The organism is Agromyces sp. Marseille-Q5079 (genome assembly GCF_051016555.1).
Taxonomy (GTDB): domain Bacteria; phylum Actinomycetota; class Actinomycetes; order Actinomycetales; family Microbacteriaceae; genus Agromyces.
This window is the reverse complement of record NZ_JBPEJF010000003.1, coordinates 570,451-682,710: the sequence shown is the minus strand read 5'-3', so window position 1 is coordinate 682,710 and position 112,260 is coordinate 570,451. Positions and strand designations below refer to the sequence as shown.

At 71.9% G+C, this 112,260-nt stretch carries 100 protein-coding genes and 1 pseudogene (2 of these 101 cut by a window edge); 47 read left to right on the top strand and 54 right to left on the bottom strand.

Annotated elements, in window-relative coordinates; all coding sequences use genetic code 11:
- The 3 genes from ACR3IO_RS10595 to ACR3IO_RS10585 all read right to left on the bottom strand — a co-directional run.
- On the bottom strand, positions 1 to 1,598 hold the 5' portion of the coding sequence (locus ACR3IO_RS10595) for an alkaline phosphatase family protein (protein ID WP_434071158.1). It extends 487 nt beyond the left edge of the window; the window shows 1,598 of its 2,085 coding nt (coding positions 1–1,598); its start codon is at positions 1,596 to 1,598; its stop codon lies off the left edge, out of view.
- Between the two features lie 226 nt (positions 1,599 to 1,824).
- Positions 1,825 to 2,973, bottom strand: coding sequence for an ABC transporter permease (locus ACR3IO_RS10590; protein ID WP_434071157.1), 1,149 nt, complete (start codon positions 2,971 to 2,973; stop codon positions 1,825 to 1,827).
- Positions 2,970 to 3,854 carry an ABC transporter ATP-binding protein gene (locus tag ACR3IO_RS10585; protein ID WP_434071156.1) on the bottom strand — a complete coding sequence of 295 codons (885 nt, stop codon included), beginning with the start codon at positions 3,852 to 3,854 and terminating at the stop codon, positions 2,970 to 2,972. Before ACR3IO_RS10585 ends, ACR3IO_RS10590 begins: the two co-directional genes overlap by 4 nt.
- A gap of 241 nt (positions 3,855 to 4,095) precedes the next feature.
- Between ACR3IO_RS10585 and ACR3IO_RS10580 the strand changes: the two genes are divergently transcribed.
- Positions 4,096 to 5,556 carry an MFS transporter gene (locus ACR3IO_RS10580; protein WP_434071179.1) on the top strand — a complete coding sequence of 487 codons (1,461 nt, stop codon included), beginning with the start codon at positions 4,096 to 4,098 and terminating at the stop codon, positions 5,554 to 5,556.
- Here ACR3IO_RS10580 and ACR3IO_RS10575 read toward each other — a convergent pair.
- From ACR3IO_RS10575 to ACR3IO_RS10555, 5 genes are all read right to left on the bottom strand, one after another.
- Positions 5,531 to 6,109, bottom strand: coding sequence for a dihydrofolate reductase family protein (locus ACR3IO_RS10575; RefSeq protein ID WP_434071155.1), 579 nt, complete (start codon positions 6,107 to 6,109; stop codon positions 5,531 to 5,533). The genes ACR3IO_RS10580 and ACR3IO_RS10575 overlap by 26 nt on opposite strands.
- Entirely contained in the window at positions 6,109 to 6,585 is a 477-nt protein-coding gene (locus ACR3IO_RS10570) for an SRPBCC family protein (RefSeq protein WP_434071154.1), read from the bottom strand. The genes ACR3IO_RS10575 and ACR3IO_RS10570 overlap by 1 nt, the downstream gene beginning before the upstream one ends.
- Positions 6,578 to 6,919 carry an ArsR/SmtB family transcription factor gene (locus ACR3IO_RS10565; RefSeq protein WP_434071153.1) on the bottom strand — a complete coding sequence of 114 codons (342 nt, stop codon included), beginning with the start codon at positions 6,917 to 6,919 and terminating at the stop codon, positions 6,578 to 6,580. The genes ACR3IO_RS10570 and ACR3IO_RS10565 overlap by 8 nt, the downstream gene beginning before the upstream one ends.
- Before the next feature lie 72 nt (positions 6,920 to 6,991).
- The gene (locus ACR3IO_RS10560) at positions 6,992 to 7,768 is read right to left on the bottom strand and encodes a response regulator (RefSeq protein WP_434071152.1); all 777 of its coding nucleotides are present in this window, start codon (positions 7,766 to 7,768) and stop codon (positions 6,992 to 6,994) included.
- Positions 7,765 to 9,132 carry a sensor histidine kinase gene (locus ACR3IO_RS10555; protein WP_434071151.1) on the bottom strand — a complete coding sequence of 456 codons (1,368 nt, stop codon included), beginning with the start codon at positions 9,130 to 9,132 and terminating at the stop codon, positions 7,765 to 7,767. The genes ACR3IO_RS10560 and ACR3IO_RS10555 overlap by 4 nt, the downstream gene beginning before the upstream one ends.
- 128 nt (positions 9,133 to 9,260) lie before the next feature.
- Here ACR3IO_RS10555 and ACR3IO_RS10550 point away from each other — a divergent pair, with 128 nt between their 5' ends.
- Positions 9,261 to 10,679 carry an FAD-binding oxidoreductase gene (locus ACR3IO_RS10550; RefSeq protein WP_434071150.1) on the top strand — a complete coding sequence of 473 codons (1,419 nt, stop codon included), beginning with the start codon at positions 9,261 to 9,263 and terminating at the stop codon, positions 10,677 to 10,679.
- Between the two features lie 68 nt (positions 10,680 to 10,747).
- Complete coding sequence (locus ACR3IO_RS10545) at positions 10,748 to 12,457, top strand: SulP family inorganic anion transporter (protein WP_434071149.1); 1,710 nt, start codon at positions 10,748 to 10,750, stop codon at positions 12,455 to 12,457.
- A gap of 18 nt (positions 12,458 to 12,475) precedes the next feature.
- On the opposite strand, the gene ACR3IO_RS10540 is transcribed toward ACR3IO_RS10545, so the two are convergent.
- Genes ACR3IO_RS10540 through ACR3IO_RS10530 form a run of 3 tightly spaced genes read right to left on the bottom strand, consistent with a single transcriptional unit; the run spans position 12,476 to position 14,849 of the window.
- Complete coding sequence (locus tag ACR3IO_RS10540; RefSeq protein WP_434071148.1) at positions 12,476 to 13,288, bottom strand: alpha/beta fold hydrolase; 813 nt, start codon at positions 13,286 to 13,288, stop codon at positions 12,476 to 12,478.
- 3 nt (positions 13,289 to 13,291) lie between these two features.
- Positions 13,292 to 13,975: a hypothetical protein gene (locus tag ACR3IO_RS10535; RefSeq protein ID WP_434071147.1), complete on the bottom strand. Its 684-nt coding sequence runs from the start codon at positions 13,973 to 13,975 to the stop codon at positions 13,292 to 13,294.
- 28 nt (positions 13,976 to 14,003) lie between these two features.
- Complete coding sequence (locus tag ACR3IO_RS10530; protein ID WP_434071146.1) at positions 14,004 to 14,849, bottom strand: PIG-L deacetylase family protein; 846 nt, start codon at positions 14,847 to 14,849, stop codon at positions 14,004 to 14,006.
- Between the two features lie 154 nt (positions 14,850 to 15,003).
- Here ACR3IO_RS10530 and ACR3IO_RS10525 point away from each other — a divergent pair, with 154 nt between their 5' ends.
- A complete protein-coding gene (locus ACR3IO_RS10525; RefSeq protein WP_434071145.1) occupies positions 15,004 to 16,356 on the top strand; it encodes an MFS transporter in 1,353 nt (450 codons plus the stop codon).
- Between the two features lie 104 nt (positions 16,357 to 16,460).
- Here ACR3IO_RS10525 and ACR3IO_RS10520 read toward each other — a convergent pair whose 3' ends face one another.
- Positions 16,461 to 16,850, bottom strand: coding sequence for a phage holin family protein (locus tag ACR3IO_RS10520; RefSeq protein WP_434071144.1), 390 nt, complete (start codon positions 16,848 to 16,850; stop codon positions 16,461 to 16,463).
- A gap of 650 nt (positions 16,851 to 17,500) precedes the next feature.
- Here ACR3IO_RS10520 and ACR3IO_RS10515 point away from each other — a divergent pair.
- Positions 17,501 to 18,109, top strand: coding sequence for a hypothetical protein (locus ACR3IO_RS10515; RefSeq protein WP_434071143.1), 609 nt, complete (start codon positions 17,501 to 17,503; stop codon positions 18,107 to 18,109).
- A gap of 8 nt (positions 18,110 to 18,117) precedes the next feature.
- On the opposite strand, the gene ACR3IO_RS10510 is transcribed toward ACR3IO_RS10515, so the two are convergent.
- The 5 genes from ACR3IO_RS10510 to ACR3IO_RS10490 form a co-directional block, all read right to left on the bottom strand.
- Positions 18,118 to 18,642, bottom strand: a complete 525-nt coding sequence (locus tag ACR3IO_RS10510; RefSeq protein ID WP_434071142.1) for a DUF4232 domain-containing protein — start codon at positions 18,640 to 18,642, stop codon at positions 18,118 to 18,120.
- Positions 18,643 to 19,006: 364 nt separating this feature from the next.
- Positions 19,007 to 19,705 (bottom strand): SDR family NAD(P)-dependent oxidoreductase, encoded by a 699-nt coding sequence (locus ACR3IO_RS10505; protein ID WP_434071141.1) that lies wholly within the window; start codon positions 19,703 to 19,705, stop codon positions 19,007 to 19,009.
- A 108-nt stretch (positions 19,706 to 19,813) separates the two neighbouring features.
- Positions 19,814 to 21,265 (bottom strand): DUF6421 family protein, encoded by a 1,452-nt coding sequence (locus ACR3IO_RS10500; RefSeq protein WP_434071140.1) that lies wholly within the window; start codon positions 21,263 to 21,265, stop codon positions 19,814 to 19,816.
- Between the two features lie 192 nt (positions 21,266 to 21,457).
- Positions 21,458 to 21,922, bottom strand: a complete 465-nt coding sequence (locus ACR3IO_RS10495; protein WP_434071139.1) for an N-acetyltransferase family protein — start codon at positions 21,920 to 21,922, stop codon at positions 21,458 to 21,460.
- A 74-nt stretch (positions 21,923 to 21,996) separates the two neighbouring features.
- Positions 21,997 to 22,623, bottom strand: a complete 627-nt coding sequence (locus ACR3IO_RS10490; RefSeq protein ID WP_434071138.1) for a TetR/AcrR family transcriptional regulator — start codon at positions 22,621 to 22,623, stop codon at positions 21,997 to 21,999.
- Positions 22,624 to 22,701: 78 nt separating this feature from the next.
- Between ACR3IO_RS10490 and ACR3IO_RS10485 the strand changes: the two genes are divergently transcribed.
- Entirely contained in the window at positions 22,702 to 24,201 is a 1,500-nt protein-coding gene (locus ACR3IO_RS10485; protein WP_434071137.1) for a DHA2 family efflux MFS transporter permease subunit, read from the top strand.
- 159 nt (positions 24,202 to 24,360) lie between these two features.
- Here the strand turns inward: ACR3IO_RS10485 and ACR3IO_RS10480 are convergent, their stop codons facing one another.
- From ACR3IO_RS10480 to ACR3IO_RS10450, 7 genes are all read right to left on the bottom strand, one after another.
- On the bottom strand, positions 24,361 to 24,663 hold the full coding sequence (locus ACR3IO_RS10480; protein ID WP_434071136.1) for a DUF4190 domain-containing protein: 303 nt from the start codon (positions 24,661 to 24,663) through the stop codon (positions 24,361 to 24,363).
- A 130-nt stretch (positions 24,664 to 24,793) separates the two neighbouring features.
- On the bottom strand, positions 24,794 to 26,872 hold the full coding sequence (gene acs, locus ACR3IO_RS10475) for an acetate--CoA ligase (protein WP_434071135.1): 2,079 nt from the start codon (positions 26,870 to 26,872) through the stop codon (positions 24,794 to 24,796).
- Entirely contained in the window at positions 26,848 to 27,768 is a 921-nt protein-coding gene (locus ACR3IO_RS10470) for an ABC transporter permease (RefSeq protein WP_434071134.1), read from the bottom strand. The genes acs and ACR3IO_RS10470 overlap by 25 nt, the downstream gene beginning before the upstream one ends.
- 12 nt (positions 27,769 to 27,780) lie before the next feature.
- Positions 27,781 to 28,818 carry an aliphatic sulfonate ABC transporter substrate-binding protein gene (locus ACR3IO_RS10465; protein WP_434071133.1) on the bottom strand — a complete coding sequence of 346 codons (1,038 nt, stop codon included), beginning with the start codon at positions 28,816 to 28,818 and terminating at the stop codon, positions 27,781 to 27,783.
- Positions 28,819 to 28,892: 74 nt separating this feature from the next.
- Entirely contained in the window at positions 28,893 to 29,783 is an 891-nt protein-coding gene (locus ACR3IO_RS10460) for an ABC transporter ATP-binding protein (RefSeq protein WP_434071132.1), read from the bottom strand.
- Positions 29,784 to 30,061: 278 nt separating this feature from the next.
- Entirely contained in the window at positions 30,062 to 31,351 is a 1,290-nt protein-coding gene (locus ACR3IO_RS10455; protein WP_434071131.1) for an RNA polymerase sigma factor, read from the bottom strand.
- A 44-nt stretch (positions 31,352 to 31,395) separates the two neighbouring features.
- Positions 31,396 to 31,749: a YciI family protein gene (locus ACR3IO_RS10450; protein WP_434071130.1), complete on the bottom strand. Its 354-nt coding sequence runs from the start codon at positions 31,747 to 31,749 to the stop codon at positions 31,396 to 31,398.
- 193 nt (positions 31,750 to 31,942) lie between these two features.
- Between ACR3IO_RS10450 and ACR3IO_RS10445 the strand changes: the two genes are divergently transcribed.
- The gene (locus ACR3IO_RS10445) at positions 31,943 to 32,638 is read left to right on the top strand and encodes a DUF998 domain-containing protein (RefSeq protein WP_434071129.1); all 696 of its coding nucleotides are present in this window, start codon (positions 31,943 to 31,945) and stop codon (positions 32,636 to 32,638) included.
- An 87-nt stretch (positions 32,639 to 32,725) separates the two neighbouring features.
- On the opposite strand, the gene ACR3IO_RS10440 is transcribed toward ACR3IO_RS10445, so the two are convergent.
- Positions 32,726 to 33,376, bottom strand: a complete 651-nt coding sequence (locus ACR3IO_RS10440) for an NAD(P)H-dependent oxidoreductase (RefSeq protein ID WP_434071128.1) — start codon at positions 33,374 to 33,376, stop codon at positions 32,726 to 32,728.
- A 3-nt stretch (positions 33,377 to 33,379) separates the two neighbouring features.
- Positions 33,380 to 33,853: a MarR family winged helix-turn-helix transcriptional regulator gene (locus ACR3IO_RS10435; RefSeq protein ID WP_434071127.1), complete on the bottom strand. Its 474-nt coding sequence runs from the start codon at positions 33,851 to 33,853 to the stop codon at positions 33,380 to 33,382.
- Positions 33,854 to 33,948: 95 nt separating this feature from the next.
- Here ACR3IO_RS10435 and ACR3IO_RS10430 point away from each other — a divergent pair, with 95 nt between their 5' ends.
- Positions 33,949 to 34,785, top strand: coding sequence for an SDR family oxidoreductase (locus ACR3IO_RS10430; protein WP_434071126.1), 837 nt, complete (start codon positions 33,949 to 33,951; stop codon positions 34,783 to 34,785).
- Positions 34,786 to 34,844: 59 nt separating this feature from the next.
- Here ACR3IO_RS10430 and ACR3IO_RS10425 read toward each other — a convergent pair whose 3' ends face one another.
- The 6 genes from ACR3IO_RS10425 to ACR3IO_RS10400 form a co-directional block, all read right to left on the bottom strand.
- Positions 34,845 to 35,294, bottom strand: coding sequence for a hypothetical protein (locus ACR3IO_RS10425; RefSeq protein WP_434071125.1), 450 nt, complete (start codon positions 35,292 to 35,294; stop codon positions 34,845 to 34,847).
- Positions 35,295 to 35,299: 5 nt separating this feature from the next.
- Complete coding sequence (locus ACR3IO_RS10420; RefSeq protein ID WP_434071124.1) at positions 35,300 to 36,541, bottom strand: serine/threonine-protein kinase; 1,242 nt, start codon at positions 36,539 to 36,541, stop codon at positions 35,300 to 35,302.
- A gap of 91 nt (positions 36,542 to 36,632) precedes the next feature.
- A complete protein-coding gene (locus tag ACR3IO_RS10415; protein ID WP_434071123.1) occupies positions 36,633 to 37,451 on the bottom strand; it encodes an alpha/beta fold hydrolase in 819 nt (272 codons plus the stop codon).
- Positions 37,452 to 37,485: 34 nt separating this feature from the next.
- A complete protein-coding gene (locus tag ACR3IO_RS10410) occupies positions 37,486 to 39,042 on the bottom strand; it encodes a hypothetical protein (protein WP_434071122.1) in 1,557 nt (518 codons plus the stop codon).
- Positions 39,043 to 39,051: 9 nt separating this feature from the next.
- Positions 39,052 to 39,888 (bottom strand): exodeoxyribonuclease III, encoded by an 837-nt coding sequence (locus tag ACR3IO_RS10405; RefSeq protein ID WP_434071121.1) that lies wholly within the window; start codon positions 39,886 to 39,888, stop codon positions 39,052 to 39,054.
- Between the two features lie 69 nt (positions 39,889 to 39,957).
- Complete coding sequence (locus ACR3IO_RS10400) at positions 39,958 to 40,470, bottom strand: DUF6328 family protein (protein WP_434071120.1); 513 nt, start codon at positions 40,468 to 40,470, stop codon at positions 39,958 to 39,960.
- A 120-nt stretch (positions 40,471 to 40,590) separates the two neighbouring features.
- Here ACR3IO_RS10400 and cofE point away from each other — a divergent pair, with 120 nt between their 5' ends.
- From cofE to ACR3IO_RS10365, 7 genes are all read left to right on the top strand, one after another.
- Positions 40,591 to 41,370 carry a coenzyme F420-0:L-glutamate ligase gene (cofE, locus tag ACR3IO_RS10395; protein WP_434071119.1) on the top strand — a complete coding sequence of 260 codons (780 nt, stop codon included), beginning with the start codon at positions 40,591 to 40,593 and terminating at the stop codon, positions 41,368 to 41,370.
- A 112-nt stretch (positions 41,371 to 41,482) separates the two neighbouring features.
- Positions 41,483 to 42,241 carry a GntR family transcriptional regulator gene (locus ACR3IO_RS10390; protein ID WP_434071118.1) on the top strand — a complete coding sequence of 253 codons (759 nt, stop codon included), beginning with the start codon at positions 41,483 to 41,485 and terminating at the stop codon, positions 42,239 to 42,241.
- Positions 42,242 to 42,527: 286 nt separating this feature from the next.
- Positions 42,528 to 43,526, top strand: a complete 999-nt coding sequence (locus ACR3IO_RS10385) for a TIGR03557 family F420-dependent LLM class oxidoreductase (protein WP_434071117.1) — start codon at positions 42,528 to 42,530, stop codon at positions 43,524 to 43,526.
- Entirely contained in the window at positions 43,523 to 44,605 is a 1,083-nt protein-coding gene (locus ACR3IO_RS10380; protein WP_434071116.1) for a coenzyme F420-0:L-glutamate ligase, read from the top strand. The genes ACR3IO_RS10385 and ACR3IO_RS10380 overlap by 4 nt, the downstream gene beginning before the upstream one ends.
- Positions 44,599 to 45,435, top strand: a complete 837-nt coding sequence (cofC, locus tag ACR3IO_RS10375; RefSeq protein ID WP_434071115.1) for a 2-phospho-L-lactate guanylyltransferase — start codon at positions 44,599 to 44,601, stop codon at positions 45,433 to 45,435. The genes ACR3IO_RS10380 and cofC overlap by 7 nt, the downstream gene beginning before the upstream one ends.
- The gene (gene fgd / locus ACR3IO_RS10370; protein ID WP_434071114.1) at positions 45,432 to 46,466 is read left to right on the top strand and encodes a glucose-6-phosphate dehydrogenase (coenzyme-F420); all 1,035 of its coding nucleotides are present in this window, start codon (positions 45,432 to 45,434) and stop codon (positions 46,464 to 46,466) included. The genes cofC and fgd overlap by 4 nt, the downstream gene beginning before the upstream one ends.
- A 151-nt stretch (positions 46,467 to 46,617) precedes the next feature.
- The gene (locus tag ACR3IO_RS10365; RefSeq protein WP_434071113.1) at positions 46,618 to 47,535 is read left to right on the top strand and encodes an NAD(P)-dependent oxidoreductase; all 918 of its coding nucleotides are present in this window, start codon (positions 46,618 to 46,620) and stop codon (positions 47,533 to 47,535) included.
- A 40-nt stretch (positions 47,536 to 47,575) separates the two neighbouring features.
- On the opposite strand, the gene ACR3IO_RS10360 is transcribed toward ACR3IO_RS10365, so the two are convergent.
- From ACR3IO_RS10360 to ACR3IO_RS10350, 3 genes are read right to left on the bottom strand one after another with little or no spacing between them, the layout of a single operon-like run.
- Positions 47,576 to 48,418 carry an ABC transporter ATP-binding protein gene (locus ACR3IO_RS10360; protein ID WP_434071112.1) on the bottom strand — a complete coding sequence of 281 codons (843 nt, stop codon included), beginning with the start codon at positions 48,416 to 48,418 and terminating at the stop codon, positions 47,576 to 47,578.
- The gene (locus tag ACR3IO_RS10355) at positions 48,415 to 49,530 is read right to left on the bottom strand and encodes a putative F420-0 ABC transporter permease subunit (RefSeq protein ID WP_434071111.1); all 1,116 of its coding nucleotides are present in this window, start codon (positions 49,528 to 49,530) and stop codon (positions 48,415 to 48,417) included. Before ACR3IO_RS10355 ends, ACR3IO_RS10360 begins: the two co-directional genes overlap by 4 nt.
- Before the next feature lie 7 nt (positions 49,531 to 49,537).
- A complete protein-coding gene (locus tag ACR3IO_RS10350) occupies positions 49,538 to 50,551 on the bottom strand; it encodes a putative F420-0 ABC transporter substrate-binding protein (protein ID WP_434071110.1) in 1,014 nt (337 codons plus the stop codon).
- A 294-nt stretch (positions 50,552 to 50,845) separates the two neighbouring features.
- Between ACR3IO_RS10350 and ACR3IO_RS10345 the strand changes: the two genes are divergently transcribed.
- The 7 genes from ACR3IO_RS10345 (at position 50,846) to ACR3IO_RS10315 (ending at position 57,127) form a co-directional block, all read left to right on the top strand.
- On the top strand, positions 50,846 to 51,811 hold the full coding sequence (locus ACR3IO_RS10345; protein WP_434071109.1) for an alpha/beta hydrolase: 966 nt from the start codon (positions 50,846 to 50,848) through the stop codon (positions 51,809 to 51,811).
- The gene (locus ACR3IO_RS10340; protein WP_434071108.1) at positions 51,808 to 53,220 is read left to right on the top strand and encodes a dihydroorotase; all 1,413 of its coding nucleotides are present in this window, start codon (positions 51,808 to 51,810) and stop codon (positions 53,218 to 53,220) included. The genes ACR3IO_RS10345 and ACR3IO_RS10340 overlap by 4 nt, the downstream gene beginning before the upstream one ends.
- A gap of 2 nt (positions 53,221 to 53,222) precedes the next feature.
- Positions 53,223 to 54,221, top strand: a complete 999-nt coding sequence (locus tag ACR3IO_RS10335) for an LLM class flavin-dependent oxidoreductase (protein WP_434071107.1) — start codon at positions 53,223 to 53,225, stop codon at positions 54,219 to 54,221.
- Positions 54,222 to 54,342: 121 nt separating this feature from the next.
- Positions 54,343 to 55,188: an ABC transporter ATP-binding protein gene (locus tag ACR3IO_RS10330; protein WP_434071106.1), complete on the top strand. Its 846-nt coding sequence runs from the start codon at positions 54,343 to 54,345 to the stop codon at positions 55,186 to 55,188.
- Positions 55,185 to 56,021 carry an ABC transporter permease gene (locus tag ACR3IO_RS10325; RefSeq protein ID WP_434071105.1) on the top strand — a complete coding sequence of 279 codons (837 nt, stop codon included), beginning with the start codon at positions 55,185 to 55,187 and terminating at the stop codon, positions 56,019 to 56,021. The genes ACR3IO_RS10330 and ACR3IO_RS10325 overlap by 4 nt, the downstream gene beginning before the upstream one ends.
- Complete coding sequence (locus tag ACR3IO_RS10320) at positions 56,018 to 56,854, top strand: ABC transporter permease (RefSeq protein WP_434071104.1); 837 nt, start codon at positions 56,018 to 56,020, stop codon at positions 56,852 to 56,854. The genes ACR3IO_RS10325 and ACR3IO_RS10320 overlap by 4 nt, the downstream gene beginning before the upstream one ends.
- Positions 56,855 to 56,983: 129 nt before the next feature.
- Complete coding sequence (locus tag ACR3IO_RS10315; protein ID WP_199471814.1) at positions 56,984 to 57,127, top strand: hypothetical protein; 144 nt, start codon at positions 56,984 to 56,986, stop codon at positions 57,125 to 57,127.
- Positions 57,128 to 57,231: 104 nt separating this feature from the next.
- Here ACR3IO_RS10315 and ACR3IO_RS10310 read toward each other — a convergent pair whose 3' ends face one another.
- Positions 57,232 to 57,900, bottom strand: coding sequence for a winged helix-turn-helix transcriptional regulator (locus ACR3IO_RS10310; protein WP_434071103.1), 669 nt, complete (start codon positions 57,898 to 57,900; stop codon positions 57,232 to 57,234).
- 99 nt (positions 57,901 to 57,999) lie between these two features.
- On the opposite strand from ACR3IO_RS10310, the pseudogene ACR3IO_RS10305 reads away from it, so the two are divergent.
- Positions 58,000 to 59,499 (top strand): annotated as a pseudogene (locus ACR3IO_RS10305) (MFS transporter).
- Between the two features lie 88 nt (positions 59,500 to 59,587).
- On the opposite strand, the gene ACR3IO_RS10300 reads toward ACR3IO_RS10305, so the two are convergent.
- Positions 59,588 to 60,667 carry an ABC transporter substrate-binding protein gene (locus ACR3IO_RS10300; protein WP_434071102.1) on the bottom strand — a complete coding sequence of 360 codons (1,080 nt, stop codon included), beginning with the start codon at positions 60,665 to 60,667 and terminating at the stop codon, positions 59,588 to 59,590.
- Positions 60,668 to 60,979: 312 nt separating this feature from the next.
- Here ACR3IO_RS10300 and ACR3IO_RS10295 point away from each other — a divergent pair, with 312 nt between their 5' ends.
- From ACR3IO_RS10295 to ACR3IO_RS10275, 5 genes are all read left to right on the top strand, one after another.
- Entirely contained in the window at positions 60,980 to 61,984 is a 1,005-nt protein-coding gene (locus ACR3IO_RS10295) for an alcohol dehydrogenase catalytic domain-containing protein (protein ID WP_434071101.1), read from the top strand.
- 81 nt (positions 61,985 to 62,065) lie between these two features.
- A complete protein-coding gene (locus tag ACR3IO_RS10290; protein WP_434071100.1) occupies positions 62,066 to 63,268 on the top strand; it encodes a CaiB/BaiF CoA transferase family protein in 1,203 nt (400 codons plus the stop codon).
- A complete protein-coding gene (locus ACR3IO_RS10285; protein WP_434071099.1) occupies positions 63,265 to 64,128 on the top strand; it encodes an amidohydrolase family protein in 864 nt (287 codons plus the stop codon). The genes ACR3IO_RS10290 and ACR3IO_RS10285 overlap by 4 nt, the downstream gene beginning before the upstream one ends.
- Before the next feature lie 78 nt (positions 64,129 to 64,206).
- Positions 64,207 to 65,049, top strand: coding sequence for a hypothetical protein (locus ACR3IO_RS10280; RefSeq protein WP_434071098.1), 843 nt, complete (start codon positions 64,207 to 64,209; stop codon positions 65,047 to 65,049).
- Positions 65,049 to 65,396 carry a hypothetical protein gene (locus tag ACR3IO_RS10275; RefSeq protein WP_434071097.1) on the top strand — a complete coding sequence of 116 codons (348 nt, stop codon included), beginning with the start codon at positions 65,049 to 65,051 and terminating at the stop codon, positions 65,394 to 65,396. Before ACR3IO_RS10280 ends, ACR3IO_RS10275 begins: the two co-directional genes overlap by 1 nt.
- 220 nt (positions 65,397 to 65,616) lie before the next feature.
- Here ACR3IO_RS10275 and ACR3IO_RS10270 read toward each other — a convergent pair whose 3' ends face one another.
- The 4 genes from ACR3IO_RS10270 to cofD form a co-directional block, all read right to left on the bottom strand.
- Positions 65,617 to 65,817 (bottom strand): hypothetical protein, encoded by a 201-nt coding sequence (locus ACR3IO_RS10270; protein ID WP_434071096.1) that lies wholly within the window; start codon positions 65,815 to 65,817, stop codon positions 65,617 to 65,619.
- 38 nt (positions 65,818 to 65,855) lie between these two features.
- Complete coding sequence (locus ACR3IO_RS10265; protein WP_434071095.1) at positions 65,856 to 66,329, bottom strand: hypothetical protein; 474 nt, start codon at positions 66,327 to 66,329, stop codon at positions 65,856 to 65,858.
- 49 nt (positions 66,330 to 66,378) lie between these two features.
- Positions 66,379 to 68,382: a metallophosphoesterase gene (locus ACR3IO_RS10260; RefSeq protein WP_434071094.1), complete on the bottom strand. Its 2,004-nt coding sequence runs from the start codon at positions 68,380 to 68,382 to the stop codon at positions 66,379 to 66,381.
- Between the two features lie 107 nt (positions 68,383 to 68,489).
- Complete coding sequence (gene cofD, locus ACR3IO_RS10255) at positions 68,490 to 69,500, bottom strand: 2-phospho-L-lactate transferase (protein WP_434071093.1); 1,011 nt, start codon at positions 69,498 to 69,500, stop codon at positions 68,490 to 68,492.
- A gap of 159 nt (positions 69,501 to 69,659) precedes the next feature.
- Here cofD and ACR3IO_RS10250 point away from each other — a divergent pair, with 159 nt between their 5' ends.
- Positions 69,660 to 73,733 (top strand): HYR domain-containing protein, encoded by a 4,074-nt coding sequence (locus ACR3IO_RS10250; RefSeq protein ID WP_434071092.1) that lies wholly within the window; start codon positions 69,660 to 69,662, stop codon positions 73,731 to 73,733.
- A 146-nt stretch (positions 73,734 to 73,879) separates the two neighbouring features.
- Here ACR3IO_RS10250 and ACR3IO_RS10245 read toward each other — a convergent pair whose 3' ends face one another.
- The gene (locus tag ACR3IO_RS10245; protein ID WP_434071091.1) at positions 73,880 to 74,959 is read right to left on the bottom strand and encodes a DNA polymerase IV; all 1,080 of its coding nucleotides are present in this window, start codon (positions 74,957 to 74,959) and stop codon (positions 73,880 to 73,882) included.
- Positions 74,960 to 74,996: 37 nt separating this feature from the next.
- Positions 74,997 to 76,406 (bottom strand): PLP-dependent aminotransferase family protein, encoded by a 1,410-nt coding sequence (locus ACR3IO_RS10240; protein ID WP_434071090.1) that lies wholly within the window; start codon positions 76,404 to 76,406, stop codon positions 74,997 to 74,999.
- Positions 76,407 to 76,665: 259 nt separating this feature from the next.
- Between ACR3IO_RS10240 and ACR3IO_RS10235 the strand changes: the two genes are divergently transcribed.
- The 9 genes from ACR3IO_RS10235 (at position 76,666) to ACR3IO_RS10195 (ending at position 86,968) form a co-directional block, all read left to right on the top strand.
- Positions 76,666 to 77,514, top strand: a complete 849-nt coding sequence (locus tag ACR3IO_RS10235) for a nitrilase-related carbon-nitrogen hydrolase (protein ID WP_434071089.1) — start codon at positions 76,666 to 76,668, stop codon at positions 77,512 to 77,514.
- Between the two features lie 12 nt (positions 77,515 to 77,526).
- Positions 77,527 to 78,963, top strand: a complete 1,437-nt coding sequence (hydA, locus tag ACR3IO_RS10230; RefSeq protein ID WP_434071088.1) for a dihydropyrimidinase — start codon at positions 77,527 to 77,529, stop codon at positions 78,961 to 78,963.
- 41 nt (positions 78,964 to 79,004) lie between these two features.
- Positions 79,005 to 80,021, top strand: a complete 1,017-nt coding sequence (locus ACR3IO_RS10225) for a TIGR03842 family LLM class F420-dependent oxidoreductase (RefSeq protein WP_434071087.1) — start codon at positions 79,005 to 79,007, stop codon at positions 80,019 to 80,021.
- On the top strand, positions 80,018 to 81,007 hold the full coding sequence (locus tag ACR3IO_RS10220) for an ABC transporter permease (protein WP_434071086.1): 990 nt from the start codon (positions 80,018 to 80,020) through the stop codon (positions 81,005 to 81,007). Before ACR3IO_RS10225 ends, ACR3IO_RS10220 begins: the two co-directional genes overlap by 4 nt.
- Positions 81,004 to 81,906 (top strand): ABC transporter ATP-binding protein, encoded by a 903-nt coding sequence (locus ACR3IO_RS10215; protein WP_434071085.1) that lies wholly within the window; start codon positions 81,004 to 81,006, stop codon positions 81,904 to 81,906. Before ACR3IO_RS10220 ends, ACR3IO_RS10215 begins: the two co-directional genes overlap by 4 nt.
- Positions 81,906 to 82,754 (top strand): ABC transporter permease, encoded by an 849-nt coding sequence (locus tag ACR3IO_RS10210; RefSeq protein WP_434071084.1) that lies wholly within the window; start codon positions 81,906 to 81,908, stop codon positions 82,752 to 82,754. Before ACR3IO_RS10215 ends, ACR3IO_RS10210 begins: the two co-directional genes overlap by 1 nt.
- A 96-nt stretch (positions 82,755 to 82,850) precedes the next feature.
- Positions 82,851 to 84,002 carry an ABC transporter substrate-binding protein gene (locus ACR3IO_RS10205; protein ID WP_434071083.1) on the top strand — a complete coding sequence of 384 codons (1,152 nt, stop codon included), beginning with the start codon at positions 82,851 to 82,853 and terminating at the stop codon, positions 84,000 to 84,002.
- Between the two features lie 73 nt (positions 84,003 to 84,075).
- Positions 84,076 to 85,401: an aspartate aminotransferase family protein gene (locus ACR3IO_RS10200; RefSeq protein WP_434071082.1), complete on the top strand. Its 1,326-nt coding sequence runs from the start codon at positions 84,076 to 84,078 to the stop codon at positions 85,399 to 85,401.
- Positions 85,402 to 85,468: 67 nt separating this feature from the next.
- Entirely contained in the window at positions 85,469 to 86,968 is a 1,500-nt protein-coding gene (locus tag ACR3IO_RS10195) for a CoA-acylating methylmalonate-semialdehyde dehydrogenase (RefSeq protein WP_434071081.1), read from the top strand.
- Between the two features lie 147 nt (positions 86,969 to 87,115).
- On the opposite strand, the gene ACR3IO_RS10190 is transcribed toward ACR3IO_RS10195, so the two are convergent.
- The 3 genes from ACR3IO_RS10190 to ACR3IO_RS10180 all read right to left on the bottom strand — a co-directional run bounded on the left by ACR3IO_RS10190 (position 87,116) and on the right by ACR3IO_RS10180 (position 91,412).
- Positions 87,116 to 87,901 carry an enoyl-CoA hydratase/isomerase family protein gene (locus tag ACR3IO_RS10190; protein ID WP_434071080.1) on the bottom strand — a complete coding sequence of 262 codons (786 nt, stop codon included), beginning with the start codon at positions 87,899 to 87,901 and terminating at the stop codon, positions 87,116 to 87,118.
- Positions 87,902 to 87,957: 56 nt separating this feature from the next.
- Complete coding sequence (locus ACR3IO_RS10185) at positions 87,958 to 90,327, bottom strand: sulfatase-like hydrolase/transferase (RefSeq protein WP_434071079.1); 2,370 nt, start codon at positions 90,325 to 90,327, stop codon at positions 87,958 to 87,960.
- Positions 90,328 to 90,470: 143 nt separating this feature from the next.
- Positions 90,471 to 91,412 (bottom strand): LysR family transcriptional regulator, encoded by a 942-nt coding sequence (locus tag ACR3IO_RS10180; RefSeq protein WP_434071078.1) that lies wholly within the window; start codon positions 91,410 to 91,412, stop codon positions 90,471 to 90,473.
- A 394-nt stretch (positions 91,413 to 91,806) separates the two neighbouring features.
- On the opposite strand from ACR3IO_RS10180, the gene ACR3IO_RS10175 reads away from it, so the two are divergent.
- The 4 genes from ACR3IO_RS10175 to ACR3IO_RS10160 all read left to right on the top strand — a co-directional run bounded on the left by ACR3IO_RS10175 (position 91,807) and on the right by ACR3IO_RS10160 (position 98,003).
- Entirely contained in the window at positions 91,807 to 93,195 is a 1,389-nt protein-coding gene (locus tag ACR3IO_RS10175) for a threonine/serine ThrE exporter family protein (protein WP_434071077.1), read from the top strand.
- Positions 93,196 to 93,239: 44 nt separating this feature from the next.
- A complete protein-coding gene (gene pyrE / locus ACR3IO_RS10170; RefSeq protein WP_434071076.1) occupies positions 93,240 to 93,812 on the top strand; it encodes an orotate phosphoribosyltransferase in 573 nt (190 codons plus the stop codon).
- A complete protein-coding gene (locus tag ACR3IO_RS10165) occupies positions 93,809 to 96,976 on the top strand; it encodes a hypothetical protein (RefSeq protein WP_434071075.1) in 3,168 nt (1,055 codons plus the stop codon). The genes pyrE and ACR3IO_RS10165 overlap by 4 nt, the downstream gene beginning before the upstream one ends.
- A 94-nt stretch (positions 96,977 to 97,070) precedes the next feature.
- A complete protein-coding gene (locus ACR3IO_RS10160; RefSeq protein WP_434071074.1) occupies positions 97,071 to 98,003 on the top strand; it encodes a nucleoside hydrolase in 933 nt (310 codons plus the stop codon).
- A gap of 67 nt (positions 98,004 to 98,070) precedes the next feature.
- Here the strand turns inward: ACR3IO_RS10160 and ACR3IO_RS10155 are convergent, their stop codons facing one another.
- The gene (locus ACR3IO_RS10155) at positions 98,071 to 99,099 is read right to left on the bottom strand and encodes a hypothetical protein (RefSeq protein ID WP_434071073.1); all 1,029 of its coding nucleotides are present in this window, start codon (positions 99,097 to 99,099) and stop codon (positions 98,071 to 98,073) included.
- A 259-nt stretch (positions 99,100 to 99,358) separates the two neighbouring features.
- Between ACR3IO_RS10155 and ACR3IO_RS10150 the strand changes: the two genes are divergently transcribed.
- Positions 99,359 to 99,538, top strand: coding sequence for a hypothetical protein (locus tag ACR3IO_RS10150; RefSeq protein ID WP_434071072.1), 180 nt, complete (start codon positions 99,359 to 99,361; stop codon positions 99,536 to 99,538).
- On the opposite strand, the gene ACR3IO_RS10145 is transcribed toward ACR3IO_RS10150, so the two are convergent.
- On the bottom strand, positions 99,535 to 101,016 hold the full coding sequence (locus ACR3IO_RS10145) for a PLP-dependent aminotransferase family protein (protein WP_434071071.1): 1,482 nt from the start codon (positions 101,014 to 101,016) through the stop codon (positions 99,535 to 99,537). The two genes, ACR3IO_RS10150 and ACR3IO_RS10145, sit on opposite strands and share 4 nt — an antisense overlap.
- A 133-nt stretch (positions 101,017 to 101,149) precedes the next feature.
- Between ACR3IO_RS10145 and ACR3IO_RS10140 the strand changes: the two genes are divergently transcribed.
- A complete protein-coding gene (locus ACR3IO_RS10140; protein ID WP_434071070.1) occupies positions 101,150 to 102,157 on the top strand; it encodes an aldo/keto reductase in 1,008 nt (335 codons plus the stop codon).
- A 30-nt stretch (positions 102,158 to 102,187) separates the two neighbouring features.
- Here ACR3IO_RS10140 and ACR3IO_RS10135 read toward each other — a convergent pair whose 3' ends face one another.
- The 3 genes from ACR3IO_RS10135 to ACR3IO_RS10125 form a co-directional block, all read right to left on the bottom strand.
- Positions 102,188 to 102,985, bottom strand: coding sequence for an HAD-IIA family hydrolase (locus tag ACR3IO_RS10135; RefSeq protein WP_434071069.1), 798 nt, complete (start codon positions 102,983 to 102,985; stop codon positions 102,188 to 102,190).
- Between the two features lie 95 nt (positions 102,986 to 103,080).
- Positions 103,081 to 103,413 carry a UBP-type zinc finger domain-containing protein gene (locus ACR3IO_RS10130; protein WP_434071068.1) on the bottom strand — a complete coding sequence of 111 codons (333 nt, stop codon included), beginning with the start codon at positions 103,411 to 103,413 and terminating at the stop codon, positions 103,081 to 103,083.
- The gene (locus tag ACR3IO_RS10125; RefSeq protein ID WP_434071067.1) at positions 103,410 to 105,056 is read right to left on the bottom strand and encodes an FAD-dependent oxidoreductase; all 1,647 of its coding nucleotides are present in this window, start codon (positions 105,054 to 105,056) and stop codon (positions 103,410 to 103,412) included. Before ACR3IO_RS10125 ends, ACR3IO_RS10130 begins: the two co-directional genes overlap by 4 nt.
- Before the next feature lie 180 nt (positions 105,057 to 105,236).
- Here ACR3IO_RS10125 and ACR3IO_RS10120 point away from each other — a divergent pair, with 180 nt between their 5' ends.
- Complete coding sequence (locus tag ACR3IO_RS10120; protein ID WP_434071066.1) at positions 105,237 to 107,108, top strand: alkyl/aryl-sulfatase; 1,872 nt, start codon at positions 105,237 to 105,239, stop codon at positions 107,106 to 107,108.
- A 179-nt stretch (positions 107,109 to 107,287) separates the two neighbouring features.
- Positions 107,288 to 107,566: a hypothetical protein gene (locus tag ACR3IO_RS10115; RefSeq protein WP_434071065.1), complete on the top strand. Its 279-nt coding sequence runs from the start codon at positions 107,288 to 107,290 to the stop codon at positions 107,564 to 107,566.
- A gap of 62 nt (positions 107,567 to 107,628) precedes the next feature.
- On the opposite strand, the gene ACR3IO_RS10110 is transcribed toward ACR3IO_RS10115, so the two are convergent.
- Both ACR3IO_RS10110 and ACR3IO_RS10105 read right to left on the bottom strand, forming a co-directional pair.
- Complete coding sequence (locus ACR3IO_RS10110; protein ID WP_434071064.1) at positions 107,629 to 107,898, bottom strand: hypothetical protein; 270 nt, start codon at positions 107,896 to 107,898, stop codon at positions 107,629 to 107,631.
- A 53-nt stretch (positions 107,899 to 107,951) separates the two neighbouring features.
- A complete protein-coding gene (locus tag ACR3IO_RS10105) occupies positions 107,952 to 108,608 on the bottom strand; it encodes a metal-dependent transcriptional regulator (RefSeq protein ID WP_434071063.1) in 657 nt (218 codons plus the stop codon).
- A 319-nt stretch (positions 108,609 to 108,927) separates the two neighbouring features.
- Here ACR3IO_RS10105 and ACR3IO_RS10100 point away from each other — a divergent pair, with 319 nt between their 5' ends.
- Entirely contained in the window at positions 108,928 to 111,489 is a 2,562-nt protein-coding gene (locus ACR3IO_RS10100; RefSeq protein ID WP_434071062.1) for a rhamnogalacturonan lyase, read from the top strand.
- 132 nt (positions 111,490 to 111,621) lie between these two features.
- Here the strand turns inward: ACR3IO_RS10100 and ACR3IO_RS10095 are convergent, their stop codons facing one another.
- On the bottom strand, positions 111,622 to 112,260 hold the 3' portion of the coding sequence (locus ACR3IO_RS10095) for an alpha/beta hydrolase fold domain-containing protein (RefSeq protein WP_434071061.1). It continues 243 nt past the right edge of the window; only the last 639 of its 882 coding nucleotides appear in the window; the start codon falls outside the window, past its right edge — the gene reads right to left on this strand; its stop codon occupies positions 111,622 to 111,624.

The window sequence follows — 112,260 nt, the reverse complement described above, 5'->3', positions numbered from 1 at the left end:
TCGACCTGCACCTCGAGGGCGCGGAACGGTCCGGCCGCGGTCGGCGTCACGAGCGTCGCGACCGGACGAGTGGTGTCGGGCACCTCGGGGGCGGCATCCTGCTCGAGGAAGACGCGGTCGACGGTCCAGAAGGCGCTGTTCGTGCCCGTGTAGTGGAAGCGGAACTGCGCCGTCCGCGCGCCGGCCGGCGCATCGAAGGTCAGGCGCTCGTTCGTGTTCGCGTTCGCCGAGTACGACTTCAGCGACCGGGGCTCGCCGCCGTCGAAGCTCACCGAGACCTCGGCGGACTGGGGGCCGTCGATGACGTAGTTCGTCGCGTACGCGAGGGTCGCGGTCGCGGCGCCGGTCAGCCGGTACTCCGGGCTCACGAGGGTGGAGTCGAACTGGCCTGCGGCGTGGGACTTGTCGTCCCACTCGTCGGAGTCGGCCACGGCGAACACGTCGCGGCTGCGCACGCTCGTCTCGCGGCGCTGGCCGAGCTCGACGTTCGTCCAGAACTCGTCGGTCGCGAACGACCAGCCGGCCCACTCGGCGACGCCGCCGGCGGGCATCTTCGAGTTGTCGATGCTCCAGCCCTCGGGTGCGGTGTGCGTCCATCCGAGCACGCCGGCGGCCGGACGGGTCTCGTCGACCTTGCCCCGCAGCGCGGGGCGGAGGGCGTCGAAGTCGTCGGCCTGCAGGTCGACGATGGCGGTGCCGTCGAGGTTCCACGCGGCATCCGCGGCGATGCCGTCGGCCGCGAGCACGGTCGGTGCGATGTCGACGACCTTCACGTCGTTGCGGACCGAGCCCGCGTCGATGCCGGGGCCGACGGCGATCACGAACGTCTTGCGCTCGGCCGGCGAGCTTCCGCCGTGTCCACCGGTCGGCGTGTGGCCGTGGTCGGCGGTGACGATGATCGTCCAGTCCTCGTCGGCGCGGTTCGGGCGCGCCTCGACGGCCGCGAGGATCTCGCCGAGTTGCGCGTCGGCGCGCTGCAGCGCCGCGCCGTAGGCCGCGCCGTTCGTGCCGACCGAGTGCCCGGCGCCGTCGACCTCGTCGAGGTGCACGAACACGTCGTCGGGGTCGCCGGTGCCGAGCGCGGCCACGGCCTTCGCCGTCGTGCCCGCGTCGTTGCCGCCGGCGATGCGCTGGTCGACCGCGGGGCCGAACACGGTCTGCGGGATCGGGGTCCAGGTGCCGACGACGAGCGTCGAACGGTCGGGGGCCGCCGCCTCGACGCGCGTGAGGTAGTCGGGGAACTCGGCGTAGTTCGGGTTGCTGAAGCTGTTGTCGACCACGCGGTGCTTGTCGGGCCAGACGCCGGTGGCGATGCTCGACCATCCGGCGCCCGAGACGGTGCCCGCCATGGGCTGGGCGTAGAGGTTGCCCGTCGCGGTCAGGCCCGCGGCGCGGAGCGCGTCGAGGTTCGGCATCTCGGCGGCCTCGAGGAAGTCGAAGGAGGCGCCGTCGATGCCGACGACGAGGGTCTTCGCGGCGCGCTCGCCGGCGGCGGACGCCGCGGGACCGAACGCGTTCGCGGTGACGGGTGCGGAGACGAGCAGGGCGCTCAGTGCGACGGTGGAGGCGGCGAGGACGCCGCGTTTCGTCGAGGGCATGGATTCTCTCCAGAGCTTGGCGTGCATCCGCGCGGTCGCCCGGACGCACGCCAGTCTCACGAGCCGCCCTCGCCGCCCGGGTCGGAATCGATGGGCAGCGGGTGAACGGAGCGGGGCGAATCGGCGGAGTTGTCCGCACAAGGCGGTGCCGTGCGGACATCCCCCGCCCGGACGTGCGGATGCCCCGGGGCGCCGGCCCCGGGGCATCCGCGCGCCTGAGGCTCGCTCAGCCGCGCAGGGCGTCGGCGAGCTTCACGCGAGCGCCCGTCTTCAGGAGCGAGTTGCGGTACATGCGCTCCCCGACGAGAACCGCGGCGGCCGCGGTCGCGAGCAGGATCGCGAGCGACAGGAACGGCTCCCACCACTCCGCCGTGCCGAGGAACACGCGCATCGGCATGCCCACCGGTGCCGAGAACGGCACGTAGCTCATGATCGCCAGCACGGTCGGGTTGTTGTTGAAGAAGATGATGAGCAGGTACGGGATCATCACGAGCATCGTGACGGGCGTGGTGACCGAGCCGACGTCCTCGGCCCGCGAGACGAGCGCCGAGGAGGCCGCGAACAGCGCCGCGAGCATCACGAAGCCGACCGCGAAGAACACCACGAACCAGATGACCGAAGGGCCGACGCCGCCGAGCAGCACCCGCTGGCCCGTGAGCATGAGGCCGAGCAGGGCGAGCACCGCGATCGCCAGGATCTGTCCGAACGCGAGCACGCTGTTGCCGATCACCTTGCCGGTCAGCAGCGCGCGCGCCGACACCGTCGAGAGCAGGATCTCGACGACGCGGGTCTGCTTCTCCTCGACGACCGACTGCGAGATGGTCGACCCGAACGTGATCGCCGACATGAAGAACACGATGCCGAAGCCGAAGGCCACGAGGTAGGCGAGACCCGGGTCGACGGCAGCGGGTTCGAGCAGCTCGACGGTGGGGTACACCGCGAGCGCCTGCACGACGTCGGACGGCGCCTGGTCGAGCCCGATCACGACGACGCCGAGCGGGTCGGATGCCGCGGGCGCCACGATCGCGTCGACCTCGCCGTCGCGCAGCAGCTGCTCTCCGGCGGCCTGGTCGTCGACCGGCACCGCCTCGAGGGCGTCGTTGCCGTCGACGACCGAGGCCGCATTGCCGACGACGGCGACCTTCGCGGCCTCGGACTGGCCGCCGAGCAGCGACCCCAGCACGACCGAGGCGAGCACGGCGAGCATGAGGATGCCGGTCGAGATGAGGAACGCCTTGCTGCGCAGGCGCATCGTGATCTCACGGCCGGCGATGAGCCCGACGCTGTCGACGAAGCGGGGAGCCGACGGCCGTTCGCCCGCCGGTCGGGTCGGCGCGCCGGCGCCGGGGCGCGGCGCGGTGTTCTGCGTGCTCATCGCACGACCTCCTTGAAGATCTGGGCGAGCGACGTGCGCTCGCGGGCGAAGCTGGTGAGGCCGCCGCGGGCGACGGCCTGTGCGAGGGCCGCCTCGCGCGCGGCATCCGACTCGGCCTCGAAGACGGCCCAGCCCCCGTCGAACTCGATGACGCGGATGCCGGGCTGCTGGCGCAGCCATCCGGCGTCGCCGCTCGCGAGCAGCTCCCAGCGGTCGGTGCCGTGCTCGGCGCGCAGCTTCTCGCCGGTGCCGGAGGCGACGATGCGCCCGCCCGAGATGATGACGAGGTCGTCGCAGAGCCGTTCGACGATGTCGAGCTGGTGCGAGGAGAAGAGCACGGGCGTGCCGGTCGCCGCGGCATCCGCCAGCACGCCCTGCACGGTCTCGACCGCCATCGGGTCGAGTCCCGAGAACGGCTCGTCGAGCACGAGCAGCTCGGGCTGGTGCACGAGGGCGGCCGCGATCTGCGCACGCTGCTGGTTGCCGAGCGAGAGCGACTCGAGGGTGTCGTCGGTGCGCTCGCCGAGGCCGAGCCGCTCGAGCAGGTCGAGGGCGTTGCGGCGCGCGGCGTCGGCCGACCAGCCGTGCAGGCGGGCGAGGTAGACCGTCTGCTCGAGCACCTTCATCTTGGGGTAGAGGCCCCGTTCCTCGGGCATGTAGCCGAAGCGGCGCCGGTCGACCGCGGTGAGCGGGGCGCCGTCGATGGTGACGGTGCCCGCGTCGGAGGAGAGCACCCCGAGGATGATGCGCATGGTCGTGGTCTTGCCGGCGCCATTGCCGCCGACGAAGCCGGTGAGGCGGCCGTCGCCGACCGTGAAGCTCACGTGGTCGAGGGCGAGGCGATCGCCGTAGCGTTTGGTGACGTCGTCGAGTTCGAGCATGCCTCCAAGCTACGGATGCCGCGTGCCCGGGGCATCCCCCGTGCGGATGGACCTGCGCGGGCGAGCCGCCGGGTGGCTCCGCCTCACGGGGGAGGGGGTTCCGGATGTCGCCGGTGCTGGTTACCCTCGCAGGGTGAGCGATCCGCGCGACGAGCGTGCCGAGGCGACGGCCGCAGCGGAGCCCCCGGCATCGACGGGAGCGATCACCGGGGCACCCGACGTGGTGCCGCCGGCCAACGGCATGCGCACGTTCCTGCAGGTGCTCGCGAACACCGCGATCGCCAACGTCACCACGAGCTTCCTGTGGTTCGCGCTCACGTTCTGGGTCTACCTCGAGACCCGCTCGGTGCTCGCCACGGGCATCATCGGCGGCGCCTACATGCTGCTCATCGCCTTCTTCGCGATGCTGTTCGGCTCGATCGTCGACCGGCACCGCAAGCTGCAGGTCATGATCTTCTCGAGCCTCGTCACGCTCGGGGCGTTCGTCATCGCCGGCGTGCTCTACCTGCTGCAGCCCGAGTCCGCGCTGGTCGACCTCGGCGGTCCGTGGTTCTGGGCCTTCTCGGGCATCATCCTGTTCGGGTCGGTCATCGAGCACATGCGCAACATCGCCCTCTCGACCACGGTGACGCTGCTCGTGCCGGTCGAACGCCACGCCAACGCCAACGGACTCGTCGGCACGGTGCAGGGCATCGCGTTCATCGTCACCAGCGTGTTCAGCGGCTTCGCGATCGGCCTGCTCGGCATGGGCTGGACCCTCGTCATCGCGATCGTGCTGACGCTCGTCGCGCTCGTGCACCTGTTGTTCCTCAGCGTGCCCGAGGAGCGACCGGTGCCCGCCGAGGGCGAGCGCGCCTCGACCATCGACATCAGGGGCAGCATCGCGGCCATCCGCGGGGCCCCGGGCCTGTTCGCGCTCATCATCTTCTCGACGTTCAACAACCTCATCGGCGGCGTCTACATGGCGCTCATGGACCCGTACGGGCTCACGCTCTTCCCGGTCGAGGTGTGGGGCATCGTGCTCGGCGTCACGGCGACCGGCTTCGTCATCGGCGGATTGGCGATCGCGAAGTTCGGCCTCGGTGCGAACCCGATCCGCACGATGCTGCTCGTCGTCGTCGCCATGGGCGTGCTCGGGGCGCTGTTCACCATCCGCGAATGGTGGTGGCTCTACGGTCTCGGCATCTGGGTCTACATGGCCCTGATCCCCGCGGTCGAGGCGGCCGAGCAGACCGTCATCCAGAAGGTCGTGACGTTCCGGCGCCAGGGTCGCGTGTTCGGCTTCGCGGCGGCGGTCGAGTCGGCCGCGGCTCCGATCACGGCGTTCCTCATCGCGCCGATCGCCGAGTTCGTCATCATCCCCTACATGAACACCGACGCCGGGCAGCAGGCGTGGGCCTGGCTGCTCGGCGAGGGTGAGGCCAGGGGCATCGCGTTCGTGTTCCTCGTCGCGGGGCTCGCCATGGTCGTGCTCGCGCTCGCCGCCTTCACGACGCGGTCGTACCGCCTCCTCTCGGCCGAGTACCAGTCGGGCGCGCAGGAGCCGTCGCCGGAGATGCGGGCGGATGACGCGGACGAGGCAGAGGTTGCGCGCCCCGAGGACGAGACCGGCGCGTCAGATCCGACCTCGGCGGCCGCATCCGGTGCCGCGTCCGCCGAACCGACCGCCGACCCGCTCAGCGCACGACGTAGCGGAGACTGACGACGCCGCCCGGCCGCGCCTCGACGTGGCCGAGTTCGAGCGTGCGGTCGGCGACCGCAGGCGGGGTGAACGATCGCCCTTCGCCGAGCAGCACGGGCACGACGCGAAGGTGCAGCTCATCGACGAGCCCGGCGGCGAGCAGCGCGTCGGTGAGCACGAGGCTTCCCCAGACGATGACGGTGGCGAACCGCTCCTTCAGCATCGAGGCGGACGCGAGTGCGTCGCCGCGCAGCACCTCGATCTCGTCGTCGCCCCATGGCGCCGCTTCCAGCGTGTTCGAGACGACGAACTTCGGCAGCCGGTCGATGAGCTCGGCGACCTGTTCGACCGCGGGATCGACGCCCGGCCAGTAGTCGGCGAACATGCGATAGGTCGTCGCGCCGAACAGGATCGCGTCGGCCTGTGCGACGTAGGCGAGCTGCTCGGCGTCGTTGAGGTCGACCTCGCCGTCGGCGCCGGGTCGCACGAGCGCCTCGAAGAAGTCGATGCCCCCGGCAGGGTCGGCGGCATACCCGTCGGCGGTGACGACCTGTTCGACCAGGAGGCGGCCCATCAGTTGCCCCCGGAGTCGTGGAGGTGCTCGACGAGGATGTCGAACGCGGAGTCCCAGCCGTCGTAGACGTTCTCGTCGCCCGAGACGCCCTCGATGCCCAGCACGTGGAAGGTCATGCGCGTCTGCTCGCCCCGCTCGCCGTGTTCGGCGAGTTCGATCGTGAGCACGGGCGCGCTCTCGTCGGGGTCGCCGGGCGAGCCCCACGTCATGACGAGTCGCTCGGGCGGCGTGATCTCGCGGTAGACGCCGGCCGTCGGGTATTCGGTTCCGTCGGGCGCGATCATCGTGTAGCGGTACCGGCCGCCGGGGCGCACGTCGAGGTCGACGCTCTCGCGAGGCGTGATGACGCCACGGGGGTGCCACCAGATGGCCGCCTCGTCGGGGTCGGTCCAGGCTCGCCAGACGAGGTCGCGGGGTGCGTCGAAGACGCGCGTGATGGTGAACTGCTTCGTTGCGGAGGCGGTCTGCTCAGGCATCCGTCTGTCCTTTCAACTCGCGGAGTCGCTCGTCGAGCAGGTCGAAGCGCGCGTTCCACTCGCCCCGGTGGCGCTCGACCCAGGCGGATGCCTCGTCGAGCGGCTCGGTGCGGATGGTGCAGGTGCGCCACTGGGCCGTCGCCGTGCGTTCGATGAGCCCCGCGCGCTCGAGCACCTTCAGGTGCTGCGAGATCGCCGGACGGCTCATCGCGAAGGGCTCCGCCAGTTCGCCGACGGTCGTCGGGCCGCCGCGGAGTCGCGAGAGGATCTCGCGCCGCGTCGGATCGGCGAGCGCCTGGAACACGAGGCTGAGCTCGTCGGGCCCGTTCTGCATGTAAGCAACTCCTTAATTAACCGTTTGCTTACGGTACGACGCTCGAGCCCTCGCGTCAAGGGTCATCGCGGACTACGAGGAGGGTCGCACGACGCCGTGCTCGTAGGCGTAGACGACGGCGTGCACGCGGTCGCGGAGCCCGAGCTTCATGAGCACCTTCGAGACGTGCGTCTTCACGGTCGCCTCGCCGACCCACATGCGCTGGGCGATCTCCGCGTTCGAGATGCCCTCGGCCAGGAACTCCAGCACTTCGCGCTCGCGGTCGGTGAGCGTGCCCAGTCCGGGCGGACCGGAGACCGGCGCGGCACGGCCAGGCGAGCCGTTCGCGCCTGCCCGGGAGGTCGCGTCCTCGTTCGTGCCCGTTCCGGCACCCTGGTCGGCACCCTGGTCGGCGCCTTCGTCGGCCCGCCCGACCGGCGCCGAGCGCGCCGCGACCGCCTCGATCACGCGCCGGGTCACGTCGGGGGAGAGCAGCGCATCGCCGCGGGCGACGACCTGCACGGCCTCGATCAGCTGCTCGGGGCTCGAGTTCTTCAGCAGGAATCCGCTCGCGCCGGCCTCGAGCGCCTCGAACAGGTAGTCCTCTCGGTTGAAGGTCGTGAGCACGAGGACGGCCGCCGCGGAGGTCGCGTCGGCCGTGATGCGCCGGGTGGCCTCGAGTCCGTCCATGCCGGGCATCTGCACGTCCATGCAGACGACATCGGGCGCGAGGGCGGCGACCTGGGCGATGGCGGCCGCTCCGTCGGCGGCCTCGCCGACGACCTCGATGCCGTCCTCGGAGTCGAGGATGGTCCGGAAGCCGGCGCGCACCAGCCCCTGGTCGTCGACGACGAGGACCCGGATGCTCACGAGCGCACCGCCTCGCGGCGCAGCGGGAACCGGGCACGCACGAGGTACCCGCCGCGGGCGCGCGGGCCGACCTCGAGGGTGCCGCCCGCCGCGCCGACGCGCTCGCGCATGCCGAGCAGTCCGAGGCCGCCGCTCGAGGAGGCGGTGGGGCGCCCGTCGGACACGGAGCCCGCTGCCGACCTCGTCGAGGTGCCCGTGTTCGTCACCTCGAGCTCGACGGCGTCGTCGTCCCACCGCACGCGAACCTCGGCCGTGGCCGATGAGCCGGCGTGCTTGCGCACGTTCGTGAGGGCCTCCTGCGCGATGCGATAGGCGCTGAGGTCCACCACGGCCGAGACCGCTCGGGGCTCGCCGATGATCGCGAGCGTCACCGGCAGCCCGCTCGCCGCGCTCTCGGCGACGAGGTCCTCGATTCGGTCGAGGCCGCGCGTCGACGTGCTGACCGTGGCCGGGCCGTCGCCCGCGGCGCGTCCCGTCACGAGGTCGATCTCGCCCGTGTCCTGGTCGCCGCGCAGCGTGCCGAGCAGCCCGTGCAGCTCGTCGACGGCGTCGCGCGCGCTCGACTCGATCGACGAGAGCGCGCCGGCCGCGGCATCCGGATCCTTCGCCAGCACCCGACGGGCCGCGCCCGCCTGCACGCCGATGACCGAGACGTGGTGCGCGACCACGTCGTGCAGCTCGCGCGCGATGCGCAGCCGCTCGAGGGCGACGGCCTGCACGCGGGTGCGCTCACGTTCGGCGGCGAGCTCGGCGGTGCGCTGCTCGAGTTCGGCCCGCGCCCGCGCCGAGCGGTAGGCGGAGTCGCCGAAGTACCAGGCGCCGCCGAAGTAGAGCAGGTTCGTGAGCACGTTGATCAGCCCGTACGCGACGTACGGCGACAGCAGGCCCTCGCGGCCGAGGTCGGGCAGGTAGTCCTGCATGGCGGAGTAGGTGATGAGCCCCCAGAACAGCCAGGCGAACATGCCCACGACGATCACCGTGCGCACGATGTTGGCGCGGCTGCGGCTGCGTGACCAGGCGCCGACGGAGTAGATCGCGATGAAGAGCGCGATGTTCGAGAAGAGCAGCTCCATCGTCTCGGTCATCGCGCCGATGATGAAGGCGGCGGATGCCGCGATCGCCACGACCTCGGGCCAACGACGCCGCACGGCCAGGGGTGCGGTCATGCCGAGCACCCAGAGCGCCGAGCCCCACCACGGGGCATCGTCGCCGATGCCCGCGATGCGGTAGAGCACCACGCTGCCGGCAGACGCGACCGCGAGGACGGCGGCGAGCACCAGGTCGTTGCGGAACGCCCGGCGTCCGGGCCGCGGACGGACCCACTCGACGCCGTCGATGACGGGTGGTGCGAGGGTGTCGCTCATCCCACCACGCTACCGACCGGCGGGGCGGGGCGGATCCGTCGCGCGGCGGAGTTCGGCGGTCGTCCTCCGGCTCCGGCGCCGACGGCGGGCGCGGAGGCGTGCCCCGCGGCGGGAATAGGCTCGCTCGCATGAGTCACCCCGTGTCACCCGAGGATCCGATCGTCGTCGAGCAGCCGGTCGTCGAGGACCTGTTGGCGCTGCTGCGCCCCGACCAGGTGCTGACGGATGCCGCCGCGCTCGCCGCCTACGCGCACGACGACGCCGAGTGGGCGCCGTTCGAGACCCCGCTCGCCGTCGTGCTCGCCGAGCACGAGGACGACGTGGTCGCCGTCGTGCGGATCGCCGCGGCATCCGGGGTGCATGTCGTCGCACGCGGCGCCGGCACCGGGCTCTCGGGCGGGGCCAACGCCGTGGCCCGCAGCATCGTGCTCTCGCTCGAGCGCATGACTCGCATCGTCGAGATCGACGCGGCCGAGCGGTTCGCCGTGGCGGAGGCGGGCGTCATCAACGACACGCTGCGCCAGGCCGTCGCCGAGCAGGGCCTCTGGTACCCGCCCGACCCCGCGAGCTACCGCATCTCGACGATCGGCGGCAACGCGGCCACCAACGCGGGCGGCATCTGCTGCGTCAAGTACGGCGTCACGCGCGACTACGTGCTCGGGCTTCGGGTCGTGCTCGCCGACGGCGAGGTCGTCGACCTCGGGCGGCGCACCGCGAAGGGCGTCACCGGCTACGACCTCACGGGCCTCATGGTCGGCTCTGAGGGCACGCTCGGCATCATCACCCGGGTGACCGTCAAGCTGCTGCCGCTCGCCGGCCGCGAGGAGCGGGCGATCGTCGGCGCCTTCGGCTCACTGCGCGCGGCCGGCGACGCGGTCGCGGCGATCAGCGCCACGGGCATCGTGCCCGCGGCGCTCGAGATCCTCGACCGCACCTGCATCGAGGCCGTCGACGCGTGGCAGGCGCTCGGGCTGCCGCACGGGGTCGACACGATGCTGCTCGCCAAGGTCGACGAGGTCGGCGCACTCGGCGAACGGCACGCGGCATCCGTCGCCGAGCTCATGGGCGCCTCGGGCGCGCTCTCGGTCGAGCAGGCGTTCGAGCAGGACGAGGTCGACCGCCTCTTCCTCGCCCGCCGCCTCGCCTACCCCGCGCTCGAACGCCTCGGCCCGGTGCTCACCGAGGACATCTGCGTGCCCCGCGGCGCCGTGCCCGAGATGCTCACGCGCATCCAGGCGGCGGCGGCCGAGCACGACGTCGTCATCGCCAACATCGCCCACGCCGGCGACGGCAACCTGCATCCGCTCATCATCGCGCCCGAGGGCGACGACGCCGCGAAGGCGCGGGCCAAGCTCGCGTTCGACCGCATCGTCGACGAGTGCCGCGAGCTCGGCGGCACGGTCACGGGCGAGCACGGCGTGGGCCTGCTGAAGCTGCCGGGCGCCCAGCTCGAGCTCGGCGAGCGGGTCATCGCGATGCACGCGGCTATCAAGCAGGCGCTCGACCCGAACGGCACGCTCAACCCGGGCAAGGCATTCCCGGCCTAGGTAGGTCGCGGGCACGGGCCCGGCGCAGGCCTGTCGCCGGATGCCCCGCCGGGTCTAGGGTCGGGCGCATGGAAGAATCGCCGCCCCGCGAATCGTGGTTCGCGTCGTGGCGGCATCGTGTGCGCGGCGTGTTCCGCCGCGAGACGCTCGGCAAGGACGCCCTGGCGGGCACCATCCTCGGCATCGAGAGCGTCCCCGACGGGCTCGCGATCGGGCTGCTCGCCGGGGTCAACCCGGTGGCGGGCCTCTACGCCTTCCTGTTCGGCATGGCGGGCGCCGCCCTGGCGACGAGCAGCACGTTCATGGCAGTGCAGGCGACGAGCGCGATGGCGCTCATCGTCTCCGACACCGATCTCTCGACGCTGCGCGACCCCGATCGGGCGCTGTACACGCTCGCCGTCCTCGCCGGCGTGATCATGATCATTGCGGGAGCCCTCGGAGCCGGCCGCCTGCTGCGCTTCGTCCCGACCGCCGTGATGGTGGGCTTCGTGACGGCCGTCGGGATCAACATCGTGCTCGGCCAACTCGCGAACCTGACCGGCTACGCCGGGGCCGGCGCGAACCGGCTGTTCAAGGCGATCGACACGTTCGCCAACATCAGGTTCTTCGACCTGCCGACGGTGATCGTCGGGCTCGTCACCATCGTGTTGATCGTGGTGCTCACGCGAACACGGCTGCGGTCGCTCGGCCTCGTCGTCGCGATCGCGGTGGGCTCGGGGCTCGCCGCGCTGTTCACCTTCGCGTTCAACTGGGAGGTGCTCACCGTCGGCGATGTGGCCGACGTGCCGAGCGGGCTGCCTGCGCCCGTCCTCCCGAGCCTCGACGACCTGGGCTACCTCGCCCTGCCCGCGCTCTCGCTCGCGTTCGTCGGCCTCGTGCAGGGCGCCGGAGTCGCGGCCGGCGTGCCGAACGCCGACGGCAGGCCGGCCGACGCGGACCGGAACTTCATCGGCCAGGGCGTCGGCAGCATCGTCGCCGGCATGTTCCGGGGCATGCCCGTCGGCGGCTCGATGTCGGCCTCGGCGCTCATCGTCGCCGCGGGCGCCCGCACCCGCCTCGCGCTGTTCATCGCGGCGATCGTGATGGCGGTGCTGATCCTCGTCGCCTCCGGCGTGGTCTCCCTCGTCGCGATGCCGGCGCTCGCGGGGCTCCTCATCGTCGTCGGCGTGCAGGCGATCAAGCCCGCCCGGATCCATTCGGTCACCAAGACGGGGCCGCTGCAGACGACCGTGATGGCGGTCACGTTCGTCCTCACGCTGCTCATCCCGCTGCAGTTCGCGGTCCTCGTCGGCGTGGGCCTCGCCGTCATCCTGTTCGTCGCCCAGCAGTCGAATCGGGTCCGGGTGCGCCGCCTCGAGCTCCACGACGGCAGCCGGATGCGCGAGGTCGACCCGCCGCCCGCCGTGCCGCCGCACGACGTCGTCGTGCTGCAGCCCTACGGCAACCTGTCGTACGCGACGGCGCCGGTCTTCGAGGGGCTGCTGCCGAAGGTCGACGAGCGCACGCACGGCTCGGTCGTCATCGTGCGTCTCCGCGGGATCGACGACCTCGGCCTGTCCACGATCGCGGTGCTCGAGCGATACCACGACGACCTCGAGCAGCACGACTCCACGCTCTGGCTCGTGGTCGCCGGCTCGCATCTTGCCGACCAGCTCGAAGCGGGCGGCCTGCTCGGACGCCTCGGACCCGACCGCGTGTACGAGAGCTCGGAGTGGATCGGCGAGGCCGTGCGCCGTGCGACACGCGACGCGTGGGACTGGGTGGGCGCCCGGCGGTGACGGCGCCCGGCACGCCCCTCAGCGAGCCAGGTACGCGAGCAGTTCCTCGTTGAAGCGGGCCGGCTGCTCGATGTTCGTCGCGTGCCCGTCGCGCTCGATCACGGTCGAGCTCGCGAGCGGGTTCAGTGCAGCGGATGCCGCGGCGTGCGCCGAGGGCCAGAACTCGCTCTCGGCGCCGGCGATGAAGAACGCGGGAACGTCGGCCGCGGCGATCACGGGCCGCCAGTCGCGCTTCGCGTGGTCGTTCAGCAGGGCGAGCTCGGCCTCGGTGAAGCTCGGCTTGCCGCCCTTCGGCAGGTCCATCGCGGTGAGTACCCGTGCGATGCGCACGAGGCCCTTCGACTTGACGGGGAACCGGCCGGGGTCGGGGATGCCCGTGGCGAAGGTCGTGTCGATGTTCGACGCGTCGTAGTCGTAGAAGCCGTACGCCCAGTCGTCGGTGTTCAGCATCTTCGGCGTCTGGTCGACGATCACGACCTCGCGGATCCCCTGCGAGCCCTCGGCGCTCAGGTGAGCCCAGATGGCGTTGCCGCCCATCGACTGGCCGACGAGCGTCGCGTCGTCGAGCCCGAGTTGCTCGACGAGCTCGCCGATGTCGGCGCCGTGGCGGTCCATGGTGTGGCCGCCGTCGGGCCCGACCTCCGAGCCGCCGTGGCCGCGCCGGTCGAACGCGATGACGCGGTAGCCGGCCCGAGTGAGCGGCTTCACCTGGTAGCGCCATCCCGACGCCGAGGCCTTGAAGCCCGCGACGAGCACGACCGGGCGGGCCTTCGGGTCACCCGAATCGACGTAGTTGAGACGGGTGCCGTCGGCGGCGGTGATGTCGGGCATGGCTCAGATCCTCACGGGGAAGGTCAACAGGATGGACAGCCCGACGACGGCGACGGCGATCGCGAGTCCGAGCAGGGTGCGCACGACCCAGGGCTGCAGCTCGCGCTGCGACATCGCCGTCAGGAAGAGCACGAGGGCGAACAGCACCGTCAGGATGGAGTAGTCGTCACCGCGCTGGTTGTTCTCGAGCGCGGCCGCGAACTTCGCGTCGGCGAGGTCGTTGAACTCGGCGGCCTCCTCGGTGCCTGGCGGTACGTAGGCGTCGAGGGCGAACGGGCCCTGCGCTTCACGGCCGCCGGCATCCCATTCGTCGAATGCCACGCGGAACTCGGGCGTGAACCGCTCCTCGATATATGTCGCGAGCTCGGCGTCGCCCTGCTGTGTCGCGAGCACCCATTGGACCCAGATCGACTGGTCGCTCGCCCGTGCATCACGCGCCTCGCTGGAGTAGTCGGTCGCCTGCACCCTGGCGCTCGAGGCCTGGCTGAAGGCGATCGACATCTCGCCGCCCCATTTCGAGGACTGGAACCCGCACCACGCGGTGAGCACGGCCACGGCCGAGAGCAGGAACACGGCGACCGCGTCGATCACGCGCTTGCGGACGACCTCGCGACGGTCGGCTCGCGACGACTCCGACGGTGCGGCGGCACTCGACTCGACCTCTTCGGTGCTGGACGTCTCGCTCATCTGTCGATTCTGCCCCGGGTCCCGCGAATCAGGCGAGCGGCTCGGCGACGAGGTCGCGCGTGCGGTAGAACTCGTGGTCCCAGAGAGCGTAGATCGCCCACGTGGGCAGAATGTACGACTCGGGCATGAAGTCGCGCTGCGACGCGTGGATCTGCCAGCCCTCGAACTTCGTGCCGACCTCGGCGGGCATGGCGTAGTCCGGCTGGGGTTGGTTCGCGACGACGAAGGCGCCGACCTCGCCGCCGAACGCGACGAGCGCCTTGGTCGGGCTGATCGTGTAGACGAGGTGGTCGGGGCCGGTGTACGAGCCGCCGGCCTCCGCGAGCTGGGCGATCGCGAGCTCGGTGAAGTGTCCCATCTGCATGTGGTCCTCGTGACCGGTGGCGCCGCTCGCGGGCCAGAACGTCACGACGACGTCGGGCTTGATCTTGCGCATCGTGGCGGCCACGCGGTCGACCAGCTCGTCTTCATCGACCTCGGGCACGCCGCCGTCGGGGTAGTCCCAGACCTCGTGCTCGTCGACGCCGAGGTTGAAGCTGTTCTTCAGCGCCTCGGCCTTGCGGATGTCGCCGAGGTCCTCCTGGCGTCCGACGACGGGCCCCTGTTCGCCGGCCTCGCCTCGCGTCGCCGTGATCATGGCCGTGTAGGCGCCGTCGCGGTGCTTGGCCCGGGAGAAGAGCCCGTTGACGGTCTGCTCGTCGTCGGGATGGGCGAACACGCCGAGCACGCGGGTGCCGCCGAGTTCGCCGACGACGGATTCGACGCCCTTCGCCGAGGGCTCGTGGAACAGGTCGCGTCCGGCCCAGTACACGCCGCCCAGGAGGGCGACGACGACGGCCGAGACGGTGATGAGCGCGACGGTGCGCTTGCGCATGGTGGTGCTTTCGGGTCGGGCGGATGCCGCGCGGCGGCGTGGGTGGCGCCGGATGCCGCGGGCGCAGGGGGTGGCAGCATGCTACCCCGCCGACGGTGGCGGCCCGGGCGCCGGAGGCGGATGATGGGCGGATGACGCGCGAAGCGGCACGGGCATGACGGGGGATGGCACGACCCCGGCGGCCCCGCCTCCGAGTGACACACCGACCTCCACGCCGGGCCGCGTGCAGGCGGTCTACTTCACGCTGCTCATCGGCAACACGCTCGCCGCATCCTTCATCTGGGGCATCAACACGCTGTTCCTGCTCGATGCGGGCCTGACGAACCTCGAGGCCTTCGCCGCGAACTCGTTCTTCTCGATCGGCATGGTCGTGTTCGAGGTGCCGACGGGCGTGATCGCCGACACGCTCGGCCGACGCGTCTCGTACCTGCTCGGCACCGTCACGCTCGCCGTGACCACGGTGCTCTACTACCTGCTGTGGGTGTGGCACTCGCCGTTCTGGGCGTGGGCGCTCGTCTCGGTGCTGCTCGGACTCGGGTTCACGTTCTTCTCGGGTGCGGTCGAGGCCTGGCTGGTCGACGCGCTCACGGCGACGGGATACCGGGGCAGCCTCGAGCAGGTCTTCGGCCGCGGGGTGTCGGTCGCGGGCGTCGCGATGCTCGTCGGGTCGACGCTCGGCGGCGTCGTCGCGCAGGCCACTGACCTGGGCGTGCCGTTCCTGATGCGCGCGGGCGTGCTCGTGCTCATGTTCGTGATCGCCGCGCTGCTCATGCGGGACCTCGGCTTCACGCCCGCCGGCCGGTCGAACCCGATCGCGGCGACGAGGCTCGTGCTCGCGGCATCCGTCAAGTACGGCCTCGGCCGGCCCGGCGTGCGGTACATGATGCTCGCGTCGGCGTTCACGACCGGCGTCGGCTTCTACGTCTTCTACGCGCTGCAGCCGTACCTGCTCGAGCTCTGGGGCGACGAGGGCGCCTACTCGATCGCCGGTCTCGCGGCGGGCATCGTGGCCGGATCGCAGATCATCGGCGGCCTCGTCGCCCCGTGGCTGCGGCGCCGGTTCCGCAAGCGCACGACGTCGATCATCCTCTCCATCTCGGTGAGCGCCGGAATCCTGGTGGTGCTCGGCGTCAACCGCAGCTTCTGGGTCGCGCTCGGGCTGCTCGTGCTGTGGGCGCTGATCGACGCGGCGGCGGGCCCTGTGCGGCAGGCGTACCTGAATGACATGATCCCGTCGGCCCAGCGCGCCACGGTGCTCTCGTTCGACTCGCTCATCGGCAGCTCCGGCGCCGCCGTGATCCAGCCCGTGCTGGGCCGGTCGGCGGATGTCTGGGGCTACCCGTTCTCGCTCGCGCTGAGCGGCGTCCTGCAGGCGCTCGCCGTGCCGTTCCTCTGGTTCAGCCGGCGCAGCGGGGAGGCGGCGGATGTCGCGACGACCGCGGATACCGCACCGGAGGTCGACGGCGACGTCGCACCCGACGAGGCGCCGGGGTCTTCAGCCGGGTAGGCCCGGCGGCGGAGGGTCCTGGAGTTCACGGTGCCGTTCGCGATCCGGGCTGCTGCCGGGCGTCGACCGGGCTCAGCGTCGACCGGGCTCGGCGCCGACCGACCTCAGCGCCGGTCGGACTGCTGCCGGTCGAGCCGCGGCGTGAGGAACCTGCCGGCCACCCAGCCGAGGATCGCGGTGATGAGCCAGGCGATGACGGTCGCGAGGATCCAGCCGCCGACGCCGTCGAAGCTGAGGCCGCCGAACAGCGAGGCGACCCAGAGGGCGAGGAAGGTCGAGATGAGTCCCGCGATGCCCGCGACCGTCGGAGCGGACCGGTGGAAGACCTTGCGCACGAGCCACTCGACGAGCGCCTGCACGAGGGCGAAGACGATGATCGCGACGATGAATCCGCCCGGGTGCACATGGAAGCCGGGCACGAGGAGCGAGGTGAGCAGCAGCGCGATCGCTGCCGTCGCGAGGAAGATCGCCAGGTTCAGGAGGGTGCGCACCATGTCGTGAGCGTAGCGCTCGGCCGGGCCGAGGGGGAGGGGGCGCTCCGGCGTCCGGCGCGCGAGGCGGAACGGGGCTCTGAGTATCCGCTGGGTTTCCTTGTGCCCCGAATGGGGGGTGTGCAAGTCTCGGTTGATGTCACTGCGCCGTGGATCCGCCCGGGCTCGACCGTCACCCAACCGATCGCCCTCCTCCTCGCCGAGGCCGACGACCGGTCGCGCGAGGCGCTCGGCCGGTCGTGACGAGCAGCCGCCGAGGCGCGGACCCGGGCGCCTCGCGCTCGGACTCGGCACGGTCGGCGTGCTGGCGCTCTGCTCGCTGGGGGCCGCCGCCGGCGTGCACGCGGCGGGCGGCGACGACGCCGCCCCGGCCGCGATCATCGCGAAGATCCTCGGAACCTACGAGACCGACGGCTCGATCGGCACCGACGCCTCCGACCTGCAACCCGTCACCGGGAGCGACGGCGACGCCGGCGGCGGAAGGGACGGCGGGTCCGGGCAGCCGCCCCCGGCGGCCGCCCCCGCGACCCCGGGGCCGGCCCCGGCTCTTTTACACAACTCCCCGAAGCCGACGCCGGGCGAGCCCACTCCTCCCCGAACCCGAGCCCACGCCCGCACCCGACGCGCCCGCGCCGGTCGAGCCGACCGACCCGATGTCGCCCGAGTACAACCCGTACACGACCGAGGGCGACCCCGCGTACGTCACCGATGCCGAGAAGTCCGCCTGGCTCGGTCGCGAGGCGGTCGTGCGCGAGTGCATGGCCGCCGCCGGCCTCGAGTACCTCGACTGGCAGTGGTGGCAGGGCGGCAGCCCGCAACCGGCCGGGCAGTCGCCCGACGAGGCGGCCGCATGGTCGGCTGCACTCCGCGGTGCGGGCGGGGTCGACGACGGATGCCGCGCCCAGGGGCAGCGTGCCGCCGAGGACGCCACGGCCGCCGGCACGCCGCTGACGGCACCGGTGCCCGCGCTTCCCGGCCCCGAGGTGCCGACCGAGCGCGAGAACTGGCTGGAGTTCCAGGCCGCGGTGCGCACGTGCATGGCCGAGCAGGGCTACGAGTACCGCTACTGGGAGTACTGGAACCCCGCCTACGACTCCACCGACGGCTCGGCGGCGATGCCGACCGGACTCGACGATGCGACGCGCGCGGCATGGAACCTCGCGGCGTTCGGCACCGCCGATCCCGAGGGCGGCGCCCCGAACGACGGTGGCGGATGCTGGGCGATCGGGCTCGCGGAGAGCGGCTACCGCACGTTCGACTGACGCGTCGGTCAGCCGGCGATGAGCGGTCCGAGGCCGAGCGTCGACGTGCGGTCGCTGCAGACCGGGATCGCCTGCGCGACCGTGACGCCCGGGCCGGCCCCGTCCGACGAGAGGAACGCGCGCAGCGCGGTCGAGGTCGTGGCAGGGCAGCCGTATGCGCCCGGCATGCCGCCGTGCAGCGGTGCGATCGCGACGCCGCCGTTCGCGGCGAGCACGGCGAGGTCCGACGAACCGCCCTCGGCGAGGGCGGGCCCGCCGAGCATCGCGCCGTCGGCGTCCTCGGCGACGAGCCCGGGCCATCCGTCGAACGAGCAGTCCGACGCCGACACGTTGGTGAAGACGAGGTTGGCGAAGAACTGTCCCGCGCCCGAGTCCTGTGGTCGGGCGACGTAGGCGAGTGCCAGCTGCTCGTCGACGCACTGCGCGGGCGTCGCGTCGGGTTCGGACGCCTCCGGGGCCTGCTCGGTCTCGGGGGCCAGCGCCTCGGCACCATCGCCGCTCGTGGCCGCATCGGCGGCGGGAGTCGGCGTCATTCGGGGCGTGGAGGTCGGGGCGGCCGTCGGGGTGGCGGTCGTGGTCGCGCGAGTCGTCGCGGCAACGCCCTCAGCCGAATCGGGGCCGGTGCTCGCGCCCGCGCATCCGACGAGCGCCGCACACAGGATGGCGCTCCCGATCACCGCACCGACGAATCCCGCTGCCCGCATCGCACGCTCCCTCGCGCCGCGAGATGCGCGGCTCGGCATCGTATCGCCGGCCCGATTCAGGGAGACCAGTGCCAGCCCGGATGCGGGAGCGTTGGCCCGACGAGGCCGCACGCCTCACCGGATCACCGCATGGATGGGGAGCCGGGCGGCGCCGATCCCACGTCTGTGCGTCGGAGTGGGAGCCGGCGCCGACTCAGGCCGACAGGGTCTCGACGCGGCCGTTCAGCTCGGCGGCATCCGCTCGCCAGAGGTCGACGACGGATGCCGCGAGCCGCGCTTCGAGCCCGGCGAGGGCCTGCACCCGGAACGTGACCGCAGCGGCCGGTGACTCGGCCTTCGCGAAGCCCTGGGTGAGCGAACGCATCCACGACTCGGCCGCCGCCTTCACCGCGGTGTAGTTCGCGCCGCCCGCGGTCGGCCGCTCGACGGTCGTCGACGACACGATCGCGATGCGCCCGGCGGGGGAGGCGAGGAGATCGTCCCAGAACACGCGGCTGACGTAGCGCAGCGCCGTGAACGACCGCTCGAGCACGCGGTAGTCCTCCTCGGTCTGGCCCGGGATGCCCCCGCCGCCGCGCCAGCCGCCCACGAGGTGGATCACGCCGTCGACGTCGCCGACGCCCGCGTGCACGCGCATCGCGAGCTCGAGCACGTCGTCGCCGTCGGTGAGATCGGCGCGCTCGCCGACGACGCCGGGGATCTCCGCGACGAGGGCGTCGATGCGGCCCTGGTCGCTGCCCACGGCGATCACCGTGGCTCCGGCGTCGACGAGGGCGCGCGCGAGGACGCGGCCGGAGGCGCTGGTCGCGCCGGCGATGAGCACCGTGCGGTCGGCGAGGACCGAGCCGGCATCGTCCGCGGGTTCCGTGGCGCCGGTGGGGTGGTCGGTCATGTCGGCTCCTCCTCGAGCTTCTCGACGTCAGGCGAACGTACGCTGCTCAGGACCGAATCCACGATCCGGTCCTGAGCAGCGTACGTCGTCCTGACGTCGTGCCGGTGGTCAGGCGTCGGCGGCGGTGATGCCGACGGTCGACTCGATGACGGGCTTCATCTTCTTGTCGAGCGCCTCGTAGAACATCGAGAGCGGGAACTCGTCGTCCATGACCAGGTCGGTGTAGCCCTTGGGCGGGCCCGCGAGCACCTCGCGGGGCAGGCCCTCGGCCCACACCGACGCCGGGTTCGGCGTGACGACGCTCGTGACGAGGTCGTACGCGGCGAGCCAGTGCACCGTCTTCGGGCGGTCGATCGACTTCCAGTACAGCTCGTCGATCGCATCGCCGAGCTCCACCACGGCATCGGGCACGGCGTCCCAGTCGAAGCTCAGCGAGACATCCGTCCACTCCAGGACGTGCTTGCGGTGCAGCCATGCGAACAGCAGCTGGCCGCCGAGCCCGTCGTAGTTGCGCACGCGCGAGCCCGTGATCGCGAAGCGGAAGATGCGGTCGAAGATCACGGCGTACTGCACGAGCTTGGCGTGCTCGAGCAGCTGGGCCTCGACGTCGGAGAGCGACTCTCCAGCGGTCGACCTGGCACGCAGGCTGCGCTCGATCTTCACCGACTCGCGGAACGCGGTGAGGTCGCACCGCAGCTCCTCGAGCGAGTAGAGGAAGAACGGCATGCGCTGCTTGATCATGAACGGGTCGAACGGCAGGTCGCCGCGCATGTGCGTGCGGTCGTGGATGATGTCCCACATCACGAACGTGCGCTCGGCGAGCTCCTGGTCCTCGAGCAGTGCCGCCGCGTCGGCGGGCAGGTCGAGCTTCGTGATCTCGGATGCCGCGCGCACGACCCTGCGGTACCTGGCGGCCTCGCGGTCCTGGAAGATCGCGCCCCACGTGAACGGCGGGATCTCGCGCATCGCGACGGTCTCGGGGAAGAGCACGGCCGAGTTCGTGTCGTAGCCGGGCGTGAAGTCGACCAGCCGGAGGCTCACGAACAGCTTGTTCGAGTAGTCGCCCGCCTCGAGGGCGGCGATGAACTCGGGCCAGATCGTCTCGACGACGAGCGCCTCGACGTGACGGTCGGGCGAGCCGTTCTGCGTGACCATCGGGAAGACCACGAGGTGGCGGATGCCGTCGATGCGGTGCTTCTGCGGCTGGAACGCCACGAGCGAGTCGAGGAAGTCGGGCACGCCGAAGCCCTCGGCCTGCCAGCGCCGGAAGTCGACGACGGATGCCGCGAGGTAGTCGGCCTCATGCGGGAACCGCGGCGCCAGCGCCTCGATCGACGCGACGATCGTGTCGACGAGCTCGCCGGCGCGGGCGTGGTCGGATGCCTCGGCCACGGAGCCGTCCTTGGCCTGGAGGCCCTGCAGCTCGGTCGCCGCGGCCTTCAGGGCGAGCCACGCGGCATCCGTCTCGACGCCGGATGCGAGTGCGAGGTCGGCGGCGGTCGGCTCGTCCTCGAGGACCTCGGGTTCGCCGATGATGGCGTCGGCGGTGATGCTCGACATGTGAACCTCCGTTCCTCGGGATGCGTGCCGATCGGCACTGAGGCGCGGCGGGAATCGCCGTGCAGATCAAGGCTACGAGGCATCCGTCTGCGATTGATTGAGAATCCGCGCGTGATTCCTGCGTCGCGACGGCGTGACACGACAGGATTCGCCACCCGGCGAGCGATGCGTGCGTGCGTGCGGTGAGGGCCGCTACAGGGCCTTGACCATGTGCAGCGACGCGGCCTCGAATCCGAGGTCCTCGTAGAGCTCGATCGCCGGCACGTTGTAGGCGAACACGTTCAGGCCGAGCATCGGGGCGCCCTGCTCCTTCGCGAAGGCGGCGGCGTACTCCATCGCGGCGCGGGCGTGTCCGCGCCGGCGGTACGGCGCGCGGATGTGGATGTCCCACACCCACCACTGGTCGCCGCCCTCGGACCATGGGCCGAGCCAGAGCCATCCGACATCCTCCCCGTCGGCGAGGATCGTGAAGAGGTGCTGCCCGTCGATGAGGTGGCGCCCGTCGGGGAAGAAGCGCGCGAGGGAGGCCCGCTTGCCCTGGATCGCCTCGGCCTCGGTGTCGCCGGCCCGCATGCGCGCGGCCTCGTAGTAGGCCATTGACTCGGGGAGCCAGAGCTCGACGTCTTCCTCGGACATGGGCGCGTATTCGATCGGCATGCCATCATCGTCGCATCGAGATCGGTCGGACGCGAGGCCCGCGCCGGGTCATCTGGCGTGTCGTCGGGCGGGCGTCACCAGGGTTCGTCGGCGCGCGGGAGGAAGGCCCGCACCTTCTCGACGGCGTCGGGGAAGCACTCGTCGAGCACCTCGGTCGCGGTGACCTCGGTGCCGTAGTCGCCCGTGAGGCGAAGTCCGACGACGGTGTTGATGAGCATGCCGATCGCGAAGAACGTGCGGGCCTCGTCGGCGGAGAAGCCGCCCTCGACCCGGGCGAAGCGCCACAGGCTGCTGAAGCCCTCGCGGGCGACCCGGCCGATCTCGGCCTCGCCGCCCATCGCGGTGGAACCGGCGATCACGGGGAGCATGCCGCGCTCGACGAGCAGGCCTGTGTACGCGGCGCCGAGGCGCTCGCCGCGGCTTTCGACGGGGCCCGGGAGCGCCTGCCGGAAGGCGTCGAGCACGCGCCCGTAGGCCCGCTGGATGACCTCGATGTAGAGCTTCTCCTTGGTGCCGAACAGTCGCACCACGTAGGGCTGGCTCACGCCGGCCGCGCGGGCGACCTCGTCGGTCGTGGTGCCCACGTAGGTCTTGGCGCCGAAGACGGCGGTCGCGGCGACGAGGATCTGCTCGCGACGCTCGACGGCACTCATGCGGGTCGCGGGTGCGGTGGGAGCTTCGACGGCGGCTTCGACGGTCATGCTTGACATGTTATCAGTCGATTACTACAGTGCATCCCAGACCTAAGTAATCATCCGATAACAACATGGGAGAATCACATGTCCACCACGGTCGAAGACCAGGCCGGAGCCACCCCGGCCGTCGCCTCGGGGGCGGATGCCGCGGGCCGGGCGCCCGTCTCCGGGGCCGCAGGCTCGGGGCGTCGAGCTCCGCGCGCACTCTGGCTGGTGCTGCTCGCCTCCGCCCTGCCGATGTTCATGGCGACGCTCGACAACCTCGTCATGACGAACGCACTGCCCGTGCTGCACGCCGAGTTCGGGGCCTCCGTCGAGGAACTGCAGTGGTTCATGAACGCGTACACCCTCGCGTTCGCGAGCACGATCCTCATGGCCGTCGCGCTCGGCGACCGCTACGGACGACGCACGGTCTTCGTGATCGGCATCGTCGTCTTCACGCTGAGCTCGGCCTTCGCCGCGCTCGCGACCGACCCCGGGCAGCTCATCGCCGCCCGCGCACTGCAGGGCTTCGGCGCCGCGGCCATCATGCCGCTCTCGCTCACCCTGCTCGCCGGGTCGGTGTCGCTCGCCCGACGCCCGCTCGCCATCGGCATCTGGGGCGGCGTCGCCGGGCTCGGCGTCGCCGTCGGCCCGCTCATCGGCGGCGCCGTGATCGAGGGCATGTCGTGGCAGGCGATCTTCTGGATCAACGTCCCGGTCGGAGTGGTCTCCGTCGTGCTCGCGCTCATCGCACTGCCGAACGGGTTCGGGGCGAGGCTCCGGGCCGACGTGGTCGGGCTCCTGCTCTCGGGCGTCGGACTGCTCGCGCTCGTCTACGGCATCGTGCGCGGCAACGACGCGGGCTGGGCGAGCGCCGAGGTGCTCGCCGGGCTCATCGGCGGCGGCATCCTGCTGCTCGCGTTCCTCGCCTGGGAGCAGCGGGCGTCGGCGCCGCTGCTGCCGCTGCGCCTCTTCCGCGACCGCAGCTTCTCGATCGCGAACGTCGTCGGCTTCGGGTTCAGCTTCGGCGCCTTCGGGTCGATCTTCATCCTGATCCAGTTCCTGCAGGTCGTGCAGGGCGCGAGCCCGTTCGAGGCGGCGCTGCAGACCTCGCCGTGGACCCTCGCGCCCATGGTCGTCGCGCCCCTCGCCGGCATCTTCGCCTCGCGCATCGGCACCCGCACGCTCATCGTCGCGGGGCTCGCGCTGCTCGGCGGCGCACTGATCTGGCTCACGACCCTGCTCGAACCCGGCGTCGAGTACGCCGCCTACGTCGTGCCCTTCATCGTCGCCGGCGTGGGCATGGGGCTCGTCTTCGCCCCCTCGGCGACCGCGGTGCTGGCCACCATGGCACCCGACGACCACGCGAAGGCCAGCGGCACCAACTCGATGGTGCGCGAGATCGGCGTCGCGCTCGGCATCGCCGTTTCGACGGCCGTGTTCACCGGCGCCGGCGGCCAGCTCGTGCCCGATCTCTACACGGTCGGGGCCCAGCCCGCGGTCGTGGTCGGCGGCGCGGTCGTGCTCGCCACGGCGCTCGTGGCCGTGCTGCTGCCCTCGGGACGGACGCGCTCGGGCGCACCGGCGGTCGCGGCGCACTGAGCTGCACCCGCGCACCCGCGCACCCGAACGGCGGCCGCGGTGCAGGAGATCGGGCTGCATACCTCCTGTGAGCAGGGATGCAACCTGATCTCCTGCAGTTGGCGCGGAGACGACGAAGCCCCCGCCCGGATGCACCGGGCGGGGGCTTCTGCGTTGAGGTCAGTACGTGCTCGTCACGGCGTTCGTCGTGGCCAGCACCGAGAAGAAGACGATGGTGAGGATGATGCCGATCACGATCGACGCGAAGCCGATGATGACGGCGGCGAGGGCGAGGCCGCGGCCACGCTCGCCGGTCTTCTTGACCTGGCTGAGGCCGATGAAGCCGAGGACGATGGCGACCACGTTGAAGCCGATGATCGAGAGCACGAAGCCGACGATCGACAGCACGTTCCACTTCTCGGACGGCGTGACCGGCGCGGCCGGTGCGGCAGCGGGAACGGGGGCGGGAGGCAGATCAGACATACGGGGCTTCCTTCTCGAAGTCATGGGCGGAGGACGACCGCCCGATGCAGCGTGGCAGGTCTGGCGGTCACCCGTCAATGGGGAGTACTCTGCGCCCGTCACGAGAGGAAGCCCGGCGTCACGTGACGCGTCAGCCCGCGAGCACCTCGGCGATCGCGCCCGGAACCCGGTCGTCCTGCAGCGACGTCGTGTCGCCGAGCGGCCGGCCCTCGGCGAGGTCCACGAGCAGGCGCCGCATGATCTTGCCGGAGCGGGTCTTCGGCAGGTCGGCGACGAAGACCACCTCGCGCGGCTTCGCGATCGGTCCGATGGCCGTCGTGACGTGGGCACGCAGTGCCGCCGCTCGGTCGGTCGTGCGCGTCGAGGCGCCGGCCGCACCGGTCAGGGCGTCGGATGCCACGACGAACGCCACGATCGCCTCGCCCGTCGTGGCATCCGAGACGCCGACGACCCCGGCCTCGCCGACCGACGGGTGCGCGACGAGCGCCGACTCGATCTCGATCGTCGAGAGCCGGTGGCCCGAGACGTTGATGACGTCGTCGACGCGGCCGAGGAGCCAGATGTCGCCGTCGGCGTCGACCTTCGCGCCGTCGCCCGAGAAGAAGTACCCGCGGTCGGCGAAGCGCGCCCAGTAGGAGTCGCGGTAGCGCTCGGGGTTGCCCCAGACGGTGCGGGCCATGCCCGGCCAGGTGCCGTCGACGACGAGGTAGCCGCCGTGGCCGCGCGCGACATCCGCCCCCTGCTCGTCGACGACGCGCGTCGTGAGCCCGGGCAGTGCGCGAAGCGAGGAACCGGGCTTCAGCGTCGAGACGCCGGGAAGCGGCGCCATGACGGCCGCACCGGTCTCGGACTGCCACCACGTGTCGACGATCGGGGCCGTGCCCGCGCCGACCTGCTCGCGGAACCAGATCCACGCCTCGGGGTTGATCGCCTCGCCGACTGAGCCGAGCAGGCGGATCGACGACAGGTCGTAGCCGCCCGCATCCGGCCCGGGGATGCCCGCCGGGAACCACGTCATGAGCGAGCGGATGAGCGTGGGCGCCGTGTAGTACGTCGTGACGCCGTAGCGCTCGATGATCTCGAAGTGCCGCCCGGGGTGGGGCGTGTTGGGCGTGCCCTCGTAGATGACGCTCGTCGTGCCCGCGAGCAGCGGGCCGTAGTGCACGTAGCTGTGCGCGGTGACCCACGCGAGGTCGGCCGTGCACCAGTAGACGTCGTCGGGCTTGGCGTCGAAGACCGCCCAGTAGCTGTACGCGACGTGCGTGAGGTAGCCGCCGGTCGTGTGCACGAGGCCCTTGGGCTTCCCGGTGGTGCCGCTCGTGTAGATGATGAAGAGCGGATGCTCCGCGTCGAAGCTCGCCGCCTCGTGCACGTCGGGCTGGCGGTCGACGACCTCGTGCCACCACACGTCGCGCCCGGGGGTCCACGGCAGGTCGGGCGTCTCGTCGCCGGTGCGACGGATCACGAGCACGTGCTCGACGGATGCCACGCCCGCGACGGCCTCGTCGACGGCGGCCTTGACCGGCACGGCCGTCCCGCGGCGGAACTGCCCATCGGTCGTGATGACGAGCTTCGCCCCGGTGTCCTCGACGCGGAAACGCAGCGCCTCGGCCGAGAACCCGCCGAACACGAGCGAGTGCACGGCGCCGATGCGGGTGATCGCGAGGGTCGCGATGACGGTCTCGAGCAGCACCGGCAGGTAGACGACGACGCGGTCGCCCGCGACGATGCCGAGCTCGGTGAGCGCGTGCGCCGCCTTCGCGACCTCGCGCTGCAGCTCGGCGTACGTGAGCGACCGGCGGTCGCCGCGCTCGCCCTCGAAGTGGAAGGCGACCTTGTCGCCGCGCCCGGCCGCGACGTGGCGGTCGACGGCGTTCACGCTCGCGTTGAGCCGGCCGCCTGCGAACCACTCGGCGCGGGGCACGCAGAGCTCGCCCGTCGCGGGGTCGGTCACGGCCGGATGCCACGTGTGCGCCGTGTGCCACCGCTCGGTCCAGTCGAGGCGCTCAGCCTGCTGCGACCAGAACGCGATGCGATCGGCGGGTGCGTTCGCGATCCACGCCTCGTCGACGTTCGCTTGCGCGGCGAACGCCGGCGGCGCGGGGAAGCGGCGGTGCTCGTCGAGCAGGCCCGAGATGGTCGGATTGCGGTCGGCCGCGGCATCCGTGGTTGAAGTCGTCGTCGTCACGCCCACTTGCGCACCGCCCATCGTTCGAAGAGGCCGACGAGTGCGTCGGTGAGCTTGCCGAGGATCGCGAGCAGGATGATCGCGAGGAAGATGCGGTCGATGCGGCCGTTGTTGCCGGAGTCGACGAGGAGGAACCCGAGGCCCATCGAGCTGGCGATGAGCTCGGCGGCGACGAGGAACAGCCAGGCCTGGGCGAGCGCGAGGCGCAGCGCCGAGACGACCGAGGGCACGACCGCGGGCAGCTGCACCGCCGCGAAGAGGCGGAGGCCGCGCAGGCCGAACGCCCGGCCGGCCTCGAGCAGGTGCTGGTCGACGTGCCGCAGGGCGGCGGCCACGATCGTGTAGACGGGGAAGAACGCGCCGATGGCGATGAGGATGATCTTCGAGTCCTCGCCGATGCCGAACCAGAGGATCAGCAGCGGGACCCAGGCGAGCGACGGAACCGCGCGGATCGCGCCGAGCGTCGGCGAGAACAGCACGTCGCCGAGCCGCGAGAGCCCGACGAGCGCGCCGACCGCGAGGCCGAACGCGGCGCCGATCGCGAAGCCGATGAAGACGCGCTGCGTGGAGATGGCGACGTAGAGGCCGAGGAGGCCCCGCTGGGCGAGGTCGACCGCGGCGAGCCACACCATCTCGGGGCTCGGCAGCATCGAGACGGGCACCTGCCCGCTCGTCGAGACGAGCTGCCACGTGACGAGCAGCGCGATCGGGATGAGGGCGCCGCCGACGACGACGAACCAGCGGCGGTCGACGAGCCGGCGGCGCGAGCCCGGACCGGTGGGTGGAGCGGGGGTGACGGATGCCCCGCGCCCGGCCGCGACCGACGTGTTCGACCCGTTCACGGCGACGCGGATCGCGTCGCTCTCGTGGATCATCGGACCGGTCGTGGTCACAGGGGGCAGCGAGGCATCCGTCATCTCAGGTGGTTCCTACTCGAAGCGCGACGGGTCTGCTGCCGTCGCGAACTCGTCGTTGATCAGGGTGTCGAGCGCCTCGTCGACCTGCTCCTGCGAGGCGACGTCGCCGAGCTCGACGAAGATCGGGCCGATCTTCTCGAGCACCGCGACCTGCGCGTCACCGGGGACGTTGTCGACGTCGAGGTTCGTGCGCTCGTCGATGACCTTCGTCGCGACGGCCTCGTCGAGCCCGGCGACCTCGGCGAGGATCGCGGCGGTCTCCTCGGGGTTCTCCTCGGCCCACGCGCGGGCGTGCTCGTAGGCGTCGACGACGGCCTGGGCGACTTCGGGCTTGTTCTCGATGAAGTCCTCGGTGGCGTTCAGGAACCCGTAGCTGTTGAAGTCGACGTTGCGGTAGAAGAGGCTCGCGCCCTCCTCCTCGGCACCGGCCATGATCGGGTCGAGGCCCGCCCAGGCGTCGACCGAGCCGTTCTGCAGCGCGGCCCAGCCGTCGGCGTGCTGCAGGTTCTGCACGGTGATGTCGGATGCCTCGAGCCCCTCGGCCTCGAGCGACTGCAGGAGGAAGAAGTAGGGGTCGGTGCCCTTGGTCGCCGCGACCTGCTTGCCCTTGAGGTCGTCGACCGAGTCGATGCCGGTGCCGTCGACCGTGACGAGGGCGGCCCACTCGGGCTGCGAGTAGATGTCGATGACCTGGATGGGTGAACCGTTCGAGCGGGCGAGCAGGGCGGCCGAGCCGGCCGTCGAGCCCACGTCGATCGCGGCGGCGCGCAGGGCCTCGTTGGCCTTGTTCGAGCCGGCCGACTGCACCCAGTTGACCGTGAGGCCGGCATCCTCGAGCCAGCCCTGGTCCTTGATGACGAGGCTCAGCGGGTTGTACGTCGCGAAGTCGATGTTGAGCGTCTGGCCCTCGAGCGAGGCGGCCTCGCCGGATGCGGCGGTGTCGGGCTCGGCGGCCTGGCCTTCGCCGGCGACGCAGCCCGAGAGCAGCAGGGCGCCGGCGGCGGCGCCCGCGACGAGCGCGGATCGCAGGAACGGTGCGGTGGGGGACATGGGATCTCCTCTTCGGGGTGACGCGAGGTGCTGTGGCGCGTCGATGCTGGATGGTGCGCGGACGGGGTGGTGCGTCAGTACGGGTAATGCGGAATGGTGGTCGTCGCCTCGATGCCTCGGGCCGAGCCGTGGCGGTCGATGCCGAGTCCGTCGAGCAGGCGGCCGCGGAGCTCGGCGAGCTCGGCGGACCCGCGGTCGCGCGGGCGGTGGCCCGGCACGACGATCGTCTGCGTGACGACGGCGCCCGGGATCTCGCCGTCGTGCCCGAGCAGGATCACGCGGTCGGCGAGCTGCAGCGCCTCGTCGACGTCGTGCGTGACGAGCAGCACGGTCGCGGGCTCGGCGGCGTGCACGTCGAGCAACAGGTCCTGCATCTTCAGGCGCGTGAGCGCGTCGAGGGCGCCGAACGGCTCGTCGAGCAGCAGCACGGCGGGGTTGCGCGCGAGCGCGCGGGCGAGCGAGGTGCGCTGCGCCATGCCGCCCGAGACCTCGCGCGGGCGGTGGTCGGCGAAGTCGGCCAGGCCGACGAGGTCGAGGAGGCGCGTGACCTGCTCGCTGCCCGCCGCCCGAGGCGTGTCGCGCGGCAGCCCCAGAGCGACGTTGTTCGCGATGGTGCGCCACGGCAGCAGGCGCGGTTCCTGGAAGCCGACGGCCGAGCGGGGGTCGAACGGTCTCACGGTGTCGCCGCCGATGAGCGCGACGCCCTGCGTGGCCTGGTCGAGACCGCCGGCGATGCGGAGCAGCGTCGACTTGCCGCATCCGCTCGGGCCGAGGATCGCGACGATCTCGCCGGCGCCGATCTCGAGGTCGATGTCGCGCAGCACCTGCCGGTCGCCCGATTGCGAGGCGAACGCGCGACCGATGCCGCGGAGGGACACCGGCGCTGCTGCTGCCGACGGCGTGGCCGCCGCGCGCCCGGCGGCGCTCGGAGCCGCGTCGCGAGCGGTGACGGATGCCGCGGTCATGGCGTCTCCTCGGAGGACGGCGGTGCGTGTGGGGGTTCCTCGACGGTACCCACGACTGGGAGCGCTGTCAGTCGCGCCCGACCCGGGGCGTAACACGCGCATTCCGCGCCCGACCCCGGGGAAGCTCGAACATCCTTCGATCAGCGCGCGTCATCGGGGGGCACCGGCGGCAGGGTCTTCGACTGCGCCGGCGTGCGCGACCGCCGCTCGGGCCGCTGGTCCGGACCGCGTCAAGCCGAGCGCGCGGCGCGGCGAGGCGCGGCGTCGACGGCCGCGGGTCAGCTCCCGCCGAGCTCGCGCGCGGCGTCGGCCCTGCGGTGCAGCAGCGCGCGCTCGCGCTCGTTCGCGGTCATCGCGGCGGCGCGCTCGAACTCGGCCGCCGCGGCCTCGCCCCGACCGAGCCGCTCGTAGAGGTCGCCGCGCACGCTCGGCAGCAGGTGGTAGCCCCGTAGGGCGGCCACGCTCTCGAGCTGGTCGAGCAGGGCGAGCCCGGCTTCGGGTCCGTACGCACGCCCCAGTGCGACGGCTCGGTTGAGCTCGGCGACGGGTGATCCGGTGCGGCGCCCCAGTCGCTCGTAGAGCTCGGCGATCGTCGCCCAGTCGGTGGCGTCGACGGATGCCGCGCGCGCATGCTCGTCGGCGATCGCCGCCTGCAGCACGTACGGTCCGGGCTCCGCCGAGGCGCTCGTCGACGGCTGGGTCGTGAGGAGGATGTCGGCGCGGGCGAGGGCGTCCTGGCCGCGGCGGATGCGCGCGGCATCCCAGGTGCGTCGGTCCTGGGCGTCGAGCAGCACGGGCTCGCCGTCGGGGCCGACCCTTGCCGCGAGCCGCGACGACTGCAGTTCCATGAGCGCGGAGAGGCCGTGCACCTCGGGGTCGTCGGGCACGAGCGCCGTGAGGATGCGCCCGAGGCGCACGGCCTCGTCGCAGAGGGCCGGGCGCATCCAGTCCTCGCCCTCGGTGGCCGAGTAACCCTCGTTGAAGAGCAGGTAGACGACGCCGAGCACGGTCTGCAGCCGCTCGGCGCGCTCGGTGCTGCTCGGCTCCTCGATGGCCGCGCCCGCCTCGGCGAGTGTGCGCTTGGCCCGCGAGACCCGCTGGGCGACCGTCGCCTCTGGTGCGAGGTAGGCCCGGGCGATCTCGCGCGTGGAGAGGCCGGCGACGAGCTTCAGCGTGAGCGTGGTCTGCGCCTCGGGCGTGAGGGCGGGGTGGCAGCAGATGTACATGAGCCGCAGCACGTCGTCCTCGACGTGGTCGATGCCCGCGCCGGGGTCGGACTCGACCGCCTCGTCCAGCTCGCGCGCGAGTGCGGCGAACGCGCCGTCGAGCTTGGCCCGTCGGCGGAACTCGTCGACGGTGCGTCGTTTCGCGGTGGTCATGAGCCAGGCGCCGGGGTTGTCGGGGATGCCGGTGGCCGGCCATTGCGCGAGGGCCGCGACGATCGCGTCCTGCGCGACGTCCTCGGCGAGGCCGACGTCGCGCACGATGCGCACGAGCGCGGCGATGAGCCGCGTCGATTCGAGCCGCCAGACGGCCTCGATCGCGGCGCGCGTCGTCTCCTCACCCACGTGGGCATGAGACCACGCGCGCCGCGCGGGCGCAAGGGCCGGGCTCAGTACTCCGCGATCTGCCGGATCTCGACGCTGCCGACGAAGCCCGGCCAGTGGTCGACGTGGATCTGCATCAGCCGCCGGGCGAGTTCGAGCGCCTCCTCGTGCGTGCGCACCTCGACGATCGCGTAGCCGCCCACGAGTTCCTTGGCCTCGGTGAACGGGCCGTCGACGGCCTTGATGCGCCCGTCGGCGAGCGAGACGATCGCACCGGCCGAGCTCGGCAGCAGGCCCTGGCTGTCGATGAGCACCCCGGCCTCACGGCCCCACCGGTCGTACTCGGCCATGGCCGCGTACATCGCGGGCGGCGTCTCGCCGTTCTCGTCGGTCGACTTCATCATGCACAGGTAACGCATCGGAATCCTCCTCGGTGAGGCGCGCCCGGTCGGCGTGCCCTCACCATAGCGTCGGCATCCGCCCGCCGTTCTCGACATGGCCCACGAGGAATTCGCGAACGATCTCGTGGGCCGTGTCGAGAACGGATGCCGCGCCGCGACGCCTTGGTGAACGACCCGATCGACCGGGTCGCCGACCGGAGGGAAGCACACCATGGACACCACCTCGACCGCCGACGTCGCACCCGCCCGTATCGCGAGCGGCGGCGCCCGGCCGCATCCGATCGCCCAGGCCCCGGATGCCGCGACCCGGCGCCTCGTCCTCGCGGGCGTCGTCGCCGGACCGCTCTTCGTGGTCGTCGGCCTCGTGCAGGCGCTCACGCGCGAGGGATTCGACCTGTCGCGGCATCCGCTCAGCCTGCTCTCGCTCGGCGACCGCGGCTGGGTGCAGATCGCGAACTTCGTCATCGCCGGCCTGCTGATGTTCGCGTTCGCCGCGGGGGTGCGCCGAAGCCTCGGCGACGGCCCGGGGCGGGTGTGGGCGCCCGTGCTGTTCGGGCTCTACGGCGCCGGACTCGTGCTCGGCGGCGCCTTCACGGCCGACCCGGCGCTCGGGTTCCCGCTCGGCACGCCCGACGGGTACCCGACCGAGTGGACGTTCCACGGCGGCGTGCACGCCTTCGCCGCACCGCTCGCGTTCCTCGCGCTCGTGGCGGTGACCTTCGTGATCGCGCGCCGGCTGCGGTGGGAGGGCCGGCGCACGGCGGCCGCGTGGTCGATCGTGCTCGGGCTGGCCTGCCTGGTGCTCTGCGTGCCGTTCGGGCCGGCGACGAGCATCCGCCTGTTCGTGGGCGTGGCGCTCGGGTTCGCGTGGATCACGGCCTACGCCGTCTCGCTGCTGCGCCGCTGAGCCCGCCGGGCCGGAGCGGAGGAGAACGGCCTCAGGGGAGGACGGTTCGCCGAGAACCGTCCTCCCCAGCGGGCGATGTCCTCCGGTTCAGTGGGCGGATGCGGCAGCGACGGCGGGCTGACGACGGCGGCCCCTCGAGGCATCCGTCGCCCCGACGCGGCGAACCTGCTCGAGCCAGGCGGCACGCTTCTCGGGGGTCGAGAACCGCACGGGCGTGAGCCTTGTGATGCCGATCGTGCGCACGCCGCAGTAGCCGAGGGTCGCGCGCTTCAACGAGGTCTCGGCGGCGTTGCGGTACACGAACCGGTTCCACGCGATGGGCGAGTCCATGGTCATGACGATGCGCGCGGTCTTGCCCTCGAGCAGTCGGGTCGAGATCTGCCCGCGTCCGTACGTGAAGGCCGTGCCCGAGAGGATGGCCCGGTCGAGGAACGCCTTCAGGACGGCCGGGTAGGTGCCCCACCACTGCGGGAAGAAGAAGACGAGGTGGTCGGCCCACGCGACGTCGTCGATGAAGGCGCGGATGCGGGGCTCGAGGTGCGAGGTGTCGCCGTCGGGTGCGCGCAGGTCGCCACGGGCGGCGGGCAGCAGGTCGAACTCCCGCTCGGCGAGGTCGATGACCCGCACCTCGGAGGCGTCGACGGATGCCGCGCGCAGGCCGGTCGCGTACTGCTCGGCGAGGGCGTGGTTGAAGCTGCCGGCCGTGGGGTGGCCGATGATCACGAGCGTGTTCGTCATGGTTCAGTGCTCCTTGGAGTCGAGATGGCGGATGACGGTCTTCAGGTCGTCGTGCAGGGCGTCGAGGTCGACCGTGTCGAGGTCGTCGAACTCGTCGGTGAACGAGGCTCCGAGCATGGGCAGCGCCTCGGAGAGCAGGCGGCCCGCCTGCGGGGTGATCGAGAGCAGCACGCGTCGGGCGTTCGCCGGGTCGGTGCTGGTCTGCACGAGTCCGGCCTCGACGAACGAGGGCACGCGCTTGCTCACGGCCGCCTTGCTGACGCCGAGGCAGTCGGCGAGGGTCGTGATGTCGGGCGGCGACGGGAGGTTCGCGATCACCGCGATGAACTGGAACTGGCTGAAGCTGATGCCGAACCGCGCACGCAGCAGGGCGTCCGCGAAGCGATCCATGCGGTCGACGAGCAGGTGCAGGGTGACCGTGAGGTGATCGCCCAGTGGGCCGCCGGGTTCGGGGAGTGCCTTCGATTCGGGGCTCATGTGATGAGTAAACCTGTTGACACCTAATATGTCAACAGGTTTACAACTATTCGCGCACCGGCGGGGACCCAGCCGCCGTGCGGGAGAATGGACGGATGACGAGAACGGTGCGCGGCGCGAACCTGCTGATCACGGGTGCCGCGGGCGGCATGGGGCGCATGTACGCGCAACGTGCCGTGGCTGAGCACGCGGCATCCGTCACCCTGTGGGACCGCGACGCGGCCGCCCTCGCACGCACCGTCGAGGCGTTGGCCGCCGTCTCGAAGGGACGCACGCGCATCCACTCCTACGTCGTCGACCTCGCCGACCTGGGCTCGATCGCCAAGCACGCGCAGAAGGTGCGCAAGGAGGTCGGCAACCCCGACGTACTCATCAACAACGCGGGCATCGTGCGCGGCAACCGCTACTTCTGGCAGACCGACAACGGCGAGGACACGCGCCCGACCATGCAGGTCAACGCGCTCGCGCCCATGTACGTGACCCGGGAGTTCCTGCCCGGCATGATCTCGAACGCCTACCGGCCCGCTCGCATCGTGAACATCGCCTCGGCGGCGGGCACGCTCGCCAACCCGCGCATGGCGACCTACGCGGCGTCCAAGGCCGCGCTCATCGGCTGGAGCGATTCGCTGAGGCTCGAGCTCGAGCAGGCCGACCACACCAACGTGCGGGTCACGACCGTGGCACCCAGCTACATCTCGACGGGCATGTTCGCGGGCGCTCGGGGGCCGGTGCTCACCCCGATCCTCGAGCCCGAGTTCGTCGTCGACCGCGTGTGGTCGGCCATGCTCAAGGGCAGGCCGATGCTCGAGCTGCCGTGGAGCGTCGGGTTCTCACGGGCATTGCGAGGCCTGCTGCCCACCAGGGTGTTCGACCGCGTCGTCGGCGACGGGCTCGGCATCTACCGGTCGATGGAGCGGTTCACCGGGCGCTGAGCGCCGGCCGAGCGGATGCCTCGGGCAGGTCGTCCGCGGACGGCGGCGGTGCGGCGCCGTCAGTCGTTGCCGTTGTTGTTGCCCTTGCCCTTGTTGTCGTTGTCCTTGCCCTTGTCGTCGTCCTTGTCGTCCTTGCCCTTGTCGTCCTCGCCAGTGTCGTCGTCGGAAGCGGGTGTCGGGGTGGGCGTGGGCGTGGGCGTCGTCGCGACCTCGGCGGCCTCCAGGTCGGCCCGGACGACGTCGAGCGCCGCCCGGATCTCCTGCTCCTTCGCGGCGTCGACGCGGCCCGCGTCGACGGCCTCGGCGAGGTCCTGCTCGAGCGAATCGAGCTCGGCGAGGGCGCCGGCGTAGTCCTCGGCGGCGGCCCGCTCCGCGACCTCGACGACGGAGGCGTGCAGCTCGGCCGACGCGTCCTCGCCCCCGGAGGCGCACGCCGAGAGCCCGGAGGCGAGGACGATGGCGACGGCCGCGGCCGCCAGCGCGGTCGATCGGCGTCGTGGGCGAAGCATCGGGGTCATTCGGTCACCGCCTGGTCGAGGTCCTCGAGGTGCACGCCGAGTTCACCGGGCACGACCGGCATGGGCGCGGGCGTCGGATCCCCGCCGACCGGCCCGCCCGCGGTCGTCGCGAGCACGATGGCGACGATCGCAGCGACGACCACGAGGATCGCCGCGGCGACGACGGGCCCCACCCAGCGGCGACGTCGGCGCCCGCCGTCCGCGGCCGTGGGCACGGCCGACCGGGACGAGGCCGGCGCGGGCAGCACCCGTGTCGCCTCGTCGTCGTCGAGGACCGGGCCGAGGTCGTGCGCCGGGTCGGGCAGCACCTCGGTGGCGGCTTCCGTGCTCGCCACCGTGCTCGCGACCGTGTCCGCATCCGTGCTCGGCACCCGGTCGACCGGGCTCGAGGTGTCGAGGGCGGCTGCCGCGACGGCGACTTCGAGGGCTGCGGGCCGATCGCCGGGCTCCCGGGCCGTCATGGAGCGCAGCAGTGCGCCCCAGTCGCTGCCGAGCGACTCGGGGATGTCGGGATCGCGCGCCAGCCGTGCGCTCGCCGCCTCGATCGCGGGACCGGGGAACGCCGGCTCGCCCGTGCGGGCCTCGAGCACGAGCAGGCCGAGCGCGTAGATGTCGGAGGGCGGCCCGGGCGGAGTTCCGGTCACCTGCTCGGGTGCGAGGTAGCCCGGTGTGCCCACCAGCAGGCCCGTGCGGGTGAGCCGGGCGTCGTCGATGAGCCTCGCGATGCCGAAATCGGCGAGCTTGGCGTTCCACGTGTGCGTCGGCAGGTGCGCGGGCTCGAGCAGCACGTTGGCCGGCTTGACGTCGCGGTGCACGATGCCGCGGGCGTGGATCACGTGCAGGGCCTCGGCGAGGTCGGCGAGCAGCCGGGCGGCATCCGGCGCGCCGAGTGCGCCCACCCGCAGGGCGTCGCGCAGGTCCCGGCCCTCGACGAGTTCCATGACGAGGAACTCCCGCCCGGTGCCGGCGTCGTGGGCCGCGTCGTAGAGGCGCACGAGGGCGCGGTGGGAGAGGCTCGCGAGCAGGGCCGTCTCGGACTTGCGTCGTTCGTCGTCGTCGATGCCCTCGGCGGCCGCGGCGAACACCTTGACGGCGACGGGGCGACCGAGCGCGAGGTCCTCTCCGCGGTACACGCTCGCCATGCCGCCCCGGCCGATGAGGCCGTCGAGGCGGTAGCGCGCGTCGAGCGTGGCGCCGATCAGGGGATCGACCGCGACGCGTTCGGGAGGGTTCGTCACATGACGAGGGTAGTCCGGCCACCCGGACGCCGCCTGTCCGTGCCGGTGTCGTGCCCGTGCCCAGGCCCGTGCTCGAGGTGAGGACGCCGCCCTACAGGTCGTGCCCGCCGAGCCACTCGAGCAGCACGCTGCGGAACTCGGCCGCTCGCTCGACGCTCGGCAGGTGAGCGGCGTCGGCGATGCGCACCGCCGTGGCGTGGGGGAGGGAGGCGGCGAGGGTGTCGAACTGGGCGACGAACTGCGAGAGGTCGTGATCGCCGACCATCACGAGTGCGGGCACGTCGAGGTCGCCGAGCCGGCCGTACGCGGGCGGATCGAGCGGCAGGATGTCGCCGTCGTCGGCGGCATGCGACACGTTGGGTGCATTCAGGTCGTGCGCCCGGCGCAGGAACGCCGGGTCGAGCGCGTGCTCGTCGCGGCCGGTGCCGACCGCGAAGAGGGCGGTCTCGAGCGCGACGAGTCGCACGGGGTCGACGAGCGGATCGACGGCGTCGACCGCGTCGAACCGGCGCTGCTCGTCGGGCGTCGGCTCGACGTCGGGATGCCCGCCGACCCGTGCCGAGACGGCGACGAGCCCGGCGACGCGGTCGGGCGAGGCGAGTGCGAGGTCGATCGCGATGGCGCCGCCCCGACTCGCCCCGACGACGGTGGCGCGGGCGAGGCCGAGGTGGTCGAGCAGGGCCAGCGCGTCGGCGTGGTTCGCGAACGGCACGGCCGCGTCATGCCGGGTGCCGCCGAAGCCGCGCGGGTCGTAGCGCACCACGAGGTGCGAGTCCGAAAGCGCCTCCACGTGCTCGTCCCACATGCGCAGCGTGGCGATGCCGGCGGGGATCAGGAGCAGGGCCGGCGCGGATGCGCGACCGGTCGTCTCGTAGTGCAGCGCGGCGCCGGGCAGGTCGAGGGAGGGCATGTTCAGAGCGTACGCAGTCGCGGTCGCCCGCTCGTCATTGGTAGCTCACGAGGTCGGGCACCGGATCGACGTCGGTCATGGTGTGCTCGGGCGTGAGCATGGGCGCATCCTCGTCGATGAAGTTCTTCCAGCCCCAGGCGGCGTCGAGCGCCGGATCGTGGAGCGCGCGCCACGTCACCTGCTTCTGCGGCTGGGTGCCACTGCCGTCGATGTGGAAGAGCACGTCGACCTCGGGCCGATCGAGTTCGATGCGGTCGCGGTGCAGGATCATGTCCTCGCGGAACTGGTGGAGCACGAGCAGCTTCGGGGGCAGGTCGAGTTCGTCGCAGATGGCGGCGAGCTCGTCGATGACCTGGTTCACCTCGCTCGCGTCGACCTGTCCGATGTCGGCCAGGTGGTGCTGGTTCGCGTCGAGTCGCCATTCGGGGTCGAGCGCGAGGCCGACCCATGGGTACTCCAGCAGCGACCGGTACTCCTCGAGCTGCTGCACGAACGTGTCGCGTCCGGGCTGGAGATCGAGCACCACGTACTGCCCGGCTTCGCCTGCGGCGGTGATCCAGGGCAGCAGGTCGGCCGGCTCGGGCTCGCTCGAGTAGTCGCCGTCGGGCGTCGGGGACCCGGAGGCGAGCGTGGTGATGATCTCGAGCGCCGGCATCACCGTGCGATCGGTGAGGTCGTCGTACTCGGCCGCGAGGCCCGCCGCACGTTCGACGGCCTGCTCGAGCGGCTGCTCGCCGAGGATGCCGAGCGTCGGGGAGCCGGGCTTGCCGTACTCGGCCACGAGCAGGTGATCGGGGAAGAGCACCTGGCCGCCGCCCGGCAGCTCGACGCCGGTTCGGGCGGTGCGCACCTGCCAGTCGAGCGAGGCGGCTGCCGCGAACTCGGCGCCGATCGCGACCGCCGGCGCGCCGTCGGCCTCATGGAGTGCCCGGATCGCCTCGGAGGAGCGCTGCGGGTTCGGGTCGGCGGGGGGAAGGGACAGGACGGTCGCGCCGGCGGCCCGCGCGGTCGCGACCGCGGCCGCCGTCTCGTCGGTGGCGAGCACGACCGCGGCCGACGGTTCGTGAGCGAGGTCGAGGTCGCGGAGCGCCGCGGCGGCATCGGACGCCGCATCCGATCCGCCGACGGGCACGACGTCGCGGTCGCCGAACCGGTCGCCATCCGTCGTCGCCGACTCGTCGGTGTCGGTCTCGATCGTGACGACCTGCGTGGCGTCGAGCCGGTCGAGCTCCGCGAGGAGGGCGTCGGGGTCGCCCGCGGTCGCCGACTCGCTCGGGCCGGCGGTCGCCCCCGCCGTCGCCGCGACGAGGAGCGGCACACCGAGCTCGACCGCCACCTCCGTTGCGACGGCGATCTCGGCGGCACCCTCGGGGCTGACGACGACGGCCGGCGACGCGGCGAAGAGCGCCTCGCTGGCGGCGATGGCCGCGGCCGCGGCATCCGTGTCGTCGATCACCGTGAGCGGTGCCTCGGGGGCACGCACCTCGACCGCGACCGAGGCCGATGCGTCGGGCGCCGGGGTGCACCCCGCGAGCAGAAGCAGCGCACCGACGGCGATCGTCGTCGAGGTCGCGCCGGTTCTGCGGTGCACGTCGGCCACCTAGAAGATCATGGGCCGATCGTCGTCGTCGCCACCGAGGTCGAGGTCGACGAGCACCGGCACGTGGTCGCTCGGGGCGGTGCCCTTGCGCTCGTTGCGGTGGATGGAGGCGCCGGTCACGGCGTGCGCGAACGCCTCGGACCCCAGGATGAAGTCGATGCGCAGGCCCTCGTTGCGCGGGAAGCGCAGCTGCTTGTAGTCCCAGTACGTGAAGCCCTCGGGCACGAGCGGGCGCACGACGTCGGTGACGCCGGCGGCCTCGAAGCCGAAGAAGGCCTCGCGCTCGGCGGGCGACACGTGCGTCGTGACACCCTCGATGACGGTGGGGTCGTTGTTGTCGTGGTCGAAGGGCACGATGTTGAAGTCGCCCATGAGCGCGAAGGGGCGCGTGGGGTGCGCCGACGTCTCGGCGCGCGTGTACTCGGTGAGCGCCGCGAGCCAGTCGAGCTTGTACGTGTAGTGCGGGTCGTCGAGCGAGCGCCCGTTGGGCACGTACAGGCTCCAGAGCCGGACGCCGTCGACCGTGGCTCCGAGCGCCCGCGCCTCCTTCGGCAGGTCGGGGCCCTCGTGGCCCTTGAGGAACCCGGGCATGCCGGGGAAGGTCGTCTCGACGTCTTCGATGGGCGCGCGGCTCGCGATGGCGACGCCGTTCCACTGGTTGAGGCCGTGGATGGCGACCTCGTAGCCCGCGGCCTCGAACGCCTCGAGCGGGAACTGCTCGGGCTTGCACTTGATCTCCTGCATGGCCAGCACGTCGACGTCTTCACGCACCATCCAGTCGACCGTGCGGTCGACGCGGGTGCGGATCGAGTTGACGTTCCAGGTGGCGATGCGCATGGGTTCAAGCCTACGGTCGGCCGCCGACGTCGGCGGACGCCGCCGGACGACCTGACGCGAGTACCCCGCTCAGTCCGGCAGCTCGGGGTCGGGGTCGGGATCGGAGGCGGCCCGGAGCCGGGGCATCACGACCCACATGCCCACGACGACCACGGCGCCGACGCCGAGCGCCCACCACCCGGCCGTGCGCGACAGGGCGACGTCGAAGACGAGCGAGGTCACGCCGACGAGCAGCAGTCCGACGACCGTGAGGTGCGCGATGAGCAGGTGGTTGCCGGTGCGCACGAGCCGCTCCTTGACCCGGCGCCGGAACAGGGCCCGGTGCAGGGTCACGGGTGCGAGGCCGATGACCGTCGCGAGTCCGGCGAGGGACACCAGCACGAGGTAGAGCGTCAGCTGGTACTCGTCGAGCTCGTCGAACCTGGGCTGGAAGGCCACCGCGATGAGGAACCCGCCGATCAGCTGCGTTCCCGTCAGCGCCACGCGCAGCTCCTGGAGGATCTCGTTCCAGTTGCGATCGCTGCGCTGGTTGGCGGTCTCGTTGCGGCCGTCGCCCGGTGCGACATCGGAGTGTGCGGGCATGTTCGATCGTAGGGCGATCGGATGCCCCGGAATCAACCCCTTGCGCCGCGTCGTGTTCGGCGGCCACTGGCCCTCGCCCCGGCGGAACTGCGAAGATCGGGGAAGGAGATCGGGGGAGCCGTGGCATACAGCGTCGAAGGCATCGAGGGACTGCCCGAGATCGGCAGGGGCGACGACCTCGCGGCGATCATCGTGGCGGCGAGCGAGCTCGAGGACGGCGACATCCTCGTGGTCACGTCGAAGGTCGTGTCCAAGGCCGAGGGGCGCGTCGTCGCCGCGACCGACCGCGAACAGGCGATCACCGACGAGACCGTGCGGGTCGTCGCGACCCGCGAGTTCCCGGGTGGCGTCACGCGCATCGTCGAGAACCGCCAGGGCATCATCGGGGCCGCCGCGGGGGTCGACGCCTCGAATGCGCCCGACGGCACGGTGCTGCTGCTGCCCGTCGACCCGGATGCCTCGGCGCGGGCGCTCGCCACCGGCATCCGCTCGCTCACGGGGCGCAGCATCGGCGTGATCCTCTCCGACACGCTCGGCCGGCCGTGGCGCGAGGGCCAGACCGACATCGCGATCGGCGCCGCCGGCGTGCACGTGTTCGACGACCTCAGGGGCGGCACGGATGCCGCGGGCAAGCCGCTCGTCGTGACCATGCCGTGCGTGGCCGACGAGATCGCCTCGGCCGCGGAGCTCGTCAAGGGCAAGTCGGCCGGCGTGCCGGTCGCCGTCGTCCGCGGACTCGGACGGTACGTCGGCGCGCTCGACCTGCCCGGCGCCCGCACCATCCAGCGTCCGTCGGATCGCGACCTCTTCCGCGTCGGCGCCGACGAGGCCTACGACAACGGGTACCGCGACGGGTTCGAGGAGTCGCAGAGCGAGGGGTCGCTCCGGCGCGAGTCGTAGCGCCTGCGGGCCGGCTGCGCCGGGTCGGCATGCGTCGCCTCGTTGCGCCGGTTCGTGAATTCTGGATCCAGAACCGGGTGCCGTGCCGGGTTTTCCGCTACGTTCAGGATCCATGAGCGCGCAGAATGCAGCCCCTCCCGTCGGCGACGGCGGGGCCGCGGCCCTCCAGCAGCTGGCCGGCCGTCACGCGACCGGGTACCGCTCGGTGGGCGTGATGGTCTACGACATCCTCAAGGACGCGATCCTCAGCGGCGCCCTGCTGCCGGGGCAGAAGCTCCGCCAGGAGACGCTCGCCGAGCTCATCGGCGTCTCGCGGCTGCCGGTGCGCTCGGCGCTCATCCAGCTCGAGGCCGACGGGCTCGTCGAGTTCCACGAGCGCCGCGGCGCGGTCGTGAAGTCGCTCTCCGCCTCGCAGGCCCGGGAGGTCTACGACATCCGCGTGCTCCTCGAGGTCGAGGCGCTCCGGCTGACGATGGCCGAGCTCACCGACGACCGCGTGACCCGCCTGCGGGAGCTCGGCAAGGCCGCCGACCGGCAGCAGGAGGGCGCGGACTTCGTCGATGCCCGCACCGAGTTCTACGCCGAGCTCTACGACGCCGCCCAGCGGCCGGTGCTCTGGGAGATGATCGAGCAGCTGCGCCTCAAGGTCGGCCGCTACGTGCTCGGCTGGCGCCTCGTCGGCGACGCCGAGCACAGCCACACCCACGAGCAGCTCATCGAGGCCGTCGCGTCGGGCGACGTCGAGCGCGCGGTCGCCGTGCTGCGCGACCACCTCATCGGCGTGCGCGACGCGGTGCTCGAGCTGCTCGAGGCCGAGTCCGTGGCGGCGGATGCCGCGGGGCCGGCGCCACGCGTGCGCGTTCCGCGCTGAGACGCTCTCCGATCCGGCGGCCTCGTCCCGTCGTCGGGCGAGTGCGCCGCGTCTCGGTGCCGTCGGTCGAGTGCGCCGCGTATCGAGACCTGGGTGGGCGCTGGTCTCGAGATGGCGCCGACGCGGCTCTCGGCCCCCGAGCCGCACAGGGAGAGCGGTCGAGGCATCCGTTCTCGGTATTGCATTTTGGATCCAGAATCCGGAATGATGGAGCTCGGGTCCCCGCGAACGGGTGACCTTCGCGAATTCGGACCCGGCCCCCTCATCGGAGCGGGAGGATGGAGGGGTGTCAGTGCACATCGGATACGCCGCCATGCTCGAGCAGTTCCCGCCCTCCGAGGCGGTGGCGCTCGCCGCGCTCGCCGAGCACCACGGCTTCTCGGGCGTCATGGCCTCCGACCACTTCCAGCCCTGGCTGCCGCAGCAGGGCGAGTCCTCGTTCGTGTGGAGCGTGCTCGCCGCGCTCGGCGAGCGCACCACCGGCGACCTCGGCCCGGGCGTGACCACGCCGACGTTCCGCTGGCATCCGGCCATGGTCGCCCAGGCCAGCGCGACCCTCGCGTCGATGTACCCCGGCCGGCACTGGCTCGGCATCGGCTCGGGCGAGGCGCTCAACGAGCACGTCGTCGGCACCTACTGGCCCGAGGCGCACGAGCGCATCAACCGCATGTTCGAGGCCGTCGACATCATCAAGAAGCTCTTCACGGCCTCGATCGCGGGGCGCGAGGTACGCCACGCCGGCCCGCACTTCCGGCTCGAGACCACCCGACTCTGGACCATGCCGCCCGTCGCGCCCGAGATCTACGTCGCCACGCAAGGCCCCGTCACCGCGAAGCGGGCCGGCCGCCAGGTCGACGGCATCATCACGACCGGTGCCGACGACGAGCGCCTGCGGGTGCTCCTCGCGAAGTTCGACGAGGGCGCGCGCGAGGGCGGCCGAGACCGGTCGAAGCTCACGCGCGTGCTGCAGCTCCACCTCTCGTGGGCGCCGACCGACGAGGAGGCGATGGCGAACGCGCTGCGCGAGTGGCCCATCGCGGGCATGCGCTTCGCTCGCGGCGACATCCGCTCGCCCTTCGAGTTCGAGCAGCTCGCCCGCTCCGTGCGGCCCGAGGACTTCAACGGCCGGCTCACGATCTCGAGCGATCCCGACGTGCACCGCGCGCGCATCCAGCGCTGCATCGACCTCGGGTTCGACCGCATCTACCTCCACAACGTCGGGCGCAACCAGCAGGAGTGGCTCGAGGTCTTCGGGCGCGAGGTCCTGCCGAGGCTCGTGCGATGAGCACCGTCGCCACCGAATCGCGAGCGGATGCCGCGGGCGCGGGCCCGGCCGTCGCAGTGGCCGTCGCTGACGTCGTCGCTGACGCCGAGCGAGCGGATGCCGCGGCGATCGCCGTGCACGCCCTGCCCGGCCTCGGCGAGATCCGCCCGGGCGACGACCTCGTCGAGCTCATCGCAGGGGCCGCCGGTCTCGCCGGCGGACTCCACGACGGCGACATCCTCGTCGTGACCTCGAAGATCGTGTCCAAGGCCGAGGGGCGCATCGTGCACGCCGCCGACCGCGAGCAGGCGATCACCGACGAGACCGTTCGCGTCGTCGCGACCCGGGCGCACGAGGGCGGCGTCACCCGCATCGTCGAGAACCGGCAGGGCATGGTCGCGGCCGCGGCGGGCGTCGACGCGTCGAACACGGCAGACGGCACCGTGCTGCTGCTGCCGGTCGACCCCGACGCATCCGCTCGTCGTCTCGCACGCGGCCTGCGCGAGCGCACCGGCGCGACCATCGGCGTGATCCTCTCCGACACGCTCGGCCGTCCGTGGCGCGAGGGCCAGACCGACGTCGCCATCGGCGCGGCCGGCGTGCACGTCGTCGACGACCTCCGCGGCGGCACCGACAGCGCCGGACGCACGCTCACGGTCACGATGGCGTGCCTCGCCGACGAACTCGCCGGCGCCGGCGACCTCGTCAAGGGCAAGGCGAGCGGATGCCCCGTGGCCGTCGTCTCGGGCCTCGCGCGGGCCGTCGGCCCGCTCGACCTGCCCGGTGCCGCGAGCATCGTGCGCCCGTCGGAGCGCGACCTCTTCCGGCTCGGCACCGACGAGGCGATCGAGCTCGGCCGGCGCGACGGGCACGAGCGCGGCTTCGCGAGCGGCCGGGCCGTCGGACACGCCGAGGGTTTCGCCGCCGGCTATGCCGAGGGCGTCGCGACCGCTCGCGTCGAAGCGCTCATGGCGCAGGCGGCCCGGGCCTCGGTCGTGCCTGCGCCGACCGTGTCCGCCGTGCCCGCGCCGGCCGCCCCCGTCGTGCCCTCATCGGCGCCCGCCGACGCAGCGCTCCGGATGGAGGCGACCGCATGCTGACCTACGACGTCGTCGTGCCCGTGAAGCTGCTCGCCGAGGCGAAGACGCGGCTCGCGCCCGCGGTCGACCGTGCGGCTCGCGCCGAACTCGCCCGGGCGTTCGTGCTCGACACGATCGACGCGGCCCTCGTCGCCGAGCGGGTCGAGCGCGTCATCGTCGTCGGCGACCTGAGCGGTCACGTCGACGAGGTGCCCGACGGCGTCGTGGTCGTCGCCGAGCCCGAGCCCCGATCCCTCGCCACGGCGATCCGCCACGGCATCGCCGAGGCGAGGCGCCTCGCCGCCGACCGGTCCACGAGCGCCGCCGGCGCATCCGGGCGGAGCCACCGCGGCATCGCCGTGCTGCTCGGCGACCTGCCCGCGCTGACCGGCGCGGCGCTGGACGCGGCGCTCGGGGCCGCGTCGCGGCATCCGCTCGCCTTCATGCCCGACGCCGAGGGCACCGGCACCACGCTCGCGGCGGCCGCGGCGCACACGAGGTTCGAGCCCGCGTTCGGCGTCGACTCGGCGATGCTGCACCGCGCGCTCGGCTTCCACGACCTCTCGCACGAGGTGGCCGCGCCGCTCGCCGCCCGCGTGCGCCGCGACGTCGACACGGTCGGTGCCCTCGAGGCTGCGGTGCGGCTCGGCCCCGGCGCGCACACCACGGCCGCGCTCGCCGCGCGAGGCGTTGTCGATGCCGTCCGGCGCGGCGAGGCCGACTCCCGTGCCGCCGACTCCCGCGCCGCCGATCTCCGCCCCGATGCCGGCCCGAGCGCCGACGTCGACACCGACCCAGATGCCGGCGCGCCCCCGTGCCCCAGCGACTCCATCAGAAAGGGAGCAGCATGACCCTCACCCTCGGATACAAGGCCAGCGCCGAGCAGTTCGACCCGCGCGAGCTCGTCGAGATCGCCGTCGCGGCCGAAGCGCACGGCATGGAGTCGGTCTTCACGAGCGACCACTTCCAGCCGTGGCGGCACACGGGCGGCCACGCGCCGTTCTCGCTCGCCTGGATGGCGGCGGTCGGCGAGCGCACGTCGAAGATCCGCATCGGCACCTCGGTGCTGACGCCCACCTTCCGCTACAACCCCGCCGTGCTGGCCCAGGCGTTCGCGACCATGGGCGTGCTCTACCCGGGGCGCGTCATCCTCGGCGTCGGCTCGGGCGAGGCGCTCAACGAGATCGCCACGGGCTTCCAGGGCGCCGGCGAGCAGGAGTGGCCCGAGTTCCGCGAGCGCTACGCGCGCCTGCGCGAGTCGGTGCGCCTCATGCGGGCGCTCTGGAGCGACGAGGACCAGGTCAGCTTCGACGGCGAGTACTACTCGACCCACGACGCGTCGATCTACGACCGCCCCGAGGGCGGTGTGCCGATCTACATCGCGGCCGGCGGACCCCAGGTCGCGAAGTACGCCGGGCGCGCGGGCGACGGCTTCATCTGCACGTCGGGCAAGGGCGCCGAGCTCTACGCCGACCAGCTCATGCCCGCCGTGAAGGAGGGCCTCGAGGCCCGCACCGACGGCCGTACCTTCGACGAGTACGACCGCATGATCGAGATCAAGCTCTCGTACGAGGAGACCGAGGAGGCCGCCCTCGACAACACCCGGTTCTGGTCGCCGCTCTCGCTCTCGAAGGAGCAGAAGCACGACATCACCGACCCCGTCGAGATGGAGCGGGCCGCGGACGCGCTGCCCATCGAGACGATCGCGAAGCGCTGGATCGTCGGCACCGACCCCGACACCGTCGTCGAGCAGATCGGCCAGTACATGGACTGGGGCTTCAACCACCTCGTGTTCCACGCGCCCGGCCACGACCAGCGCCGGTTCCTGCAGCTGTTCGAGCGCGACCTCGCGCCGCGGCTGCGCGCCCGCGCCGCGAAGTAGCGGCGGGCGGCTCGTCCGCGCCGACCCAGGGCGCCCCGATTCGGCGATCGGGGCGCCCTGTCGTGCATCCGGCGTAGCGTGGAGCCTGCGAGGCAGCGCGACGAGAGCCAGCGCCGAGAGCCAGCGCGACAATGACGTCGGAGGAGGGGCCATGGCCGTCATCGGATGGATCGGACTCGGGCACATGGGCGGGCCCATGTCGGCCCACTTGGTCGCGGCAGGGCACGAGGTGCGCGGGTTCGACCTCGACGACGCGGCCTGCATCCTCGCGGCCGAGCGCGGTGTGCGCGTGTGCGAGAGCATCGCCGAGACCGTCGCGGACGTCGACGCCGTCTTCACGTCGCTGCCGCGCGACGAGCACGTGCGCGAGGTCTCCGCGGCGGCCGGGGGCATCTGGGCCACGGCGCCGGCGGGCACCCTGCTGCTCGACACCTCGACGGTCGACGTGGAGACCTCGCGATGGTGCCATGCCGAGTCGGCGGCCCACGGGTTCCGGTTCGTCGACGCCCCGATCTCGGGTGGCGTCGCCGGGGCCGAGCGCGGGTCGCTCACGTTCATGCTCGGCGGCGAACCCGACGCCGTGGCGGCGGCCCGACCGCTCGTGGAGCCCATGGCGGCGCACGTCTTCGACCTCGGAGGGCCGACGCTCGGCATCGCGGCGAAGCTCGCCAACAACCTGATGCTCTTCGTCTCGCTGCTCGGCGTCGCTGAGGCGGCCGCGCTCGCGGCGTCGCTCGGACTCGATCCCGCGCGATTCCACGAGGTCGCGGCCGCCTCGTCGGGTGACTCCTGGCCGCTCCGCACCTGGTACCCGGCTCCCGGTGTCGTGGAGACGAGTCCCGCGAACCGCAACTTCGACGCGACGTTCTCGGCGGCGCTCGCCGAGAAGGACCTCTCGTTCGCGGTCTCGGCGGGCGAGGCATCCGGGCTGCACATCCCGGCGGCCGAGCTGGCGCTCGAGCAGTTCCGCCGGCTCGCGACGGAGGGGTACGCGGGCAAGGACGCGAGCCTCGTGGCGAAGTACCCGCCCGCCGACGGCACGATCCCGGGGTTCGACCCCTCGGCCTGACCCGATCGCCGCGCCCACGCCGCCCGCGATCGGTCGGCTGCTACGCCGTGGGCGCCGGCGAGCCGCCGAGGGGCGCCGAGGCAGGCACGGGTACTGGAACCGCGGATGCCGCCGCGCTCGCGACCGCGATCAGCGGGCGACCGGTGAGCGGGTGCGTGATCACCTCGGCCCGCACGCCGTAGACGTCGTGCACGAGCTCGGAGGTGAGCACCTCGGCGGGCGGCCCGGCAGCGACGACCCGTCCGGCCGCGAGCACGACGACGTGGTCGGCGTAGGCGGCGGCATGCGAGAGGTCGTGCAGGGCGGCGACGACGGTGAGCCCGTCGCGCGCGAGCCCCGCGAGCAGGTCGAGGGCGACGAACTGGGAGCCGAGGTCGAGGTGGTTCGTCGGCTCGTCGGCGAGCAGCAGGGTCGGCTCCTGCGCGATCGCCCGGGCGAGCGTCACGCGTTGTCGTTCGCCGCCAGAGAGCGAGTCGAGGGTCCGGCCGGCGAACTCCGCGGCGCCGACCGCGGCGAGTGCGCCGTCGATGACGGCGCGGTCGCGCGCGCCGGCGATGCCGAAGGCCCCGAGATGCGGCGTGCGCCCGAGGGCGACGGACGCCTCGACGGTCAGCCTCCCGTCGACCTCGGCCTGCTGCTCGGCGAGGGCGACGATCCTGGCCCGCTCGCGTCGTCGCATGCCGTCGAGCGGCGTTCCGTCGAGGCGCAGTTCGCCCTCGTCGGCGCGCTCGACCGCGGCGATGAGGTGCAGCAGCGTCGACTTGCCGGCGCCGTTCGGCCCGATGAGCGCGGTCAGCGCGCCACGGGGGAGCGTCGTGTCGACGCCGTCGATGATCGTGCGTCCGGCGCGATCGAAGCGCACGCGCGACAGGTCGAGGCTCATGCCGTCCTCCTCGTGCGAAGCAGCAGCCAGGCGAAGACCGGCCCGCCGACCAGTGCGGTGATGATGCCGACCGGCAGTTCGCGGGGGTCGAACAGGGTGCGGGCGGCGGTGTCGGCCCAGACGAGGAAGATCGCCCCGGCGAGGGCGGAGAGCGGCAGCAAGGGACGGTGACCCGGTCCGGTCACGAGCCGCACGGCGTGCGGGAGCACGAGCCCGACGAAGCCGATCGACCCGCTCACCGCGACGAGCGCGCCGGTGAGCAGTGCCGTGCCGCCGAGCAGCAGCACGCGCGAACGGGCGACGTGCACGCCGAGCGCGGCCGCGCCCGCCTCGCCGAGGGCGAAGGCGTCGAGCGTGCGGGCGCTCGCGAGGAGCGGCACGCCCACGACGACGAGCGCGACGCCGCTGATCGCGACGGAGGTCCAGTCGGTGCCCGCGAGCGAGCCGAGCAGCCAGTTGAGGATCTCCCGGTAGCTGTCGCCCGTCGCGCTCCAGAAGATGACGAGGCTCGTGATCGCCCCGAACACGCTCGACACCGCGATGCCGGCGAGCACGGTCGTGGTGGGGTCGAGCCGGGCGCCGCGGCCCGACCGTGCGGAGGCCGCCATGGCGAGGCCGAGCGTCGCGACCAGGGCCGCGAGCGCCCCGGCGAAGGCGGCGAACGGAAGCAGCAGACCTGCGCCGAGCACGATCACGACGACCGCGCCGACCGAGGCGCCCGATGAGAGTCCGAGCAGGTACGGGTCGGCGAGGGTGTTGCGGGTGACGGCCTGCATGACCGCGCCGCAGAGCGCGAGCCCGGCCCCGACCACGGCGGCCGTGAGCACGCGCGGCATCCGCAGTTCCCACACGATGGCGTCGCGGATGGTGGAGAGCGTCGGCTCGCCGAAGCCGAGGTGCGCCCCGATGCTCGCGAACACGTCGGACGGTGCGAGGCCCGCTGGGCCGATCGTGACGGCGATGATGACGGATGCCACGAGCAGCACGGCGAGCAGCACGCCCCAGGCGACCGGCCCGAGCGCTCGCGCGCCGCGTCGGCCGCCGCTCGCACCCGATGCGCCGAGTGCGGGGGCGTCGCGAGCCGTGCGCTCGCTCGTGGCATCCGTGGTCATGGTGCGCCTACTCGGACGCCTGGCCGTCGAGCGCCGCGAGCTGGTCGACCGTCGAGGCGACCGCGCCGACGTTGCGCACGCCGGCCTCGGTCGACGGGAAGTCGAGCACGACGTAGCGCTGCTGCTGCACGGCGGGCAGGGCTGCGGTCGCCGGGTTCGCCTCGAGCTGGGCGATCTTCTGGTCGGCGGTGTTCCAGGCGGCGTCGACGAGCACGATGACGTCGGGGTTCGCGTCGACGATGGCCTCCCAGCTCATCGAGGTCCAGGTGTCGTGCACGTCCTTCGCGATGTTGTCGAGGCCCGCGGCCGCCATGATCATCTGCGGTGCGCCGATGCCGGCTCCGACATAGGGGGTCTCGTCACCGGAGCTGTACCAGAGGGCGGTGAGGCCCTCGTCGTTCGGCGCGATCGCGTCGAGATCGGCCTGCTGCTCGGCCACGAGGTCGGCCGCGGCATCCGGAACGCCGAACACGTCGCCGGCCTCGGTGAACTCGCGGAAGACCTCGTCGAAGGTCAGCGGGTCGGGCATGTAGCCCGCCTCCTTGCACGCGGCCGGGGCGACGTAGCTGTTCACGCCGAGCTTCGCGAGGTCGGCGCGCTCGCCCGCGCCCTCGGCGGAGAGGTTGGACTCCCAGCCGGCGAAGACGAGGTCGGGCTCGAGCGCCAGTGTCGCCTCCTGCGAGGGCACCTTGTCGGAGACGACCTCGATGTCGGATGCCGCGTCGGCGAGCTCCTCGGGCAGGGGGCCGTCGCTGAACGCGGATCCGATGACGCGGTCGGCGAGGCCGAGGGCGAGCATGAGCTCGAGCGTCGAGGACTTCACGGTGAGCACGCGCTCGGGCGCGGCGTCGAGGGTGACCTCGGTGCCGCAGTTGTCGATCGTGAGCGGGTACCCGCTCGAGGCGGTGTCGGACGAGGCCTCGGGCGAGGCCGCCGTGGGGCTCGCGCACCCGGCGAGCAGGAGTGCGACGGCGGGCAGGGCGATGGCCGCGGCGATGGGGTGACGGCGCGAAATGGGCATGGTTCCTCCGGGACGGTTCTGTGCGGACTTCGACAGATGTCGACGACTCACGGCCCAATCCCGGGCCATCACAACCGATCAGAGCGGATCGGCGGTCGGGTTCATCCTACGACTGCGAGTGTTTCGGAATCAATACTGGATTCTGGATCCAGAATACGCAATGATGACAGCGCGGGCCGAATCGGAGCATCCGATCCGGGCCAGCGGGCGGTGACTCGCCCGACCGCGTCCCGGGTCCCGCGCAAGGCCGCACCGCCGCATCGCTGCGACGAGATCCGAGAGGACCCGCACCACATGAAGACCACGAACGTCGAGTTCACCAGCGAGGGCGACCGCCTCTCCGCGATCTGGCGCACGCCCGAGACATCCGGCCCCTACCGCGCGATCGTGCAGGGTCCCGGTTGGCTCGGCCTGAAGGACGCCAAGCTCTACGTGCGCTACCACGAGGCCCTCGTCGCCGCCGGCTTCGCGGTGCTCATCTTCGACTACCGCGGCTTCGGCGACTCCGAGGGCGACCGAGGCATCCTCTCGCCCGCGCGCCAGCTGCAGGACCTCGTCAACGCCGTCACCTACCTGACCACCCGCGACGACGTCATCGCCGACGCGATCGGCGTCTTCGGCACGGGCGGCACCGGCGGCGGCAACGCCGTGCTCCTCGCCGACGTCGACCCGCGCGTGCGGGCGGCCGTCAGCCAGGTGCCCGTCGCCGACGGCACCGACTGGCTGCACCGCATGCGCCAGGAGCACGAGTGGCTCGCGTTCCTCGCCAGCCTCGACGAGGACCGCAGGCTCCGCGTCACGACGGGCGCCGGCCGGCTCGTGCACCCGCGCGAGGAGATCATGGTGCCCACGCCCGAGCGCCGCGCGACCACGATCAAGGCCGACGTCGACGACCGCATCCCGAGCGCGATCCCGCTCTCGTGCGCCGAGGAGATCCTCGCCTACCGGCCGATCGACGCTGCGACCCGACTCACGACCCCGCTCCTCGTGATCGGCGTCGAGGGCGACGCGACCACGCCGACCGACCACGCCGAGGCGCTCTACGCCGCGGCCAAGGGGCCGAAGCAGCTCATCATGCAGCGGCACACCACCCACTACGCGGCCTACGACCGCTACTGGGAGCAGACCACCCCGCGCATCGTCGACTGGCTCGACCGCCACGTGCAGCCGAGCGACGTCGACATCCGCACCACCCTCTCGCCGCAGTCGGGCGAGGCCATCGAACACCTGGAGGCACCACGCATGGAGGCAGGACAGTGAGCATCGACCTCAGAATCACGGGCGGCACCGTCGTCACCCCGAGCGGCCCCGTCGCCGGCGACCTACTCGTGCACGACGGCCGCATCGCGGGCGTCGTGGCACGCGAGGTCGCCGTCGACGCCGAGCGCACCATCGACGCATCCGGCCGCCTCGTGCTGCCCGGCATGGTCGACGTGCACGTGCACACCCGGGAGCCCGGCTACGAGCACAAGGACGACATCCTCACCACGACCCGCCAGGCCGCGGCCGGCGGCGTGACGACGATCTTCGGCATGCCCAACCTGAAGCCGCCGACGGTCGACGTCGCCAGCCTCACCGACGTGTTCGAGCGCTACGCCTCATCGTCGATCGTCGACTGGAACCACAACCCGGCACCGACGAAGTTCGACGAGATCGAGCCGATGGCGGCGATGGGCATCAACGCCTTCAAGATCTACATGGTCGTCGACACGGGCCGCACCTACCCGCACCCCGCGGGCACCGGCATCCACGACCACGGCCACCTGCTGCAGATCATGGACCGCATCGCGACCACCGGCAAGCGCTTCATCGTGCACCCGCACGACCAGGCCCTCATGGACTACATCGAGGGCGAGGTGCTCGCCCGCGGCGAGAACACGCCGCAGGGCTACGCCTCCGCGTACGCCGCTCGCGAGGGCGTCATCTGGGACACGGCCATCGACGTCGTGCTGCGCCTGGCCGAGGCATCCGGATGCCCCGTGCACATCGCGCACATCCAGACCCGCCGCTCGATCGAGGCCGTGCGCCGCGCGAAGGCCTCGGGCATCGACGTGACGTGCGAGGTCAACCACTGGGCGCCGTTCCTCTCCACGTGGGACGACGTCGAGACCCTCGGGCCCTACGCGCTGAGCTACTGGGTGCCCGACGACAACCGGGCCGCCATCTGGGAGGGCATGCGCGACGGCACCATCGACGTCGCGAGCTCCGACCACGCGCCGCACACGCGCGAGGAGAAGGAGATCGGCTGGACCGAGATGTGGAGCGCCCACACCGGGACCCCCGGCATCCAGTACTACTACGAGCTCATGCTCGACGCCGTGAACCGGGGCGAGCTCGACCTCGACCGCGTCGTCGAGATGGTCGCGGAGGTCCCGGCCGACAAGTTCGGGCTCGCGGGCGTCAAGGGCTCGCTCACGGTCGGCGCCGACGCCGACATCGTGATCGCCGACCTGGCGCACGAGTGGACCATCACCGACGACGACGTGCTGTCGAAGATCGGCTGGACCCCCTACAACGGCCGCACCATCAGCGCCCGCATCGAGCGCACGCTCGTGCGCGGCCACGAGGTCTACGCCGACGGCGTCGTCGTCGGCGAGCCCGGATTCGGGAAGCTCGCGGCCGCTCCGGCCGCACGAACGGCCGAACTGGCCGCAACGGAAGGGAAGTGACCATGAAATTCGGTCTGCTGCTGCCGCACTTCGGCGAAGAGGCGAGCAAGGAGAAGCTGCTCGAGGGCTCCAAGCGCGCCGAGGAGCTCGGCTTCGACTCGGTCTGGGTGCGCGATCACCTCGTCTTCGAGCCGCACGGCGAGATGGAGAAGCCCAACCGCACCTTCTACGACGCGCTCACGACGCTCACGGCCATCGGCGCCGTGACCGAGAAGCTCGAGCTCGGCACCGGGTCGCTGATCCCGTTCCGCCACCCGCTCGTCACCGCGCTCATGGCCGGCACCATGACCCAGTTGCTCGGGCCGCGCCTGATCCTCGGCTTCGGCGCCGGCACGTTCGACCACGAGTTCGACGCCATCGGCTGGGGCGACAAGGACCGCGTCGAGATGGTGCGCTCGAACGCCGAGATCCTGAAGCGCGTGTTCACCGAGAACGACGTCACGTACGACGACGGCATCTTCTCGTTCGAGAACGTCACCATCGAGCCCAAGCCCGTCGGCGGCCGCGTGCCGTTCTGGTACTGCGGCGCGACGCCCCGCTCGGCCCGGCTCGCGGCCGAGTACGCCGACGGCTGGATGCCCGGCCGCATCTCGCTGGCCTCCATCGAGAAGCGCATGGGCGTCATGAGGGAGATGACGGATGCCTCGGGCCGGCCGATGCCGACCATCGGCGTGATCCCGCCGACCTCCATCGAGGAGACGCGCGAGGAGGCGCTGAAGGACGTCAACGTGCCGGGCCTGCTCGCCTGGGCGAACAAGGCCAAGTTCGCCGTCAAGCCGCCGTCGGGCGTGTTCGAGACGGTCGAGGACCTCGAGGGCCAGCTCATCGTCGGCAACCCCGACGAGGCCGTCGAGGAGATCCGCAAGTTCGAGGCGACCGGCGTCGACCACCTCGTCTTCGACTTCCGCTTCAAGTTCGACCGCTTCTTCGAGCAGATCGAGCTCCTCGGCAACGAGGTGCTGCCGAAGCTCCGCCAGGGCGCGCCGGTCCCCGTCGCCTGACGGCGACACCGTTGGTCGAGTGGGGAGCGAAGCGAGCGTGTCGAGACCCGCGACCAGGTCTCGACACGCGTCGCCACTCGACCGCCGAGCATTCGAATCGAGACCGAGAGAGAGCAGGACCATGACGATGACGACCCCGACCGCCGACCGGGACGAGCCCGCGGCATCCGCTCCACTGATCTCGGTGCGAGACCTCACGGTCAGCTACCACGTCGCGCGCACGGGGGCCACGCTCACGGCCGTCGAGGGCGTGAACCTCGACGTGCACGAGGGTGAGTTCGTCACGGTGCTCGGCCCGTCGGGGTGCGGCAAGACCACGGTGATGAACGTCGTCGCGGGCCTCGTCGCACCCACGTCGGGCGAGGTGCTGGTCGACGGCCGGCCCGTGACGGGCCCCGGCCCCGACCGGGCGGTCGTCTTCCAGGACTACGCGCTGCTGCCGTGGCGCACGGTCTTCGACAACGTGAGGTTCGGCCTCGAGATGCAGAAGCACCTCAAGGGCGACGGATGGCGCGACCGCGTGCAGGAGGCCATCGAGCTCGTCGGCCTGTCGGGGTTCGAGCACTCCTACCCGAAGGAGCTCTCGGGCGGCATGCAGCAGCGCGTCGGGCTCGCCCGCGCGATCGTCGCCGAGCCGCGGATCCTGCTCATGGACGAGCCGCTCGGCGCGGTCGACGCGCTCACCCGCGAGGTCATGCGCGACGAGATCGAGAAGCTCATCGCCGCGACCGGCAAGACGGTGCTCTTCATCACGCACTCGATCGAGGAGGCGATCCTGCTCGGCGACCGCATCGTGGTGTTCAAGAGCCACCCGGGAGCGATCAAGGAGGTCATCGAGACCAAGCTGGCGAGGCCCCGCTCCGAGCGCAGCGTGCAGAGCGACCCGAGGTTCCTCGAACTGCGCGACCACCTGTGGGACGCGCTCCAGGCCGAGGCGGCCGAGGCCGCGGTGGCGGGCGGCTCATGAGCGTGCTCTTCGCGAGCGGCGGACCCCGGACCGGCCGGGGCGGGCTCGCCGCCTGGCTCGCCGGACTCTCGACGGGCGGTCGGGCCGCGGTGATCGCGGTCGAGGTGGTCGTCGTGCTGCTGCTGTGGCAGCTGATCGTCGGCTACTGGGGGCTCATCAACCCCGTGTTCTTCCCGCCGCCGCTCGCGATCGCGCAGGGCTTCGGCGAGATCGTCGCGAACGGGTCGCTCGCGGCCAACGCCGCGGTCTCGGCCCAGGCCTGGCTCATCGGCTTCACGATCGCGGTGATCGTGGGGATCCCCGTCGGACTGCTCATGGGCGCATCGCTGCCCGTCGACAAGGTCGTGGGCCCGATCGCGTGGACGATCTACGCGACCCCGGCGATCGCCTACCAGCCGCTCGCGAAGGCGTGGTTCGGCTTCGGCATCGGGCCGGTCATCTTCCTCGTGGTGATCAGCGCGCTCTTCCCGATCATGCTCAACATCGCGGCCGGCATGCGCACGACGAGCCCGTCGCTGCTGCGGGCCGCCCGCGTGTACGGCGGATCGCAGCTCGACCTCTACCGACGCGTGTTCCTGCCGTCGACCGTGCCGTTCCTCTTCGCCGGGCTGCGGCAGGCCGTGGTGCTCGCGACCATCGGCATGGTCGTCGCCGAGCTCTCCGGCTCGTCGAGCGGCATGGGCGCCCTCATCATCAAGGCCGCCAACACGTATCAGACCGACCAGGCGTTCGCCGCGATCGGCGTCGTCGTCTGCTGGAGCGTCGGCATGACGGGCGTCGTGACGCTCATCGAACGCCGCGTCGCCCCCTGGACCAGGAAGGCACGACGATGACCGCCACGGTCTCCATCGAGACGCTGAACGCCCCCGCGCCGCGCCGACGCCGGCCCGGGCCGAGCACGTGGACGTGGCTGCTGCTCGCCGTCATCGCCGGGATCCTCCTCATCTGGGAGGCGGCCGTCTCGTGGCTGCACCTCGTGCCCGAGGCGTTCCTCCCACCGCCCACCGCGGTGCTCGCCGCATTCGTGCAGCTGCTCGTCGACCCCGAGTTCTGGCAGGCGTTCGCGTACAGCATGCAGAACCTGCTCATCGGGCTCGTGCTCGCGGTCGTGGTCGGCGTGACCGTCGGCCTCGCGGTCGGCTGGTCGCCCGTGCTGCGGTTCACCGTCGCGCCGTTCCTCTGGCTGCTCTACTCCACGCCGAAGGTGGCGCTCGCGCCGCTCTTCATCCTCGTGCTCGGGCTCGGCAACGAGTCGAAGATCGCACTGGTGTTCCTGCTCGCCGTCTTCCCGATCATCCTGAACACCATGGAGGGCGCGGTCACCGTGCCCGCGTCGCTCGTGAACGCCTCCCGCGTCTACGGCGTGAACGGCGTGGCCCTCGGCTGGAAGGTGATCCTGCCGGCCACGCTGCCGTACAGCCTCGCCGGCATCCAGCGGGGTGCCGCGCTCGGCTTCACGGGCGAGGTGCTGGGGGAGTTCCTCGGCGGCACGGGCGGCCTCGGCCACATGCTCGAGTTCGCGGCGTACCAGTTCCAGATGGACGAGGCGATCGCGATGGTCATCGTCATGGTCATCATCGCCAACCTGACGCTCACGCTCATCTCGGTGCTGCGCAAGCGCCTCGCGCCCTGGTACGACGACCGCCAGATCATGGGCCGCAGCTAGGAGCACGCCAGACCGCCGGCCTCCGCGTCATGCGCGACAGCGGGGGCCGGCTTCCTGTCAACGCACGCAGCATGGGCGCGTATGGTTGCGCGCACGGGGCCGTTCGAGCTCCCGAACAGAGGCGGCATCATGTCCGACAAGTCCCCCAAGAAGTCCGCATCGAAAACCGCGGCAACGCGCACGCTCAAGGAGAAGCGCGCCGACAAGAAGTCGAAGGTCGCCGGCCGTTCCACCGGCAGCGACATCACCGAGGCGACGCACCGCAAGAAGTAGGCCTCCGAGACGAACGAAGAGCCCCCGCCCGGCATGCGCTCGGCGGGGGCTCTCTGCGTCGAGCGGCCCGCTCCCGCCGACGACGGCGGATCGGGATGCAGGGGTCAGGCCGCCGGCGCGGTCGCGGGTTCTGGCAGGGGGAACAGTCGCACGAAGCGCTGAACGAGCTCGCGATCGCCGGAGAGCGAGAGTTCGCCGGCCTCCTCGGCGGCTTCGATCGAGCGGCCGTTCCAGATCACGTCCTTCACGGTCGACGAGTCGGCCGTGATGACGGCCGCCGGCAGTGGTGACTCGCCGCGGCGGATGCGCAGGCCGTCCTCGGAGACCGCGAGCGCGAAGGCATCCTCGTGCATCCGCAGATCGAGCTCGGCGTCGAGCCCACGTGCCAGCTCGGGACTGAAGCTGGTTCGCAACGCGAGCGCGATCGAGTCGGCGCTCATCTCCGCGTCGCGGAGCAGCGCGGGAGAACGACCGCCCCATCGCCCGAGCGCGATGATCACGGGTTCGAGCTCCTGGCCCCAGGCGGTGAGTTCGTAGACGGATGCGGCCGCGGGAGGTGGGAGCCGGCGCTTGCGGAGCACGCCCGCCTGTTCGAGCTCGCGGAGCCGTTGCGCGAGGACATTCGGGCTCGCAGCCGGGAGGCCGCCTCGCAGATCCGTGAAGCGCTTCGGCCCGAAGAGCAGTTCGCGGACGACGAGCATCGCCCATCGCTCGCCGATCAGGTCGAGGGCGTGCGCCGCGGCGCACGCGTCCTGGTAGGAGCGCTTCACCATCCGAGAAGCATATCGGGAAGTACATAGTTTTACGTTGTTGGTTGTTATTTAGGACTCGTCGGCGTAGGTTCACCAACTGCCGCGATTGCGGTGCGACCGATGAAGGAGGTGACCATGTCCGACGAACAGCGGGCATCCGGCATCCGAGGCCCGGACATCGGATCCCCCGACATCGAGACGCCGCCCGATCCGCGGCGTTGGAAGGCGCTGGCACTCCTGGGCGTGGCGTTCTTCATGGTCATCCTCGACTCGACGATCGTCCTGACCGCGATCCCGTCGATCCAGCGCAGCCTCGGGCTCTCCGTCACGGGCGTGCAATGGGTGATCACCGGATATGCGGTCGCCTTCGGCAGCCTCCTGCTCTTCTTCGGCCGCATGGCCGACCTGCTCGGTCGCCGCCGGGTCTTCCTCGCAGGCACCGCCGTGTTCGTGATCGCGTCACTCGCATGCGGCCTCGCGTGGAGCGGCGGCGTGCTCGTCATCGCCCGACTCGCGCAGGGCATCTCGGCCGCCATCATGGCGCCGACGGCGCTTTCGATCGTCGTCGGCCTCTTCCGCGAGCCGGCCGAACGCAACCGGGCACTGGGGCTCTGGGGCGCGCTCGGGGGCATCGGCGCGACCGCCGGCCTCCTCCTCGGCGGCGTCATCACGGCCGGATTCGGGTAGCCTTGGATCTTCCTCATCAACGTGCCGGTCGGCATCGGGATCCTCCTGCTCCTGCCGGCACTCGTCGGCGAGAGCCGAGAGCACGTCGCCGTGCGACGGTTCGACGTGGCGGGAGCGCTGACCGTCACGGCGGCGCTCGTCCTCCTGATCTCGGCGATCGTGAATGCGCCGGAGGCCGGATGGGTGAGCGCGACCACCCTCGTCCAGCTCGCGGGAGCCGCGCTGCTGGTCGCGCTGTTCGTCCTGATCGAATCGCGTTCCACCGCTCCACTGGTGCCGCTGCGGATCTTCCGGATGCGCGCGCTGGTCGCCGGCAACCTCGTCATCCTCGCGATCGGCCTCGCGGTCGACGGGATGCTGTTCGCATTGACGCTGTACGCGCAGCAGGTCCTCGGCTACTCGGCCCTCCAGTTCGGCCTCGCGTGCGCGGTCATGACGATCACGTCCGTGGTCGGTGCGTTCGCGGGCCAGGCGGCCGTCACTCGGTTCGGCATGCGACCCGTGGCCGTGCCAGCGCTGCTGCTGATCCTGGCGGGCACGGCCCTGCTCGCCTCGGTCTCGGTGGACGGAACCTTCCTCGGCGACCTGTTCTGGCCGCTCGTGGTCTTCGGCCCCGGCATGGGGGCGGCGTTCGTGACCTCCCAGATCGCCGCCCTGCACGGCGTGCCCGACGCGGAGTCGGGCCTCGCCGCCGGCCTGGTGGACACCTCGTTCCACATCGGGGGTGCGCTCGGCATCGCGATCGCATCCGCCGTGGTGGTCTCGGTCGTGGAGTCGTCGTCGGCCCCGCAGTCGTCCGAGGCGCTCACCGGAGGGCTGCGGGCGGCATTCCAGGCGGCATCCGTGTTCGCGGTGCTGGGCCTCGTGGCCGCGTTCCTCCTCCCGTCCCGAGGAAGGCGCGGCGTTGCGCGAGACCTGGAGTCCGCCGGCTGACTCGCCGGGAACCCGCGTCGCAACGAAGAGCCCCCGCCGGCATGCGCTCCGGCGGGGGCTCTCGGTGTCTCGTGACGATGGTCGTGCGTCAGGGGTAGGGGAGCGTCTCCGGTCCGGCGTTGTCGATGCCGAGCAGCTCCTGCGCCTTCTCGAGGTAGACGAGCTGCGACTCGTCGAACTCGATCGGCTCGAGCTCCTGCGTCTCGATCGTCGTGTCCCACGCCTCGGTGCCGAAGTACAGGTTCGAGCACGCGAGGTGCCCGTCGAGCACCCAGGGGCTCTCGCTGTCGCGGAGCGCCTCCACGTCGAACTCGTTGTCCTCGTAGATGTCGAGCACCGAGTCGACGTTCTCGGGGAACTCGCCGGGGGCGGGGGCCGTCATGTAGTCGGTCGCCTTCAGGGTCGCGCGCAGGAATCGCACGAGCGTGTTCGGGTTCTCGGCCACCCAGCCGCTGCCGGCGACCTGCACGTCGTTGGCCCAGTTGCGCAGGGACTCGACGATGATGTTCGCCCCGTGCTCCTCGAGGGCCGGCAGGTCGTCGGCGTAGAACGGCTGCATCGAGATGCGGTCGTTGACGAAGAACTCGGTCCACGATTCCGAGCCGGGGCCCGGATAGACGACCTCGGTGTTCACCGTGTCGAGGTCCCAGCCCTCCTCCTTCAGCACCCGCTTGCGCTGGAACTCGGCGGGGTCGCCCGGTGTGCCGGCCAGCACGATCGAGGTGCCCTCGAGGTCGGCGACCTTCGTGATGCCCTTCTGGGCGGCGAAGTCGAAGTTCTGCCGGCAGTAGTGGCCGCCGACCAGGTCGACCTCGACCCCGCCGCGGATGGCCTCGATGACGGTGCCGGTGGACTCGACGCCGATGTCGGCGCTGCCGCTGGCGACGGCGGCGGTCACGTTGTCGGCGGTGATGACCTCGACGGTGAGGCCCTCGTCCTCGTAGTAGCCGAGGTCGCTCGCGAGCACGTACATCGAGTACATCGTGAGGTCGGGGAACGGGATCGCCACCGTGATCTCGGTGTCCTCGGCGGGGCCGGGCTCGCCGTCGGCGAGGGTGACGGGTTCGGATTCGGCGGCTCCGCCGGGTGCGGCGCACCCGGCGAGCAGCGTGACTGCTGCCAGGCCGGCGGCCGCCACTGGGCCGTATCGTCGGACGGATCTGCGCATGACTTCTCCATTCTCAGCGGGTGTCTCGTGCGGACCGCCGCGCAGAGCGCGGAGGACTCGTGCGAATTGACGGATACCGTATCCAAAATCCTCTCTGGAGTCCATGGTTCCCGGCGAAGCCGATGGTTACGGTTGGATTGCGGGCGTGTTCGGGTCCGTCCGGCGGCCAGGGGATCGCCTGCCGGATCGCCGGCCGCCACCACGTCGGACCGACTTCGCCAGGTCGATCGATGGACACGCGGACGCAGATTGGATACGGTATCCAGAAATCACGACACCGAGGTTCGTGAGCCAGACCGGAACGGGGTGCGGATGCGAGCAGCACGACTCAGCTCGAACGGCCTCGACGGCCTGCGCGTCGAGGACGCGCCCCGGCCCGTTCCCGGCCCCGGCGAGGTGCTCATCGCCGTCGAGGCAGTGAGCCTCAACCAGCTCGACCTCAACGTGATCGCCGGCCTCGGCCCGGGCCGCGCGGCCCGGCTCCCGCGAGTGCTCGGCCTCGACCCGGCCGGCGTGGTCGTCGAGCTCGGCGAGGGCGTCGACCCGGATCTGCTGGGCCGGGCGGTCGTCGCCAAGCCCAACATCCCGTGCGGCGACTGCGTGCGCTGCGCGCTCGGCCGCGAGGCCGACTGCCCCGAGCAGACCGTGCTCGGCGTGCACCGCGACGGCGGCGCCGCGGAGTTCGTCGCCGCGCCGGCCCGCAACGTGTTCGACCGCCACGACCTCGACGCCGCCACCGCCAGCGCCACCGTGCACAGCCTCCCGATCGTGATCAACGCCTTCGACGCGGCGGGCGTCTCCGCATCCGACCGCGTGCTCGTGACGGGGGCCGGCGGCACGCTCGGGCACGCCGCCGTCTCGTACGCCCGGCACCTGGGCGCCTCGGTGGTCGCGGCCTCGCGTGCCGAGCTCCCCCGCATCGACGGCGTGGAGCGCATCGCGGCAGCCGACGCCGCCGCCCTCGGCGCGCGACTGGCCGAGCTCGACGGATTCGACGTCGCCATCGACGTGAGCGGCCACGGCGCCACCATCGCGGCCGGCGTGGCAGCCCTCGGCTGGGGCGGGCGTGCGGTCTTCTGCTCGGCCTCGGTCGACGCCCGACTCGAGCTCGACGCCCGCGACCTGTACCTGAACCGCAAGCAGCTGCGCGGCGTCGCGAGCGCCGACTACGAGCACGTCCGCCGGGCGCTCCGCCACGTGCGGAACGGTTCGATCGCGCCGTTCATCGGCTCGCGGCATCCGCTCGAGGACATCGTCGAGGCCTACCGGGGCTTCGCCGCCTCGCCGAGGGGCAAGGTGGTCGTCGATGTCGCCTGAGACACGCAGCCGCACCGCGGCGCCGGCGTCGGATGCCCGCGCCTCGGCGCACCGCCCGCACGACCGAGAGGACCAGACCCCATGAGCTCCACCGCCGACGGCACGCGCGAGACCCGGGGCCCGCTGACCGGCATCCGCGTCATCGAGCTCGGCCAGTACATCTCCGGCCCGTACGCCGCGAAGCTGCTCGCCGACCTCGGCGCCGAGGTCGTCAAGGTCGAGTCGCCCGAGGGTGACCCCATGCGGCGGTGGGAGGGCAGCGGCACGATGAGTCCGCAGTTCTCCGCCTACAACCGCGGCAAGCGCGCCGTCACCCTCGACCTCAAGTCGCCCGAGGGCCTCGCCGAGCTGCTCGAGCTCGCGCGCACGGCCGACGTGCTCATCGAGAACTTCCGCCCGGGCGTTGCCGCACGGCTCGGCTTCGGACCCGACGTGCTCCACGGGCTCAATCCCGGGCTCATCACCTGCTCGATCACCGGGTTCGGCGCCGACGGGCCGTACGCGAAGCGCCCGGCGTACGACACGGTGATCTCGGCCGTCGGGGCCATGTACAGCCAGGTCGTGCCCGCCGAGACGCTGCGTCCGCTCGGGCCCGCGTTCTCCGACCTGCTCTCGGGCATGTCCGCCTCGCAGGCGGTGCTCGCGGCCCTGCACGCGAGGAGCGCCCGCCCCGGTGCCGAGGGCGAGCACCTCGAGGTGTCCATGGTCGGCTCGCTCATCGACTTCCTCACCGAGGCGGCCTCGACGTACCTCGAGACCGGGCAGGTCGCCGGGCCCGACTCCCGGCCGCGCCGCGCCCAGGCCTACGCGTGCGTCGGCTCCGACGGCCGCGCGTTCGTGATCCACATGTCGGTGCCTGAGAAGTTCTGGACGGGCCTCGTCGCGGTGCTCGAGCGACCCGACCTGGCATCCGATCCCCGCTTCGCCACCCGCGAGGCGCGTGTGCGCAACTACGACGCGCTCGACGTGGAGCTCAAGGCCGTCACCGAGCGGATGCCGCGGCAGCACTGGCTCGACCGCCTCGCGGCGGCGGACATCCCGCACGGGCCGTTGAACACCGTCGCCGACCTCTTCGACGACCCGCAGGTCGCCTCCATGCGACTCGTCGAGGAGATCGCCGGACCCGACGGCGGCGCCCTCCGCGTCCCCGTGCCGAGCACGCGGTTCCACCGCAGCGGGCGGCCCGTGCTGCGCGCGGCGCCGCAGCTCGGCGCCGACAACGGCACCGTGCTCGGCGGGACCGCCGCGGCATCCGCCCCGATCACCGAAGGAGCCGGCGCATGAGCGGCATCGACGACCTCGTCGCCATCGACGTGCACACCCACCCGCAGACCGAGGAGTTCCTCGCGGCGATGGGGCAGCGGCACCAGCAGATGGCGAAGCACTTCGGGCGGGAGCGCCCGGTCGTGAGCTTCGCCGAACAGGCCGACCAGTACCGCGACCGCCGGATGATGGCGGTCATCGTGAACTCGGACTCCGAGACCACCTCGGGCATCAAGGGCGCACCGAACGACCTGCTCGGCAAGGCGCAGGCCGACCACCCCGACGTGTTCCTCGCGTTCGCCGGCATCGACCCGTGGAAGGGCGAGGCCGCGATCGCCGAGATCCGGCGCATGCACGCCGAGTACGGCATCAAGGGCATCGGCGAGCTGAACCCGTCGCGGCAGAAGTTCCTCGCGAACGACCGCCGGTTCTTCCCGATCTGGGAGACGTGCGCCGAGCTCGGGCTCGTCGTGATGTTCCACTCCGGCTTCCCGGGCGCCGGCGCCGGCACGCCGGGCGGGGGCGGCTACCGCCTCGAGAACGCCCGCCCGGTGCCCTACATCGACGACGTCGCCGCGGAGTTCCCCGAGCTGAAGATCATCAGCGCGCACCCGGCGTGGCCCTGGCACCTCGAGAACCTCGCCATGGTCTGGCACAAGTCGAACGTCTACCTCGACCTGTCGGGCTGGGCGCCGAAGTACCTGCCGCCCGAGGTCGTGCGCTACGCCGACTCCCTCATCACCGACCGGGTGCTCTTCGGCTCGGACTGGCCTGTGATGACCGCCGACCGGTGGATGAGCGAGTTCGACGAACTCGGGATGAAGCCCGAGTCGCGCCGCAAGATCCTGCTCGACAACGCCCGCACCCTGTTCGGGCTCTGACCCCGCACCCGAGAACCCGCACACCCCGAGAACCCGCACACCCCGAGAACCCGCACACCCCGAGGAAACGGAGGACCGATGGCCGAGCTCGTGCTCGCCGCGGCCACGCCGCACAACCCGCTGCTCTGGCGCGCGATGCGCGACCCGATGCCCGACGACCTCGCCGGGGTCGCGGCGAACTTCGCCCGGTTCCGGCAGTCGTTCGCCGACCACGACGTCGACGTGGTCATCGTGATCGGCACCGACCACCTGCGGCAGTTCTCGTACGACCACTCCCCGGCGTTCGTCGTCGGCAAGGCGGAGTCGTACCACGGCACCTGGGAGAACGAGGTGCGCACCTTCGGCATGGAGTACGTCGAGCTCGAGGGGCACCGGGAGCTCGCCGACGAGATCACCGGGCGCCGGGTGCAGCCCGAGACCATCGACCTCTCGGTGAGCCTCGAGTGGCGGCTCGACCACAGCTTCGTGATCCCGCTGCAGTACGTGCGCCCCGAACTCGACGTGCCGGTCGTGCCGATCCACACGAACGCCTCGATGCCGCCGGTGCCCTCGGTGCGCCGCTTCATCGCCCTCGGCGAGCACGTGCGCTCCGCGGTGGAGGGGTGGGACTCCGATGCCCGCGTGGCCCTGCTCACCTCGGGCCACATGGCGAACGACGTCGGCGGTCCGCGCACCTTCGCGGGCTCCCCCGACCCCGAGTTCGACCGTGCCGCGGCCGCGTGGATGCGCGACGGCGACCTCGACGGCGCAATCCGCGTCTGCAGCGACTTCGACCGCCTGCTCGACGCCGGCTGCATGACCTACCAGTACCTCAATGCCGTGGCCGCGCTCGCCGCGATGGGCGGTCGCCCCGCCGACTACGCCGACGTGACGGAGTCGCGGTTCGCGTCGAGTCCGTTCTTCCTGTGGGAGACCCGCTGATGACCCGCTACATGATCGACAAGTTCATGCGCTTCGTCGAGCTCTCCGATGCGCTCGTCGCCGAGTACGTGGCCGACCCGGCCGCCTCCGTCGATCGCTGGCTCGGCGAGGGCGGCGGTCCCGAGGGCGCGACCGACGACCGCGTCCTGACCGAGGAGGAGCGGGCTGCGTTCGCCGCCCGCGACTTCGAGGCGCTCTACGTGCTGGGGGCGCATCCGTACCTGCTGTGGCACTTCACCGAGGCGGTGCACGCCCACGAGTTCACGCCCGAGTCGGGGTGGCGCGAGCTCGTCGAGCGGTACCGTGCCGCGGTCGCCCCGCACGGGGTGGTCGACTACATCCCCTGATCGTCGGGCGCTCAGCTGATCGTCGGGCGCTCAGCTGATCGCCGGGCGGGGCGGGGGTGACGATCCACGAACCGGCGGCACTCCGGCACTCCGGCACTCGGGCACTCCGGCACCGCGTTCTGCGAGGACGAGCCCACCCGCGCCGGGCGTGGGATCGCCTCTCGAGCGGATGCCGCGGGCCGGCGACGGCGGGCCGGCATCGGGTTCCGGGCGAGCGGACTCAGCACGGGGCGGGCACGAGCCGCGCGGGCGCGTCGAGGATGCTGGTCGTGAACATGGCGTGGCCGACGAGGACGCCGCCTCCGTCCTCCGCGACGAACGAGCATCCGCCGAGGTCGGGGATCGTCGGTCGCACGTCGTGCACGATCGCGTTCACCACGGCGCCGTGCTCGCCGAACGCGGCCAGGTGCAGGGCCGCCACGGCCTCGGCGTCGGGGGCGGACTCGGGACGGATGCCGATCAGCGCAGTTCGCCCACGCTGGGCGGCAGCGCGCAGTAGTCGTAGAAGAACCGCTTGGGCTGCGAGTCGAGGGTCGCGTCGACGATGACGTTGACGCCCGCGTGCGGCAGCTCGTCGCCCTCGAGCACCCAGACCGTGAAGTGCCAGATGCCGCGCACCTTCTCGTTGAACAGGCGTCGGCCGTCGACGACGAGCACGGTGTCGGGGTCGCCCGCGCCCTCGAGGGTGCCGGCCCGGAACGGCTCGACGGTCTCGGCCCGCAGCGTCGCCTCGTCGACGTCGCCGAGCGACCGTCGGGCCGCCACCTGGCCCTGCGCCTCGAGGGCGCCGGCGAGGTCGTCGGCGAACCGCGCGGCCCGTGCCGCGTCGGCGCCCTCGATCGCGACGAGCCGTCGACCGCGAGGGGTCAGGTGCAGGAACTCCCGGGCGACCCCGTCGAGCAGGTCGTGGCGGGTTTCGGAGAAGTACGCCATGCGGGCAACGTTATCCGCCCTCGACCCGGAGATGAAGGGCGAGCGAGCGTCAGGGCTTCACGGCGGTGATCTCGTTCCAGGAGATCTGGATGGGGAGGCTGGTGGTGGGGGTGGAGCTGGAGGTGTAGTGGGCGAGGCCGATGGTGCCGGGGCCTTGGAGGGCGGTGGTGTTGTCGGTGGTCTGGACCTGCCAGGCGGTGGGTTCGGTCTGGGTGGTGGGCCAGACCTTGGCGCGGATGGTGGTGGGGGCGGTGCCGGTGACCTGGAGTCGGATGTTGAGGCTGGTGCCGGGTTGGTAGGTGCCGGGCAGGGTGGTCCAGGGCAGGGTGGTCTCGGTGCCGGCGACGAGTCGGGTGAGGTAGAGGGCGGTGGATCCGTCGGCGTTGAGGCGGAGCTTGGCGCGGTAGTCGTTGTTGAGGGAGAGTTGGCGGCCGATGATCAGGAGGTAGAGGCCGGATCCGCCGGGGGTCTTGTCGATCTTGACGCTGGTTCGCAGGTCGGTGTCGGTGCTGGAGACGGTGGAGAGGTAGGCGTGTTGGCCGCGTCCTGCGGTGGGTGAGCGGAACACGGCGGCGGAGCCGTCGACGAAGGTGTTCGCGATCGTGCCGCCGACGACCCAGGTTCCGCCGACGGTCGCGGTGCCGAAGCCCGAGGTCGTGGTGCGGGTGAAGGTGTCGCGTGCGAGTTCGGACGGCGGCGGAGGCGGCGGCGTCCGGAAGGACCACGTCGGCGAGACCGTCGACGACGTTCCGTCGCTCACGACGGCGCGCCACTCGTATTGGGTGTCTGCGGCGAGACCGGTCCAGGCCTTCGAGGCCTGCGCGCCGGAGGCGACCGTCGTCGTCCCGATCGCGGTGAAGGGTGCCGGTTGCACGCCGGCGAGCGGGAACGGCTCGGTGAAGGCCGAGTCGGCATCGGTCTCGTACTGGTCGAGCTTGGGGGAGTAGGTCGCGGCGGTCATCGTGCCGGCGGTCGGATCGAAGGTGTAGGTGCGCAGCCAGCCGTCGCCGCCGTTGGGCCGGTCCTGGTAGTCGGTCATGATCTGCAGCACCGGCTGGCCGCAGGTGTTCGCATCGGTGCGGCGGGCCTCGCCGGCGTTCCCGTTGTGCTCGTGTCCACTGAGCACGAGCCGGATCTGGCAGTGCGTGCTGACGAAGTTCGTCCACATGGCCGCGGTCGAGGTGCCGCCGGGGCGCTCGGCCGTCGTGCGCCGGTTGCCGTTGATGTTGATGAAGCTGTGCGTCGACATGACGACGATGCGGTCGGGGTGGGCGGCGAGCACCCGGTGCGCCCAGTCGAGCGCGTACTGGGGCGCCTCCCATTCGAGGTTCAGCATGAGGAAGTCGCGGCCGCCCGCGGTGAAGAGCGCGTAGTTGTCCATGTTGCGGCGATCGATCGGATCCGCGCCGAACTGGTTCTGGCCGAGGTATCCGCCGTACCGGGTCGTCGCCGTGTTCCATGGAGCGTTCGCGTAGCGCTGCGGCGGGAACCACGTGTCGTACGGGCCGACGGCGCCGGTGGCGTTGTCGAAGTCGTGGTTGCCGGGAACGACGCTGTTCGGCACCGCGGCGTCGAGCGGGGCGAGGCCGGCGGACACGTGCCCCCACTGGGTGGCGTTCGTGTACTCGCTGACGAGGTCGCCGAGGTGCACGGCGAAGGCCGTGCCGAGCAGCGGCTTCGTGTTCACGACCCACTGCGACTGCTGGAGGATGGTGCCCTGCCGGTTCAGGTAGGTGTAGTTCTGGGTGTCGGGGATCGCGACGATCGTGAACGGGTCGTCGTCGGCCGGCGTCGGCACGGTCGTGCCCTTCACGCGCCCCTCGAAGGCGACCGACAGCTGGCCGCCGTCGGGGTCGGAGGCCGTGACCTGCAGCGTGGGCGCGGCCGTGGACGTGGTGGAACCGTCGGCGGGAGCGACGAGCACCGCGCCGGCGGGTTCGGCGGCGTTCGCCGCTCCGGGGGCGAGGGTGCCCAGGACGAGGACCGCGAGCGCTCCGAGCGCGACGGCCCGGGTCAGCCGCCCGCCCTCCTTCGAGGACGACTGCAAGCGCATGTCTCAGCCCCCTTCCGGGGTCGCGCGTCGGGTCTGGCCGGAGTCTGCTCCGTCGACCCCTCGGCGTCAAGAACCCAGTGGAGGGGACGTGCGCCGGGCGCCGCGCGTCAGCTCGCCGGGGTGCTGCCGAGTCCGAGGTCGATCGACGCGCCGGCGAGGGCGGCCGAGGTGTCGAGGTCGTGCATCCAGAGCGGGGCGGATGCCGCGGGCAGGCCGTCGGCCGTGAGCGAGGCCGCGGCGGCGGCATCCGTCTCGTCGACGAGCCACGCGTCGAGCAGGCCGCCCTGCGCGCGGGCCCCGTAGTGGCGGCCGACGCCCTCGGCGCTCGTCTCGACGCCGATCGCGGGCAGGCATGCGTCGGCCATGCCGCGCACGACCTTGCCGCCGATGATCGGCGAGACGCCGACGACGGGTGCGGCCGTGGCGGCCAGGGCCTCGCGGATGCCGGGCACGGCCAGGATCGTGCCGATCGACACGACCGGGTTCGAGGGGGCGATGAGCACGAGGTCGGCGTCGGCGATCGCCTCGGCGACGCCGGGCGCCGGGCGGGCGTCGGCGATGTGCTGCTGCCGGAACGCGAGGGCGGGCAGCGTCGCGCGGTACCTCGTCCACCACTCCTGGAAGTGCATCTCGCGCTCATCGGATGCCTCGGGGTCGGCGACGCGCACGTGCGTGTCGACCTCGGTGTCGGTCGCCGGGATGAGTCGCACGCCGAGCGGCCAGCGCCGCTGCAGGCGCTCGCCGACCTGCGAGGGCGTGAGCCCCTCGCGCAGCCAGACGGTGCGGGCGAGGTGGGTGCCGAGGTCGAGGTCGCCGAGCGTGAACCAGGGCCAGCCGACGCCCCACTCGCGCAGTTCGGCCGACACGCGCTCGGTCTCGCCCGCGCGGCCCCAGCCGCGCTCGGTGTCGTTGACGCCGGCGAGCGAGTAGAGCAGGGAGTCGAAGTCGGGCATGAGCCGCACGCCCGAGAGCCAGATGTCGTCGCCGGTGTTGACGACGACGGTCACGGATGCCGCGGTGCCGCCCGCGCCGTCGGGCCAGCGCCTGGCGCACTCCTCACGCACTCCGCGCACGAAGCGCGATCCTCCGACGCCGCCCGCGAGCACTGTGATCCGCACCCGGCAAGCCTATGCGGCACGCGGATGCCGCCCCCCGAACTGGGTGCACCCCGGGCGCACCAACCTGAGGAATCCTCTTGACGCTCGCGTGGCGTCCTGCTTGTCTCGGGGTGGGATCCCTGCATGTTCCCCGCACAGCCAGTCCCTGGGGAGGGCCGGATGTACGACCGAAGACCACACCGGGCCGCCGACGCGTCGCGTCGGTCGTCGTTGCGCGGCATCCGCTCGCTCGCCGGGGCCGCCGGCGCCGTCGTCGCGGCATCCGCCCTCGTGCTGTTCTCGGTCGTGGCGCCCGCGCACGCCGCGGCGCCGTCGTTCGTCGAGCCGCCGACGCGCCTCTACATGGCGCCGGCCGGGTCGCTGCCGGTGAGCATCCCCGACGGGTTCCCGACGGTCATCCCCGAGGGCGAGCTCCCCTTCGACGGCGGCACGGACCTGATCTCCGACGACATCCGCACCATCGAGATCGAGTCGGGCGAGGTGGGGTGCGCGATGGCGGCGCCCGACTGGAACCAGGGCGGATGCACCGCGGTGCAGCTCTCGGTCTCGCACGGCACGCTCACCTTCGACCCGCTGCCGACGCAGGAGGACGACGGCGACAGCCCGTTCGACGTGCTGAAGTTCGCCGACGGCGCGCTCGAGCGCGACAAGTACGAGCTGAGCGACCTCCCGGCCCCCAGCGTGGCCCTCATCGGCACCACCGCGCAGGTCAACGCCGCGCTCGCGACGCTGGTGTACGTGCCCGACACCGATGAGGACGACGACGGGACGGCCGACGACCCGTATTACTACAACGGCTCCAACGCGGAGACGCTGCAGGTGCTCCTCGGCCCGGGCGACCCCGCCCTCGGCAACGTCGACGTCGGCATCGAGATCCGGGTGCAGAAGATCAACGGCTTCCCCGAGGTCACCGTGCCGGGCGCCGTGGTCGAGGTCGACCCGGCCTCGCCCGATCCGCAGTTCCTCAGCCTCACCACGCCGCCGGGCGACGACTGGCTCGTCGAGGACGAGGACAACGACGAGAACGACGGGAACGACACGCTCGACGGGCCGGGCGACGAGTGGCTGCTCATCGCGTGGGCCGACTGCGGCCAGTTCTCGATGCGCGCGTCGCCGTTCACGATCGGCGACGACCTCGAGCAGCTCATCACGGGCGCGATCGACATGGGCCTCGCCCCCGATCCGCCGAACGACACCAATCCCGAGTACGTCGAGTACCTGGCGAACCGCGAGCTCGTGGTCGACGGCATCTTCGAGGCGATTCCCGACGAGGTCGAGAACCTCCCGTTCGCGACGGGCAACCCGACGGACCCGACGAGCGCGTTCGCGGGCGTCGTGAGCGGGCTGAACGCCCTGGAGGCGCTGAACTACGCGCTCGACGAGGTCGAGTTCCACGCCGGCGCCCTGACGGATGCCACGTGCACGGTGCGCTTCATGGTCAGCGACCTCGGCAACAACGGCCTCCCGCTGCACTACTTCGGCGACCAGCCGTACGGCATCCAGCTGCCCTTCTTCGGCTTCGACCTCGACACGAACGACGTGCCGACGATCGAGAAGGTCGTCGTCCAGGTCGGCGACGGCACCGAGGTCGACGTCACGCTGCCGACCGACGTCACGATCCCCGAGGGCGGCACCGACGTGGTGCCCGTCTCGATCTCGCCCGCGACGCACCCCGCGTTCGACCTCACCGTGTCGACGGCGCCGTCGCCCGGCACGACCCCGGATGCCGACTACACGTCCGTGTCGGGCGTGACCGTGTCGATCCCCGAGGACGCGACGGACGCCTCGATCCCCGTCGACGCGCTCCAGGACCTGCTCGTCGACCCGGGTGAGTCGTATTCGGTCGTCGCGACCCTGCCCGCGGAGGACCCGCCGGGGTTCACGCTCACGTCGTCGGATCCGGCCGCGCTCGTCTCGATCACGGATGACGAGGTCGCCCCCACCGAGGTGGACGTCACGCTGCCCGACGACGGCGTCGTCGCCGAGGGCGCGACGGGCACGATCCCGATCGCGATCTCCCCCGCGGTGCACCCCGCCTTCGACGTGACGGTCTCGACGGCCGACGGACCGGCCTCGGTCGGCGGCGTCGACTTCACGGAGTTGACCGACCTCGTGGTCACGGTGCCGGCGGATGCGACCTCCGTCGACGTGCCGATCGACGCGCTCGCCGACGACGACCTCGATCCGGGGGAGACGTACGCCGTGATGCTCGAGCTGCCCGCGGCCGACCCGCCCGGGTTCGCGCTGTCGTCCTCCGACGACCTCGCGAGCGTGACGATCACCGACGTGCCGCCCGACGCGACGGACCTCGACCTCAGCATGCCGACCGATGCGACCCTCGCCGAGGGGACCGCCGGGACGGTGCCGATCGTCCTCGCGCCCGCCGTGCACCCCGCCTTCGACGTGACCGTGACGAGCGCGCCGGTCGGCGCGACCACGAGCGGTGCGGACTACACCGCGCTCTCCTCGTTCACGATCTCGGTGCCCGCGGATGCCGCGTCGGTGGACGTGCCCGTCGACGCGCTCACCGACGGCGTCACCGACCCCGGCGAGCAGTACACCGTGACGGTCACGCCCCCGGTGACGCCGCCGCCCGGATTCACGTTCGTCGTCTCGGATCCGTCGGCGACCGTCACGATCACCGACGTGCCGCCCGACGACATCCCGGTCGACGTGACCCTGCCCGAGGACGGCACGGTCGTCGAGGGAACGACGAGCACGATCCCGATCGACGTGTCTCCCGCGGAGCATCCGGCGTTCGACCTCACGGTCTCGACGACCGACGGGCCCGCGTCGGTCGGCGGCGTGGACTTCACCGAGCTGACCGACGTCGTCGTCACGGTGCCGGCGGATGCCGCGACCGTCGACCTGACGATCGACGCGCTGACCGACTCGGACGCCGATCCGGGCGAGACCTACACGGTCCTGCTGACGCTGCCGGCCGCGGACCCGCCGGGGTTCGCGCTGTCGTCCTCCGATGATCTCGCGAGCGTGACGATCACCGACGTGCCGCCCGAGCCGACGACCATCGACCTCGCCATGCCGACGGATGCCGCGGTCGCCGAGGGCGCGGCCGGCACCGTGCCGATCCTGGTGACGCCCGCGACGCATCCGGAGTTCGCCGTGACCGTCTCGACGACGGCCGTTCCGCCGACGAGTGCGCCGGACTTCACGGCCATCGCCGCGCAGACGTTCGCGGTCCCGGCCGACGCGGCCTCGATCGACATCCCGGTCGACGCGCTGCAGGACCTCGACGTCGACCCCGGCGAGACCTACACGGTCTCGATCGACGGGGTGCCGGCCTCGCCCCCGTTCCCCGAGGGATTCGACCTCACGATCTCCGACGACTCGGCGACGGTGACGATCACCGACGACGACCTGCCGCCGGAACCCACCGAGATCCAGCTCGCGCTGCCGACCGACGCCTCCGTCGCCGAGGGCGCCGTGGGCGCCGTGCCGATCACGGTGTCGCCGGCGACCCACCCGGCGTTCGACGTGACCGTGTCGACCGCGCCCGTGGGAGCGACGACGAGCGGCGCGGACTACACCGCGCTCGCCGGCGTGACGATCGCGATCCCGGCGGATGCGGCATCCGTCGACGTCACGGTCGATGCGCTGGCCGACCTGCTCCCCGATCCGGGCGAGCAGTACACCGTGACCGTCACCCCGCCCGCCTCGCCGCCGGCCGGATTCACGATCGTGGTGTCGGATGCCTCGGCCACGGTCACGATCCTCGACGAGCTCGTCGCGCCCGACCCGCTGGCGATCCAGGTGCCCGATGACATCGTCGTCGACGCCGAGCCCGGCGAGCCGGGTGCGAACGTCGACTACCCGGCCGTGACGACGACCGGCGGGGTGGACCCGATCACGATCGAGTGCGACCACGCCTCGGGCGACCTCTACCCGATCGGCGTGACGACGGTCACGTGCACCGCGACCGACTCGGCGCCGCCCGAGGAGATCGTGCTGTTCGCCGTCGTCTCCGACTCGTTCACCATCACCGTGAACGAGGGCGAGGAGCCGCCGCCCACGACACCGCCCGCCACACCGCCCGGGAGCGATCCCGGCGGCAGCGGGGCCGGCGGCAGCGGCTCGGGCGGAACCGCGGGCGGCGCGACCGGCGGCATGGCGTCGACCGGCGTGGACCCGTCGGGCTGGCTCGCGATCGCGGCGCTGCTGCTGCTCGCGGGAGCCGTGGCCGCGAGGGTCGCCCGGCACCGGCGCGCGTCCTGAGCCGGCGCGCATCCTCCGCCGACGCGAGTGCGACGCTGACACGAGCGCGGCGCGGACGCGAAGGGTCGCAATGGCGGCCGAATCCCGACCATTCGCGTCCGCGCCGTCGCCGCGCGCCGCGATCGAGCGCAGGCCCGGAGCCGCCGTCACCACCCGCTGCGGGTCGGGGAGTGCCCGTCGCGCGCGTCGTCGGGCATGGCCATCACGGCGCGCAGGCCGAGCAGGCGGATCGGCCGGCCCGCCTCGATGCGGCCGACGAGGTCGAGCACCCGCTCGAGCACGACGGCGTGGTCGCCCGTCTCGGTGATGCGCTTCGTGAAGGTCTTCGTGGTGAACGGCGCGTAGCGCACCTTGAGCTCCAGCCCGACGACGGGACGGCCCTCGGCCGCGACGTCCTCGAGCACTCGGGCGGCGAGCTCTCGGATCGCGGCGTCGACCTCCTCTGGGCCCACGAGGTCGATCTGGTACGTCGTCTCGCGGCTGTGACCGCGGGCCACCCAGGGCGTGTCGTCGACGACGCGCTCGCCCTCGCCGCGACCGAGCTGCGCGTACCACGGGCCCATCCGGGGGCCGAACTCGGGCACCAGGTCCTCGGGGTCCGCGGCGGCGAGTTCGGCGACCGTCCCGATGCCGAGGCCCGCGAGGCGTCGCGAGATCTTCGAGCCGACGCCCCACAGGTCGATCGTGGGGCGCTCGCCCATGACCTCGAGCCAGTTCTCGGCGGTCAGGCGGAACACGCCCTGCGGCTTGCCGAACCCGGTGGCGACCTTCGCGCGCACGAGCGTGTCGCCGATGCCCACGCTGCAGTGCAGCGCGGTCCGCTCGAGCACGGCCCGCTGCAGCCGCGCGGCGTAGCCCTCGGGATCCTCGGTGTCGACGCCGACGAAGGCCTCGTCCCAGCCGAGCACCTGCACGGTCGCGCCCGGCTGCGTCCGCAGGGTCGCCATCACGGCGACGGATGCCGCGGTGTACGCGTCGTGGTCGACGGGGAGGATCACGGCGTCCGGCGCCTTGCGCGCCGCGATGCGCAGCGGCATGCCCGAGCCGACGCCGAACTCGCGCGCCTCGTACGACGCGGTCGAGACCACGGCCCGCTCGCTCGGGTCGCCGCGGCCGCCGACGATGAGCGGCCTGCCCGCGAGCTCCGGATGCCGCAGCACCTCGACGGCCGCGATGAACTGATCGAGGTCGACGTGCAGTACCCAGCTCGTGGCGCCCTGGCTCACCCGACCAGTCTGCCGCGTCGCGCGCCCGTCGGCGAGGTCAGTAGCCGCCGGCCACCAGGTGGGATGCCGCGGAGGCGAGGTCGTCGGCGACCGGATCGACGTCGCCGCGCACGGCGCCGACCGTGACGCGCACGTAGTCGCCGCCCGTGCGCTGGCGCATGCCGTTCGCGGCATCCGTCGCATCGGAGGCGGCGAGGAACGGCGTGCCCGCCGCGACGCGGATGCCCGCGGCGGCCAGTTGCACGAGGGCCGATCGCTCGCCGAGCACCGGCATCCACAGGTTGATGCCGTCGGCCGGGGCGGCGGCGACCCCGCGGGAGCGGAGCGCGTCGCCGAGCGTGCGCTGCCGCGTGTAGTACTGCCGTCGGGCCTCGGTGACGGCATCGATCGACGCGCCGTCGGTGAGCAGGTCGAGCAGGATCGTCTGCAGCATGCGCGAGGTCCATCCCGGGCCGAGCATGCGTCGCCCGGCGATGTGCTCCACGAGGTCGCGGGGCCCGCCGAGGGCGGCGATGCGCAGGTCGGGGCCGTGCGACTTCGAGAAGCTGCGCACGTGCACCACGCGGTCGGGCAGCCAGGCGCCGAGGGTCACGTCGCCCTCGATCGAGATGAGGCCCGAGTGGTCGTCCTCGATCACGATGAGTCCGTCGACGCGCTCGGCCGCCTCGATCACGCGGGCGAGCGCCTCGGCGCGGGCGGGCGTCATCGAGACGCCGGTCGGGTTCTGGGCCCGGGGCTGCAGGAGCAGCGCGGCCGGACGCTGCCGGAGCGCCGCGGCGAGGGCGTCGGGCCGCATGCCCTCGCCGTCGAGCCGCACGGGCACGGGCGTCGCGCCGAGCACCTCGAGCAGGTCGAGGAACGGCGGGAAGCCGGGGCTCTCGACGACGACTCGATCGCCGAAGCGCACGACCTGCTCGAGCGTGCGCGAGATCGCGTCGAGCGCGCCGTCGACGACCATGATCTGCTCGGCGTCGCTCGGCCACGAGTCGCGCAGCACGCGCGCGAGCGCCGGGATCACCGGCTCGGCCTGGTAGCTGCCCGTCTCGGCGCGTGCCGAGACGCGCGAGAGCGCCGGTCCGAGGGCGGGCAGCAGCAGGGGATCGGGCGTGCCGCGCGAGAGGTCGAGCCGCACGGGGTCGTCGGGGGCCGCCATGCCGCGCATGCGCGGGGCGAGGCGAGCGGATGCCGCGCCGCGGACGAAGCTCCCGGCGCGACCGCGGGACTCGATGAGGCCGGCGCGCGCGAGCGCCTGCCAGGCCTGGCTGATCGTCGCGGGGCTCACGCCGAGGGCGGCGGCGAGGTCGCGCACGGTGGGCAGGCGCTCGCCGGCGCCGAGCTCGCCGGAGTTCACCAGCCGGGCGATCTCCCCGGCGATGGCCCGGGGCGACGCATCGGGGAACTTCGCGTGCGAGATCAGCTGTGCGGCATCCACACGTTCACTTGACACCACCATTGCCTCCTCGTAGAGCAAGGGACAAGATAAGTAACCACAACGTCACAGAGTGAAACACAAGAGAAATGTTCACGCCGAACAATAACAGAACGGGCCACAAGCCCACCTTCGGCCAGAACGACGGCAGTTCCAACGGCAGTTCAATCGGTACACCTCGGCGTCGCAGCAGCACCCGGTGAACACCTGACACGAGCAACACGCCAGGCGGTCCTCGAGTGAACGGCCACGGTGCCGACCGACTCAGGAGACATTCATGACGATCGTCCGAGCGGCCATCACGCAGACGACCTGGACCGGCGACAAGGACTCGATGCTTGACAAGCACGAGCAGTTCGCGCGGGACGCGGCGGCGCAGGGCTCCCAAGTGGTCTGCTTCCAGGAGCTGTTCTACGGCCCGTACTTCGGGATCACGCAGGACCAGAAGTACTACCGCTTCGCCGAATCGGCCGAGGGGCCCATCGTGCAGCGGTTCGCCGACCTCGCGAAGGAGCTCGGCACGGTCATGGTGCTGCCGATCTACGAGGAGGCGCAGACCGGGGTCTACTACAACACCTCCGTGCTCGTCGACGCCGACGGCACGATCCTCGGCAAGTACCGCAAGCACCATCTCCCGCACCTCGACCGGTTCTGGGAGAAGTTCTACTTCCGGCCGGGCAACCTCGGTTACCCCGTCTTCGACACGGCCGTCGGCCGCGTCGGCATGTACATCTGCTACGACCGGCACTTCCCCGAGGGCTGGCGCGAGCTCGGCCTGAACGACGCGCACATGGTGTTCAACCCGAACGCCACGAAGCCCGGTCTCTCGAACCGACTCTGGGAGGTCGAGGGGCCGTGCGCCGCGGTCGCGAACGGCTACTACGTGCTGCAGCCGAACCGCGTCGGCCGCGAGGACAACGAGTACGGCGACCTCGCGGTCGACTTCTACGGCACGAGCCAGATCATCGACCCGCGCGGCAACTTCGTCGGCGAGCGGGGCTCGAGCGAGCACGAGGAGCTGCTCGTGCGCGACCTCGACCTCGACATGGTGCAGCAGATGCGCGACGACTGGCAGTTCTACCGCGACCGTCGCCCCGACTCCTACACCCAGATCGCGAAGCCGTAAGGAGGAGCCGCCATGTCCACCACCCTCATCACCGGCGGCACCGTCGTCAGCGCCACCGGGCGCGCCGCGGCCGACGTGCTCATCGACGGCGAGACGATCCGCGCCGTGCTCGAACCGGGCAGCATGCTGCTCGGCACGGATGTCGCGGCATCCGTCGACCGCGTCATCGACGCCACGGGCAAGTACGTGATCCCGGGCGGCATCGACGCGCACACGCACATGCAACTGCCCTTCGGCGGCACCGAGGCATCCGACACGTTCGAGACCGGCACGAGGGCCGCGGCCCACGGCGGCACGACGAGCATCATCGACTTCGCCGTGCAGACCTACGGGCAGCGCCTCGAAGACGGCCTCGCCGCGTGGCACGAGAAGGCCGCGGGCAACTGCGCGATCGACTACGGCTTCCACCAGATCGTGGGCGACGTGAACGCCGACTCGCTGGCTGCGATGAAGCGGCTGCCCGACGAGGGCATCACGAGCTTCAAGCTCTTCATGGCCTACCCGGGCGTCTTCTACTCCGACGACGCGCAGATCCTGAAGGCAATGCAGGTCTCCCGCGACAGCGGCATGCTCACGATGATGCACGCCGAGAACGGGCCCGCGATCGACGTGCTCGCCCAGCAGCTCGTCGACGCCGGCAACACCGACCCGTACTACCACGGCATCGCCCGCGCCTGGGAGATGGAGGAGGAGGCCACGCATCGCGCGATCATGCTCGCGAAGCTCACGGGCGCTCCCCTCTACGTCGTGCACGTGTCCGCGAAGCAGGCCGTCGAGCAGCTCGCCTGGGCGCGCGACAAGGGCCAGAACGTGTTCGGCGAGACCTGCCCGCAGTACCTCTACCTCTCGCTCGAGGACCAGCTCGGGGCATCCGGACCCGAATGGGGATCGTTCGAGGGCGCGAAGTGGGTGTGCTCGACGCCGCTGCGCTCCCGCGAGGAGGGTCACCAGCACTCGATGTGGCAGGCCCTGCGCACGAACGACCTGCAGATGGTCTCGACCGACCACTGCCCGTTCTGCATGAAGGACCAGAAGGAGCTCGGCCTCGGCGACTTCCGCAAGATCCCGAACGGCATCGGCTCGATCGAGCACCGCATGGACCTCATGTACCAGGGCGTCGTGACCGGCGAGATCACGCTCGAGCGGTGGGTGGAGCTCACGAGCACCACGCCCGCGCGCATGTTCGGCCTCTACGGCCGCAAGGGCGTCATCCAGCCCGGGGCGGATGCCGACATCGTCGTCTACGACCCGAACGGCCACACGTCGATCGGCCTCGGCAAGACGCACCACATGAACATGGACTACTCCGCCTGGGAGGGATACGAGATCGACGGCAAGGTCGACACCGTGCTCTCCCGGGGCAAGGTCGTCGTCGACGGCGACGAGTACCTCGGCGCCAAGGGTGACGGGAAGTACCTCAAGCGGGGCCTCAGCCAGTACCTCATCTGAGCCAGCGTCACCCGACCGCCAGCCACCGAACGGAGCCCCCCATGGATTTCGGCGTCGTCCTCCAGACCAACCCGCCCGCCTCGCGCACCGTGCACCTCGCCAAGCTCGCCGAGCAGTACGGCTTCAGCACCGCGTGGACGTTCGACTCGCACCTGCTCTGGCAGGAGCCGTACGTCATCTACAGCAAGATCCTCTCCGAGACGCACCGCATCAAGGTCGGCCCGTTCGTCACCAACCCCGCCACGCGCGACTGGACGGTGACGGCGTCGATCTTCGCCACGCTCAATGAGATGTACGGCAACCGCACGATCTGCGGCATCGGCCGGGGCGACTCGGCCGTGCGCGTCACGAACGGCAAGCCGGTGACCATGGCCGAGCTCCGGGAGTCGATCCACGTGATCCGCGAGCTCGCGAACTCGAGGTCGGTGGAGTACAAGGGCTCGCAGCTGCAGTTCCCGTGGTCCCAGGGCTCCGAGCTCGACATCTGGGTCGCCGCCTACGGCCCGATGGCGCTGAAGCTCACGGGCGAGGTCGGCGACGGCTTCATCCTGCAGCTCGCCGACGTCGACATCGCGAAGTGGATGATCAAGACGGTGCGCGATGCCGCCGAGGCGGCCGGGCGCGACCCGATGTCGATCAAGTTCTGCGTCGCCGCGCCCATGTACATCGGCGACGACTGGTCGCACATGCGCGACCAGAGCCGCTGGTTCGGCGGCATGGTCGGCAACCACGTGGCCGACATCGTCGCGAAGTACGGCATGCACGGCACGGTGCCCGACGCCCTCACCGACTACATCCGGGGCCGCGAGAGCTACGACTACAACGAGCACGGCCGCGCGGGCAACACGCACACGTCGTTCGTGCCCGACGAGATCGTCGAGCGCTTCTGCGTGCTCGGCTCGGCCGACCAGCACATCGCGAAGCTCAAGGAGCTCGCCGAGCTCGGCGTCGACCAGTTCGCCGGCTACCTCCAGCACGACAACAAGGAGGAGACGCTGCGGGTCTACGGCGAGACCGTGATCCCCGCGCTCTCCGCCCACATCACGGCGAAGGCATGACGGACGTCGACGTGCGCGACCCGAAGCCGGCGGCGGATGCCGCGGGCACGGCGTCCGCGCCCGGCATCCGCTCGCCCGGCGCGACCGGCGGCCCACGTCGCGGCGGCGCGGTGGCACGGCGACGGCTCGCCGCCCTCGGCTGGGGCATCTTCGGCGTGCTGCTGCTCGTCGTGCTGTGGGAGGGGTACAAGCTGCTCGCGCCGGCCGACGGCGTGCTCATCGGCGAGACCCGGGTGCTGCCCCGCACCACCGACCTGGCCATGCCGCACGTGTGGGACATGCTCACGCGTCTCGCCGAACCCGTGACGCGCTCGCCGTCGGCGCAGCCCCTGTGGGGCGTGGTCGCGCTGGGCGCGCTCACGACGCTCGGCATCGCCGCCGCCGGGTGGCTTGTCGGCGTGGTCGTCGGGGTCGGGCTCGCGCTCGTCATGCAGCGGTGGCGGCTCGCCGAGTGGGGCCTGCTGCCCTGGATCGTGCTCAGCCAGACCGTGCCGCTCATCGCGTTCGCGCCGATCGTGAAGAGCTGGGGCTCGCGCGTCGAGATCGGCTCGTTCGAGTGGCAGGACTGGATGTCGGTCGCGCTCATCGCGAGCTACCTGGCGTTCTTCCCCATCGCGATCGGCGCGCTGAAGGGCCTGCAGTCGCCCGACCGCATCCACGAGGAGCTCATGCAGACCTACGCGGCCGGGTACTGGGCGACGCTCGTGAAGCTGCGCTTCCCGGCTGCGGTGCCCTACCTGCTGCCGGCCCTCCGCCTCGGCGCCGCGAACGCGGTCGTCGGCGCGGTCGTGGCCGAGGTCTCGACCGGCCTGCAGGGCGGCATCGGGCGCCTGCTCATCCAGTTCGCCGGCCAGGCGTCGGGCGACCCGGCCAAGGCCTGGGGCCCGATCTTCGGCGCCGTCGTCCTCGGGCTCGTGGCCGCCGGCTCGGTCGCCATGCTCGGCGTGATCCTCAAGAACTACCGACGAACGGAGGAAGCCGCATGAGCGCTCCCGAGACCCCCGCCGCTGCCGGAGCACCCGGTGCCGCCGCCCCTGCTGCCGCCGCTCCCACGGTGCCCGCCGTGCAGGTCGCCGCCGTCGACAAGGTCTTCGAGACCCGCGGCGGTCTGGTGCACGCGCTCGAGGGCATCGACCTCGCGGTCGCCCCCGGCGAGTTCGTCTCGCTCATCGGCCCGAGCGGATGCGGCAAGTCGACGCTCATGCGCCTCATCGCCGACCTCGACGAGCCGAGCTCCGGCGCGATCACGGTGTTCGGCAAGACGCCGACGCAGGCGCGCCTCGACCAGGAGTACGGCATCGCGTTCCAGCAGGCCGGCCTGCTGCCATGGCGCACGGTCGCCGCGAACGTGGCACTGCCGCTCGAGCTGCACGGCGTGGCATCCGCCGCTCGCCGGGCCAAGGTCGAGCAGCTGCTCGACATGGTCGGCCTCGCCGACTTCGCCGACCGCTACCCCGACCAGCTCTCGGGCGGCATGCAGCAGCGCGTCGCGATCGCCCGCTCGCTCGCCGAGCAGCCGCGACTCCTGCTCATGGACGAGCCGTTCGGCGCCCTCGACGAGATGACGCGCGAGAAGATGCAGTCCGACCTCGTGCGCATCTCGGCCGAGACGGGCGCGGCCGTCGTGTTCGTGACGCACTCGATCCCCGAGGCCGTGTTCCTCAGCGACCGGGTGGTCGTGATGTCGCCGCGGCCCGGGCGCATCCGCGAGATCGTGCCCATGCGCCTCGGTGCCGGCGTCGCCGGGGCGGATGCCGCGGCCCGCGCCGCGCGCACCGACGGCCTCCGCGAGGACCGCTCCTTCTTCGACATGGTCACCGCCGTGCGCGAGGCGCTGCACGGCGCACCCGTCGCCGCCGGCGCCCGCGGAGTGGAGACCCGCTGATGACCGCGACCGTGCCGACGCGCACCGTGCAGGGCAGGCGCCCGGGAGGCGCCCGTCGCCCGGCGCGCATGAGCCCGCGCACCGAGGCGACCCTGCGCATCATCGCGCCGATCGCGGTCGGGGCGATCGTGCTCGGCACCTGGCAGTTCCTCGTCAGCGTCGTCGGCGTCTCCGACTACCTGCTGCCGAGCCCCGCCTCGATCGTCGAGGAGTTCGTCGCGTCGTGGGACTCCATCGTGTCGGCCACGCTCATCACGGGCACCAACGCGCTCGTCGGCCTCGTGGTCGGTTCGCTGCTCGGCATCGCCCTCGCCGCGCTCGCCGCGAGGTGGAGCGCCGTCGACCGCATGAGCGCGCCCGTCATCGCGTCGCTCGCGGTCGTGCCGATCGTGGCGCTCGCGCCCGTGCTGAACTCGATGTTCGGCGCCGACAGCCAGTTCGGACGCCAGGCGATCGCCGCGATCGCCTCGTTCGTGCCCGTCTTCGTGAACACCCTGCGCGGGTTCCGGCAGACGACGCCCGTGCACCGCGAGCTCATGCGCGCCTACGCGGCGACGCCCGGGCAGGTGCTGCGCACGCTCACGCTCCCCACGGCGAGGCCGTTCATCCTCACCGGCATCCGCATCGCGTCATCGCTCGCGGTGATCTCGGCCCTCGTGGCCGAGTACTTCGGCGGCCCGCGCGGCGGACTCGGCGGGCTCATCGCGACCTCGGCCGCGTCGAGCAACTACGCCCTCGCCTGGGCGTACGTCGTGGCATCCATCGCCCTCGGCCTGTTCTTCTACCTCGCCACGCTCCTGCTCGAGCGACTCGTGCTGCGCCGATCCGGCACCGGGGGTTCGCGATGACGCGTCCGACCCGCACAGACGTCCCACCCGATGGGCGACCCCTCACACGCACCACCAGCACCACCGTTTCGCACTGAGAATCCGGAAAGGACTGACATGAAGCACAGCACACGCCGCGGAATCGCGGCCGGAGCGTTCGCCGTCACGGCCGCGTTCCTCCTCGCCGCCTGCTCGTCCGGAGACGGCGGCTCCGGCGACGGAGACGACGCCTCGGGCGAGCTCACCCCGGTGAAGCTCCAACTCCAGTGGCTCCCGCAGGGCCAGTTCGCGGGGTACTTCGCCGCCGTCGACCAGGGCTACTTCGAGGAGGAGGGCCTGGACGTCGAGATCATCCCCTCGGGCGGCGACATCGTCCCCCAGGACGCGCTCGCCAACGGCGACGTCGACTACGCCATCGCCTGGGTGCCCAAGGTGCTCGGCTCCATCGAGCAGGGCGCGAACCTCACCGACATCGCCCAGATCTTCCAGCGCTCCGGCACCCTGCAGGTGTCGTGGGCCGACTCGGGCATCGATTCGGTCGCCGACTTCGAGGGCAAGAAGATCGGGTCGTGGGGCTACGGCAACGAGTGGGAGATCTTCGCGGCCATGGCCGCCGAGGGCCTCGACGCCTCGACCGTGCAGATCATCACGCAGGACTTCAACATGAACGCGTTCCTGCAGGGCGACATCGACGCGGCGCAGGCGATGACCTACAACGAGTACGCGCAGCTGCTCGAGACCGTGAACCCCGACACCGGCGAGCTCTACACCGAGGACGACTTCAACGTCATCAGCTACGAGGACACCGACGGCGCCATGCTCCAGGACGCGATCTGGGCCGACACCGAGCGGCTCGACAGCGACGCCGACTACCAGGACACGACGGTCAAGTTCCTCAAGGCCGTCGTCAAGGGCTGGGCGTTCGCCGCGGCCAACCCGCAGGACGCCGCCGACATCACGATCGCGGCGGGTTCCGGCTGGGGTCCCAGCCACGAGCTCTGGATGGTCAACGAGACGAACAAGCTCATCTGGCCGTCCGACGCGGGCATCGGCGTCATCGACGAGGCCGCGTGGGACAAGACGGTCGCCGGGGCGCTCGCCGCGGTGAACGAGACCGGCGCGCACCTCATCACCGAGGAGCCGCCGACCACCGCGTGGTCGAACGAGTACATCGAGAAGGCGCTCGACGAGCTCGAGGGCGAAGACCTCGACCTCACCGGCGCCGACTGGACGCCCACCGACGTCACCCTCGAAGAGGGCGGCAACTAGCAGAGCGGATGCCGCGCCGCCGGCCGAGCACGTCGGCGGCGCGGCATCCATCACCTGAAAGGCAGCGAAGCCCATGTCCGACACACTCGCCGGAGACCTCGATCGCATCGCCCGCGACCTCGACCACGAGCACGTCTTCCATTCCTGGTCGGCGCAGGCGCAGTCGCCCCAGCTCGTCATCGCAAGCGGGCGCGGATGCCGCGTCTGGGACCATTCCGGGCGCGAGTACCTCGACTTCTCGAGCCAGCTCGTCAACGTCAACATCGGCCACCAGCATCCGGTCGTCGTCGAGGCGATCCGCGAGCAGGCCGAGCTGCTCACCACCATCGCGCCGTCGACCGTGAACTTCGCTCGCGGCCAGGCCGCCAAGCGCATCGTCGACCGCGCGCCCGAGGGGTTCCGCAAGGTGTTCTTCACGAACGGCGGGGCCGACGCGAACGAGAACGCGATCCGGATGGCGCGCCTGCACACCGGGCGCGACAAGATCCTCTCGACCTACCGGTCGTACCACGGCAACACGGGCTCCGCGATCGTCTCCACGGGCGACTGGCGCCGCATCCCCAACGAGTTCGCCCGCGGCCACGCGCACTTCTTCGGGCCCTACCTCTACCGCTCCGAGTTCTGGGCGACGACGCCCGAGCAGGAGTCCGAGCGCGCCCTCCAGCACCTGCGCCGCGTGATCGAGGCCGAGGGGCCGTCGACGATCGCGGCGGTGCTGCTCGAGTCGATTCCCGGCACCGCGGGCATCATGCTGCCGCCGCCCGGCTATCTCTCGGGGGTGCGGGAGCTCTGCGACCGGCACGGCATCCTGCTGATCCTCGACGAGGTCATGTGCGGGTTCGGTCGCAGCGGCCGGTGGTTCGCGTTCGACGGCTACGACGTGCGGCCCGACCTCATCACCTTCGCCAAGGGCGTGAACTCGGGCTACGTGCCCGCCGGCGGCGTGATCATCTCCGACCCCGTCGCCGAGACGTTCGACGACCGCGTCTTCCCGGGCGGACTGACCTACTCGGGGCATCCGCTCGCGATGGCGTCGATCGTCGCGACGCTCGACACCATGGAGTCCGAGGGCATCGTCGCCAACGCGCGGGCCATCGGCGAGACCGAGATCGGGCCCGCGCTCGCCGAACTGGCCGAGAAGCACGCCGTGATCGGCGAGGTGCGGGGCGAGGGCGTGTTCTGGGCCCTGGAGCTCGTCGCCGACCGCGCGACGCGCGAGCCGCTGCCGGCCGCCGAGATGGGCCGGCTCAAGGGCGCGATGGTCGACCGCGGGCTCCTGCCGTTCGTGCAGGACAACCGCATCCACGTGGTGCCGCCGTGCGTCGTCACGCCCGAGGAGGTCGCTGAGGCCATCGCGATCTACGACGACGTGCTCTCGACCGTGTCGTCGGCCGAGTAGCGAAAGCCGACCGGCGGTCGAGTAGCGAAGCGTATCGAGACCAGGAACTGACAGGGGAGCAACGAACATGAGCACCACCACCACCATCGACCACTGGATCGACGGGGCATCCGCCACCGGAGCCTCGGAACGCACCGGGCCGGTCTACAACCCGGCCCTCGGCGTCGAGCAGAAGCGCGTGCGCCTCGCGTCGACCGACGACGTCGACGCCGCCGTGCAGGCCGCGGCCCGCGCGTTCCCGGCCTGGCGCGACACGTCGATCGCGAAGCGCCAACAGGTGATGTTCGCCTTCCGCGAGCTGCTGAACGCGCGTTCGGGCGACCTCGCCGCGATCCTCACGAGCGAGCACGGCAAGGTCACCTCGGATGCCGCGGGCGAGATCGCGCGCGGCCTCGAGGTCGTCGAGCTCGCCTGCGCGATGCCCGGATACACCAAGGGCGAGTACTCCGAGAACGTCTCGACGGGCGTCGACGTCTACACGCTGAAGCAGCCCGTCGGCGTCGTGGGCATCATCAGCCCGTTCAACTTCCCGGCCATGGTGCCGCTCTGGTTCTTCCCCCTCGCGATCGCGGCGGGCAACACGGTCGTGTTGAAGCCGTCCGAGAAGGACCCGTCCGCCGCCGTCTGGATGGCGGAGCTCCTCAAGGAGGCGGGCCTGCCCGACGGGGTGCTGAACGTGGTGCACGGCGACAAGGAGGCGGTCGACGCCCTGCTGGGGCATCCGGTCGTGCGTTCGATCTCGTTCGTCGGGTCGACCCCCATCGCGAAGTACATCTACGAGACGGCGTCGGCGAACGGCAAGCGCGTGCAGGCGCTCGGCGGTGCGAAGAACCACATGCTCGTGCTGCCCGACGCCGACCTCGACCTCGCGGCCGACGCCGCCGTGAACGCGGGCTTCGGCTCGGCCGGCGAGCGCTGCATGGCCGTCTCGGTCGTGCTCGCGGTCGACTCGGTCGCCGACGAGCTCGTCGCCAAGGTGAGCGAGCGGATGTCGCGGCTCACGACCGGCGACGGCACCCGCGGATGCGACATGGGCCCGCTCATCACGCGCGAGCACCGCGACAAGGTCGCCGGCTACCTCGACGTGGCCGTCGACGACGGCGCGACGCTCGTGGTCGACGGGCGCGATCCCGAGGTCGACGGCGCCGCCGACGGATTCTGGCTCGGCCCGACGCTCATCGACCGGGTGCCGACCTCATCGGTCGTCTACCGCGACGAGATCTTCGGCCCCGTGCTCTCGATCGTGCGCGTCGCGGGCTACGAGGAGGGCCTCGAGATCGTCAACGGGTCGCCCTACGGCAACGGCACCGCGATCTTCACGAACGACGGCGGCGCGGCGCGGCGATTCCAGCGCGAGGTCACGGTCGGCATGATCGGCATCAACGTGCCGATCCCCGTGCCCGTGGCGTACCACTCGTTCGGCGGCTGGAAGGACTCGCTCTTCGGCGACGCGAAGGCGTACGGCCCCAAGGGGTTCGACTTCTTCCTGCAGGAGAAGGCCGTCACCTCGCGCTGGCTGGACCCCAGCCACGGCGGACTGAACCTGGGCTTCCCGCAGCACGACTAGTCGCGGCGGCTCGCTCGGCCGCCGGCCACCGCAGCTCAGGCGTTCGCGCGGTGCTCAGGACGATTCACGCGAGATCGGCCTGAGCAGCGTTCGTTCCCCTGAGCAGCGTGCGGGCGAGCGGGTCTGCGGTGGAGCGGCGCGTGCCGCTCAGCCGCGCGCGCTGCGCCCGGCGAACGCCGCCACCCGCGCCGCGGCCTCGGGCGTGTCGAACGCGGCGCCGATGGTGCGGGCCTCGTCGTCGAGCGCCGCCTGGAACTCGCGTGAGAGCCCCGAGCGCACGAGGCGCTTCGCCTCGCCGAAGGCGGCGGATGCCCCGGTCAGCCACGTCTCGGCGATCGCACGGGCGCGCGTGGCGACCTCGTCGGCGGGCACCACCTCGGTCACGAGGCCCCAGTCGAGCGCCTCGGCGGCGGTGAGCGTGCGCGAGGTCAGCGTGAGCTCGAGCGCACGGCGCGTGCCGACCGCCTCGGGCAGCAGCGTGCTGACGCCGCAGTCGGGCGTCAGTCCGATATCGGCGTAGCGGCTCGCGAAGGTCGCCCGGTCGGATGCCACGATGAGGTCGGCCACGAGCATGAACCCGAGGCCGCCGCCCGCCACGGGGCCCTGCACGGCGGCGACGATCGGCTTGGCGCTCTCGCGCAGCATCCGATGGCCGGCGTGGATCGCGTCGGCGAGCTCGGTGACGACCTGACCGGCCGACGTGCCGTCGCCGCCGAGCTCGGACATGGCGCGCACATCGCCGCCGGCGCAGAAGGCGCGGCCGTTCGCATCGAAGAGCACGGCGCGGATGTCGTCGCGATCGGCGATCTCGCCGGCGTAGCGGTGCCAGAGCGCGATCGCGTCGGGCCCGACGGCGTTCAGGCGCTCGGGGCGGTTCAGGGTGAGGTGCGCGAGCCCGTCGTGCACGCTGAAGATGATGGCGTCGTCGCTCATGGTTGGCGAGTCTAGCCTCGGCGGCGCAGGCGGCCAGAGGAGTTGTCGATGTCCGACTACTGGCGGGCCATCGCGATGCGCATCCGCTCGTCGGGATCGATGAAGTGGTCGTGGTCGTCGGCGCCGAGGTCGATCTGCACCCACTCGATGCGTCCGGTGAACCGACTGGTGCCGGCCGAGTAGTCGGGGCTGACCGACGTGCCCGATTCGTAGCCGATGTCGGTCGTCTCGTCGGCGGAGAAGATCATCGCCTGGGTGGCCTCGACCCGGCCGGAGCCGACCGCGCCGCCGTCGAGGTACAGCGTGACGTCGCCGCCCTTCGCGAGGCCGCCTCCGTCGTACCCGAACTCCATGCGCACCTGGTGCGTACCGGCGGGCACGGCGTCGTCGGCGCGCGTCGTGAACGAGGCGATGCCGAGCAGGTTGTAGGAGAAGACCGGGCGCCCCTCGTGCAGGTACAACGTCCAACCGCCGAAGCGACCGCCCTGGGCGATGAGCACCCCGTTCGCGCCGCCCTCGGGCACCACGACCTCCGCGGTGACCGACCACGACTTGTTCTTGATGTTGACGACGCTGTTCTCGGACAGCCGCCCCATGCCCGGGAAGAACTGCTGCGACGTGCCGCGGATGAGCGTCGGCCGGCCGGCGAGCTCCGGGTTGATCCGCTCGGCGCCGCGGTCGTCGATCGGCAGCACGTTGTACTTGACGGCCTCGATGAGCCACAGGCGCTGCAGCTCGTGCAGCTTCTCGGGATGCTCGGCGGACAGGTCGCGCGACTGGCTGAAGTCGCCGCCGGCGCCGTCGTAGAGTTCCCAGACATCATCGTCGAAAGCCGCGAGCGCACCGCTGCCCATCTCCCACGGCGTGCGGTGCTTCGTGACCGCGCTCCACCCCCGGTGGTAGATGCCGCGGTTGCCGAACATCTCGAAGTACTGCAGGTCGTGGCGCTCCGCGGCATCCGCATCGTTGAAGGAGTAGAGCATCGAGGTGCCCTCCATCGGCGACTGCAGCACGCCGTTGACCATGGTCGGCTCCGGCAGCCCTGCGGCCTCGAGGATCGTCGGTGCCACGTCGATGCAGTGCGTGAACTGCGTCCGCAGTCCGCCCGGCTCGGAGATGCCGCGCGGCCAGTGCACGATCGTGCCGTTGCGGGTGCCGCCCCAGTGCGAGGCCACCTGCTTCGTCCACTGGAACGGGGCGTCCATCGCCCAGGCCCAGCCGACCGCATAGTGGTTGTACGAGGTGGGCGAGCCGAACTCGTCCATCTTCGACCGCATGAACTCGGGAGTCTCGAGGGCGGCCATGCCGTTGAAGTTCGCCATCTCGTTGAACGCGCCGTTGACGGTGCCCTCGGCGGAGGCCCCGTTGTCGCCGATGATCACGTAGATGAGGGTGTCGTCCATGACCCCGAGCGACTCGATCGCATCGAGCACGCGGCCGACGTGGTGGTCGGTGTGCTCGAGGAAGCCCGCGTACACCTCCATCTCGCGTTCGAGCACGGGCTTGAGGTCGTCGGGCATGTCGTCCCATGCCGGGATCTCGGCGTGCCGCGGGGTGAGTTCCGCGTCGGCCGGGATGACGCCGAGCTCCTTCTGGCGCGCGAAGGTCTTCTCGCGCTGCGCGTCCCAGCCGTCGGCGAAGGCCCCGGCGTACCGCTCGGGCCACTCCTTCGGCACGTGGTGGGGTGCGTGCGTGGCGCCGGGCGCGAAGTAGACGAAGAACGGCTTCTCGGGTGCGAGCGCCTTCTGGGTGCGGATCCAGCCGATGGCACGGTCGGCGAGGTCCTCGGTGAGGTGATAGCCCTCCTCGGGGGTCTTGGGCGGCTCCACCGGCGTGGTGCCGTCGTAGAGCGATGGATCCCACTGGTTGTTCTCGCCGCCGATGAAGCCGTAGAAGGTCTCGAAGCCGCCGCCGGCCGAGGGCCAGGCGTCGAACGGCCCGATGGGCGAACTCTGCCAGACGGGCACCTCGTGGCATTTGCCGAACTGGGCGGTGGAGTACCCGTTGAGTTTCAGGGTCATGGCGAGCGGCGCCTTGGTGTTCGGCCGGAGCGAGCTGTTGCCGGGCGCCGAGGTCGCGGTCTCGGTGATGCTGCCCATGCCGACGGAGTGGTGGTTGCGCCCGGTGAGCATGGCCTGGCGCGTGGGCGCGCAGAGCGCGGTCGTGTGGAAGCGGTTGTACTTCAGGCCGCCGGCGGCGAGTCTCTCGAAGTTCGGGGTCTCGCATGGGCCGCCGAAGGCGCTCGAGGCGCCGAACCCGACGTCGTCGATGAGCACGACGAGCACGTTGGGCGCACCCTCGGGCGGGAGCAGCACCTCGATCGGCGGAAACGCGGTCTGCGGATCCTTCGCGTCGTACGTCGTCAGGCCCGGTGCGGGCCGATCGGGGATCGGCAGCATCGTGCGGGCGTGGCGGTCGGCGGTCATCGGCATCCCCCTTGCGGTCGTCGTCGGAAGCGACGGAGCGCCGCGCCTCGACGTGCCGGCCATCACCCGACCATGGGGGAGGGTCTCGAGGGATGCTCAGCAGGCTCAGTATGTCATCACGTCGGATGCCGCGCCATGGCGTTTCAGACGCCCGCTCCGCTGCCCCGCGAGGGGTGCGCGTGCGCCTGCTCGAGGCGCGACGCCCGCGTCGTGAGCACGTCGAGCACGGTGCGCACGGCCAGCCGCTCGGCGACGTCGGGCCGCACGAGGGCGACGATCTGGCGCATCGCCGTCACGCCGCGGATGGGCTTCAGCACGACGTCGGCGGGAACGGCGCCGGACGTGTAGCGCGGCACGAACGCGACCCCCTGGCCCGCGGCGATGAACGCCTCGATGATGCGCATGTCGCTGAAGCGCTGGCTGACGTGCACGCGCTTGCCGCCCTGCTCCTCGATGACGTGCAGGATGCGCTCGAACGGGAACCCGGGCGGCACGCCGAGCCACGTCTCGTCGACGAGGTCGGCGCTGGTCACGCTCGATCGCCCCGCGAGGCGGTGGCCGATCGGCACGCCGACGTCGAGCGGCTCGGTCAGGAGGGGGACGACCGTGAGTCCGCGGCCGCCCCACGGCAGCACGCCCGGCATCGTGTGGGCGAGCACGATGTCGTATTCGGACGTGAGGTCGGCGAATCCGGCGAGTTCGGGGTCCAGGTCGGTGCACTGCACGACGAGCCCCGCGACCTGGGACAGGTCGGCGAGGACGCCGGGCAGCAGGGCGGCGCCGACCGTCGGGAACGTGACGAGGCTGACCTCACCGCTCGGGTGGTTGCGGAACTCGTCCCAGAGGGCGTTCGCCCGCTCGAGGGCGATGGCCACCTCGGTGGCGCTGCGGGCGAGCGCGTGGCCGGCGTTCGTCAGCACGAGACCGCGACCGCTGCGCTCGGTGAGCGGCATGCCGGCCTCGCGCTCGAGCACCTTCAGCTGCTGCGAGACCGCCGACGGGGTGCGCCCGGTGGCCTCGGCGACGGCGGTTACGCTGCCGCGTTCGGACAGTTCCCTGAGGAGGTCGAGCCGGTTCACATCCATGTAGCCACGCTACATGTTCAGTGTAGTTTTGTGAGCTTGTGCTGCAAGGTTTCGAGGAGGATCATAGAGGTATCGAAGGCATGCAATGGCGCATCATCCGTTCGGTCAACGCCACCATCTTTCGAACAGGAGCCATCATGGCCACGCTCATCCTCGTCATCGCAGCATCCGTCGCCGGCATCGTCGGCACCCTCGTGCTCACGGCTCGCGACGGCTACCGTCGCCAGCCCAAGGAGACCTTCGCGCGCACCATCTAGTCGCGCGAATCGCCGGCATCGCCGGCTCAGGGCCGCCCGCGGAGAGGGACACTCCGTCGGGCGGCCCTTCATCTGTCCCGGGGGGCCAATACTGTTGGCTCGATGCCGAGCCGCACAGGGGGACGGATGGTGCTCCGATGACGAATGCCGCAGCCGACCGCGACGTCCTTCGGCGCTTCCTCCTCGGCCTCGCCGAGGGCATGAACGCCGCCTCCGAATCCGTCGATCGCATCGGCGAGACCATGCAGACCGTCACGCGGGCCTACGGGCGCGACGACACCGACTTCGTGGTGCTGCCGACCGTCATCCTGATCGAGACGGGCGAGCCCGAACAGGGGCGCGTCGCCATCCGCTCGGCCATCAACACGTCGTTCAGGTTCGACCAGATCGCCGCGCTCTACCGGCTCATCGAGCAGGCGAAGCGCGCGAGCATCGACCCGCTCGACGGCATCAACCGGCTCAACGAGATCGGCGCGATGCGGCAGCGGTACCCGTGGTTCGTGCGGGTGTTCGGGCACGCGCTGCTGACCGCGGGTCTCGCACTGCTGCTCGCACCGACCTGGCAGGGCGCGATCATCGCGTTCGGGCTCGGCGCGCTCATCGGCCTGCTGAAGCTCGTGCGCTCGCCGACCCTGCAGCTCGTGTTCCCCGTCTTCGCCGCGTTCGTCTGCGCCATCGCGGTGTTCCTGCTCGCGCCGTACGTCGAGATCGGCGACCCGATCCGCCTGCTCATCGCCCCGCTCGCGACCTTCCTGCCCGGCGGTGCGCTCACCACCGCGACCGTGGAGCTCGCGGCCGGCCAGATGGTCTCGGGAGCCTCGCGCCTCGTGTTCGGCCTCGTGCAGCTCGCGCTCCTCTCCTTCGGCATCCTCGCGGCCGGCACCGTGGTGGGCGTCGACGACTCGACGTACGTGCCGCTCGAGGCATCCGCGACGCTGCCCTGGTGGGTTCCCGCGCTCGGGGTCGTGCTCTTCGCGATCGGCAACTACCTCCACTTCTCGGCGCCGCCCTCGACGTTCGGATGGGTGCTGCTGGCGCTGTTCGTCGCGTACGCGGGGCAGGCGGTCGGCGCCGTCCTCGTCGGCCAGGCGGTGAGCGGCTTCATCGGCGCGCTCGCGATGACCCCGGTCGTGCTGTGGATCGCGACCCTGCGCAGTGGTGCGCCGTCCCAGCTCACGTTCCTCCCCGCCTTCTGGCTGCTCGTCCCCGGTGCCGCGGGCCTCGTGGGCCTCACGGAGGCGGTCGGCACGAGCGCCGGACTCGAGAACTTCGCCTCCGCGCTCACCTCGGTCATGTCGATCGCGCTCGGCGTGCTGATCGGCACGGCGCTCTACCGCGTGGTGCACCACGGCGCCGAGGAGATCGCGCAGTTCCACATCGAGGTGCCGGCCGCCCTCACCGAGGAGGAACGGCCGCCGTTCTGGGCGCGCATCCTCCCCGGGACGCCGCGATCCTTCTGGGGCGGAGGACGATCGAAGCCGCGATCGGATGCCGCGGAGAAGGCCTCGGCCCCCGAAGTCGGCTGAAATCCGAACCTTCCTCTCAGGCGAGTGCGTCGTAGAGTGTTCGGGTGACGCTCCCAGACCCCCACAGCGCAGACGTCCGTCAGCAGCTCATCGACCACATCTCGGCCGATGCGGTGTTCCACGGCGACTTCACGCTCACCAGTGGCAAGAAGGCCACCTACTACGTCGACCTCCGCAAGGTGAGCCTCGACCACCGAGTGGCCCCGCTCATCGGCCAGGTCATGATCGACCTCATCGCCGACGTGCCCGACATCGCCGCGGTCGGCGGCATGACCATGGGCGCAGACCCCATCGCCGCGGCGATCCTGCACCAGGGAGCTGCCCGGGGTCTCGCGTACGACGCCTTCGTCGTGCGCAAGGAGCCGAAGGACCACGGCCGCGGCAAGCAGGTCGAGGGACCCGACCTCGCGGGCAAGCGCGTCATCGTGCTCGAGGACACCTCGACCACCGGCGGTTCGCCGCTGAAGGCGATCGAGGCGCTCCGCAAGGTCGGCGCCGAGGTCGTCGCCGTCGCCGTGGTCGTCGACCGCGCGACCGGTGCGAAGGAGGTCATCGAGGCCGCCGGCGTGACGTACCTCGCGGCGATCGGGCTCGACGACCTGGGCCTGGCCGGATGACCACGGGTCGACTGGGCGGCGACGACGCCGACTGGCTGTTGGCACAACTCGCCGGCGGAGGTTCTGCCGCGCCGTCGCAGCCCGCGCAGCCTCCCGTCCAGCAGGCCCAGCCGCTGCCGACCGGTCAGCCGTCGTACTCGACCACCCAGCAGGACCCTTCGCCCGCACAGGGCCGCCGGGCTGCCCGCAGCGAGGAATCGCTCGACTGGTTCTCGCTCGCCGAGCCGCCCGCCCGCGACACCGCGACGCGCGCGCTCCCGGTGGTCGGCGAGGTCCTTCCCGCCCAGCCGATGGCCCCGGCAGCGCCGCCCGTGGCCCCCGCGACCCCGTCATGGACGGCACCCCAGACGCGGGCCATGCCCGTCGCGCCCGCGGCATCGCAGCCGTGGGAGCCGGCCCAGACGCGGGCCATTCCGATCGTGCCCGCCGCATCCCAGCCGTGGGAGTCGCCCCAGACCCCGGTGATGCCCGTCGCGCCCGCGATGCCGCAGCGCCCGCCGGCCGCCTCGTCGCACTCGCCGCTGACCGTCGAGCCTCCCGTCGGGCAGGCGCCGCTCGGGCGCACGCCGACCGGGTACGCCGCGGCCGAACCCGCGACCCCGGTCGTTCCCGGTCCGGCCACGCCGACCGGGCCGTTCGCGCTGACCTGGGGCGAGCCCGCCGCCGCTGCGCCGATCAACTCCGAAGACGCCCTGCGCGACGCGTTCCGTCGCCTCTCCCAGCCCGATTCCGCGCCGGCCGCACCGGCTCAGCCCGCGGCCGCACCGGCCCCGGTGGCATCGCCGGTTCCGCCCGCGGCGTCGCCCGTCCAGCCTTCGGCATCGTTCGCGGCACCGGCCGAGAACGATGACGCCGATCCCTTCGCCGGATTCGCGGCGCCGCCCGTCGCCCGCAGCTCGTTCACGCCCGTCACGCCCGGTGCGTCGGTGCCCCGCGCGGCGACGACCGACTTCGGCGCCGATCTCTGGTCGGCGTTGCAGGAGCCCGATCCCGAACCGGCGCCCGAGCTGACGCGACGGGAGCGCATGGCGCTCGAGCAGCAGACCGCGGTTCCGGATGCCCCGGCCGACGTCCCGAGCGCCGCACCGGCGGCACCGACGTCGTCGATTCCGGCGCCTTGGCCCACGGCCGCCGCTGCGGCGACCGCACCGCAGGCACCGCAGGCACCGCAGGCTGCGCCGGCGGCGCCCCAGACGCCCGTCCCGTCGTCCTGGGCGAGTCAGCCCGGGGCGCCCGCCGAGCCCACCCCTCGCAGCCCGTCCCCCGCCTTCGCCGCGGCCCCGGCCGCGCAGCCGCCGGTCGAGCAGCGCGTCGAGCCGGTCGACGACCTGCTCGCCGCCCTCGGCGGCGCACGCGCCGAGGCGGAGGCTCCTGCGGACGCGCGCGTCGCCGAAGCCGGCCCCGCCTTCGAACCGTTCGGACGGACCCCCGATGCTCCGGCTCGGCAGGCCAACAGGTTCGCGTCCTTCGCCGCCGAGGCGGCCGCGCCCCAGCCGATCGCCCCCGCCTTCGAGGCCCCCCGCCCGGGCTTCGCCGCGGCCGCGGCCGCGGCTGCTGCGACGGCAGTGCCCGCCGCTGCGACAGCTGCACCCGCTGCTGCGCCGGCGGCTCCAGCTCCAGCCTTCGCCCCCGAAGACGAGGCCGGCGGCCTCACCTCCCTCGGCCTCTCCTTCGGAGACGACGATGCCGCCGAGCCCGCGTGGACGCCGGAGCCCGTCGCCCCCCGTGCACGCGCATGGTCGGCCGTTCCGGAGGACTCCGGATTCGCCCCCGAGGTCATCGACGACGAGGAGCCCGAGGAGCCCGGCTACCGCTGGTTCATCACGCCCGACCCCATGGCCGACGACCCTCGCGCCGACGCGCCGGCGAGCTCGCCGCTCGTCGCCCTCGCCGCCGCGCCGGCGATCGGAGCCGCGGTGGCCGACGCGCCCGCGTTCGACGCGTTCGACCGGTTCGACCAGGCCGGCCGGCGCGACGAGGTCGCTCCCGTCGAGGACGACGCCCAGCTCGACGAGTTCGCGCCGAACGACCCGTTCGCGGCGTTCGCCGAGCACGAGGAGCCGGCCGCGCACACCGAACTCCTGCACACCGCACCGCTGCCGAACGATGCGTTCGCGAACGAGCCGGCTTCAAATGATCCGTTCGCGAGCGGTCGCTTCGCCGAGGTCCCGGCGCAGACCCGCCAGTTCGCGCAGCCGGCGACCGAGCGCCTGCCGCTCGGCGCCGACGACCGATGGGCGCCCGCGGGCTCGACGGACCAGCCCGCGACGAGCGATGACGACAATCCGTTCGCCTCGCTCTTCGCCCCGACCGGTCCGGTCGCCGTGACGCCCATCGGGCGCACCGGCGGCGCCGGGGCCGGTGGCGCAGGGATCGCGGCCGGCGGCGGGTTCGCCGCGGGCACCGCGTTCAGCGCGGCATCCGGTGCGTCGACCGGGGCCACCTCGTCCGGTGGCGGCACCGGGCGTTCCGGCGGGTACGGCGGTGGCTCGGGCGGCGGCAACGGCGGTTCGGGCGGCAGTGGCGGCTCGGGTGGCAGCGGCGGCTCGGGCAAGGGCCCGGCCGGCGGTTCGAACGGATCCGGCAAGGATCGTCGCACCGTGAAGACGCTGATCTGGGTGGCCGGCGGCCTCGTCGGCGTGCTCGTGCTCGTCGGGCTGTTCTTCTTCGGGTCCAAGCTCGCGGGCGGCGGCGACGCTTCCGCCTCGGCGAGCCAGTCGTCGAGCGAGAGCGCATCAGCCGAGGAGACTCCGAGCGCCGAGCCCACGGCTCCGCAGCCCATGGGCGTGCACGCCTGGAACACGCTCTTCGGCGGCGAGTGCCTCGACCCCTTCGCATCCGCGTGGGACGAGGAGTACACGGTCGTCGACTGCGGCGTCGCGCATGCGGCGCAGCTCGTCTACCGGGGCACGCTGCCCGGCGACGAGGCGGCGCCCTTCCCGGGCGAGGCCGAGCTCGGCGCGCAGATGAACACCCTCTGCACGGCGGCGGGCATCGTCGACGTCGCGGCGGCGGCCGGCATCCCCGACCTGCAGGTGCAGGGCAGCTACCCCGTGACCGAGGAGCAGTGGGCCGCGGGCGAGCGCACGTACTACTGCTTCGTCAATCGTTCGGGCGGCGAGCCGCTGACCGGTTCGCTGGCCGGCCCGGGCCCCGCGGCGTGAGGCGTCGCGCACGCGGCATCCGCTCCTTCCCAGGGCGGGCGGATGCCACGAGCCCGGCCGTTCCCGCGTCGCCGGCGGCCTCGGGGGCTCGTCCGTGAGCATCCCGGTCATCGTCGACTGCGACCCGGGCCACGACGACGCGCTCGCGCTGTGGCTCGCGGCGGGACATCCGTCGCTCGACCTGCTGGCCGTGACGACCGTGGGCGGCAACGTGCCCCTCGAGCACACGAGCCGCAACGCGCGCATCGTGCTCTCGGTCGCGGGCGTCGAGGGCGTGCCGGTCGCCGCCGGCGCCGCAGGGCCGCTGGCCCGCGAGCTCGTCACGGCGGAATGGATCCACGGCGAGAACGGGCTCGGCGGCCCCGAGCTGCCCGAACCCACGATCCCGCTCGACCCGCGCACGGCGACCGACGTCATGGCGCAGACGCTCGAGGCGTCGCCCGAGCCGGTCGCGATCATCGCCACCGGGCCGATCACGAACGTGGCCGTGCTCCTGCGCGACCGGCCGGAGCTCGCACCGCGCATCCGCGAGATCGTGTGGATGGGCGGCTCGACCGAGCGCGGCAACGCGACGCCCTATGCGGAGTTCAACGCGCTCGTCGACCCCGAGGCGCTCGCGCTCGTGCTCGCGAGCGGCATCCGGTTCACGATGGTCGGACTGAACGTGACGCATCGCGCGCTCGTCACGCCCACGGTGCGCTCGGCCCTCGCGGCCGCCGGAACGCGTACGGCCGCGTTCGGCGACGAATTGCTGGAGTTCTTCTGCCGGACGAACGACGAGGTCTTCGGCATGCCCGACGGACCGCTGCATGATCCGGTCGCGGTGGCCGTGCTCGCCGACCCCGGCTGCGTCACGCTCCGGCACACGCGGCTCGACGTCGAACTCGTGGGCACCGAGACGCTCGGGGCCACGAGCGTCGACTTCGACGGCATGCTCGGCCGCGAACCGAACGCGTGGGTCGCGGTCGACCTCGACGTCGAGCGCTTCTGGGCGGGCGTCGTCGACGCCGTTTCCCGGCTCGCCTGAGTGGTCGCGGCGGTGTGAGCGGGCGCCGTCGGCGGCGGTCGGGGCGGCCGCGGCATCCGCTCGAAGTTCAGTCGTCGGTCGGGCGTCGACGCGTGCGCACGGCGCGCCCGGCGAGGCCCACGGCCGCGACCACCACGGCGACGAGGAGCGGCGGCAGCACCAGCTCGGGCATCGTCGAGGCGAGCGCGAACACGCCGAGGCCGTAGTCGAGCATCTCGCCGAGCCTCGACGCGAGCACCCGCATGCCGACGGCCGAGCTGACGGCGGTCGCGAGGGCCGGTGCGATCCAGAGCACGATGAGGCTCGCGATCGCGGCGACGATGCGGCCGACCGTGTCGAGCCCGCACCACGCGATCGCCGCGCCGATGAGGACGGCGGGCGCGAACCGCAGGGCCGTGCTCACCCAGACGGAGTCGTACGTGACGATGGACCCGATGGGGTGCACCAGGAACCCCAGCCAGAACCCGGCGGCGATCGCGCCGAAGGCCAGGCCGATGAGCGCGCCGGCACGAGGGGCGCGCGCGACGAGCCAGAGCAGCAGCAGCCCGACGAGCATCGAGAGCACGGCCAGCGCGACGAGCGCCGAGAGGTACAGCGTCGACTCCGCGCGGTGCTGCAGGCCGTCGCCCACGGTGACGGCGCTCTGCCCGACGGCGATCGCCTGCACGGCGAGCAGCGTGACGACGAGGGCGGCGAAGCCGCGCCGCGGCATCCGCCGACGGAGGCCGCGAGCCAGGATGCCGCCGACGACGGCGCCCGTCACGAGGAGGCCGACGATCGAGGTCACGGCGTACTGGCTGAAGGGCAGCAGCGCGATCGGCATATCCTCGGGCATCGTCTCGAACGCCCAGAGGTTCTGCAGCGGCAGGCGCATGCCCGTGACGAGCCAGGGCAGCAGGCCGACGAGCGCCGCGCCCGCGCCGAGGAGCACGCAGAGCCAGATCGCGATCGGCGCAGCCGAGGCTGGGGCCGGCACGGGTGCCGACGCGGATGCCGGCGCGGATGCCGGCGTCTCGGGCGGCTGCCCGGCATGCGCGCCGCCCTCGTGGGCCGGAGACTGCGGGGCGCGCTGGATCGGCTGTTCGGAGTTCGTCATAGGGTCGACCTCTGCATCCGTCGGTGGAGCTGCGCCATCGTGCGGCCGGGTTCGGGCCGGCCGTTCGAGCCACGCTACGCGATGGGTCCGACGTCGCGGCGGATCTCGACGGGTCGGGAGGGACTCCGTGCCCGACGCGAGCACGCGGGGCGACGGGCTCCTCCCGGGCTCCCGACTCCCACGGGGGCGGCACGGGGACGGGACGGGGGCTGGCGGCAGCCGCCGGGCGGGACTAGCGTGCAGCCATCGGAGGTGCAGCATGGACTGGACATTCTGGGTGGGCGGCGCGGTCATCATCGTGCTGTGGGTCGTCACGCAGTGGGCGTTCTCCAACCGGCGCCGTTCCGAGAAGGCGAGGGGCCGCAACGCCGAGGCCGCCGATGCGATGATCGACGTCGACCGCGGCAAGGCGCAGGGCGACGCCTGGCGCGACCTCTAGTCGCCCGCCGGCTCCGCACCCGCCCCCGCACTCGACCCCGCCGACCGGATGGCGGCCGCGAGACGCGCGACGGCCTCGTCGACGAGCGCGTCGTCGAGGTTGCCGTAGCCGACGACGAGCGCCTCGCCGATCTCGCCGGTCGCGGTCGCCCGATAGCGGTTCAGGTCCGACACGGCGACATCGAGGGCGGATGCCGCGTCGCGCACGGCGCGCCCCGTGACCCCGTGCGGCAGTTCGAGCATCGCGTGCATCCCGGCGGCCAGGCCCGTGACTGCGAGCTCGGGCAGCTCACGGGCGAATGCGTCGAGCAGGGCGGCGCGGCGGCGCCGGAACCGGGTGCGGGCGGCGCGGAGGTGGCGCTCGAGGTCGCCGGCGGTGATGAAGTGCGCGAGCCCGACCTGGTCGAGCACCGACGGGCGAGCGCGATCGGCGAGGTGGATCCGTCGCCGCAGCTCGGCGGGGATCACGGCCCAGCCGAGGCCGAACGCCTGCGCCATCGACTTCGAGAGCGACCCGACGAGCACCACGTGCTCGGGCGCGAGGCCCTGCAGCGCTGCGATCGGGCGGCGGTCGTAGCGGAACTCGGCGTCGTAGTCGTCTTCGACGAGCACGCCCTCGACGCCGTGCACCCAGCGGACGACGGCCTCGCGCCGGGCCGGGGAGAGCGCGACGCCCAGCGGGAACTGGTGCGCCGGCGTGAGGAGCGCGGCGCGCGCGCCCGTGCGCGCGGCAGCCTCGACGAGTCGGTCGACGTCGATGCCCGCCGCATCGACCTGCACCGGCACCGGGGTGAGCCCGGCCGACGCGGCGACCTCGCGCAGCCGGCCCCAGCTCGGCTCCTCGACGAGGATGGCGCGGTGGCCGCTCGATCGCAGCCCGGCGACGACGGCGGCCATGCCGTCGGTCGCGCCGTGCGTGATCACGACGTCGTCGGGGGCGACCACGGCTCGCCGCGAGCGCGCGAGGTACTCCGCCACGGCCGTGCGGGCGAGCGGATGCCCCAGCGGGTCGACGACCGTGAACTCTCCGCCCGGCAGCGTGTCGAGCGCGCGTCGCACGGCCTCCGCCCAGCGCGCACGCGGCACGTGGCGGAGGTCGGGGACGCCCGGCCCGAGGTCGAACCTCGGTCGTCGGTACGGGGTGCGGAGCTCGGGCGCCGCGCGGCGCGCCTCCGCGGCCTCGGAGCTCACCGCCGGGTGCCGGGGCACACGCGTGCCCGAGCCGACCACGGCCTCGAGGAAGCCCTCGGCCACGAGCTGGCCGTACGCCTCGGTGACGACCCAGCGCGAGACCCCGAGGGTCTCGGCGAGCTCGCGGCTCGGCGGCAGCGCCGACCCGGGTGGGATCAGGCCGGCGTGCACGGCCGAGCGGATGCTGCGCTCGAGGCGGTCCCGCAGTGGGGCCGGACCGTCGCCGAGCGGGAGGAGCGTCTCCCACGCGAGGGCGCCGCCCTCGCGACGTGCTGGGCTCCGCGGCATCCGCTCGCTCCTTCTGGTGTGAATTGGTCTGGTCGAATGGGGGCTGATTGGAGTGTATGCCCGAACCGATCCGCTCGTAGCGTGAGATCCACCACCGACGCGAGAGCGTCACGGATCACCACGGAGGAACCACATGCGCACCCGCACGATCGGCAACGGCCGCACGAGCTTCGACGTCTCGACGATCTGCCTCGGCACCATGTACATGGGCACGAAGATCGACGAGGCCACCTCGTTCGCGATCCTCGACCGCTTCGTCGAGGCCGGCGGCACCTTCATCGACACGGCCAACAACTACAACCACTGGGGCCTCGGTTACGGCCGCGACAGCGAAGACGTCATCGGCCGCTGGCTCACGAGTCGCGGACGTCCCGACGGGCTGCGCATCGCGACCAAGGTCGGCGCGGGAAAGGCCGACCCGAGCCTGCCCCTCTCGAACACGCCCCCGACGAACTTCGAGGGACTCGGCGCCGCGACCGTCGACCGAGAGGTCCGCGAGAGCGCCCGCCACCTCGGCGTCGAGCAGATCGACGTGGTCTACGGCCACGTCGACGACCTCGAGACGCCGCTCGCCGAGACCGTCGGCGCGTTCGGCGCCCTGCAGGCCGAGGGGCTCATCGGCGTCTCCGGCATCTCGAACGTCGCGCTCTGGCGCGTGGTCGAGGCGCGCGAGGAGGCGCTGCGCCAGGGCGTCGCGCCGTACGGGGTCGTGCAGCAGCAGTACAGCTACATCTACCCGGCGCCCAAGCTCGGTCGGCAGAACTTCGTCACGCCCGAGCTTCTCTCGTACGCGGCATCCACCGGTGTCGACGGCCGGCCGCCGCTCGCCGTCACCGCGTACTCGCCCCTGCACCAGGGGGCGCTCACCCGCTCGGACAAGACGCTCTGGGGCGGCGCCGACCACCCGACCTCGCACGCCCGCGTGCGCCTGCTGCGCGAGGTCGCCCGTGACGCCGGCGCGACGCCCAACCAGGTCGCGCTCGCGTGGATGCTCGGGCGCGAGGTGCCGGCGATCCCCGTCACCGGGCCGTCGAGCGTCGCGCAGCTCGAGGAGGTGCTCGGCGCCGCCGACCTCGACCTCGACCCCGAACTGCGGGAGCGGCTCGACGCCGAACCCGAGGAGGCTCGGGCCGCGGCCTGAGCCGGATCGTCGGTCGGTCGGGGCGCGAGCCTAGAGCTCGGTCTCGACCGGCTCGGTGCGCACCAGCTCGTGCACGCCGCCGAGGATCTCGTCGGGCCGGAACGGGTACTTCTGGATCTCGGCCTCGTCGCTGATGCCCGTGAGCACGAGGATCGTGTGCAGGCCGGCCTCGATGCCCGCGACGATGTCGGTGTCCATGCGGTCGCCGATCATGGCGGTGTTCTCGGAGTGGGCGCCGATCTTGTTGAGCGCCGAGCGGAACATCATCGGGTTCGGCTTGCCGACCACGTAGGGCTCCATGCCGGTCGCCTTCGTGATGAGCGCGGCGATCGCGCCGGTCGCCGGCATGGGGCCGTCCTTCGACGGGCCGGTGGCATCGGGGTTCGTGACGATGAAGCGCGCCCCGTTGCCGATGAGGCGGATCGCCTTCGTGATCGCGTCGAACGAGTAGTTGCGCGTCTCGCCGACGACCACGTAGTCGGGGTTCGTCTCGGTCATGATGAACCCGGCCTCGTGCAGGGCGGTCGTGATGCCGGCCTCGCCGATGACGAACGCCGTGCCGCCCGGCAGCTGCGACTTCAGGAAGTCGGCCGTCGCGAGCGCGGAGGTCCAGATGCGCTCCTCGGGCACGTTGAGGCCGCTCGCGCGGAGCCTCGCCGAGAGGTCGCGCGCGGTGAAGATCGAGTTGTTCGTGAGCACGAGGTAGGGCGTGCCCGAGTCCTCCCACTGCTGCAGGAGCTCGGCGGCTCCGGGCAGGGCGTGGTTCTCATGAACGAGCACCCCGTCCATGTCGGTCAGCCAGCACTCGACCTCTTCGCGTCGTCCCATGTGCTCCAGACTATGCCGCCGAGGTCACGGACGGATGACGGGAGAACGGCCGGCGGATGCCGCGGAGCCGCGTCGATGGACCGGCGCGACCCGGTTCAGTGCAGGAGCTCCCGCCAGTTCGAGGGCACCCGCTCCGCGGGTCCGGGCGCCGGCTGGTCGTCGGGGCGGGAGAACGGCGGGCTGAGCGGGGCGGATGCCGCGGACGCCTCGGCCACGTAGTCCCAGAACCAGTGCTCTCCGGGCTCGAACGAGGTCGCGACGCGGTGGCCCGTCTGCTCCGAGTGCCGGCGGGCGTGCTGCGCGGGCGACGCGTCGCAGCATCCGACGTTGCCGCAGTCGACGCAGCGTCGCAGGTGGAACCACCATCCGCCGCCCTCGTCGCAGTCGCCGCATCCGGTGCCGGAGGGCGGCGGCGCGAACTCGCTCATGCGAACACCTCCGCCGCCGCGAGGGCGCGATGCACGGAGGCGACCGCGCTCGACCCCTCGCCGACCGCGGCGGCCACGCGTTTCATCGACCCGCGCCGCACGTCGCCGGCCGCGAAGACCCGCGGCACCGAGGTCTCGAACGGCAGCGGCATGCGTCCGAGGTCGCGCCAGGCGTCGCCGAGGCCGACCACGTCGGCGCCGGTGTGCACGAACCCGTCGCCGTCGCGCTCGAGGGTGCCGAGCCATCCGGTCGCCGGCTCCGCGCCGATGAAGCAGAACAGCCCGCGGCACTCGACGGTCTGCTCGACGCCGCCGGCGAGCGTGACCCGCTCGAGCGCCTCGTCGCCGTCGAGCCCGACCACCCGCGTGCCCGTGTGCACGTCGATGCGCACGTCGTCGGCGATGCGGTCGACGAGGTAGCTCGACATCTGCCGCCCGAGGTCGTCGGCGCGCACGACGAGGCGCACGCGGCATCCGCTCGCCGCGAGGGCGAGGGCCGCCTGCCCGGCGGAGTTCGCCCCGCCGACCACCACGACCTCGGAGCCCGCCACCTGGCGCAGCTCGAGCGTGGAGGCGGCGTAGTGGATGCCGGCGCCCTCGAACTCCTTCCAGCGGTCGAGGTCGAGCGAGCGGTACGCCACGCCCGTCGTCACGACGACCGCGCGGGCGGTCACCACTGCTCCGTCGGCGAGCGTGAGCCGCAGCGCGCCCGGATCGGCGTCGAGCTGCACCGCCTCGCACGGGGCGATGACGTGCACTCCGAACTTGATGGCCTGCAGCGAAGCCTGCGCGGTGAGGTCGTCGCCGCTCACGCCGAACGGGAATCCGAGGTAGTTCTCGATACGCGACGTGGCGGACGACTGGCCGCCCGGCGCGACGGCGTCGAGCAGCACGGTCTGCAGCCCCTCGGAGGCGCCGTAGATGGCGGCGGCGAGCCCGGCCGGCCCGGCGCCGACCACGGCGAGGTCGACCGTGGCGTCGTCCTCGGCGGCGTAGGCAAGGCCGAGCACCTCGGCGAGCTGGCCAGGGGTCGCGTTGGGGAGGTTCTCGCCCTGCACGATCGCGACCGGCAGGTCGTCGAGCGAGAACCCGTGGTTCGCGTAGACGGCCGCGACCTCGGGGTCGTCGATGTCGACCCAAGTGTGCACGAGGTCGAGCCGTTCGGCGTAGCGTCGCAGCGCGACGGCCTCGCGCGAGCGCCCGGAGCCGATGATCTTGAGCGTCCAGGCCGCCGGGCCCCGTCGCAACTGCTCGCGCCGTGCCCAGAGGGTGCGCAGCATGAGGTCGCAGAGCTCGTCGTCCTCGGCCATCATGCGTTGGAGGGCGTCGTGGTCGATGCGGTGCACCCGGCCCGGCTGGGCGACCCGCGCCGTGAGGAACGCGCGCTGCCCGTTGAGCAGGCCGAGCTCGCCCGCGAACGAACGCGGACCGAGGGTCGCGATGCGCGTCTCCTCGATCCACTTCAGCGGCTCGCGCACGATGTCGACGGTGCCCGACTCGACGAGGACCAGGTCGTACCATCGGTCGCCCGCGGCGAAGAGCACGTCGCCCTCGTGCGTGGCCGTCGGCACGCCGTAGCGCAGCATCCGCTCCCACTGCGCGTCGGTCGGTTCGGGGACGTTTCGGGTTCCTGCGGCTCCCATCCCTCCATGGTGCATGACGAACGCGGTTCGCGGGAGGGCGGGTTTCGGTCGGTGCGGTCGAGCGGATGCCGCGGGCGGCCGTCCCGCGCGAGGCGCGGCCCCGACGAGGTTGCCCCTCCTTGTGCTTCGAGGCAGACTGCCAAGGGTGGGCGCGTGCCCACCTGAGGGGGAGTTCAACGAATGCAGAATCAGGAACCGACCGACGCGATCATCGCCGCCAACGCGGAGCTCGCCGCCCGCCTTCCGTTCGCGGATGACGCGGATTTCGCGGCGGTCGAGCGGGGATTCATCGGCACATTGGAGGATCCGAAGATCCTCGATGCGGCCGGCGAGGTCGTCTGGGATGCGTCGACGTATGACTTCATCCAGGGGGAGGCGCCGGCCTCGGTGAATCCGAGCCTGTGGCGGCAGAGCCGGCTGGTCGCCAAGCATGGCCTGTTCGAGGTCGTGCCCGGCCTGTACCAGATCCGCGGCCTCGACCTGTCGGTGATGTCGTTCGTCGAGGGCGACACGGGCGTGATCGTGGTCGATCCGCTCATCTCGAAGGAGACCGCTGCGGCCGCGCTCGGCCTGTATCGCGAGCACCGCGGCGACCGGCCGATCGTGGCCGTCATCTGCACGCACTCGCATATCGATCACTTCGGCGGCGTGCAGGGCATCGTGACCCAGGAGCAGGTCGATGCGGGAGCGGTGGCGATCATCGCGCCGGAGGGCCTGGTCGAGCACGCGGTCGCCGAGAACGTCTACGCGGGCACCGCGATGGGGCGTCGTGCTGGCTACATGTACGGTGCCGCACTGCCCCGAGGGGTGCGCGGTGCCGTCGGTGCCGGCCTGGGGCAGACGACGTCGACCGGTGAGGCGACCCTGCTCGCGCCGACGCTCGAGATCACGACGACCGGTGAGACGCACACGATCGACGGCGTCGAGATCGAGTTCCAGATGGCGCCGGGCACCGAGGCTCCGACCGAGATGCACTTCTACATCCCGCGGTACGAGGCGCTCTGCATGGCCGAGAACGCGACCCACACCCTGCACAACCTGCTGACGCTCCGCGGTGCGGTCGTCCGCGACCCGCATGTCTGGTCGCAGTACCTGACCGAGGCCATCGAACGCTACGGTGACCGCGTCGAGGTGGTGTTCGCCTCGCACCACTGGCCGACGTGGGGCAACACCGAGATCACGCAGTTCCTCGGCCTGCAGCGCGACCTGTACGCGTACCTGCACGACCAGACCCTGCGGATGCTGAACCAGGGACTCACCGGCGCCGAGATCGCCGAGGTGATCCAGCTGCCGCCGGCGCTTGAGGGCTCGTGGCACGCTCGCGGCTACTACGGATCCGTCAGCCACAACGTGAAGGCGATCTACCAGCGGTACATGGGCTGGTTCGACGGCAACCCCGCCAAGCTCTGGCCGCACCCGCCGGCCGCGATCGCCGAACGGTACGTCGACGCGATCGGCGGCATCGATCGCGTGCTCGAACTCGCACGGGTCGCCTACGACGGCGGCGACTTCCGCTGGGCGGCGACGCTCCTCGACCACGCCGTGTTCGTGGACGCGTCGAACGAGGCGGTGAAGGCGCTCTACGCCGACACGCTCGAGCAGCTCGGCTACGGCTCGGAGAACGGCACCTGGCGCAACTTCTTCCTCTCCGGAGCGGCCGAGCTGCGAGCGGGCAGCTTCGGCACGCCGACCGCCACGAACGCGCCGGCGATCCTGGCGCAGCTGACCCCCGAGCAGGTGTTCGACGCCATCGCGATCACCGTCGACGGGCCGAAGGCGTGGGATCTCGACCTCGCCTTCGACGTGACCGTCAGCGATCTCGGCCGCAGCTTCCACGTCACGCTCCGCAACGGCGTGCTCGTGTACGTCGAACGGGAGCCCGAGGCGGATGCCGCGCTGCACCTCACGCTCGAGAAGACGCGACTCATCCGGCTCGCCGGCGGCGACCTGCAGTCCGACGGCCTCGGCGTGGTCGGAGACTCCGGCGTGCTGACGCAGCTCTTCGGCGTGCTGAGCCCCGGCGACCCCGACTTCGAGATCGTCCTCCCGTAGCGGGAGGGCACGGGGCCCCGCACTCCGCCGAGGAGTGGCGGGGCCCCGTCGACGAGGGTCGCGCTCAGCGGGGCGGCATCTCGGTCGGGGGCGGCACCACTGGAGATCGACCGCCCGGTGGCGCCTCCCCGGCGGTGCCGAAACGGTGTCGACGCCACGGAGCGGAATAGCATCGGATCGTGAAGCCGAACACGGGTGCGACCTTCGACGTTCAATCGCGTTGGAAGGAAGAAGTCGTCTACTGGGAAGGCGCCGAGGGCTTCGTCTTCGACGCGGGCTGGGGCGTGGATCCACGCGTGCTGTACGTCCCGTCTCCGGCGGACTGGGACGCGGTCACGGCGCACTGGATGGCCGGGAGACGCGAGGAGATCGTGGGCCGGCTGCTCGAGGAATCCGGGCATCGCATCGAGATCGGCCCGTATCGAGGGCTGCCGTCGGGTCGCCGCGTGACTCGCTGACCGCGTTTCACCCGGCCGTTCCGTGCGACCGGATGCGGCACCGTGCGGCCGGATCCGAGTTGCTACTCCGCGTGTTCGTCTCGGTGTTCCGCGTGCGTGCGACCATGCCGCCTGAGAACGGAGCCGACGAGCACCGTGAGACCGCCGAACAGGATCCAGATCAGGGACATGGTCACCGGCAGGGCCGCCTCCGCCGCGGTCAGCCCACCCGGCAGCGCACCGATCAGCATCACGGCGGCGAGGACGAGCCCGAATGCCGTCAGCGTCAGCCCGATCGCGGTGAGATAGGTCGGCGCCTTCGAGGGGCGTGGGGCAGCACTCGGCTTCGACATGCTTGAAACAGTAGCCTTCGGGCCGGGCCGGGCCGGGTCAGGGCGGGTCGCCGTCAGGCCGTGACCCAGATCGCCGAGGCCACCTCGCGCGTCAGCTCGCCCGCCTCGCCCGCGGCCTGCAGGGTCACGAGTCGGCCCGCGGCATCCGTCACCTCGACCTCGACGCCGGGGCGGATGCCGCGACCCTCGAGCTCGCGCAGCACCTCGGGGTCGCGGTCGCTGATGCGGATGACGCGGCCCACGTGCGCCACCGGGGCGTCGGAGAGCAGCACGAACGGCTCGCTCGCGACCTCGCCGGCCGCGGAGGGGATGGCGTCGCCGTGCGGGTCGCGCCGCGGGCGGCCGAGCCGCTCGTCGATCGCCTCGAGGAGCCGGTCGGAGATCGCGTGCTCGAGGATCTCGGCCTCGTCGTGCACCTCGTCCCAGCCGTAGCCCATCTCGCGCACGAGCCAGGTCTCGATGAGCCGGTGCCGTCGCACGACCGCGAGCGCGCGCTCGCGCCCGGCATCCGTCAATCGGAGCGGGCCGTAGGGCACGTGCGAGATGAGGCCCTGCGCGGCCATCTTCTTCACCATCTCGGTGACCGACGACGGCGCGATGCCGAGCTTGTCGGCCAGCGCCTTCGGGGTGATGGCGTCGGGCTGCCACTCGGTGTGGGCGTACACCGTCTTGAGGTAGTCCTCGATGGCTGGGCTGCTGGTGGGTGGCATCGTCCTCAGGATATCGGGGCGGCGTTCCGGCGGTGCGGGGTCGAGATCAGGCCGGCGGCGCGAAATCAGGACGATGCTCGGGCTTTCGTCCTGGGTACGTCCGCCTGATTTTCCCGGTGAGCCCCGCTGACGACGCCGCTGCCGCCGCCGACGCCGCCGCCGGGTGGTGTCCGCGGCGCACCCGACCGGCTGGTCCGCCCCGCATCTGAATCGTGTCAATTGTGCCGCGAACCCTTGACCGACCCCCGAACGGGGGATAGGTTCGGTCACGCACGGAAAGCGCTATCCCAACGGGCATCGCCCAGAGAAGGATTCGACGATGAATCTCGGTACCCATCCGTTCCGCGCTGCGCTGGCGGTCGTCGCCGCAGGCTGCCTGGCCGTCGGCCTGGCCCAGCCGGCCGCCGCCCAGCCGAACGCCGCAGCGGCCGTCGCGACGGCACGACACGGTGCGAAGGCAGCCGCGCCGCAGCTCGAGGCGCTCGACCGCGGCCTCGTCGCGGTCTCGACCGCCGAGGGCGTCTTCCTCAGCTGGCGCCTGCTCACGACCGAGGCCACCGGCGCCACCGACACCGGCCTCGCCGGCCCCGACTTCGCGGTCTACCGCGACGGCGAGCGCATCGCCACGGTGACCGACAGCACCAACTACGCGGATGCCGCGGGCAGCGCCGCGGCGCAGTACACGGTCGCCCCCGTGGTGAACGGCATCGAGCTCGCGGCATCCGACCCGGTCTCGGCCTGGGAGCAGGGCTTCCACGACCTGCCGCTGCAGAAGCCCGCCGACGGCGTGACGCCGAAGGGCGAGGCGTTCACGTACTCGGCGAACGACGTGTCGGTCGGCGACGTCGACGGCGACGGAGCGTACGAGTACATCGTCAAGTGGGACCCGTCGAACTCGAAGGACGTCTCGCAGGTCGGCTACACCGGCACGGTCTACCTCGACACCTACGAGCTCGACGGCACGCTGCTGAACCGCCTCGACCTCGGCGTGAACATCCGCGCGGGCGCGCACTACACGCAGTTCCTCGTCTACGACTTCGACGGCGACGGCCGCTCCGAGACCATGCTGAAGACGGCGCCCGGCACGAAGTCGATCCGCTACGCCGCCGACGGTTCGGTCGCGAGCGAGTCGTACATCACGATGCCCGAGGCGGATGTCGCGGCCGGCTACGCGAACGACGACGACTACCGCATGAGCGCGGCCGACTACGAGGAGCACCTCGTCGAGATGTTCCAGGGCTGGACGGAGCATCCCGAGGTCGTGGCGGGTCACTGGCCCGCGACGCTCGAGGAGGCCTTCGGCATCCCGGTGACGCACGAGTACCCGCTGAGCCGCGAGAGCGCGGAGGAGCTCGTCGACCACTTCATCGACGTCTACGCCCCCGCACGCAGCACCCGCAACGTGCTGCGGAACTTCGAGGGGTTCATCGTCGACGGGCCCGAGTACCTCACGGTCTTCGACAGCGCCACCGGTGAGGAGTTGCAGACGGTCGCGTACGAGCCGGGCCGCGGTGATGACGGGCTGCTCTGGGGCGACTACGCCATGGCCCGCATCGAGCCCGGCAACCGGGTCGATCGGTTCCTCTCGGGCGTCGGATACCTCGACGGCGAGCACCCCTCGGCGGTCTTCGCCCGCGGCTACTACACGCGCTCGACCGTCACGGCGTACGACTGGGACGGCGAGAGCCTCAGCCAGCGCTGGTACGTCGACAGCGGCCACGTGCCGATGACCAACCCCTTCAACGACTCGCCCCACGGGCGCGACGGCACCGACCCCGAGTTCGCCGAGATCACGACGCAGGGCGACCACTCGCTGAGCTTCGCCGACGTCGACGCCGACGGCCGGCAGGAGCTCGTCTACGGCTCGGCGACGATCGACGACGACGGGAGCCTCCTCTCCAGCTCGTTCGACGTGCTGCCCGAGGGCAGCGCGAACCCCGGTGCGACCGTGCGCCTCGGACACGGCGACGCCATGCACGTCACCGACATCGACCCTGCACGTCCGGGTCTCGAGATCTGGACGGCGCACGAGGGCGGCGTCTCCGCCCCCTACGGCTCGGCCCTGCGCGACGCCGCCACCGGCGAGACGCTGTTCGGCTCGTACTCGGGCCGTGACACCGGTCGCGCGATGATCGGCGATGTGCGCCCCGACGTACCCGGCATCGAGGTGTGGGCGAGCATGCCCGACGGCACCCTCGGCTCGGGGCTGCTCAGCGCGAGCGGGCAGCAGCTCGAGGCGAAGACGCCCGGCACGAACATGTCGATCCGCTGGGCGGGCGACCTCACGACGCAGATCGTGAACGGCAGCGGCACCCAGACGCCGACCATCGACGACTGGACGCGCGGACGCCTGCTCACGGCCACCGGCACGCTCACGAACAACGGCACGAAGGGCAACCCGTCGCTCGTCGCCGACGTGCTCGGCGACTGGCGCGAGGAACTGCTCGTGCGCACGGCGGACTCGAGCGCGCTGCGCATCTTCACGACGACCGAGCTCACGACACACAAGCTCACGACGCTCATGCAGGACCCGCAGTACCGCGTCGAGACCGCCCGGCAGCAGACGACGTACAACCAGCCCGCCTACACGTCGTACTACCTGGCCAGCGACCTCGACTGGGCGAACGTGCCGATCACGACGACGCCGGTGACGCCGCGCGAGCCGAAGTTCAAGGACCGCCCGAAGTCCGGGAAGGACGAGGTGCAGGTCCCGACGAACGTCGCCGGTGTCGACTACTACGTCGACGGCGTGCTCGTGACCTCGCCCAACGGCAAGGTCACGGTCACCGGGGAGGTCACGGTGACCGCCGTCCCCGAGCCGGGCCACGCGATCGCGGAGGGTGCGACGTCCGTCTGGACGTACGACCTCTCGCGCCGCTGAGACCCGTCCGCGCCGAGCCGCGGATGACAGACGACCGCCCCGGGCGCCGCAATTCCGTGCCGGCGACCCGGGGTGGTCCATGCCCGGCGGCGGCTCCCGGCGGGGCCGCTGTTGCGTGTGGGGAGGCCGGCGTCAGCCTGCCGCGAGCCGCTCGGCGAAGTACGCCGCCGTGCGAGCGACCACGGGGGTCGGGTCCGCGCCCACGAACACGTGGGCGGCGCCCGGCACGGCGGCGAACTCCGCCTCGACCCCGGCTTCGACGAGGGCGTGCGTCAGGTCTCGCGACTGGGTGGCGGGCACCTCTCGGTCGGCGTCGCCGTGGAGGAGCAGCATCGGCGCGGCATCCGCACTGACATGGCTGAGCGGCGACGCCCACGCGACGACGTCGGGGTCGGGATGCTCCTCGAGCAGGGAGCCGAGGTAGGGGTACCAGCCGACGACCGCGTCGATGCGGGGCTCGACGCCCACCACGCCGACCCGGCCGACGAGCTCGGGCGCCTGCGGCCGCATGCCCGCGAACGCGGCGAGGCTGCCGCCGGCGGACTCGCCCATGACGCCGATGCGATCGCGGTCGAGGCCGAGTTCGGGCCCGACGGTGCGCAGCCAGCGCAGTGCCGCGTGCACGTCGTGCAGTGCCGCGGGGAACGGTGCCTCGCCCGACAGCCGGTACTGCGCGGTCGCCGTGGCGATGCCGGCGTCGGCGAGCGCCTCGGCGACGCCGAAGAGCGGGTCGTGGTGGCTGCCCCAGAGGAATGCCCCGCCGTGCAGGTA

Excerpts from the sequence above, each read along its gene's own strand:
- ACR3IO_RS10590 (WP_434071157.1), bottom strand. The coding sequence starts at position 2,973 with ATGAGCACGCAGAACACCGCGCCGCGCCCCGGCGCCGGCGCGCCGACC.
- ACR3IO_RS10585 (WP_434071156.1), bottom strand. The coding sequence starts at position 3,854 with ATGCTCGAACTCGACGACGTCACCAAACGCTACGGCGATCGCCTCGCC.
- ACR3IO_RS10580 (WP_434071179.1), top strand. The coding sequence starts at position 4,096 with ATGCGCACGTTCCTGCAGGTGCTCGCGAACACCGCGATCGCCAACGTC.
- ACR3IO_RS10575 (WP_434071155.1), bottom strand. The coding sequence starts at position 6,109 with ATGGGCCGCCTCCTGGTCGAACAGGTCGTCACCGCCGACGGGTATGCC.
- ACR3IO_RS10570 (WP_434071154.1), bottom strand. The coding sequence starts at position 6,585 with ATGCCTGAGCAGACCGCCTCCGCAACGAAGCAGTTCACCATCACGCGC.
- ACR3IO_RS10565 (WP_434071153.1), bottom strand. The coding sequence starts at position 6,919 with ATGCAGAACGGGCCCGACGAGCTCAGCCTCGTGTTCCAGGCGCTCGCC.
- ACR3IO_RS10555 (WP_434071151.1), bottom strand. The coding sequence starts at position 9,132 with ATGAGCGACACCCTCGCACCACCCGTCATCGACGGCGTCGAGTGGGTC.
- ACR3IO_RS10550 (WP_434071150.1), top strand. The coding sequence starts at position 9,261 with ATGAGTCACCCCGTGTCACCCGAGGATCCGATCGTCGTCGAGCAGCCG.
- ACR3IO_RS10545 (WP_434071149.1), top strand. The coding sequence starts at position 10,748 with ATGGAAGAATCGCCGCCCCGCGAATCGTGGTTCGCGTCGTGGCGGCAT.
- ACR3IO_RS10540 (WP_434071148.1), bottom strand. The coding sequence starts at position 13,288 with ATGCCCGACATCACCGCCGCCGACGGCACCCGTCTCAACTACGTCGAT.
- ACR3IO_RS10535 (WP_434071147.1), bottom strand. The coding sequence starts at position 13,975 with ATGAGCGAGACGTCCAGCACCGAAGAGGTCGAGTCGAGTGCCGCCGCA.
- ACR3IO_RS10530 (WP_434071146.1), bottom strand. The coding sequence starts at position 14,849 with ATGCGCAAGCGCACCGTCGCGCTCATCACCGTCTCGGCCGTCGTCGTC.
- ACR3IO_RS10525 (WP_434071145.1), top strand. The coding sequence starts at position 15,004 with ATGACGGGGGATGGCACGACCCCGGCGGCCCCGCCTCCGAGTGACACA.
- ACR3IO_RS10520 (WP_434071144.1), bottom strand. The coding sequence starts at position 16,850 with ATGGTGCGCACCCTCCTGAACCTGGCGATCTTCCTCGCGACGGCAGCG.
- ACR3IO_RS10515 (WP_434071143.1), top strand. The coding sequence starts at position 17,501 with ATGTCGCCCGAGTACAACCCGTACACGACCGAGGGCGACCCCGCGTAC.
- ACR3IO_RS10510 (WP_434071142.1), bottom strand. The coding sequence starts at position 18,642 with ATGACGCCGACTCCCGCCGCCGATGCGGCCACGAGCGGCGATGGTGCC.
- ACR3IO_RS10505 (WP_434071141.1), bottom strand. The coding sequence starts at position 19,705 with ATGACCGACCACCCCACCGGCGCCACGGAACCCGCGGACGATGCCGGC.
- ACR3IO_RS10500 (WP_434071140.1), bottom strand. The coding sequence starts at position 21,265 with ATGTCGAGCATCACCGCCGACGCCATCATCGGCGAACCCGAGGTCCTC.
- ACR3IO_RS10495 (WP_434071139.1), bottom strand. The coding sequence starts at position 21,922 with ATGCCGATCGAATACGCGCCCATGTCCGAGGAAGACGTCGAGCTCTGG.
- ACR3IO_RS10490 (WP_434071138.1), bottom strand. The coding sequence starts at position 22,623 with ATGACCGTCGAAGCCGCCGTCGAAGCTCCCACCGCACCCGCGACCCGC.
- ACR3IO_RS10485 (WP_434071137.1), top strand. The coding sequence starts at position 22,702 with ATGTCCACCACGGTCGAAGACCAGGCCGGAGCCACCCCGGCCGTCGCC.
- ACR3IO_RS10480 (WP_434071136.1), bottom strand. The coding sequence starts at position 24,663 with ATGTCTGATCTGCCTCCCGCCCCCGTTCCCGCTGCCGCACCGGCCGCG.
- acs (WP_434071135.1), bottom strand. The coding sequence starts at position 26,872 with ATGGGCGGTGCGCAAGTGGGCGTGACGACGACGACTTCAACCACGGAT.
- ACR3IO_RS10470 (WP_434071134.1), bottom strand. The coding sequence starts at position 27,768 with ATGACGGATGCCTCGCTGCCCCCTGTGACCACGACCGGTCCGATGATC.
- ACR3IO_RS10465 (WP_434071133.1), bottom strand. The coding sequence starts at position 28,818 with ATGTCCCCCACCGCACCGTTCCTGCGATCCGCGCTCGTCGCGGGCGCC.
- ACR3IO_RS10460 (WP_434071132.1), bottom strand. The coding sequence starts at position 29,783 with ATGACCGCGGCATCCGTCACCGCTCGCGACGCGGCTCCGAGCGCCGCC.
- ACR3IO_RS10450 (WP_434071130.1), bottom strand. The coding sequence starts at position 31,749 with ATGCGTTACCTGTGCATGATGAAGTCGACCGACGAGAACGGCGAGACG.
- ACR3IO_RS10445 (WP_434071129.1), top strand. The coding sequence starts at position 31,943 with ATGGACACCACCTCGACCGCCGACGTCGCACCCGCCCGTATCGCGAGC.
- ACR3IO_RS10440 (WP_434071128.1), bottom strand. The coding sequence starts at position 33,376 with ATGACGAACACGCTCGTGATCATCGGCCACCCCACGGCCGGCAGCTTC.
- ACR3IO_RS10435 (WP_434071127.1), bottom strand. The coding sequence starts at position 33,853 with ATGAGCCCCGAATCGAAGGCACTCCCCGAACCCGGCGGCCCACTGGGC.
- ACR3IO_RS10430 (WP_434071126.1), top strand. The coding sequence starts at position 33,949 with ATGACGAGAACGGTGCGCGGCGCGAACCTGCTGATCACGGGTGCCGCG.
- ACR3IO_RS10425 (WP_434071125.1), bottom strand. The coding sequence starts at position 35,294 with ATGCTTCGCCCACGACGCCGATCGACCGCGCTGGCGGCCGCGGCCGTC.
- ACR3IO_RS10415 (WP_434071123.1), bottom strand. The coding sequence starts at position 37,451 with ATGCCCTCCCTCGACCTGCCCGGCGCCGCGCTGCACTACGAGACGACC.
- ACR3IO_RS10405 (WP_434071121.1), bottom strand. The coding sequence starts at position 39,888 with ATGCGCATCGCCACCTGGAACGTCAACTCGATCCGCACCCGCGTCGAC.
- ACR3IO_RS10400 (WP_434071120.1), bottom strand. The coding sequence starts at position 40,470 with ATGCCCGCACACTCCGATGTCGCACCGGGCGACGGCCGCAACGAGACC.
- ACR3IO_RS10390 (WP_434071118.1), top strand. The coding sequence starts at position 41,483 with ATGAGCGCGCAGAATGCAGCCCCTCCCGTCGGCGACGGCGGGGCCGCG.
- ACR3IO_RS10380 (WP_434071116.1), top strand. The coding sequence starts at position 43,523 with ATGAGCACCGTCGCCACCGAATCGCGAGCGGATGCCGCGGGCGCGGGC.
- cofC (WP_434071115.1), top strand. The coding sequence starts at position 44,599 with ATGCTGACCTACGACGTCGTCGTGCCCGTGAAGCTGCTCGCCGAGGCG.
- fgd (WP_434071114.1), top strand. The coding sequence starts at position 45,432 with ATGACCCTCACCCTCGGATACAAGGCCAGCGCCGAGCAGTTCGACCCG.
- ACR3IO_RS10365 (WP_434071113.1), top strand. The coding sequence starts at position 46,618 with ATGGCCGTCATCGGATGGATCGGACTCGGGCACATGGGCGGGCCCATG.
- ACR3IO_RS10360 (WP_434071112.1), bottom strand. The coding sequence starts at position 48,418 with ATGAGCCTCGACCTGTCGCGCGTGCGCTTCGATCGCGCCGGACGCACG.
- ACR3IO_RS10355 (WP_434071111.1), bottom strand. The coding sequence starts at position 49,530 with ATGACCACGGATGCCACGAGCGAGCGCACGGCTCGCGACGCCCCCGCA.
- ACR3IO_RS10350 (WP_434071110.1), bottom strand. The coding sequence starts at position 50,551 with ATGCCCATTTCGCGCCGTCACCCCATCGCCGCGGCCATCGCCCTGCCC.
- ACR3IO_RS10345 (WP_434071109.1), top strand. The coding sequence starts at position 50,846 with ATGAAGACCACGAACGTCGAGTTCACCAGCGAGGGCGACCGCCTCTCC.
- ACR3IO_RS10335 (WP_434071107.1), top strand. The coding sequence starts at position 53,223 with ATGAAATTCGGTCTGCTGCTGCCGCACTTCGGCGAAGAGGCGAGCAAG.
- ACR3IO_RS10330 (WP_434071106.1), top strand. The coding sequence starts at position 54,343 with ATGACGATGACGACCCCGACCGCCGACCGGGACGAGCCCGCGGCATCC.
- ACR3IO_RS10325 (WP_434071105.1), top strand. The coding sequence starts at position 55,185 with ATGAGCGTGCTCTTCGCGAGCGGCGGACCCCGGACCGGCCGGGGCGGG.
- ACR3IO_RS10320 (WP_434071104.1), top strand. The coding sequence starts at position 56,018 with ATGACCGCCACGGTCTCCATCGAGACGCTGAACGCCCCCGCGCCGCGC.
- ACR3IO_RS10315 (WP_199471814.1), top strand. The coding sequence starts at position 56,984 with ATGTCCGACAAGTCCCCCAAGAAGTCCGCATCGAAAACCGCGGCAACG.
- ACR3IO_RS10310 (WP_434071103.1), bottom strand. The coding sequence starts at position 57,900 with ATGGTGAAGCGCTCCTACCAGGACGCGTGCGCCGCGGCGCACGCCCTC.
- ACR3IO_RS10300 (WP_434071102.1), bottom strand. The coding sequence starts at position 60,667 with ATGCGCAGATCCGTCCGACGATACGGCCCAGTGGCGGCCGCCGGCCTG.
- ACR3IO_RS10295 (WP_434071101.1), top strand. The coding sequence starts at position 60,980 with ATGCGAGCAGCACGACTCAGCTCGAACGGCCTCGACGGCCTGCGCGTC.
- ACR3IO_RS10290 (WP_434071100.1), top strand. The coding sequence starts at position 62,066 with ATGAGCTCCACCGCCGACGGCACGCGCGAGACCCGGGGCCCGCTGACC.
- ACR3IO_RS10285 (WP_434071099.1), top strand. The coding sequence starts at position 63,265 with ATGAGCGGCATCGACGACCTCGTCGCCATCGACGTGCACACCCACCCG.
- ACR3IO_RS10280 (WP_434071098.1), top strand. The coding sequence starts at position 64,207 with ATGGCCGAGCTCGTGCTCGCCGCGGCCACGCCGCACAACCCGCTGCTC.
- ACR3IO_RS10275 (WP_434071097.1), top strand. The coding sequence starts at position 65,049 with ATGACCCGCTACATGATCGACAAGTTCATGCGCTTCGTCGAGCTCTCC.
- ACR3IO_RS10265 (WP_434071095.1), bottom strand. The coding sequence starts at position 66,329 with ATGGCGTACTTCTCCGAAACCCGCCACGACCTGCTCGACGGGGTCGCC.
- ACR3IO_RS10260 (WP_434071094.1), bottom strand. The coding sequence starts at position 68,382 with ATGCGCTTGCAGTCGTCCTCGAAGGAGGGCGGGCGGCTGACCCGGGCC.
- ACR3IO_RS10250 (WP_434071092.1), top strand. The coding sequence starts at position 69,660 with ATGTACGACCGAAGACCACACCGGGCCGCCGACGCGTCGCGTCGGTCG.
- ACR3IO_RS10235 (WP_434071089.1), top strand. The coding sequence starts at position 76,666 with ATGACGATCGTCCGAGCGGCCATCACGCAGACGACCTGGACCGGCGAC.
- hydA (WP_434071088.1), top strand. The coding sequence starts at position 77,527 with ATGTCCACCACCCTCATCACCGGCGGCACCGTCGTCAGCGCCACCGGG.
- ACR3IO_RS10225 (WP_434071087.1), top strand. The coding sequence starts at position 79,005 with ATGGATTTCGGCGTCGTCCTCCAGACCAACCCGCCCGCCTCGCGCACC.
- ACR3IO_RS10220 (WP_434071086.1), top strand. The coding sequence starts at position 80,018 with ATGACGGACGTCGACGTGCGCGACCCGAAGCCGGCGGCGGATGCCGCG.
- ACR3IO_RS10215 (WP_434071085.1), top strand. The coding sequence starts at position 81,004 with ATGAGCGCTCCCGAGACCCCCGCCGCTGCCGGAGCACCCGGTGCCGCC.
- ACR3IO_RS10210 (WP_434071084.1), top strand. The coding sequence starts at position 81,906 with ATGACCGCGACCGTGCCGACGCGCACCGTGCAGGGCAGGCGCCCGGGA.
- ACR3IO_RS10205 (WP_434071083.1), top strand. The coding sequence starts at position 82,851 with ATGAAGCACAGCACACGCCGCGGAATCGCGGCCGGAGCGTTCGCCGTC.
- ACR3IO_RS10200 (WP_434071082.1), top strand. The coding sequence starts at position 84,076 with ATGTCCGACACACTCGCCGGAGACCTCGATCGCATCGCCCGCGACCTC.
- ACR3IO_RS10195 (WP_434071081.1), top strand. The coding sequence starts at position 85,469 with ATGAGCACCACCACCACCATCGACCACTGGATCGACGGGGCATCCGCC.
- ACR3IO_RS10190 (WP_434071080.1), bottom strand. The coding sequence starts at position 87,901 with ATGAGCGACGACGCCATCATCTTCAGCGTGCACGACGGGCTCGCGCAC.
- ACR3IO_RS10185 (WP_434071079.1), bottom strand. The coding sequence starts at position 90,327 with ATGACCGCCGACCGCCACGCCCGCACGATGCTGCCGATCCCCGATCGG.
- ACR3IO_RS10180 (WP_434071078.1), bottom strand. The coding sequence starts at position 91,412 with ATGGATGTGAACCGGCTCGACCTCCTCAGGGAACTGTCCGAACGCGGC.
- ACR3IO_RS10175 (WP_434071077.1), top strand. The coding sequence starts at position 91,807 with ATGACGAATGCCGCAGCCGACCGCGACGTCCTTCGGCGCTTCCTCCTC.
- ACR3IO_RS10165 (WP_434071075.1), top strand. The coding sequence starts at position 93,809 with ATGACCACGGGTCGACTGGGCGGCGACGACGCCGACTGGCTGTTGGCA.
- ACR3IO_RS10155 (WP_434071073.1), bottom strand. The coding sequence starts at position 99,099 with ATGACGAACTCCGAACAGCCGATCCAGCGCGCCCCGCAGTCTCCGGCC.
- ACR3IO_RS10150 (WP_434071072.1), top strand. The coding sequence starts at position 99,359 with ATGGACTGGACATTCTGGGTGGGCGGCGCGGTCATCATCGTGCTGTGG.
- ACR3IO_RS10145 (WP_434071071.1), bottom strand. The coding sequence starts at position 101,016 with ATGCCGCGGAGCCCAGCACGTCGCGAGGGCGGCGCCCTCGCGTGGGAG.
- ACR3IO_RS10140 (WP_434071070.1), top strand. The coding sequence starts at position 101,150 with ATGCGCACCCGCACGATCGGCAACGGCCGCACGAGCTTCGACGTCTCG.
- ACR3IO_RS10135 (WP_434071069.1), bottom strand. The coding sequence starts at position 102,985 with ATGGGACGACGCGAAGAGGTCGAGTGCTGGCTGACCGACATGGACGGG.
- ACR3IO_RS10130 (WP_434071068.1), bottom strand. The coding sequence starts at position 103,413 with ATGAGCGAGTTCGCGCCGCCGCCCTCCGGCACCGGATGCGGCGACTGC.
- ACR3IO_RS10125 (WP_434071067.1), bottom strand. The coding sequence starts at position 105,056 with ATGGGAGCCGCAGGAACCCGAAACGTCCCCGAACCGACCGACGCGCAG.
- ACR3IO_RS10120 (WP_434071066.1), top strand. The coding sequence starts at position 105,237 with ATGCAGAATCAGGAACCGACCGACGCGATCATCGCCGCCAACGCGGAG.
- ACR3IO_RS10110 (WP_434071064.1), bottom strand. The coding sequence starts at position 107,898 with ATGTCGAAGCCGAGTGCTGCCCCACGCCCCTCGAAGGCGCCGACCTAT.
- ACR3IO_RS10105 (WP_434071063.1), bottom strand. The coding sequence starts at position 108,608 with ATGCCACCCACCAGCAGCCCAGCCATCGAGGACTACCTCAAGACGGTG.
- ACR3IO_RS10100 (WP_434071062.1), top strand. The coding sequence starts at position 108,928 with ATGAATCTCGGTACCCATCCGTTCCGCGCTGCGCTGGCGGTCGTCGCC.